Annotated in this window: 84 protein-coding genes, 2 tRNA genes and 1 other RNA gene (1 of these 87 only partly in view); 35 read left to right on the forward strand and 52 right to left on the reverse strand. The window is 55.1% G+C overall.

The window, feature by feature from the left end:
* Positions 1-91: 91 nt before the first annotated feature.
* From ACSYSS_RS07510 to ACSYSS_RS07520, 3 genes are all read right to left on the reverse strand, one after another.
* A complete protein-coding gene (locus ACSYSS_RS07510; RefSeq protein WP_491703399.1) occupies positions 92-1,123 on the reverse strand; it encodes a virulence RhuM family protein in 1,032 nt (343 codons plus the stop codon).
* 247 nt (positions 1,124-1,370) lie between these two features.
* Complete coding sequence (locus tag ACSYSS_RS07515) at positions 1,371-2,018, reverse strand: DUF3800 domain-containing protein (RefSeq protein WP_491703400.1); 648 nt, start codon at positions 2,016-2,018, stop codon at positions 1,371-1,373.
* 227 nt (positions 2,019-2,245) lie between these two features.
* A complete protein-coding gene (locus tag ACSYSS_RS07520) occupies positions 2,246-2,470 on the reverse strand; it encodes an SDR family NAD(P)-dependent oxidoreductase (RefSeq protein ID WP_491703401.1) in 225 nt (74 codons plus the stop codon).
* A 116-nt stretch (positions 2,471-2,586) separates the two neighbouring features.
* Here ACSYSS_RS07520 and ACSYSS_RS07525 point away from each other — a divergent pair, with 116 nt between their 5' ends.
* The 4 genes from ACSYSS_RS07525 (at position 2,587) to ACSYSS_RS07540 (ending at position 3,952) form a co-directional block, all read left to right on the forward strand.
* Positions 2,587-2,901 carry an acylphosphatase gene (locus ACSYSS_RS07525; RefSeq protein ID WP_491703402.1) on the forward strand — a complete coding sequence of 105 codons (315 nt, stop codon included), beginning with the start codon at positions 2,587-2,589 and terminating at the stop codon, positions 2,899-2,901.
* 97 nt (positions 2,902-2,998) lie between these two features.
* Positions 2,999-3,193 (forward strand): hypothetical protein, encoded by a 195-nt coding sequence (locus tag ACSYSS_RS07530; protein ID WP_491703403.1) that lies wholly within the window; start codon positions 2,999-3,001, stop codon positions 3,191-3,193.
* Positions 3,194-3,494: 301 nt separating this feature from the next.
* Positions 3,495-3,734: a hypothetical protein gene (locus ACSYSS_RS07535; RefSeq protein ID WP_491703404.1), complete on the forward strand. Its 240-nt coding sequence runs from the start codon at positions 3,495-3,497 to the stop codon at positions 3,732-3,734.
* Positions 3,735-3,784: 50 nt separating this feature from the next.
* Complete coding sequence (locus ACSYSS_RS07540) at positions 3,785-3,952, forward strand: hypothetical protein (protein WP_491703405.1); 168 nt, start codon at positions 3,785-3,787, stop codon at positions 3,950-3,952.
* A gap of 96 nt (positions 3,953-4,048) precedes the next feature.
* Here ACSYSS_RS07540 and ACSYSS_RS07545 read toward each other — a convergent pair whose 3' ends face one another.
* The 3 genes from ACSYSS_RS07545 to ACSYSS_RS07555 all read right to left on the reverse strand — a co-directional run bounded on the left by ACSYSS_RS07545 (position 4,049) and on the right by ACSYSS_RS07555 (position 7,652).
* Entirely contained in the window at positions 4,049-5,461 is a 1,413-nt protein-coding gene (locus tag ACSYSS_RS07545) for a phosphatase PAP2 family protein (RefSeq protein ID WP_491703406.1), read from the reverse strand.
* Between the two features lie 135 nt (positions 5,462-5,596).
* Positions 5,597-5,692, reverse strand: an RNA gene (gene ffs / locus ACSYSS_RS07550) — signal recognition particle sRNA small type.
* 817 nt (positions 5,693-6,509) lie between these two features.
* Entirely contained in the window at positions 6,510-7,652 is a 1,143-nt protein-coding gene (locus ACSYSS_RS07555; protein ID WP_491703407.1) for an inositol-3-phosphate synthase, read from the reverse strand.
* A gap of 220 nt (positions 7,653-7,872) precedes the next feature.
* Here ACSYSS_RS07555 and ACSYSS_RS07560 point away from each other — a divergent pair, with 220 nt between their 5' ends.
* Positions 7,873-10,347 carry a transglycosylase domain-containing protein gene (locus tag ACSYSS_RS07560; protein ID WP_491703408.1) on the forward strand — a complete coding sequence of 825 codons (2,475 nt, stop codon included), beginning with the start codon at positions 7,873-7,875 and terminating at the stop codon, positions 10,345-10,347.
* A gap of 257 nt (positions 10,348-10,604) precedes the next feature.
* Here the strand turns inward: ACSYSS_RS07560 and leuA are convergent, their stop codons facing one another.
* From leuA to ACSYSS_RS07635, 15 genes are all read right to left on the reverse strand, one after another.
* Positions 10,605-12,584 carry a 2-isopropylmalate synthase gene (leuA, locus tag ACSYSS_RS07565; protein ID WP_491704275.1) on the reverse strand — a complete coding sequence of 660 codons (1,980 nt, stop codon included), beginning with the start codon at positions 12,582-12,584 and terminating at the stop codon, positions 10,605-10,607.
* A gap of 339 nt (positions 12,585-12,923) precedes the next feature.
* The gene (locus ACSYSS_RS07570; RefSeq protein ID WP_491703409.1) at positions 12,924-13,712 is read right to left on the reverse strand and encodes a DUF5701 family protein; all 789 of its coding nucleotides are present in this window, start codon (positions 13,710-13,712) and stop codon (positions 12,924-12,926) included.
* A gap of 30 nt (positions 13,713-13,742) precedes the next feature.
* Entirely contained in the window at positions 13,743-14,813 is a 1,071-nt protein-coding gene (locus ACSYSS_RS07575; protein WP_491703410.1) for an aspartate-semialdehyde dehydrogenase, read from the reverse strand.
* A 493-nt stretch (positions 14,814-15,306) separates the two neighbouring features.
* Positions 15,307-15,897: an ACT domain-containing protein gene (locus ACSYSS_RS07580; RefSeq protein ID WP_491703411.1), complete on the reverse strand. Its 591-nt coding sequence runs from the start codon at positions 15,895-15,897 to the stop codon at positions 15,307-15,309.
* A gap of 204 nt (positions 15,898-16,101) precedes the next feature.
* Positions 16,102-16,866, reverse strand: a complete 765-nt coding sequence (locus ACSYSS_RS07585) for an aspartate kinase (protein ID WP_491703412.1) — start codon at positions 16,864-16,866, stop codon at positions 16,102-16,104.
* A 163-nt stretch (positions 16,867-17,029) separates the two neighbouring features.
* Positions 17,030-17,632 carry a recombination mediator RecR gene (gene recR / locus ACSYSS_RS07590; protein WP_491703413.1) on the reverse strand — a complete coding sequence of 201 codons (603 nt, stop codon included), beginning with the start codon at positions 17,630-17,632 and terminating at the stop codon, positions 17,030-17,032.
* Between the two features lie 121 nt (positions 17,633-17,753).
* Entirely contained in the window at positions 17,754-20,549 is a 2,796-nt protein-coding gene (locus tag ACSYSS_RS07595; RefSeq protein ID WP_491703414.1) for a DNA polymerase III subunit gamma and tau, read from the reverse strand.
* A 54-nt stretch (positions 20,550-20,603) separates the two neighbouring features.
* Positions 20,604-21,098, reverse strand: a complete 495-nt coding sequence (locus ACSYSS_RS07600; RefSeq protein WP_491703415.1) for an Rv3654c family TadE-like protein — start codon at positions 21,096-21,098, stop codon at positions 20,604-20,606.
* The gene (locus ACSYSS_RS07605; protein WP_491703416.1) at positions 21,095-21,499 is read right to left on the reverse strand and encodes a TadE/TadG family type IV pilus assembly protein; all 405 of its coding nucleotides are present in this window, start codon (positions 21,497-21,499) and stop codon (positions 21,095-21,097) included. Before ACSYSS_RS07605 ends, ACSYSS_RS07600 begins: the two co-directional genes overlap by 4 nt.
* A gap of 39 nt (positions 21,500-21,538) precedes the next feature.
* The gene (locus ACSYSS_RS07610) at positions 21,539-21,979 is read right to left on the reverse strand and encodes a DUF4244 domain-containing protein (protein WP_491703417.1); all 441 of its coding nucleotides are present in this window, start codon (positions 21,977-21,979) and stop codon (positions 21,539-21,541) included.
* Positions 21,980-22,094: 115 nt separating this feature from the next.
* Positions 22,095-22,709 carry a hypothetical protein gene (locus ACSYSS_RS07615; RefSeq protein ID WP_491703418.1) on the reverse strand — a complete coding sequence of 205 codons (615 nt, stop codon included), beginning with the start codon at positions 22,707-22,709 and terminating at the stop codon, positions 22,095-22,097.
* Positions 22,710-22,935: 226 nt separating this feature from the next.
* The gene (locus tag ACSYSS_RS07620; RefSeq protein ID WP_491703419.1) at positions 22,936-23,637 is read right to left on the reverse strand and encodes a type II secretion system F family protein; all 702 of its coding nucleotides are present in this window, start codon (positions 23,635-23,637) and stop codon (positions 22,936-22,938) included.
* A 90-nt stretch (positions 23,638-23,727) separates the two neighbouring features.
* Entirely contained in the window at positions 23,728-24,717 is a 990-nt protein-coding gene (locus ACSYSS_RS07625) for a TadA family conjugal transfer-associated ATPase (RefSeq protein WP_491704276.1), read from the reverse strand.
* Positions 24,714-25,622 (reverse strand): CpaE-like family protein, encoded by a 909-nt coding sequence (locus tag ACSYSS_RS07630; protein ID WP_491703420.1) that lies wholly within the window; start codon positions 25,620-25,622, stop codon positions 24,714-24,716. The genes ACSYSS_RS07625 and ACSYSS_RS07630 overlap by 4 nt, the downstream gene beginning before the upstream one ends.
* Positions 25,623-25,846: 224 nt before the next feature.
* A complete protein-coding gene (locus tag ACSYSS_RS07635; RefSeq protein ID WP_491703421.1) occupies positions 25,847-26,248 on the reverse strand; it encodes a DUF3073 domain-containing protein in 402 nt (133 codons plus the stop codon).
* Between the two features lie 168 nt (positions 26,249-26,416).
* Here ACSYSS_RS07635 and trpS point away from each other — a divergent pair, with 168 nt between their 5' ends.
* Positions 26,417-27,547, forward strand: a complete 1,131-nt coding sequence (trpS, locus tag ACSYSS_RS07640; protein ID WP_491703422.1) for a tryptophan--tRNA ligase — start codon at positions 26,417-26,419, stop codon at positions 27,545-27,547.
* A 300-nt stretch (positions 27,548-27,847) separates the two neighbouring features.
* Here trpS and ACSYSS_RS07645 read toward each other — a convergent pair whose 3' ends face one another.
* Positions 27,848-29,920, reverse strand: coding sequence for a heavy metal translocating P-type ATPase (locus ACSYSS_RS07645; protein WP_491704277.1), 2,073 nt, complete (start codon positions 29,918-29,920; stop codon positions 27,848-27,850).
* A 368-nt stretch (positions 29,921-30,288) separates the two neighbouring features.
* On the opposite strand from ACSYSS_RS07645, the gene ACSYSS_RS07650 reads away from it, so the two are divergent.
* Together ACSYSS_RS07650 and ACSYSS_RS07655 are read left to right on the forward strand one after the other, a co-directional pair.
* Positions 30,289-32,523 carry a serine/threonine-protein kinase gene (locus ACSYSS_RS07650; protein WP_491703423.1) on the forward strand — a complete coding sequence of 745 codons (2,235 nt, stop codon included), beginning with the start codon at positions 30,289-30,291 and terminating at the stop codon, positions 32,521-32,523.
* 230 nt (positions 32,524-32,753) lie between these two features.
* Positions 32,754-33,785, forward strand: a complete 1,032-nt coding sequence (locus ACSYSS_RS07655; protein WP_491703424.1) for a DsbA family protein — start codon at positions 32,754-32,756, stop codon at positions 33,783-33,785.
* A gap of 10 nt (positions 33,786-33,795) precedes the next feature.
* Here the strand turns inward: ACSYSS_RS07655 and ACSYSS_RS07660 are convergent, their stop codons facing one another.
* Together ACSYSS_RS07660 and ACSYSS_RS07665 are read right to left on the reverse strand one after the other, a co-directional pair.
* Complete coding sequence (locus tag ACSYSS_RS07660; protein WP_491703425.1) at positions 33,796-36,258, reverse strand: BspA family leucine-rich repeat surface protein; 2,463 nt, start codon at positions 36,256-36,258, stop codon at positions 33,796-33,798.
* Between the two features lie 8 nt (positions 36,259-36,266).
* Positions 36,267-38,369, reverse strand: coding sequence for an InlB B-repeat-containing protein (locus tag ACSYSS_RS07665; protein WP_491703426.1), 2,103 nt, complete (start codon positions 38,367-38,369; stop codon positions 36,267-36,269).
* Positions 38,370-38,734: 365 nt separating this feature from the next.
* Here ACSYSS_RS07665 and ACSYSS_RS07670 point away from each other — a divergent pair.
* The 4 genes from ACSYSS_RS07670 to ACSYSS_RS07685 all read left to right on the forward strand — a co-directional run bounded on the left by ACSYSS_RS07670 (position 38,735) and on the right by ACSYSS_RS07685 (position 42,994).
* Positions 38,735-38,808: transfer RNA gene (locus ACSYSS_RS07670), tRNA-Thr, on the forward strand.
* Between the two features lie 345 nt (positions 38,809-39,153).
* Entirely contained in the window at positions 39,154-40,584 is a 1,431-nt protein-coding gene (locus tag ACSYSS_RS07675; protein ID WP_491703427.1) for a resuscitation-promoting factor, read from the forward strand.
* 245 nt (positions 40,585-40,829) lie between these two features.
* Positions 40,830-42,089 (forward strand): ribosomal RNA small subunit methyltransferase A, encoded by a 1,260-nt coding sequence (locus ACSYSS_RS07680; protein WP_491703428.1) that lies wholly within the window; start codon positions 40,830-40,832, stop codon positions 42,087-42,089.
* A 212-nt stretch (positions 42,090-42,301) separates the two neighbouring features.
* On the forward strand, positions 42,302-42,994 hold the full coding sequence (locus ACSYSS_RS07685) for a LytR C-terminal domain-containing protein (RefSeq protein WP_491703429.1): 693 nt from the start codon (positions 42,302-42,304) through the stop codon (positions 42,992-42,994).
* 8 nt (positions 42,995-43,002) lie between these two features.
* Here ACSYSS_RS07685 and ACSYSS_RS07690 read toward each other — a convergent pair whose 3' ends face one another.
* Entirely contained in the window at positions 43,003-44,418 is a 1,416-nt protein-coding gene (locus tag ACSYSS_RS07690; RefSeq protein WP_491704278.1) for a CCA tRNA nucleotidyltransferase, read from the reverse strand.
* A 114-nt stretch (positions 44,419-44,532) separates the two neighbouring features.
* On the opposite strand from ACSYSS_RS07690, the gene ACSYSS_RS07695 reads away from it, so the two are divergent.
* The 5 genes from ACSYSS_RS07695 to ACSYSS_RS07715 all read left to right on the forward strand — a co-directional run bounded on the left by ACSYSS_RS07695 (position 44,533) and on the right by ACSYSS_RS07715 (position 55,110).
* Entirely contained in the window at positions 44,533-45,369 is an 837-nt protein-coding gene (locus ACSYSS_RS07695; protein ID WP_491703430.1) for an NUDIX hydrolase, read from the forward strand.
* Between the two features lie 20 nt (positions 45,370-45,389).
* The gene (locus ACSYSS_RS07700) at positions 45,390-47,696 is read left to right on the forward strand and encodes a DUF6049 family protein (RefSeq protein WP_491703431.1); all 2,307 of its coding nucleotides are present in this window, start codon (positions 45,390-45,392) and stop codon (positions 47,694-47,696) included.
* The gene (locus ACSYSS_RS07705) at positions 47,693-52,318 is read left to right on the forward strand and encodes a lipid II flippase MurJ (protein ID WP_491703432.1); all 4,626 of its coding nucleotides are present in this window, start codon (positions 47,693-47,695) and stop codon (positions 52,316-52,318) included. The genes ACSYSS_RS07700 and ACSYSS_RS07705 overlap by 4 nt, the downstream gene beginning before the upstream one ends.
* 234 nt (positions 52,319-52,552) lie before the next feature.
* Positions 52,553-54,013 (forward strand): aminotransferase-like domain-containing protein, encoded by a 1,461-nt coding sequence (locus ACSYSS_RS07710; protein ID WP_491703433.1) that lies wholly within the window; start codon positions 52,553-52,555, stop codon positions 54,011-54,013.
* Positions 54,014-54,015: 2 nt separating this feature from the next.
* On the forward strand, positions 54,016-55,110 hold the full coding sequence (locus ACSYSS_RS07715) for a D-alanine--D-alanine ligase family protein (RefSeq protein ID WP_491703434.1): 1,095 nt from the start codon (positions 54,016-54,018) through the stop codon (positions 55,108-55,110).
* 168 nt (positions 55,111-55,278) lie between these two features.
* On the opposite strand, the gene ACSYSS_RS07720 is transcribed toward ACSYSS_RS07715, so the two are convergent.
* On the reverse strand, positions 55,279-55,515 hold the full coding sequence (locus ACSYSS_RS07720) for a hypothetical protein (protein WP_491703435.1): 237 nt from the start codon (positions 55,513-55,515) through the stop codon (positions 55,279-55,281).
* A 38-nt stretch (positions 55,516-55,553) separates the two neighbouring features.
* Positions 55,554-56,306 carry a rhomboid family intramembrane serine protease gene (locus ACSYSS_RS07725; RefSeq protein ID WP_491703436.1) on the reverse strand — a complete coding sequence of 251 codons (753 nt, stop codon included), beginning with the start codon at positions 56,304-56,306 and terminating at the stop codon, positions 55,554-55,556.
* 356 nt (positions 56,307-56,662) lie between these two features.
* Between ACSYSS_RS07725 and ACSYSS_RS07730 the strand changes: the two genes are divergently transcribed.
* Together ACSYSS_RS07730 and ACSYSS_RS07735 are read left to right on the forward strand one after the other, a co-directional pair.
* A complete protein-coding gene (locus ACSYSS_RS07730) occupies positions 56,663-56,887 on the forward strand; it encodes a hypothetical protein (RefSeq protein WP_491703437.1) in 225 nt (74 codons plus the stop codon).
* 504 nt (positions 56,888-57,391) lie between these two features.
* Complete coding sequence (locus tag ACSYSS_RS07735) at positions 57,392-57,808, forward strand: sterol carrier family protein (protein ID WP_491703438.1); 417 nt, start codon at positions 57,392-57,394, stop codon at positions 57,806-57,808.
* A gap of 109 nt (positions 57,809-57,917) precedes the next feature.
* Here ACSYSS_RS07735 and ACSYSS_RS07740 read toward each other — a convergent pair.
* The 4 genes from ACSYSS_RS07740 to ACSYSS_RS07755 all read right to left on the reverse strand — a co-directional run bounded on the left by ACSYSS_RS07740 (position 57,918) and on the right by ACSYSS_RS07755 (position 65,198).
* Positions 57,918-57,991: transfer RNA gene (locus ACSYSS_RS07740), tRNA-Gly, on the reverse strand.
* Between the two features lie 429 nt (positions 57,992-58,420).
* Positions 58,421-61,978, reverse strand: coding sequence for an ABC transporter permease (locus ACSYSS_RS07745; protein WP_491703439.1), 3,558 nt, complete (start codon positions 61,976-61,978; stop codon positions 58,421-58,423).
* Between the two features lie 11 nt (positions 61,979-61,989).
* On the reverse strand, positions 61,990-62,691 hold the full coding sequence (locus tag ACSYSS_RS07750; RefSeq protein ID WP_491703440.1) for an ABC transporter ATP-binding protein: 702 nt from the start codon (positions 62,689-62,691) through the stop codon (positions 61,990-61,992).
* Positions 62,692-63,047: 356 nt separating this feature from the next.
* Positions 63,048-65,198 carry a glycosyltransferase gene (locus tag ACSYSS_RS07755; protein WP_491703441.1) on the reverse strand — a complete coding sequence of 717 codons (2,151 nt, stop codon included), beginning with the start codon at positions 65,196-65,198 and terminating at the stop codon, positions 63,048-63,050.
* A 192-nt stretch (positions 65,199-65,390) separates the two neighbouring features.
* Between ACSYSS_RS07755 and ACSYSS_RS07760 the strand changes: the two genes are divergently transcribed.
* Both ACSYSS_RS07760 and ACSYSS_RS07765 read left to right on the forward strand, forming a co-directional pair.
* A complete protein-coding gene (locus tag ACSYSS_RS07760; protein ID WP_491703442.1) occupies positions 65,391-66,371 on the forward strand; it encodes a glycosyltransferase in 981 nt (326 codons plus the stop codon).
* A gap of 240 nt (positions 66,372-66,611) precedes the next feature.
* On the forward strand, positions 66,612-68,804 hold the full coding sequence (locus tag ACSYSS_RS07765) for a DUF6541 family protein (protein ID WP_491703443.1): 2,193 nt from the start codon (positions 66,612-66,614) through the stop codon (positions 68,802-68,804).
* Between the two features lie 17 nt (positions 68,805-68,821).
* Here the strand turns inward: ACSYSS_RS07765 and ACSYSS_RS07770 are convergent, their stop codons facing one another.
* Genes ACSYSS_RS07770 through ACSYSS_RS07780 form a run of 3 tightly spaced genes read right to left on the reverse strand, consistent with a single transcriptional unit; the run spans position 68,822 to position 72,681 of the window.
* Positions 68,822-69,814, reverse strand: a complete 993-nt coding sequence (locus ACSYSS_RS07770; RefSeq protein WP_491703444.1) for a glycosyltransferase — start codon at positions 69,812-69,814, stop codon at positions 68,822-68,824.
* 40 nt (positions 69,815-69,854) lie between these two features.
* The gene (locus ACSYSS_RS07775) at positions 69,855-70,502 is read right to left on the reverse strand and encodes an NUDIX hydrolase (RefSeq protein ID WP_491703445.1); all 648 of its coding nucleotides are present in this window, start codon (positions 70,500-70,502) and stop codon (positions 69,855-69,857) included.
* 52 nt (positions 70,503-70,554) lie between these two features.
* Positions 70,555-72,681, reverse strand: coding sequence for a hypothetical protein (locus ACSYSS_RS07780; protein ID WP_491703446.1), 2,127 nt, complete (start codon positions 72,679-72,681; stop codon positions 70,555-70,557).
* A 36-nt stretch (positions 72,682-72,717) separates the two neighbouring features.
* Here ACSYSS_RS07780 and rfbB point away from each other — a divergent pair, with 36 nt between their 5' ends.
* Entirely contained in the window at positions 72,718-73,851 is a 1,134-nt protein-coding gene (gene rfbB, locus ACSYSS_RS07785; RefSeq protein ID WP_491703447.1) for a dTDP-glucose 4,6-dehydratase, read from the forward strand.
* Positions 73,852-73,876: 25 nt separating this feature from the next.
* On the opposite strand, the gene ACSYSS_RS07790 is transcribed toward rfbB, so the two are convergent.
* Together ACSYSS_RS07790 and ACSYSS_RS07795 are read right to left on the reverse strand one after the other, a co-directional pair.
* Positions 73,877-74,473 carry a hypothetical protein gene (locus tag ACSYSS_RS07790; RefSeq protein ID WP_491703448.1) on the reverse strand — a complete coding sequence of 199 codons (597 nt, stop codon included), beginning with the start codon at positions 74,471-74,473 and terminating at the stop codon, positions 73,877-73,879.
* Positions 74,474-74,623: 150 nt separating this feature from the next.
* Positions 74,624-75,067, reverse strand: a complete 444-nt coding sequence (locus ACSYSS_RS07795) for a helix-turn-helix domain-containing protein (protein WP_491703449.1) — start codon at positions 75,065-75,067, stop codon at positions 74,624-74,626.
* 307 nt (positions 75,068-75,374) lie between these two features.
* Between ACSYSS_RS07795 and ACSYSS_RS07800 the strand changes: the two genes are divergently transcribed.
* A complete protein-coding gene (locus tag ACSYSS_RS07800) occupies positions 75,375-77,375 on the forward strand; it encodes a DUF4422 domain-containing protein (RefSeq protein WP_491703450.1) in 2,001 nt (666 codons plus the stop codon).
* A gap of 2 nt (positions 77,376-77,377) precedes the next feature.
* Here the strand turns inward: ACSYSS_RS07800 and ACSYSS_RS07805 are convergent, their stop codons facing one another.
* Positions 77,378-78,286: a DMT family transporter gene (locus ACSYSS_RS07805; RefSeq protein ID WP_491703451.1), complete on the reverse strand. Its 909-nt coding sequence runs from the start codon at positions 78,284-78,286 to the stop codon at positions 77,378-77,380.
* 4 nt (positions 78,287-78,290) lie between these two features.
* Entirely contained in the window at positions 78,291-80,051 is a 1,761-nt protein-coding gene (locus ACSYSS_RS07810) for a phosphotransferase (protein WP_491703452.1), read from the reverse strand.
* 150 nt (positions 80,052-80,201) lie between these two features.
* Between ACSYSS_RS07810 and ACSYSS_RS07815 the strand changes: the two genes are divergently transcribed.
* Positions 80,202-81,341 carry a LicD family protein gene (locus tag ACSYSS_RS07815; protein ID WP_491703453.1) on the forward strand — a complete coding sequence of 380 codons (1,140 nt, stop codon included), beginning with the start codon at positions 80,202-80,204 and terminating at the stop codon, positions 81,339-81,341.
* Here the strand turns inward: ACSYSS_RS07815 and ACSYSS_RS07820 are convergent, their stop codons facing one another.
* From ACSYSS_RS07820 to ACSYSS_RS07865, 10 genes are all read right to left on the reverse strand, one after another.
* A complete protein-coding gene (locus tag ACSYSS_RS07820; protein WP_491704279.1) occupies positions 81,342-82,298 on the reverse strand; it encodes an acyltransferase family protein in 957 nt (318 codons plus the stop codon). It lies immediately after the preceding gene.
* 200 nt (positions 82,299-82,498) lie between these two features.
* On the reverse strand, positions 82,499-83,818 hold the full coding sequence (locus ACSYSS_RS07825; protein ID WP_491703454.1) for an ABC transporter ATP-binding protein: 1,320 nt from the start codon (positions 83,816-83,818) through the stop codon (positions 82,499-82,501).
* A complete protein-coding gene (locus tag ACSYSS_RS07830; RefSeq protein ID WP_491703455.1) occupies positions 83,818-84,651 on the reverse strand; it encodes an ABC transporter permease in 834 nt (277 codons plus the stop codon). Before ACSYSS_RS07830 ends, ACSYSS_RS07825 begins: the two co-directional genes overlap by 1 nt.
* 50 nt (positions 84,652-84,701) lie before the next feature.
* A complete protein-coding gene (locus ACSYSS_RS07835) occupies positions 84,702-85,016 on the reverse strand; it encodes a hypothetical protein (RefSeq protein ID WP_491703456.1) in 315 nt (104 codons plus the stop codon).
* A gap of 24 nt (positions 85,017-85,040) precedes the next feature.
* The gene (locus ACSYSS_RS07840) at positions 85,041-85,304 is read right to left on the reverse strand and encodes a hypothetical protein (RefSeq protein WP_491703457.1); all 264 of its coding nucleotides are present in this window, start codon (positions 85,302-85,304) and stop codon (positions 85,041-85,043) included.
* A gap of 65 nt (positions 85,305-85,369) precedes the next feature.
* A complete protein-coding gene (locus ACSYSS_RS07845; protein ID WP_491703458.1) occupies positions 85,370-86,464 on the reverse strand; it encodes an acyltransferase family protein in 1,095 nt (364 codons plus the stop codon).
* Between the two features lie 41 nt (positions 86,465-86,505).
* A complete protein-coding gene (locus ACSYSS_RS07850) occupies positions 86,506-87,678 on the reverse strand; it encodes an acyltransferase (protein ID WP_491703459.1) in 1,173 nt (390 codons plus the stop codon).
* A complete protein-coding gene (locus tag ACSYSS_RS07855; protein ID WP_491703460.1) occupies positions 87,679-89,253 on the reverse strand; it encodes a DUF6020 family protein in 1,575 nt (524 codons plus the stop codon).
* Positions 89,254-89,451: 198 nt separating this feature from the next.
* The gene (locus ACSYSS_RS07860) at positions 89,452-90,450 is read right to left on the reverse strand and encodes a glycosyltransferase family 2 protein (RefSeq protein ID WP_491703461.1); all 999 of its coding nucleotides are present in this window, start codon (positions 90,448-90,450) and stop codon (positions 89,452-89,454) included.
* A 146-nt stretch (positions 90,451-90,596) separates the two neighbouring features.
* On the reverse strand, positions 90,597-92,414 hold the full coding sequence (locus ACSYSS_RS07865) for a hypothetical protein (RefSeq protein WP_491703462.1): 1,818 nt from the start codon (positions 92,412-92,414) through the stop codon (positions 90,597-90,599).
* Positions 92,415-92,634: 220 nt separating this feature from the next.
* Here ACSYSS_RS07865 and ACSYSS_RS07870 point away from each other — a divergent pair, with 220 nt between their 5' ends.
* The gene (locus tag ACSYSS_RS07870) at positions 92,635-93,594 is read left to right on the forward strand and encodes a glycosyltransferase family 2 protein (RefSeq protein WP_491704280.1); all 960 of its coding nucleotides are present in this window, start codon (positions 92,635-92,637) and stop codon (positions 93,592-93,594) included.
* A 77-nt stretch (positions 93,595-93,671) separates the two neighbouring features.
* On the opposite strand, the gene ACSYSS_RS07875 is transcribed toward ACSYSS_RS07870, so the two are convergent.
* Positions 93,672-96,392: an RICIN domain-containing protein gene (locus ACSYSS_RS07875; protein WP_491703463.1), complete on the reverse strand. Its 2,721-nt coding sequence runs from the start codon at positions 96,390-96,392 to the stop codon at positions 93,672-93,674.
* 203 nt (positions 96,393-96,595) lie between these two features.
* Here ACSYSS_RS07875 and ACSYSS_RS07880 point away from each other — a divergent pair, with 203 nt between their 5' ends.
* The 4 genes from ACSYSS_RS07880 (at position 96,596) to ACSYSS_RS07895 (ending at position 101,301) form a co-directional block, all read left to right on the forward strand.
* Positions 96,596-98,143, forward strand: coding sequence for a hypothetical protein (locus ACSYSS_RS07880; protein ID WP_491703464.1), 1,548 nt, complete (start codon positions 96,596-96,598; stop codon positions 98,141-98,143).
* Between the two features lie 99 nt (positions 98,144-98,242).
* The gene (locus ACSYSS_RS07885; protein WP_491703465.1) at positions 98,243-99,121 is read left to right on the forward strand and encodes a sce7726 family protein; all 879 of its coding nucleotides are present in this window, start codon (positions 98,243-98,245) and stop codon (positions 99,119-99,121) included.
* A gap of 5 nt (positions 99,122-99,126) precedes the next feature.
* Positions 99,127-100,128 carry a sce7725 family protein gene (locus tag ACSYSS_RS07890; RefSeq protein ID WP_491703466.1) on the forward strand — a complete coding sequence of 334 codons (1,002 nt, stop codon included), beginning with the start codon at positions 99,127-99,129 and terminating at the stop codon, positions 100,126-100,128.
* Positions 100,129-100,143: 15 nt separating this feature from the next.
* Complete coding sequence (locus tag ACSYSS_RS07895; protein ID WP_491703467.1) at positions 100,144-101,301, forward strand: RES family NAD+ phosphorylase; 1,158 nt, start codon at positions 100,144-100,146, stop codon at positions 101,299-101,301.
* Positions 101,302-101,436: 135 nt separating this feature from the next.
* Here the strand turns inward: ACSYSS_RS07895 and ACSYSS_RS07900 are convergent, their stop codons facing one another.
* Both ACSYSS_RS07900 and ACSYSS_RS07905 read right to left on the reverse strand, forming a co-directional pair.
* A complete protein-coding gene (locus tag ACSYSS_RS07900) occupies positions 101,437-103,620 on the reverse strand; it encodes an LTA synthase family protein (protein ID WP_491703468.1) in 2,184 nt (727 codons plus the stop codon).
* A 194-nt stretch (positions 103,621-103,814) separates the two neighbouring features.
* Positions 103,815-105,464, reverse strand: a complete 1,650-nt coding sequence (locus ACSYSS_RS07905; RefSeq protein WP_491703469.1) for an FAD-dependent oxidoreductase — start codon at positions 105,462-105,464, stop codon at positions 103,815-103,817.
* 126 nt (positions 105,465-105,590) lie between these two features.
* Here ACSYSS_RS07905 and ACSYSS_RS07910 point away from each other — a divergent pair, with 126 nt between their 5' ends.
* Together ACSYSS_RS07910 and ACSYSS_RS07915 are read left to right on the forward strand one after the other, a co-directional pair.
* Positions 105,591-106,610: a CPBP family intramembrane glutamic endopeptidase gene (locus ACSYSS_RS07910; protein WP_491703470.1), complete on the forward strand. Its 1,020-nt coding sequence runs from the start codon at positions 105,591-105,593 to the stop codon at positions 106,608-106,610.
* Positions 106,611-106,786: 176 nt separating this feature from the next.
* The gene (locus ACSYSS_RS07915; protein WP_491703471.1) at positions 106,787-107,728 is read left to right on the forward strand and encodes a CPBP family intramembrane glutamic endopeptidase; all 942 of its coding nucleotides are present in this window, start codon (positions 106,787-106,789) and stop codon (positions 107,726-107,728) included.
* Between the two features lie 360 nt (positions 107,729-108,088).
* Here ACSYSS_RS07915 and ACSYSS_RS07920 read toward each other — a convergent pair whose 3' ends face one another.
* Positions 108,089-110,239, reverse strand: a complete 2,151-nt coding sequence (locus ACSYSS_RS07920) for a S1C family serine protease (RefSeq protein WP_491703472.1) — start codon at positions 110,237-110,239, stop codon at positions 108,089-108,091.
* A gap of 370 nt (positions 110,240-110,609) precedes the next feature.
* Between ACSYSS_RS07920 and tgt the strand changes: the two genes are divergently transcribed.
* From tgt to ACSYSS_RS07940, 4 genes are all read left to right on the forward strand, one after another.
* Positions 110,610-112,034 carry a tRNA guanosine(34) transglycosylase Tgt gene (tgt, locus tag ACSYSS_RS07925; protein ID WP_491703473.1) on the forward strand — a complete coding sequence of 475 codons (1,425 nt, stop codon included), beginning with the start codon at positions 110,610-110,612 and terminating at the stop codon, positions 112,032-112,034.
* An 8-nt stretch (positions 112,035-112,042) separates the two neighbouring features.
* Positions 112,043-112,981, forward strand: coding sequence for a CPBP family intramembrane glutamic endopeptidase (locus tag ACSYSS_RS07930; protein ID WP_491703474.1), 939 nt, complete (start codon positions 112,043-112,045; stop codon positions 112,979-112,981).
* Between the two features lie 474 nt (positions 112,982-113,455).
* Positions 113,456-113,722, forward strand: a complete 267-nt coding sequence (locus ACSYSS_RS07935; protein ID WP_491703475.1) for a DUF3995 domain-containing protein — start codon at positions 113,456-113,458, stop codon at positions 113,720-113,722.
* A 175-nt stretch (positions 113,723-113,897) separates the two neighbouring features.
* On the forward strand, positions 113,898-115,343 hold the 5' portion of the coding sequence (locus ACSYSS_RS07940; RefSeq protein WP_491703476.1) for an ATP-binding protein. It continues 138 nt past the right edge of the window; the window shows 1,446 of its 1,584 coding nt (coding positions 1-1,446); its start codon is at positions 113,898-113,900; the stop codon falls past the right edge of the window.

The raw sequence follows: 115,343 nt of genomic DNA on the forward strand, positions 1-115,343 counted from the left end.
AATATCATATAGTAAATTTGCCACGAAACGAGATTTCGTCGACTCTATATATAAGTTACGCTTCTAGATTGAAACCTTGCAAACTCTGGCGTTACTTCCCCTCCACCTGCCTCATGAACTTGTCGAAGTCTGAATTCTGCGTCTTCTCGAACTTGACGTACTCCGCCTCGGCCTTATGGTCGGCCTGTTTTCTGCTTCGCGCACCACGGCCCTGCAACACCTTGCCACCAGTCAACATGATGTATTGGTCGCAGAGCTCCACGCACTGAGCCATCGTGGTCACAGTGTGGTTTCGCACCCTCAGCTCGGCGGCATCGAGGAAACCGGAAACCAACTGGTTCAGATGGCTGATCTCCTCCTGGCTCAGGTAATTCTTCGCCACGGTCACGTCACTGGAATGGATGCGCCCCTCAGGTGAGCCTTTCCAACTGGTCAGCCCCATATTCGGCTTGTCCGCGTCCGCACGTTCATCGATAATCTCGGCTGCGGTATGCCCGCTGACGGCGTAGTGGAAACGGTTCTGCACGCTGGCGAAAAAATCACGCGCCGTCTGCGAATTCTTGTCGTAGTCCACGCTGATGTCTTCAAACAGGTCGGTGATCTTCTGGTAGAACCTCCGCTCCGAGGCGCGAATGTCGCGGATGCGCCCAAGCAATTCCTCGAAATAGTCATCGCCAAACGGCCGGCCGTTCTTGAGCATGTCGTCATCGAGCACGAACCCCTTGATCACGTACTCCTTGAGCGTCGCCGTGGCCCATTGCCGGAATTTCGTGGCCTGCAAACTGTTCACGCGGTAGCCCACTGCGATGATGGCATCGAGATTGTAGAAGGAAACTTTGCGCTCAACCCTTCTGCCGCCTTCATTTCGAACTTGTACAAAAATTGTACAAGTTGCCTCACGCGTCAGTTCTTGTTCATCGTAAATGTTCTTTAGATGCCGAGCGATAGTCTGCGGACTAACCCCGAATAGCTCAGCCATTCCGCTCTGCGGCATCCAAAACGTCTCGTCGCGATACGTCACCTGCACCGGCACATCGCGCCCGTCCTGCTTGTACAGCACAATCTCGGCCTGCTGGGTCCGAGCCGGCTGCCCAGCTGTCTCACGATTATTCTTATCCACCATCGCACCACACCTCCTCGTCAAAACGAAATTTCCCTATGACCTATTATCACATGAATCACCCTTTTATGACGAGCATTACACTTCTAAATTCAACCCAATACTTGACCATGTATAGCAAAATACGCTATACTAAGCTGTAAAAGTTCCACTCGATCGATAAGAACTCCGGGAGTTCTTCGCAAAGATTCATCTACAACGATAGGTCGAGTGGTCATTCTCTTTTTATTGCTGCTATATCTTGCTTATTTCAAGACAATCTGATCTCCTCATAAGAGATTCCATCATTATGATCATCCAGTATCTCACGAAACTCGTGTTTGCCGGATTCCAAATCCACGAATGCTGCATGAGCAATATAGTCGGCAACCTGCCCATTGAAATCAAAATTCACACTATGAAAATAAATGTTGTACGTACAAGGATGTGGCATTGATTTCAGCTCCGTCTTTATTGCAGCCAATGCTTGCGATTTCTTCTTCCCCTGCAAAACAGAATCAAAAACGAGAATCACCTTGCAGTACAAGCTTCCTGCATCCGCAACAATACGACGACTGATTTCACTGCAAGTTTTGGCATAGATCTCAGCCTCAGTCTGCTCAGAGACAATGTTCCGCTTGTCCGCATAGACGACGAATGCCGAAGCACGGTCAAAATACGAATCATGAATAGTGTGCAGAACACGTCTCTGCACGCCCTTTTTATCCTGTGTAGCGTGGAAATGAGGCTCATCAACGTTGCGCGCCAAAAACTCATACTTGAGTCTTCGCAAACAGCGAGAGGAAAAATCCGGATCATCAGTCAATGCGGCAGCCATGACAAAATAGTTGGTGCCCCTGTCTGCACTGGCAAGGTTGCCGGATTCGTCAAGAAAAACATACAGAACTTCATTATCCATGTATTTATGATACCCTATGTCGCCGTAGCCCACTGCAGGAACTGCATTGGTCACAGACTGTTCGCATGGCGGCTCACGGCGATACTGACATCAAGAGCGTGGAAGGAACCCTGCGTTATCCCCCTAGTTTGAACCATTGCAAAAATGCAAAAGTTCAACCTAACGTGCAGGCGTTGCCCGCACCCAAACCAGCACGCCGCACCCAAGCGAGCGCACGCTTGCACTGTCTACTTGTCCTTTGACACCTTGCCGCCGTCGATCACGAATTCGGCGCCGGTGCAGTAGCTGGACTCGTCGGAGGCGAGGAACAACACCAGATTCGCCACCTCTTCGGGCTTGCCGATGCGCCCGAGTGGGATGCCCTTGAGCTGCGGGTCCCAAATCTCCGGATTCTGCTCCATCGACTGACGGATCATGTCGGCCTCGATCATTCCTGGGTGCACAGTTGGCACGGATGCTGTAGTCTCCCAGCCAGTGGGCGTCCACGCCAAATTGCACTGGCAGCGGCCACGGCTATGGTTACAGTGAACCATGTTATCGAACGGCATCAAGCGCTCAAGGAGAGAAAGTGACCGATTATTTAGAGACCGTGCGCATCCACGCTGCGGTGACAGGCCGTGTGCAGGGCGTCGGTTTCCGCTATTTCGCCGTCACCCAAGCCCGCAGGCTTCACATCATCGGCTGGGTGCGCAATCGTTTCGACGGTGCCGTGGAAGTCGAAGCTGAAGGCAGCCGCAACGCAGTGTCAACATTCGTGGCACAGCTCAAAGTAGGACCTGAATGGAGCCACGTCACCAATGTGGATGCCACTGAAATCCCAATCGCCGCTCCCCACTCCCACGGTGCGAGCCAACGGTTCGAAGTGCGTATGGACGCGCGCTGACCATACCTCTCACCCAACAGCGGAAGCATTGTGCGGCACGAGCACGAACGTCTATGCTGGAGAGTGAGTAGTGATCATCAACGTCGAAAGGAGCATTATGGATATCAAGAAGGAAGCCCAGGGCCTGGCGAACAAGGTTTCGGAAGGCGCCCAGAAAGCCGCAAACTCAGCTTCGGAGGCCGCGAAGAAGGTGGCGGACAAGTCGAAGGAGGCCGCCGCATTCGCCAGCGACAAAAGCGATGATCTCGCCGGCAAGGCCAAGGACACCGCCGACAAGATGAAGAAAAACTGACTTTTATCTGTCCTTCCCGGACTTGCGCCGACTCGTTCAATTCAGGCTCAGTCAGCATGGGAATCGAACCAAATCGGCGCCATACAATGAAGTTCCAGCCAGTACGGATATCACACTGTGCTGGAACTTCATGTTTTGAACGCCCTGCCTTATTTCATTTGCGTTTCAGCCATTCCTTTCATCTCCAATAATCCGCTGCGTCCCGCAACGCGAATGATTCAAAACACCTGAGCACTTATCCACAGCATCCTCGCTCGAACATGCATTACGCAGACAAGCACAGCCCAAGGCAGGCGCAATTATGCTGTTCAATAAATTGGAACAAATCTGCACCTATATAGCCAATGACCTTACAGCAGAGGAAATCGTTTATCCTGCATTGCACTCGGAATTGCTGGAATTCATAAAGCAAAATAATGAACTGTTTACCATGGCCACTACTCCTAATACTCCATTCGTCAATATACATCTCATCCTGAAACGTTGGCAAAACCATTCTGAACAAGATAAGCTGAAACAAACAACAGATGGCACTGGCTAGCAGACTGAACATACATTATGTGTTGCATGCCAAATGTAAAGGAGGCTATCATGAACAATACAGAGAAGTCGGCAGAGGAAACCGTTCAAAAACTCATTGCTGAAATCGATGCTGAAACACGTAAGAGCCTCGCAAAGGCAAAGGCCGAGTCTTGGAAAGACAATATCTTTGCCGATTACGAGGAGGTGCAACGTAAAAAGTGGCTTCAAGGCCGCTGATATGGTAAGAGACGCTTTTCATTGAGACAAACTCAACATTTGCGCAGATGCATGCGTGCAGCGCCCTATGCGATTGCTTTCGCAGACAACCTTCCACTACCGTTCAACGGGAGGAGCGGGAGGAGCGCCGATAAGACCAATCTTGCTCAATGGCGCGGCGGTCAGATGACGCACGGCAAGCAGCAAACCAAACGACAATGATGTCAGACCTGTGATGCATATCAATGTGGAAGAATAGGCTCCGCTGAGCGCCCACATCGCCCCAATCCCAAGGCCTGGGAAGATGTTCCACAGTACGAAGACACCATACAACGTAAACAGAACGCCAAAGGTGATCATCACACTGGCCACAATCTGAATACCTGCCGACGAGACCCGCGTGCCCGGCTCGTCCATGCCGGACGACCGTGTGAAGGCGAGCGCCAGAAACGCCACGCCACAAGCCAACAGCATCGACATAACGACATCGGTCGGCCGGTGCCACCGCCCCACCACCAACGAAACCGCCACCAACGCCGAATACGAACCGCCTATCAGTGCCACCACCGCCCGCCAGACCCGGGGCACAGCAATGAGCAGCACGATGCTGGCACCCATCGCCAATAGGGTATGCCCGGAGGGAGCGCTATTTGAGGGCTGGGAATAGGTGTGCACCAACGACGGCCGGGGCAGCACACGCTTGAACCAAGTCAGAGCGTAGCAGACAACGCCAAAAACTAGGCCCTGCCCGAACAGCCACCAACGCTTGCGAACGACGATGACGATGAACGCCAGCACCGCCATGATAATGCTGATAGCAGGCACCGCCTTTTCCCGCGAAAGCATTGAGGAAACAACCACCACCCAGCTGGGAATGTTGGACTTCAACCCTTTCCAGACCATGTCATCATAGTGCTGGCCGTATGGCGTATGGACACCGGCCCAATAGACCCCCGCAGCTGCAGCGAAATATACCAGTGAAAGCGCCGCACAGAGCACAATGGAGGCTATGCGTGGGCGCTTAAGCAACGGGTCCTTCAACATTGCCGAAGATGGACCACCCTCAACTTCAGCGTTGATGCGATCGGCCGATTGTGCGCTCGCGGTACCGCCGGCTGCCTCAACCTGTTGCGTGTTTGCAGTCTCGCTGACTCCCTCAGCCATGGCTGCCCGTTTCTTCTTCCTACCCTGCCTGCCGCCACGACGGCCCTTCGGCTCAGGCTCAGACGTCACATGAATGATGCGTTGAGGTATATCGGCACCATTGACCGTTCGATCAGACTCAGACGAAGCCTCCGCACCAGAATTCGATGGCACCAAGTGCAGTTCTTCTGCACCAGACGCGGCAAACGCCGGTGCCGAAGCAGATGACGGGGCTGAAACGGATGGGGCTGCGGGCACGGAAACGCCGGATTGCTCCGAAGACCGACCTGAATGAGCACCAGGCTGAACATTGGATGCAGGCGGAGCCGGAGGTGCAGACGAGGGCGCGGCTGGCTGCTGATTCTGGTCAAAATTGCTATCGGTCATATGTAGAACTGTAGACGAGGAGTGCCGACAGCGGCAAAGCCCTGAGCATAGCTAATTCAGATGGAGGAAATAATATCATCACAATGGCATCGTCGCCATGGCACACTACAAAAACTGACACAGAGAGAACAAGATAGAAGTAAACCTTCACGCACCCGTCAGAGGCCGCTTACCCTTGCTGCATTCCTGCCCTGGGGGATTGGGCGACGTAACGCCACGTGAAGGCCTTACTAGTATACCGCACCCCACGAACCGGCCACCAATCAGCATGAGCAATGGCATTTACACATCCACGCAACCCTTCCATGCCGACAGACTAGGCCATCAAACGTCACTATTTACCTCACAATCCAAACGCAACGACAGATAATGCCAGATAACGGCATAAATTGCCGTAGATTGATTAAATGCCGACAAACCATGCCGTAAAACGTCACTAATCACCGCGGAACCAACACACGCCGACAAATCGTACCATCAAACGGCACTATCTACCGCAGCTCATTCCTACGACTACTCATCGTGCTAGTTAACGTCACTAATTGTCGTGCCCGATATTGAGGCCGACAAAAAATGCCATATAACGTCACTCATTACCGCAAATACATGCAGTACCGACGAATAATGCCACAATACGGCACTATCTACCGCATCTCAATCAGACACCGACAGATTATGCCATCAAATGTCACACATTACCGCAACCGAACAAAACGACTACACATCATACCAATGAAGGGCATTATTTACCGTGGGAAACACCGAGGCCGACGGAGTATTCCATCTGACACGACATAAATCACAGGGCAAGATGACATCTCCCGCGCAATGGTGACCTCTGGCGGCATAAATCACGGGAAAACAATGAAGCTCCCGCAAACAGCGACGCTTTCCAGCGCTAATTGCGGGAACATAACGCAAACCGCCGCAGTCAGGAACGGAGGATTGCGTCTATTGACTGCGAAAAGGAAGGACGGGCATACAAAACTCCCGCAGTTAGTGACGTTGCCGTCCAGAACTGCGGGAGTTACGTTAACGCTTCAAAACCTCAGGCGTGCCAGACGTCCTTGCCGTTGGCCTTGGCATCGGCCACATCGGCATTGAGCTGGTCCTCGGTCTTCTCCACGTCGCCCTTGATGTATTCCTCAACGAGCTGACGTGCCTCGTTGTCCTCATGCTGCACAGCCGGGGACTTCATGAAGTAGGAGCTCGGCGCGAGAATCGGGCCGGAGAGGTGACGGTCGAGCGCAATCTTGGCGGCGCGCACGGCATCGATCACGATGCCTGCGGAGTTCGGCGAATCCCAATCCTCGAGCTTGTACTCAAGGCTGATCGGCACATCGCCGAAGGTGGTGCCTTCCAAACGCACAAACGCGAGCTTGCGGTCGTCGAGCCACGCCACGTAGTCGGACGGGCCGATGTGCACGTTGTGCGGATCCATGTCGTGCGGCACGATGGAGGTGACGGCGCGGGTCTTGGAGACCTTCTTGGATTCCAGGCGCGAGCGCTGCAGCATGTTCATGAAGTCCATGTTGCCGCCCACGTTGAGCTGGTACGTACGGTCGAGGCGCACACCGCGGTCCTCGAAGAGACGGGCCATCACACGGTGGGTGATGGTGGCGCCGACCTGGCTCTTGATGTCGTCGCCGATGATCGGCACGCCGGCATCGCGGAACTTCTGCGCCCATTCAGGGTCGGAGGCAATGAAGACGGGCAGGCAGTTGACGAAGGCGCAGCCCGCATCCATGGCGGCCTGTGCGTAGGCCTTGTCGGCCTGCTCGGACCCGACGGGCATGTAGCTGACCAACACGTCGACCTTCTTGTCGCGCAGCACCTGGGCCACGTCCACCGGCTCCTTGTCGGACTCGGTGATCATCTGCTTGTAATACTCGCCCAAACCATCGTAGGTCGGCCCACGCAGCACCTCGACGCCCTTGTTCGGCACGTCGCAGAACTTATAGGTGTTGTTCTGGGAGGCGCCGATGGCCTCGGAGATGTCCTTGCCCACCTTGAGCGCATCCACATCGAACGCGGTGACGAACTCGATGTCGCGCACGCGGTACCCGCCGAACACGTTGTGCATGAGGCCGGGGATCTTCTCATCGTCCTTTGCGTCCTTGTAATACTCCACGCCCTGAATCAGCGACGAGGCACAGTTACCAATGCCTGCCACAGCTACGCGAATGCTCATTGCGACTCCTCTTATAAGTCCAATTTCTATGTTCCAAAACTTCATTTTAGCGCAGACCTTGTAGAACGGCATCTCAAGCCAATTCACTGCAATCATTTCTAAACTGTGATCATTCGAGCGCTGCCGACAGTCGCACCTGCCGTCCATCACACACAAATGGCCGCACTTTGGCCCTGAGCAAATCAGCAGTTGTTCAGGGGGAACGGTTAGCGTAGTCCCTATGGCAACCAGAAGTCAGAAAGCTTCATCCTACGGCGAACACGCCGATGCTAGGCGTACTCGCCAGAGCACGAGCAGGCGCGGGGATGCATCGCGCCAAGGCGGCACAGGAAGATCCTTAACCTCAAACCGTAGACGCACCGTACAAAGCCGCAGCACGACGAGCTACTCCACCGCCGGCGGCAACCAGGCGCCAAATGGAGCGCGCCACAGGTCGAACACGAATGATTCGCATCGCCGTTCCGGTTCATATCATTCGCACAGGAGCGCCAATTCACACCAACGCAGAGGGAATACACCGCGCAACGGCAGACCAGGCAAGAGCAAACATCTCGTGCTCAAGTGGACGATCGGCCTGTTCGCTGCTCTTCTTGCAGCGGGCGTGGCAGCCTTCGCGTACCTCTACGTCACCACCGAAGTGCCGGCTCCGGAAGCAATGGCCATGGCCGCCAGAACCACGGTATACTACGCCGACGGCACCACCCAGATGGGCAGCTTCGCCGAGCAGAACCGAGACATCATCAGCTGCTCCGCCCTGCCAAAATACGTCGGCCAGTCCATCGTCGCCTCCGAGAACCGAAGCTTCTACCAAGACAAGGGCGTGGATTTCAAAGGCATAGCCCGCGCCTTCCTCAACAACGTGACCGGCGGGGACAGACAAGGCGCCTCCACCATCACCCAGCAGTACGCCGAGCGATACTACATGGGCGACACCCACACGTACAAAGGCAAGGTAAAAGAGGCCATTCTCGCCCTCAAAATCAACCAGACGCAAAGCAAGGACGAGGTGCTCTGCAACTACATGAACACCATCTATCTGGGCCGTGGCACCTATGGCATCCAGGCAGCGGCGAAGACCTACTTCAACAAGGACGCCAAAGACCTCACGGCATCCGAGTCCGCGCTACTGGCAGGCATTATCCCCTCCCCCACGAACTGGGACCCGGCGGTGAACGCGAAGATGGCGCAGAAACGCTACACCCGAGTCATCACCGCCATGCGTGACGAGCATTACATTTCAAACAGCGATTTCAAGAACAACCAGACCATGCCGGCCACACAGCCCGTGCAGCAGCAGCCCAACTGGTACGCCGGGCCGCAGGGCTACCTCCTGCAGATGGTGCGAGACGAGCTGGTGAACAGCAAGACCTTCACCAAGAACGACCTCGACACCGGCGGCTACAAGATTGTGACCACCATCGACAAAGCCAAGCAGGACACCATGTTCAACGTGGCCAGCCCCACGAAAGACGGCGCGGGAGTGGTGCCGGCAGGCGTGCAGATCGGCGGCATGAGCGCCAATGTGAAGAACGGCGCGATAGAGGCCGTGTATGCAGGCGACGACTACCTGGCCAAGCAGTACAACAACGCCACGCAGGCCAAGTACGAGCCAGGCAGCACCATGAAGCCGTTCGCGCTGCTCGGTGCCATCCAGTCAGGGGTGAATCTCAACACCATATTCAACGGCAACTCCCCGCGCACCTATGCCGGCATCTCGGCCCCTGTGCAAAACTACGCCAACACCAGTTGGGGCTACACCAACCTCTACAACGCCACAGCGAACTCCATCAACACCGTGTTCATGGATGTCCAAGAGCACCTAGGAGCCAAGACGGTGGCCCAAATCGCACAAAACGCAGGCATGGACCCCAAACTCGTCACCGGCTCCAACCCCTTCACCGTGCTGGGCAACGACGGCGTGCACATCAAGGACATGGCTCAGGCCTATGCCACCATCGCCAACCAAGGCAACAAGCCGACGCTGCACATCGTGGCGAGTGTGAAGGACTCCACCGGCAAGGAGATGTACAACGCACCGGTGAGCACCACACAGGTGTTCAAGGCCAGCGACACGGCTCTGGTGACCAAGGCCATGACCGGCACCGTGCAATACGGCACGGCCACGGAAGCCAGAAGAATCGGCAGGAACATAGCCGGTAAATCAGGCAGCGCCAACGACGAGACGGCCGGCAGCTTCGTGGGGTTCACCCCAAGCATCGTCACCGTGTTCGGCATCTGGAACCCCGATGCCAACGGAAACCCACAAGTGGTGCCGCGGTTCGGCAGCTTCGGCGACACCGCCGACTACCCGGTGCACCTCTTCACGAAGTACATGAGCCAGACACTGGCCAACTCGCCCAATGAGGATTTCCCGACCGCAAAAGACACGGGCAAGATCGGCGGCTCGGACGGCACTTGGGGCACAGGCTCGGGCTCGGGGACTTACAGCTACAACAGGTTGGGCACAGGCACGCAATCGAACGGCAATTCCGGCACTGCCAATCCGGACGGCAGGCAAGAAGGCAACGCAGGCGGTTCCAGCAGCAGCACAAACGCCAACAGCGATTCGAGCGGGAACAGCGGGACGAATGAGCAGCAACCAGCGACTCCCACGCCCGAACCCAGCCAGCCTCCGACCAATCCGCCCTCAGGCGACCAGACCGGTGAGTCCGCCGGCCAATCATCGGGTCAATAGCCCACTCTGTTTGTCCGTTCTGCCCGACATCACGCCAACATCCGACTAACCGGACACAATCTGAGCAAACACTGTCCGTTCTGCCTGACTTTTAATTGGGAATGCCGGGAGACTGAAAAATCAGAACCGCTGCAATTCCAGTGTTCTTGATTTCAGCCTCGCTGTGCCGCCAATGAGCCCCCTACGTAACGAAATCACGGCTGTTGAACGCAGATTTTGCCGTCACATGCTTCAACGATCGGAACATGCCACATACTTTAGCGCTCAGAGCGGTTGATGGCTGAGATGACCGCCTTGAGCGAACTGGTGGTGATGGACGAATCGATGCCCACTCCCCAGATGGTACGGCCACTTGCCTCTCCGCCCACACGACACTCCACGTATGATGCCGCGAGCGCATCCGTGCCGGCGGTCATGGCGTGTTCTGCATAATCGAGCACGCGAACTGTGAAACCGATGGAGTCCAGCGCGTTGAGGAACGCGTCCAGCGGGCCGTTACCGGTGCCCGAAACCTTGCGCTCCAGAGGCTCAGCAGCACTGCCCTGAGTTTGCACTCCGGTTCCAGCGTTTCCACCTTCAGCGACGCCATCACCTAGGTCACCTACTCGTTCGCCGTAGTCCAGCAGCGTGGCTTCAAGCTTGGTGTCGGAACCGTCCTCGCCGGATGCAGTGGAGACATGAAGCAACTTCAGGCGCCCCCATTGCATCAAATGTTCGTCACCCTTGTCGCCAAGAGCGGTGCTGGTAGAAGAAGCCAGAGCGCCACCGGCCTCCACGGGCAGGTACTCATCCTTGAAGAGACGCCAGATCTCTTCGTCCTTGACTTCCTTATCATTCGTATCGGCGTAGTTCTGCACCACCTTCTCGAACTCCACCTGAAGGCGCTTGGGCAGGTCGAGGTTGTGGTTGGTCTTGAGCAGGTAGGCCATGCCGCCCTTGCCGGACTGCGAGTTGACGCGAATGATGGCCTCGTAGCTGCGGCCGATGTCTTTGGGGTCGACGGGCAGGTAGGGCACCAGCCAGATGAAGTCATCGAGGTTGGCACCGGCACGGTCGGCGGCCACCTGACGGGCCTCCAGACCTTTCTTGATGGCGTCCTGATGCGAGCCGGAGAAGGCGGTAAACACAAAGTCACCCACGTACGGGTGCCGCTCGTCCACCTTGATCTGGTTGCAGTACTCCACCGTCCTGCGAATCTCGGGCACGTTCGAATAGTCGATCTGCGGGTCCACACCTTGGGTGAGCAGGTTGAGACCGATGGTGAGGATGTCGACGTTGCCGGTGCGTTCCCCATTGCCCAGAAGGCAGCCCTCGATGCGGTCGGCACCGGCGAGGATGCCCAGTTCGGCGGCGGCCACACTCATGCCCTCGTCGTTGTGCGGGTGGAGCGAAAGCACGATGGAATCGCGGTCCTTCAGATTGTTGGAGACGTACTCCACTTCGTCGGCAAAGACGTTCGGCGTGGTCATCTCCACGGTGGCCGGCAGGTTGATCACCATCTTGTGGTCCGGCGTGGGCTTGATGACGTCGATGACGGCGTTGCACACCTCCACGGCGTAGTCAGGCTCAGTGCCGGTGAAGGATTCGGGCGAATACTCATAGTAGATGTCGGTGCCGCCGGCGTCGGCCTCCAGCTCGCGGCAGAGCTTGGCCGCATCCGTGGCGAGCGCCTTGATGCCCTCCTTGTCCTTGCGGAACACCACCTCGCGCTGCAGCATGGAAACGGAATTGTAGAAGTGTACGATGGCGCGCTTGGCTCCACGCAGGCACTCGTAGGTCTTGCGGATCAGGTGCTCGCGGGCCTGGGTCAAAACTACGATGGTCACGTCGTCGGGGATGAGCTCGCGCTCAATCAGTATCCGCACGAAATTGTAATCCGTGTCGGAAGCTGACGGGAAGCCGACCTCCACCTCCTTGAAGCCCATCTTCATAAGCATGTTCCAGAAGCGCAGCTTGCGCTCGTTGTCCATCGGGTTGACGAGAGCCTGGTTGCCGTCGCGCAGATCCACGGAGCACCAGCGGGGAGCACGGCGGATGCGCTTGGATGGCCAGGTGCGCTCAGGATAGTCGAATGGCACCTGCTTGTCGTAGGCGGCATACTTGGAATACGGCATCTTGCTGGGCTTTTGCGGGCCGCCGATGAATCTTGCGGGAGGCAGCAGCAGATCGTTGTTCCCTCCATTGGACTGTGCGGCAACCGCCGCAAGATCGAATACGGACACCTGGCTTGCACTCATAGTGCTATGCGTACTTTCGCCGGCCGGATCGTTGAATTGACCTTGACCCATCGCTCCTCCTTCTTGTTTTTGGTGTCACCCGTTGCGTTGTGGCAAAGCGACAAATTGGATACAGACAATAGGTCACGATACTCCGAACCAAGTTTCCCTGTGCCTAGGGTCTCAGATACTGCAGGTCATTGTTACACCCACAGCCGTTACCCACCGCCACCCTGCCGCTGGTGCCAACTGGCAGTGAGTGCGGAAGAGGACGTGCGGCGCAAAATAACAGATTTCACCGTAAAATGTTATTTTGAGACGCGGCTCAGGCATCATTGCCCCACTCTGGTGCGCAGCGCCTCACGCGAACAGCGAGACACCTCGGCGGGCCAAGCAGTAAGCGTTGCCAAGCCAAGTGTGGCGGGAGGTGGGCCAGACCGAGCCCAAGCGGGGAGAATTCTGGCTCATCCAAATGCTTGGGTAACGGCCATCGGAGCTACGCGAGCCAAGCAGATTGAAACCGTTCTTGACTACCAGCCAGTCAGGGTGCTGGGTGGCGACGGCAAGCCCCTCCTCGAGGGTCAGGGGCGAGCGTTCATCGGAATCGATGAGTTTACGAGCCACGTCGGGCTCGCGATTGACATAGCAAGTGCCGGTATGAGGAGCGATGACCAGGTAGAACGGGCCTTCAGGTGGGTTGAACCCGGGCTGCTGGAGAAAACTGACAACGTCACGCGGGGGCATGGTCGTGAAGCCTGCCATGCGGTTGATGCTGGTGCGGGCAATCAGCGATGCCGGGGCCACCAACTCACGGGTCGGCACCAGAAGGATGTCCGTGGCCGGATCGCGATGATCGGGGTCCTGGAAGGGCGCCGAGACGCTCGACGCACTGGAGGCACCAGAGGTGTCGGATACAGCTAAACCGTTGGAACCGTTGGAATCAGGGGAAACCGCAGAATTAGAAGTTTCTTTGCCAGCGTCCTCCTTGCTCCACTGAGCTATCTCACTGTCGCTGCAACCTTCCAACGCGTGAATGAGCGGGCGCGCCAACGCACGGAATGCATCCGAGCTCATGTCAGCCACGTCGGGGTAGCCCAACGCCACAATACGGTCCAATTGCCTTTGAACTTCCACTGATGCCTTCGACATGGTTTCAGTATCTCACCACCGGCCAACCGCCTAAAGCCGATCGGCAAAATGCTTGCGGGCAATGATCTCCGCCAACTCTACGGCGTTCAGGGCCGCCCCTTTGCGCAGGTTGTCATTGGCCACGAAGAATGAGAGACCCTTGTTGCCGTCCACCGCCTGATCCTGGCGGATGCGGCCCACGTAGCTCGGGTCGCGGCCGGCCGCAAGCTGCGGGGTGGGGATGTCGTTGAGCTCGACGCCGGGGGCGCCCTCCAAGACCTCACGGGCCTGATCCGGCGTGACGTCACGCTCGAACTCGGCGTTCACGCTCATGCCGTGGGCTGTGAAGATGCCGACGCGCACGCAGGTGCAAGAGGCTTTGAGGTTTGGCAGATGCAGAATCTTGCGACTTTCATTGCGCAGCTTCTGCTCCTCATCAGTCTCCTCGGAGCCGTCCGGGGCGAGCGCACCGATGAACGGCACCACGTTGAACGCGATGGTGCGCACCACTTTCGTGGGCTCGGGAAAGTCAATGGCGCTGCCGTCGAAGACCAGCTTGTCGGCACCCTGATCGATGGCCACCTTTGCTTCATTCATCAACTGCTCCACGCCAGCTCTGCCAGCACCGGAGACCGCCTGGTAAGAACTCACGATGAGGCGCTTCAGTCCGAATGCATCGGAAAGCGCCTTGAGCGGCGGGATGCAAGCCATAGTGGTGCAGTTGGGGTTGGCCACAATGCGCTTGGGAATCTCGTCCAAGTCCTCGGGATTGGCCTCACTGACCACGAGCGGGACCTCAGGGTCCATGCGCCACTGCGAGGAGTTGTCGACCACATAGGCACCGGCCTGAGCAAACCTGGGCGCCCAGACCTTCGACGTACCACCGCCGGCGGAGAAGATGGCGATGTCGATGCCCGTCAGATCGGCCTTCGCCACGTCCTCCACGGTGATCTTGTGGCCGCGCCATTCAAGAACCGTCCCGGCGGAATGCGCGGAGGCCATGAACCGCAGGTCACACACCGGGAAATCACGCTCGTCGAGCACGCGGCGCATCACCATGCCCACTTGGCCGGTGGCCCCTAAAACAGCCACGTTGATACCTTGCTCATTGATTCGAACCATACGAGCCTCCGCTCATTACCGCCGTTCGGCGCATCTCCAGGAATCCTCCGGCTCACAGCTGGCGGACGGCGAAACGTACATTATGGTTATAGCGTATCGCAACTCATTCATAAACCGCTGAGCCGAGGTTGGTACGCGGACACCAAGGCTACATTCATTGACCATGCCGGCCAAGCTGACCACCGCTTGACTGGATTGTACCCACTGACGACTCGGCTGCTGCTAAGCGTGTACAATCCAGTCACGAAACATACAATCCACGACCGAAACGTACCCAGAGTCATCATAAACTCCACTACCGGGTACAGTTCGGACACGAGTTGTCGCATACGACCGAAACATACACAGTTGCACAACAATCAGCCTGAAACGGGTACAATCCAGTCACGGAACACACTATCCGCGACAAATATGTACCCAGTTATCATGTAACAGTTGCTGGCGAGTACGATTCAGACACTCGGCAGCTCTCGCCGGTCACCGCCTCAGCGCCTCACCGGCCCGTACCGCCGTAGACCACAGCCTCCACCTGCGCGGCATCGAGACCGTAGGCAGTATGCAGGGCGCGAACGGCATCATCAAGTTGGTCGATAGGCACCAGAGCCGCAATGCGAATCTCCGAAGTGGAAATCATGAGCACGTTGATCTTCTTCTCGCTCAACGCAGTGAAGAACTTCGCCGCCAAGCCGGAATGCGTCTTCAGGCCCACACCCACAACCGCCACCTTGCCCACCTCGCTATCGATGTCGGCAGAGCGATAGCCAAGCTCCTTTTGAGCCTTGTCAAGCGTGGCACGAACGGAACTCAACGAAGTGGATGGAACCGTAAAGGAGATGTCGGCGGTGCCGGTGGACGCCCCCGCCTGCACGATCATGTCAACGTTGATGCCGGCTTTGGCGAGCTGTTCAAAGACACGAGCCGCCATGCCGGGCTCGTTGCGAACACCGCGGACAGTGATGAGCGACTCACTGCGATCGTGCGCCACGCCGGAAATCACAGGCGCCTCGGGGCCAAGGTCGGGAAAAAGATCGCCCATGGACTCATTGCCTGCGCTGTCGCTGGCATCACTGGCGTTGCTGATCATATTCGCTCTCCTCTTGCTATGAGCTGTATTATGAACCACTTTGTGAACTGCATCAGCATAACATGGTTCGTAATTCAGTTTTCCGTAATTGAATTTTTCGTAATTATCTGTAGCGTTTCATGGCACCAGCCACTGCCTCTGGCTGTTCGCCGCCGCACATGATCGTTCGCAACCATTCGTACAACTTCGAAGCCCACAATGCAGCTACTTCAGGTTGGGTAGTGAGCTTGGGCTTGTGCCTTCCGGGAGCACCAATGTGCCGGGCCGACTCGAGAACGAACTGCGCACATGCAGGGGCATATTGAAACGCTGGGCGTACTCCACGCACCGAAGCGCCAGAACTTTGGAGCCACAGGATGCCATTTCAAGGATGGCATCATAGGGCACCACGGGAATACGCCTGGCGGTGGGCACAATGCGGGGGTCGGCAGTGAATATGCCGTCCACGTCGGTGTAGATCTCACACACATCGGCGCCCAGTGCCACCGCGAGCGCAACGGCGGAGGTGTCGGAACCGCCGCGGCCGAGCGTGGTGTACTCGCCGTCGGCGTTGACACCTTGGAAACCGGCAACGATGGCGATGCACCCCTCATCGAGCACCTTGCGTACCCGCTTGGGCTTGACGGACTTGATATGGGCGGCGCCAAACTGGGCATCGGTCATGAAACCAGCCTGTGAGCCGGTGAAGGAATGGGCCCGCTCGCCGGCAGCATGAATGGCCATGGCAAGCAAACTCATGGAGATACGTTCGCCGGCGGTCATGAGCATGTCCATCTCACGGGCTGGAGGGTTGGAATCAATGCTGTGGGCCTGGTCGATGAGATCATCTGTGGTGTCTCCCATGGCCGATACCACCACAGCCACATCGTTGCCTTTGCGCTTGGTCTGTACAATGCGTCTGGCCACACGTTTGACGGACTCCACGTCGGCTACGGAGGAACCACCATATTTCTGTACAATAAGAGCCACAGAAACCCCTTGTCTTCTTCATGCAAGGCTCGTCGACCTTGCATCCCTATGCGTCCATAGTCTCACGCCCACTAAACAGTAGACTTCACTGTCAATGGTGCCATGTAAAAACGAAGAAGAGACTTATAATATACGTATATTATAGATTGTTGAGCTTCCTGCCTTAGACTTCCTGTCTGCCCGACAAAGCGCGGCCCAAGGTAACCTCATCGGCATACTCCAAGTCCCCGCCCACAGGAAGGCCACTCGCCAAACGGGTCACCTTGATTTCCAAAGGCGAGAGCAAACGACTGAGATAGGTCACCGTAGCCTCACCTTCGATGTTCGGGTCGAGAGCAAGGATGACCTCCTTGACCTCGTCCGTTTTGAGCCGGTCAAGCAACTTGGGAATAGCGAGATCGGAAGGGCCAACCCCCGCCATAGGGTTGATGGCACCACCGAGCACATGATACAGCCCGCGATATTCACGTGTCCGCTCGATGCTCATGACATCCTTCGGCTCCTCCACCACGCAAATCACCGAATGGTCACGCCTTGGATCCACACAGATGGGGCACGGACTCGTTTCACACACATTGCCGCAGATATCGCAAAACCGAACCTTCTCTTTGACCTCATGAATGGCATCGGCCAAGTCGGCTGCCTCTTCATCACTTGCCGAAAGAAGATAAAAAGCAATCCGCTGCGCACCTTTGGGACCAATGCCTGGCAAGCGAGCGAAGGCATCGATAAGTCTCTGGATCGCACCGTCATATGCCAATGACATGTCTGTTCCCTTTCCCTTAACGGAATCTATTGGATGCACCTATTAAACACTGAATGCCATTCAAAGTCACCAACCTGTGATTGGTGACCGTCATAAGTTCATGACTGTCATCAGTTCTCGATCACCATGAGTTTGCGGCATCATTCTGCATTTTAGACGTCGGTTTGGCGTTCTTAGGGTTCTTGGGATCGTCCGACGCGAACTCCTCCACCTTTTTCACCTCAAACATTCTGTTAAGATCATCCAAGCTCAAAGCGGCGTCGCTTCCCAACGAACGGTCACTGAGCGAGTAGTCGTCATCCTCCGGGGCAACTTGAGGCTGCGGCAGGCCTTGGGACTGTTGCACGCCCATAGCCTGATTCACCTGCTGTTGCAGGTCTACACCGGTGCCTGAATTCATAGGTGCAGCACGCCCATTGCGGGCATGGGCTCCGTACGGTTCAGCTGGAGCATCCACCTCAACGCCGCCGGCCGCGTTGGCAGAGGTTCCAGAAGAGCCCGGAACAACCGCGGCTTCCCGAATCGACTTGTTCTCAGCGGTCGGCATATCCCATGGATCGACACCATCGCTCACGTCGGGAACGGCTATCTGTTTTTTATGGGCCTTGCTCCGGCCAGGCACCTGAAGACCGGCAATGTGACCTTTGTCTGCGTCTGACCCATCAACACCCTCACCGTCTAAGGACTTCGTCGCCGCCCCAGTTGCCTTAGGAGCCTCACCTACAGCCTCATTTCCGGCTGAACTCGGAGTCTGGAACCAAGGGTCGAAATTGCCCTCATCAGCAACGTGTGGCGAATCATCGGAATTGCCGTTGTCTGACTCACTCGACTTTTTTTGCTCCTTAGGCTCAGAGCCTTGGTTGCCCCGGGTTGCAATGCCGGAAACCGTGGTAAGACCCGCTTTCGCCATGGCGATTTTCCGCTTGACCTGGGCCAATTCCCCCGGCTTCATGCGCTTGGTGGAGGTGACGTGCTCTCCATTCGCCGCAACCGCCGTAGGCGCAATCATCGTGCCGGGGCCGAAAACCACCTTGACCGTATCAAGCACTACAGAGGATGCCTTGCGCCCTTCGTTCTCAGCATCGGAAGCGATAGCTAGAGCAAAGGCATGCTGACTCAAAGCCGAGTCAAACGTCATGGAAAGACGGGAACGCCCCGCCGCGTTCGTGGACAAAGCAACAGTAGGCACTTTCTCACGCACCACATACTCGCTGACGCCTTCAGGAAGAACCTTGAGCACATCATCCCACTTTTCATCCACAGATGCAGTCGGGTCAATCTGGCCTAGCTTTCGGCGTACGGCCACCTCCATAGGCGAGGCTTGAACAGGCTCTGCTGCCGGTCGTTCCTGAGCGGTCTGTGGAGATTGCCCCATGGAAGTCCGCCGCGGTTGCGATTGTGGGCCCTGGCTCTGCTGCATTTCGTGACTTGATCGCGAGCCTGAACTTTGCAAGGCTCCAGACTGCGTAGAAGGTTCTGCAGGTTGTTGAGATGCAGGGTTTCCTGGGATTCCGCTGGTATGAGCCATGACGCTTTGGCCACCACTTCCCGCACCGTCCTTCGAGATGCCAACTGCCGTAGAACCGTTGGTCGGGCCAACATCGCGCCTGCCAATGAAGCCACCACGAGGATTGGACCCGCCGGACATGGCGCTGCTACCCCGCCCATCGCTGGCTATGTTATTGCGGCCGACGATTCCAGCACCAGCACCATTGGTGCCGCGCTCGGTCCTACCCACACCAGTTGCCGATCCCGAAGCCGCGGTCGCAGTGGCCGCACTGACTGTCGGAAGCGCTACCGACACAAAACCGGATTGCCTTGCCGCCAAAAGACGCGCGGCCAACAGCTCAAGGCGCATGCGGGCAGATGTGGCCCCGACCATTTCCGCAAGTGCCGAATCGATGATTCCAGCCATAGACGTGAGCGCCGCAAGCCCCAGAGCCTTGGCTTGCCGTTGCAAATCCGCCATGTCGAGCGAAGCTGTCTCCTCATCAAGAGCCACAGCCGCCTGCTCCCCACCAAGGGTGAGCACCAGCAGATCTCGTACCCGAGCAAGCAAATCCTCTACGAATCTGCGAGGCTCGAATCCGCCTACCACCACCTTTTCGATCACGCCGTACAGGGCTTCTCCGTTGCCATCGATAACGGCATCGACAGCCTCACCAATCAACGCATCCGGCGTGAAGCCAAGCAGTGCGACTGCGGAATCGTAGGAGATCTCACCGTTGACCGACCCGACCATAAGCTGGTCGAGCACCGAAAGCGTGTCTCGCACAGAACCGCCGCCTGCCTTCATGGCAAGCCCCAGCACCCCCGGATCCGCCTCTATGTGCTCCTGCTCGCAGACCTGTTCAAGATAGGGGCCCATCACCTCTTCAGGCACTAGCCTGAAGGGATAATGATGCGTGCGCGAGCGGATTGTGCTGATCACCTTGTCGGGCTCGGTCGTCGCAAAAATGAACATAACGTGTTCCGGAGGTTCTTCGACAATCTTCAGCAACGCGTTGAAGCCCTGCTGCGTGACCATATGAGCCTCATCGAGGATGAATATCTTGTATCGATCCCGTGCCGGGGCGAAGGCGGCCCGCTCGCGTAGCTCCCGGGCATCATCAACACCGTTGTGGCTTGCGGCGTCAATCTCAACAACATCGATTGAACCGGGGCCGCCTGTGGCCAAGTCCTTGCAACTGGGACATTCGCCGCACGGATGAGACGTAGGCCCTTTCTTACAATTGATGCACCTCGCCAGTATCCGGGCCGAACTAGTCTTACCGCAACCTCGTGGACCAGAGAACAGATATGCATGAGTCAGCCTGCCGGTATCCAAGGCATGAGAGAGCGGCACTGTGACCTGATCCTGCCCAATGATTCCATCAAAAGTGTCCGGACGATACCGTCGATACAATGCGAGTGCCATATGTACTAACCTACCAACACCAAGCTATTTCCTTTACCTTTTCACTATCCACATTCAGTTGCATTCCTGCGGCCCTGCACGAGACTGTACGTGGACACGGGATACGAATGGCACACGTGTGGCGACACTTGCGCCTACAGTGACGTCTTCCTGATCTACGGTGCAGGACTCCTGCTTGGCATTGTTCGCCGTCACCTCAACGCTCGACCGCAGGCAGACGTTGCTTTTCCCTGCACGCAAGGCACTCGCCGCGGCGAGAGCCCCCTGGTCTGCCGCCGTGTGCGCCCGCGCAATGGAAAGCATGACATTGGCCCCGGCAGCAATGACCAACAAAAGCATGGCTGCGACGACTATGATGGCAGCTCCTGCAACCGTACCTGATCCGATATCGCTGCGAGATAAACGCTTACCACACACGCCCTTGCATCTGACCAACGTAGCGCCTTTTTTGCCATGGGCGCTCTTGAACGCAGCGCACTCCGGCTCAGATTCACCATTATCGTCAGCTCCAGCAGTACATTCGTTAGCACTATCTTCCTGATGCCTCATTGTTCCTCACCCACCGCTTTGCCGTGCACGGTTTTAGGAAGCACATGCAACGGGTCTGAAACAATCGGGCAACTGACCACAACCTCGACCTGGCCGACTCCACGTCTAATCGATACATCGGCATCCATTCCAGCCCCTTTGCGGGCAACAGATTTCGCTTTGAAATCATTGTTTGAGATAACCGCAATACGCGCTGCGGCGGAAGCGGCATCCTGACAATTCATGGAGACGATGGATGCACGAGACAACAATAGAATCAGTACAGCCATAATCATTATGGCAGGCAGCACCACTGCAAATTCGGCAGTGATCGCTCCCTCATCTCTTGACTGGATTCGACGCCCCCAACGGTGCCATACATCATGACCGTTGCACTCGCTTTCGCTCCACTTATGCCTCATACCGCTCCTTTCGCCGCCATAACATCACCGTGAAAGACGTCAGGCCATTCCCAGTGCCTTTTTTACGATGTCCATCAGCAGATTTTTCACCGTGCCTGATTTGAGCACACCAATGAGAACCGCACCAAACCCTGTTGCAGCCACAAGAACAACGGCATATTCAGCTGTGGCCGCCCCTTCATCAACCTGATTGGGGAACGTACGCATCTTCATATCGAGCATGCACGCCTCTCTTTGTATACAGTCGACGGCACGAGACAGCCGACTTCTTTGTGTGTTCAGCATGCCGTCACGACCCACCACAACATCATTTCCTTGAGCACTCATCATTTCCTCCAATACTGTGTTTGATTTCGCAACTGATTGTTGCGATGTATCCAGTCTGAACGAAACGGCACTGATTATGAAACCTCCCATAACACTGTGGCTAAAGGCATGCGGTTGTGCACTGCCTAAGAGTGTCGCAATTGAATTGTCCACATTACAGCAGCACATCTGAATGGCACTGTCTTGGAATGCGGTTTTGTAGCAAGATTCGTGACGGACATTTCATATCAACACCGAATTGCGAACCTTGCAACACCAGTACCTTGAATTATGCAATAAAAGATGCAACAGCCGGAATCACGCCAATAAGCATGAATGCAGGCAAGAAACACAGACCTGTCGGCATGAGCACTTGCACCGACAACTGCGAGGCGATCTGCTCTATTTTCTGGCGCTGGCCTGCGTCAATCTGTTCAATGGCACTGTTCAAACGACCTACAGGCGAGGAACCATGCGTCCAGGAGTCCTCTAAAATGTTTTGGATCAGGGCAAGATCCCGCTGTTCACGACTGCGCGAATCACCGCCACGGTGCCGTCTCAATACCGTATGGACATCAGAATCGGGACCCTTCTGAACCGCATCCGCCCAAGCATCCCGCCACGAGTAGCCCTGTAGCAGTCCAGATGCACTCTGCCGCAAACCAAGCGCAAGCGGGCCCGAAAGAATGAGGCCCACGGATTGCAAGGCATGCGGAATGGAAGCACCAGACTGCACAGCCACTTCAATCATCATCAATATCAGACCCAATGATGGGCGCCCTGCCGGATTATCGTGGTACTGAGCGTCTGTGCCACGGTGACCATCGGAGCTTACACCTGCACCATCATATTTGCGACGACCGATTCCGAGCCGGCTGGAGGTGCCAGATTGTGAATTCAACATCAGAAAACAGCAGATTCCCGCACATACACCTGCACAAAATTCAGACAACATCGGACCATCCATAGCATCTCCCTGCAACTTGACCGTAACAATGTTCATTACGCATTTACATCACACTGAAGTCGCTGTCTTGCGCCGCTCACCATGCCACGGCATTGACGAATCCTGCTTTGGCAACATCTATTGACCCCAACCGACTACGGCAAAGACGATCGCCGCTTGCTCCTCACGCACTCGCATCCACACGCTTCATCAGCACCCGGATCCACATCATTCCAACGAGGTATATCAACAATCCGAGAAGCAAACATATTCGACCCGGCACTGTTCCAAACAGAAACGAAAGGGAGCGAGCCCCGAGGAGTTCCGACACCACCAAGGTTGCGATGGGAAGCGCAGTCAGAAGCTTCACCGTTGACTTAGGCACCGACAGCGCGGCATCAATCTGATTGTCCAGCAACCGCATACGTCGATATGAATCAGACACGGCGTCGAGGCAACGGGATGCCTCACAGCCCAATGATTCACTGAGCCTACATGCCAAATCCAGTTCCATTGCCACCTGCATGATCTGCGCCTCGCTTTCATGCGGCTGAGCACACTGCTCCAGTATGGCATGCAATTGGCTGACACTGGGCAGCGAGGCCGTGGAACTGATCTGCAGACCTTTGCAATATTGTCCGAACGCCTCGGTCAACGCCCCTCCCGACAGTACATGAGCCTTGACCGAATCGATAAAATCCGACAATCCGGAAGGCTCAGCCTTGCCTGACAAGCCAACCTCACCGACCAGCCAATTCTGCCGTATTTTTTCATCGCTGCTCCCGTATCCGACGGACATCAGACGATCCGCAGTGGAAGCCGCAGCTGGCTTGCACAGAACGACAGCCACGAAGAGAGCCAGAGCAGATATGAGGACAAGATTCATTTTTCACCTTCTTTCCCATATTTCTCTTTTCCATATCCTTTCTTCGCTCAGTCGCAAGGCACAACACACGACTGCAAATGCCCTTTATCTCTATAACCAACGATTGGTAAATTCCTCCCATAACGGCCCAGGCACCGATTGGCCATAGCCGTTCCAAGTGGCGACCGCCTCACCCCTGAAGCCAGTACTCCCAAAGACCAGTCGACCGATTTGCGCTATGTACCGCCTGCCATTCAACCGCTCGATATGCAAAACCGCATCAAACGCGCCAGCCGCCAGCATGGTGAGAGCCTGCGGGCTCAGACCGGCAAGAAGCCCCAAGGAAACCAAGCGGGCTGGCACACTCGAGACCCCATCAGCGTGCAGTGTGACCATTCCGCCGTGATGCCCCGAATTGAATGCCCTGAGAAGGTCCGCAATCTCCTCTCCGCGGCATTCACCCAGAATAACCCGGTCAGGCCTCATCCTCAATGTTGCCTTCACCAACTCCGGAAGGCCTACCGACCCCTTCCCCTCTACGTTCGCCTCACGTGTGACCAACGAAACATAGTTTCCACGTTCAAGATTGCCGAGCTCACGGACTTCTTCGACGCTGATGATCCGCTCAGCCGGGTCGCATTGGGCCAGCAACGCCTTGAGCAATGTGGTCTTGCCAGCACCCGTTCCACCGGTGATGAGCATGGTGGCATGCCTAGAGACCAGAGAGCAGAGCAGTCCATACCAACTGGGAGGGAACAGCCCTTGCGCCGCCAAACCGGTCAAGCTTGGCGCTGTACGGCTGGGGAACCTGATGGAGATCGAAGCCCCTTGCGGCACCAACGGGGCGATGACGGCATGCACCCTGATGCCTTCCACGCTTGAGGCATCTGCTATGGGGCAGGCATCATCAAGCCTACGGCCAAGCTGCGCACAGAGCTGAGTGGCATATTCCCGCACTACAGCGGGAGAGCGAAAGGGAACCTTCGGCCTGTACTCATACATGCCTTCGCCACTATCCGCCCATACCCGCCCTTCGCAGGTGACGGCCACATCCGTGAGTTTCGGATTGTGCACCAACTCCTCCAAAGGTCCGAATATCATGACGATTCGCACCCTTTCAGCCAACTTTCCACCTTATCCGACAATGCCCGCATAGCGGGTCGAGCCGTTTTGGGAATGCCTCTGATGCCAAGCCCCTCAAGTAAATCACCGCACAAAGCAGCATCGGGCCGCACTGTTCCCAAGATTGTTCTGCCCAAATACAGCGACGCCTCTTGCTGGCTGACCACACCACGGCTGCGCGGAGCTCCACGAGGGAATGCGGCCACAACTTCGTCCACACTGACGTCATCATCAGCCGGACCGTCACGTTCCTTTTGCAACAGCATCTGAGATCGAATCATCCCTACAACGGACAGTTCGGTTAGAACCACACGCCTTGCCTTGGCCAGCCATGGCACATCGTCAAGGATCCTACCAAATGCAGCATCAATGATCACCACATCCGCAGCTCGGGCAAGTCCCTGAACCACAGCGAGAACCTCCCAAAGTTCAGGAACCTTACCATTCCAAGGATTGCAGGCTAGAACACCGATACCGTTCCACTGCGGCAGCTGACGACGAAGGGCCGATCCCGAAACCCTTCCGAGGGGGATGTCAATCGAACCGAATCTCAGTCCCTCGTCGTTTTCCAAACCTAAAAGTACGTCCAAACCGCCTTTTCCAAAGTCGGCATCAACCAAAACACAATCATGGCCCCGCTCATGCAACTCCAAAGACAGCATGGCAGACAAGGTACTTAGACCGACCCCGCCGCTGGCGCATTGCATGACCACCACATTGCGTGGAGGTTCATCGTAGGAGCCACCTCCTTGCTCCAATTGCTCACCATTACCTTGCTCCCAGCCTCGTTTGGACGAGCAGTTACGAGAACCCGGCGTCAAAATGGCACCCTCCGGCGGCAAAGGAACAGGCACGAGGGAACCGCGCTCAGTGCTTCGAGACAATCTCCTTCGAACCAATGGCTGCCGAGATAACAACACCTGCTGATAATCATTCATACAGACCATTGAAACCCGAAACCATCGAGGAATAGAACCTCAATGGGAAACTGTGGTCAAACGCTCACGGTTATCCACATTCAAAGCGTGTCTAACAAGCGTTATCGAGAACAGCCGGTGCTATTGAGCGAAGATGGTCGAAATCGCCATGCCCTGATGACTTGTTCAAATCACCGTACGGAAGGCTTACGCAATACGCTGGGAATCGGCATTGGAAATGGCTTGTGAGGGGCCTGCTTTGGGGAGAAGGGACCGGAAGCCTTCTGAGTCGACTTAGCCGCCGCCTCAGCCGCCCACTTCGCGTATTCGTCTAAATCTTCCTGGCTCTGGCCATCTGGCTCCTGTGAATCCTCGTCATCTTCAACAAACGATTTCACCGAGCCATCATCGGTTTCAGAAACCCCTGCAAACTCACGACCCTCGTCTGACCTATCAGACGAATCCTCCGAGCCGGCATCCGCCTGCCGCGCATTCAACTCTTTGGCGAGCTCGTCATAATCGGTATCGGTTGTCAGATACTTCAACTTCCGGGCTATTTTCTTTTGCTTAGCCTTCTGACGTCCGCGGCCCATTTGACCCCCTGCATAATCCTATTGGTAACAATTCATCATTACGTAGAATACCACTTGCCATGCTCAGACTTATCCATTTTCTCCCTTCTTTCATTGTCGGCTCAGACTTTTAGCATGAAATCATCTATTTATAACTGTTTCTTGACTTCAGAATTGATAAGGAATGCTATGGCCGACGCAACAGACGCAGGTAACAAAATCAATGGCGAGGTGGATGCCGCCAAATATACAGCTGCCGGAAACGAGATGAGCGCCAGCTTCCTTGCGGCAAAGAAACGTTCCGACCAAACCGAAGCCGAGTTGGAGGCCGACCCCGGCAAATTCACCATGCTCACCGGCGACCGCCCCACCGGAAGACTGCATCTGGGCCATTATTTCGGCTCGATTCGCTCCCGCGTCGAGATGCAGAACAAAGGCGTGCATACCAACATCGTCATCGCTGACTACCAGGTGATCACCGACCGCGACACCACCGACCACATCGGCGAGAATGTGCTGAACATGGTGCTTGACTACATGGCCGCCGGCATCGACCCGGAGAAGACCATGATTTTCACGCACTCTGCCATTCCTGCGGAAAATCAACTCATGCTGCCGTTCCTTTCACTCGTCACCGAGGCGGAACTCGAACGCAACCCCACCGTCAAGTCCGAAAAAGAGGCCTCAGGCCACGCGCTCACGGGTCTGCTGCTCACCTACCCAGTGCATCAGGCGTGCGACATCCTCTTCTGCAGGGCCAACGTGGTGCCGATCGGCAAGGACAACCTGCCACACGTCGAAATCACACGCACCATTGCGCGACGGTTCAACGAACGGTATGCGGCGAAGAACCCTGTGTTTCCCGAGCCGGCCGCAATCCTCTCGGACGCGCCGGAGATTCCTGGCTTGGACGGACGCAAGATGAGCAAATCGTATGGCAACTCAATCATGCTCGGCGCCAGCGCGGAAGAGACCGCGAAACTCATCAAGAAGAGCCCCACGGATTCCGAGCGGCGCATCACATTCGACCCGGTGCGCCGCCCGCAGGTCTCGGCGTTGCTCACCACCGCAGGTCTGGTGACGGGCCGCGACCCTGCAGAGATTGCCGAGGAGATCGGCGATGCGGGCGCAGGCGCCTTGAAGCAGTATGTCATCAAGTCGGTGAACGACTTCCTGGCCCCGCATCGCGAACGCCGGGCAGAACTGGCGAAAGACATGGATTCCATCCATGACGTCATCCGCGACGGCAACAAACGTGCCAATGCCATAGCTGAGGAAACGCTCGCGCAAGTGCGTGATGCCATGGGCATGAAGTACTGAAGGCGCATTCCCTTTAACATATCGGCGTTATGTGCAGACACCCTCTGTTTTCGAGTAAAGCTTGGCCTACTGGCCTTGAGGGTTCGAAAACAGAGGGTGTTTGCACATAACTCCTCCAGAAAGGAGCTCAATGCTAGCGGATGAGACATCGGATTCGTTCAGTGGGCACTTTTTCTGGAATATTGGCGTTGCCGAATTTTTTAAAACGTTGGAAAACCGCGGTTCTCAAAATTGGTCTTCAGAAATTTAGCCGAAAAAGTGCACACTGAACGAAACTAACCAGAAAAAGCACCCCAAAAGTCACCGCTTTCGTTCGACGGCGGTGCTCAAAGCCCAAAGAATCGAAATGACGTCGATTCCTTCTTGCATGAAGGCGCCCACAACCGCGGGGATAAGGTTGAATGAGGCGGCGAGCATGCCGACGACCGCCAAAGACAGACCACCGAGCACCGCCTGGAGCATGACCTGCTTGGTGTGGCGCGCCACACGAACGGCCTGCGGCACCAGCTCAATGTTGTCGTTCATGATGACCACCTGAGCGGATTGGGACGCGGCAGTGGAGGAGCCATCGGTCATAGCCACGCCGATGTCGGCGGCAGCCAGAACCGGAGCATCATTGACACCATCGCCCACCATCATGGTTATGGGGCGCGTGAGTGATTCGCCAGTGAACACCGCAGCCACACGGTCCCACCAAGGATAGGCAGAAACGGTGTCATGCTGCGCCTGACGCACCACATCTAATTTGTCTTTTGGCAACATCTGCGCATGTACATCATCGATGCCGACCTCTTCCGCTATGGCCTGCGCCGAGTCGCACTTGTCGCCGGTGACCATGCTGATGGAGGCAACACCGAGCTCACGCAACTGCACCATTGCCGATTTTGCATTTGAACGCGGCACATCGCGCAACACAATACGGGCTATAAGCAGTCCATCGAACGCCACGAACGCTTCCATTTCGCCTGCACCCAACGGCGCGAATCGTGATGGAACAGAGGTCGGATCGGCCTCATCCGAGCGCACCGACCCGCGTCGAGCAACGACATCGATGCCACGGCCAGCGAAATCATCAACGGCGCCAGCAACATAATCCAACTTCCCCACACTTACCTTCACACCCGCCACAATGCCACTGACCCCGCCGCCGGAATCCTCGCGAACCGCGCTGGCACGGTTCACGCCTAAGTCAGGTGAACAGACATGAGCCTTGCGCAACCGGGCAATGGCGGCATCTCCGGCCTTGGCGATGCCCTGCGCCAGAATATGCACCGAATTCGACTCCAGAATGCCCGAGAGCGCCAAAACCAAATCCGATTCATGCCCACGAGAATGTTTGAAAGCCTCGAACGCCTTAGACTGCACCGCGCCCTTGGCCGTTTCAACGCGAATCACCTGAGGCCGCTTGCCCGTCACCGTGCCTGTCTTGTCGAAGAACACGTGGGTCACGCGGCCAAGATTTTCCAGAACTTCCTGCGCCTTGATGAGAATGCCGGCCTTCGCCAACCGGCTGGTTCCGGCCATGTACGCCACCGGCGCGGCGATGAGCAGCGGGCAAGGCGTGGCGAGGACCAGCACCTGCGCAAACCGCTCCGGCACTCCGGAGACCAGCCACGCCAAACCGGCGATGACGAATGAAAGCACTGTGAACGGCACGGCAAGCATATCGGCGGTCTTGACGACAGGAGCTCGGGATTCACGTGCAGAAGAGACCAGCTCAAGGATGCGTTGGTACTGCGAGTCCTGGGCCAGGCTGGTGGTCTGCATGGCGAATACTGTGGCGCCATTGACCGACCCGGAAACCACCTTGGCCCCTTGCCGCACCTGACGCGGCACTGGTTCTCCGTTGATGTTGCTCATATCCAACGTGGCGGAAGCGCTGAGCATCACGCCATCCACCGGCACCGTTTCGCCGGGCAGAACAGAAAGTTCATCACCGAGCTTCACGTTCTCCACCGGAACGTCATCGCCACCAACGTGTGCAATCTGCGGAGCAGCACCCACCAACGCCGTCAGGTTGCCTTCGGCCTTGCCCTGGGCAAACTGCTCGATGGCATCACCCGACCAGACCATGAGCACCACGGCCCAAGCCGCCCAATACTCCCGCACCGCCAACGTCGAAAGCATGGCGACCACTGCAAGCACATCCACGCCGACGTGCCCATGCCGTAGATCCTGCACCATCTCATGCAATGAGGCAGTAACCGAAACAATCACCAAAACGACCACCACGAGCTGCCCGACGGTGGGGTTGAAGGCCCAGCGGCGCGACCCCCACGGCTGCAGATTCCAACACCATGCGATGGGGATGGCGCAGAGCAACGTGACCCACAGCATGGGAGTGCGCACAAAGAATTGTGCCAGGGCACGCAGTGAGAGACCGGACGACGCAACCGGCGATGAGGCCGAAATGGGAGTGGCGGATGCAGCCGCGGAAGTAGATGTAGTAGCAGACGTGGAAGTAGAGGAATTGGAAGCCCGCGATGATGCCATGATGTTCCTTACGCTCGTATCGTGCCGCACCTTGCGTGGCCGGCACTCCGGTCACGCCTTGTTAACCCATCGGCTGTGCCACTAGGCACTGGCCGATACACGGCGTAAAGATTTCAATTACAGTTTCCAGTATACGTTGTGGCAACGATGATCACGCCGCACCGTACACAACGTTTAGTCCACCAACCACTCTGGCCTTCACCCTTGCGGCCACGGCATGGAACATGCATTCAGCGGCATTCACTACTATGGTTCGCATGAGCGATTTGAACGCATTGGACCTTGAGCCCGGCGAAGCGGTGGGCGGCTACACGCTCATCGACCGGCTCGGCGGAGGATCCATGGGGTCCGTATGGCGCGTGCGCGACGATGGCGGGCAGGTCTATGCCATGAAGATTCTGCGGGACTCTCTGAACGACGAGGCAGACAACGCTGGAAGCAGCGATTCGAACGCCACCCAATCCGCGGCCGATCTGACCATTGAGGAAGCCGAGGCCGCAGCCGGCCACATGACGCCTGCCATGCGCCGCAATCCGCACATCACCGCCCGCGAACGCCTACGCAGGGAGGCGCTCGCGCTCAAACGCGTGCACCACCCCGGCGTGTGCGCCATTGTGGACATGGAGCTTGACGACGCGCTCGCCTTCATCGTCACCGAGCTCATCGAGGGCCGTAACCTTCGTGACGACGTGAAGGTCAATGGCCCGTATGTGGGAGAAGATCTGGAACGTCTGGCCCGCAAGCTCATCAGCGCCGTGCGAGCAGTGCACGCCCAGGGCATCATCCACCGCGACATCAAACCCACCAACGTCATGGTTTCGGCCTCCGGCCCCGTACTTGTGGACTTCGGCATCGCCATGACGCAAGGTGAAAGCCATGTGACCCGCACCGGCTTGGTGATGGGCACGCCGGGATTCATCGCCCCTGAAATCATCGACGGTGCGGAGAGCGACGAACTCACCGACTGGTGGTCGCTGGCCAGTGTGCTCGCCTTCGCGGCCACCGGCAAACCGGTGTTCGGCGATAAGCCGATGATGGCCGTATTGGAGCGCGAGGCGGCTGGCAGCGCCGACCTCACAGGTCTGCCTCAGCGTACGTTGATGGCATTCCGGCAAGCCCTCAACCCCGACCGCACCAAAAGAATCGGCCCTGAGCAACTGCTGGGCGCCATCACCTCCGATGCCATGAACCCGGAAAACGCAAACGGATTCGGAGCGCAGTTCCCTTTTGATTCATCCGCACCGGCCACCGGAACCGGTGCGGCAACGGACGCTTTGGTGCCCAATAATCCACGCGTTTTGTGGGAAGCCGACTCCGACGGCACCTACAACCAAGACGATGCCAACGCCCCCGCCAATGCGAATATGGATCAGACCCAGTTACTCGGCACCGGCGAATCCGCGCCAGCCACGAGCGGAACTCGCGTCATGCCCGAGCTTGCGGATGGCGCATACACTCCGTACGCCTCCGACACGAGAAGCATGCCGAATAACCCTGCTTTGACCAGTGCTGAACCAGCTGACGGCGAATACACCAAGGCCATGCCGCCTGTGCCCACTGCCCCCCTGGCAGGTACCGCTTACGCTGGCGCATACCCCACTTCGTCTTCCTTGGTTACGCCGGAGGTAGCACCGAGAATCACACCAGAGATGGTACCTCCTGAAACCCAACCCAATGCGGCAGCAGCTCCACAGCCCTTGGTGCAGGCCCTGCCAGGCACACTGATGGGCCTGCGCCACCAGCAACTGGTCTCGCACTCCACATGGCCAATATGGTTGTTGGCCGTCCCCATCGCCCTCTTGGCAAGCGGCTACCCTATGCTCACGCTGCTCATCATCACAGCGTTAATTTGGTTGTTCGCAACACTCGGTTTGAGCGAACAGGCCCAGCTTGACCGAGAGTCGCGACACGGCGGAGAGCGCAGGAGCGGCGACTTCGCAAGGCGATGCATTTCAATGCCATGGCATATGTTGAAGGGCCTGGCCCTGGCCATTCCACGCGTGCTGCCGGCGGCGATCATCGCCATTCTTGTTCCTACGGTAATTGGCCTTGTCTTCGGTTTCCCCCACTCCACGCTCAACATTCCGCTGGGCTCGCAAAGCCTGCCCATCCCGGTGTTCCAAGACAGCCCGACAACTGTGACCGGATGGACGTATGCGGCGTGCTCCGCCGCGGCATGGCTCATTGCAACCCTGCTTCCCGTGCAGGACACACTACGCGTCGGCATAGGGTACCTGTGCGCAAATGCGAAAAAGCAAAGGGTGGTTTCAGCCTCGACTCCGCAAGTCGGCAATGTGCCCGTAAGCATCGACATGGCAAACGCGAATGGCTCTACAGCCCTTGAAACGCCAACCGAAAGCCCAGGCAACCACAACAGCCGCAATCACAAAACCCTCATACTCGTGACGCTTTGGGCCGCTCTGACGGTTGCCGCAGCAGTTTCAAGCCTCACAGCAGAGCAGCTAGTATGGTTCCCACTGTAAGCCTCGGCTCGGTCTTGGGTAGGAGCGGAGCGTCCAAAGCACCCCCTGCATGCGCAAACACTGGCTCCGGCTATCGCAACGCCGCCAACCCGCATTGCGGCTGAAGGCTAAAAGGGCAGTCATCTACTACCCATTGTTTTGGCCCAATTATACTAGGTACTGAATTTGCAACAACGTAGGCGGTCATGCTAGGTATAAAGGCTGCAGCTTCAAGGAAAGGGAACGTCAAAATGGCGCAACATGCTCAACGCAAAGCCCAAAATGCCAATCCACGGCAACACACCATGGCATCTTCGAATGGCAATGACAACCATGCAGCCAGACGCCAGGCACAGGCGAAGAGACGCAAGCAAGAGGCGGCGTTGGCACAAGCCCAAGCGCAGGAGGCAGCCCGAGAACGCCACAAACAGACCATGATAGGCATCATCGTCGTAGCCATCGTCGTAGCCCTGCTCGCCGGCATCGGTGGAACCGTGGGCTACAACCTCTATAAAAAACACAAGGAGGCGTCTTACACGGTTCAGCAGGCATATGCAGACTTACAGAACATATCGGTTAAACCTTCGACGGCCGACAAGCAGGGTGGCATCCTGTTTTCACGCGAAGGCTACGATAAAAAGGTTGCCAACGCTCCCACCATGGAGATTTTCATGGACCCACTGTGCCCTGGATGCGGCTCATTGCATCAGCAAGTCGGCTCAACGCTTAAAGAGCTTGTGGACGCCGGGCAGATCAACCTCGTGTACCACCCGATGAACTTCGAAGACAACGCCTCAACCGACAAATACTCCTCGCGGGCGGCAGGGGCGCTGCTATACATAGCCTCGCACGATTCGAACCCCGACCACCTCATGGAATTCATCGACAACCTCTACGCCAAGAACTACCAGCCCCAGGAAGGCAGCGGCTACGTGCCGACCGACAACGACAAGATCAAGGCGCAGGCGTTGAAGGCCGGTGTGAGCAAAGCCGTTGTGAACAAAGCCTTCCATGGGACGTATGACTCCTGGTTGGGAGCCTCGCTCAAATACACGATCCGCCGGCCCGAGCTGTGGAACCAGTCAGGACAATACAAGGGCAGCTTCACCACACCCACCATCGTGTTCAACGGGCACACACTCGACATGAACAAGGTTTCCCAAACCCCCTTAAGCCAGAAAACCGTCATTCTCGGCTCGCTGGGCCTCAAGGAATCTCAGGTGGGGCACGAAGGCGAAATGCCCAGTATCGGCGCGAAGGGCAAGCCTCTGGCGCTGTTCTAGAACAGCGCCTCTAGCGCCCCTTCCCTTCTTCGACTGCGATAGAAAGCACAACCCCGGCAGCGACTAGCAGCAGAACCGCATACCAGACCGCCTGCGTATCCACACCTGTTGCCGCGAGCGTAGAGCTCTTGTCGTTCACCTTTGCACCGGCAACGCCATTCGCATTAACCGGCAACGAATGCGTATTTCGTGCCCATACCGCATATAATGTCACAACCGTCCGTTCCGGAACGGCATAGTCGGCGCCGGCAACCGTATAGGTGCCAGATCCGTCGGGCGACTCAGCCCAGCCCTTGATATGATAGCCCGGCAAAGAGAAGCCTGAAGCCGGCGTGGCCAAACTCGTATCCGAATACGTAGAGACCGATGCGATCGAGCCGGTGGGCGTGCCCAATGACCCTCCGTTCGCGTCGTATTTCACCGTCACCGCCATCAACAACGAATACCTCGTCGGCACGCTGCGCCGAGCGGTCTGCGGTGTGGTGACGCCGCGCTCCCCCAGCATGTCATTCCAGGAACCCGTCCAAGACCCTTCCGGGTCCACCTGCTTCCACACCCAACCGGCAGGTGCCACAGGAGCCGTGCCGGCGTCATCCAGCCTCATATCGGGTCCAAGCGTCACCGAACGCAACGCATCGTCGCCTCTGAAAATCTGATCCATGCCGCCGACCTCGGCTCTGGAATCAAAGTGAGCCAGATTCAGTGTGACCAAATCGGGGCAACCCATGAACATGGCCATCATTTGGGTCACATGACTCGTGTCGAAACCGCTCAAGTCAAGTTTTGTGGTGCCCCTGGACTGGTCGAACATCATATTCATATTAGTCACCTTATCAGTATTGAAATTGCTGAAATCCTGGCCGCCAAGATGATCTGCGCCAAAGAACATAGCCTCCATGCTTGCCACGTTGCGTGTGTCCAGACCGTGGATGTCGATGCCCATGCCCCGAACATCCAAAGCCTCGAACATGCCCGCCATGCTTTCCACATTCCTGGTATCGAAGTTCGAAAGATCGATGTGCATGGGGTGCGGAATCGATCCGGCGTGGTCGAACATGCCCGCCATGTCCCTCACGTTCGACGTGTCGAAACCGGTCACATCGGCATTGGTGAGCGCAGTGCACCACTCGAACATGCCATCCATCCTTCTCACGTTGCCAGTCTTGAAATGGGAGCCGAACGCAATGCTCGTCAGCGCGGTGCTGAAAAGGAACATGGAGTTCATGTCCGTCACGTTCGACGTGTCGAAACCGGTCAAATCAAGAGTCTGGAAATTGGTGCTGTAGAACATGAAACTCATGTCCGTCACATTCGATGTATGGAAGTTCGGCCCTAACGTCAACTCGGAACCGCTGCGAATGACGATATGGGTACCTGATGGGTCCACGCCCGTCGTTTCCGCGAACATATGACTCATATTTCTCACGCTCGACGTGTCGAAACCGGTCAAGTCAATGTTCGGACAGGGAGTGCCATAGAACATCCAGCTCATATCGGTCACGTTCGACGTGTCGAAGCCTGGGCCGAACGTCAACGATTTCAAAGCAACGAGGCCGGACCTGCCGGATGCGTCATTGCTGGCGACACCACCGAACATATGATTCATATCAGTCACATGACGCGTGTCCACGCCAGTCATATCGATGCTTGTCAGCATTTTGTCGCCACTGAACATACGGCTCGTATCCGTCACTTTTGCGGCGTGGAACCCCGGCCCGAACCGTACGACGCCAACCTGATTCGACGCTGGATCGCAGCTAAGCGTCTCAAGGGGGTCGCAGACGAGTTCGCTGCTTTCCAGATAGAGATTCGTCAGTTCGCCGTCGTTCTCGAACATCCCCTTCATGCTTGTGAAATTGGTGGCATCCAGATACTGAAAATTCCTGAAATAACCGAGAGACGTAAAATCAGCGAACAGGTCGGTGGCATCCAATGCCACAGCCGGCAATTGGTTGTCGAACTGCACATAGGAGATGGCGCTCTTGTCGAGTCCGTCCCAGTCGGGCAGACCAGGCGTCGTCCCGGCACTCACACCAGTGATATGAAGTGCGCAGGCTGAAGATGGACCAGAGTCATATCGCTGGATGTTCCACGTAAAACCACCATGCCCGTTTTGGGGGCTGCCGCTGTTCTGCACAGGCTGATCACAGGGGCGTCCGACTCGGGTCATGCCGCCACCGCGCGTGGAAGCACCAGGCGCATGCTCCGAGAGACTCCGCATCCGCGCCATCTCCCTGTTATGCGCTCTGAGAGCCACCGATGCACGGTCACCGCCGTTGGAAGTGCCTGAATCGGAGTCAGCGGACTGGGAGGAGACCTCGCCGGCAGCCACAGGATCGGCCTGTGCCGAAACAGGGGCACAGAGCAGGAACGTACTGCACAACATCGCCACTGTTACCACCAGAGACGGCAAAACAACGCATCTGTGCCCGCTGCATGCATGGCGCACACCTGGTGTTCTAGGACTCTTCATAATACCTTCTACTTCCTTTCAGCGAAACGACGCCTTGCAATCCAGACGGTGACACCTGCCGCCACCAGTAACAGGGCCGCACACCCGACCCCGCGCACATCCGTGCCCGTCGCGGCAAGGACCGGACCAGCGGATGCCTTCGAGTCTCGATGCCCAGTCTGTTGGCTGTGATGCGTTTTGACGGGCTGGGCACCAGGCCCAACGGGCACCGTATGATGGACCGGTGCACCCTGATGCGTCGGACGTGCCGGGAAAAGCGGGGTGGCGGGAACCGTCGGTTGCATCGGCCCGTGATGGACAGCCTTCCATTGGGCATAGAGGGTCACATCATGGTCCGGCATGGTCATCGAAGCGCCATCCGCATAGTCCGTGCCGCTCCCATCCGCACGCGTGTTCCAGCCCGCAAACGTCCAATGTGCACGGGTGAACGCATTCGCCGGCAAAACCACCGACTCGCCGTCCGACGCGCTCTGCGCGGCCATCGAACCCAAACCGCCGTTGGCGTCAAAACTCAACGAATACCTAGCAATGTATGTGTACGTTACCGGTGCCGTGCGCGTGGCCATGGCAGGGTCATTGACACCGAATACGCCGAGCATCTCCTCGAACGCACCCGTCCAGGAACCGGCGGGATCCGTCTGCGCCCATACACCGCCGGAAAGCGCAGGCGCAACGATGGCGGCGCCCTGGACCAAGTGCGTGTTGGGCCCCAGGGTCAGCGACCGAAGAGCGTCATTGCCGCGAAACAGGTTCTCGATGAGGGAAGGACCAGACACCCCCCTCAAATCGAACCTACCCATGTCCACACTCTCGAGCGCCGAAGCGCCGTCAAACATTCCCACCGCCTCACCAAGCACAAAATCATTGTCATTGCCAAACGTAACGGTGCGCAAAGCGGTATCGTCCTTGAACACATTATCGGCATACGCCCCATCGCCCCACATCCCGACGCCGTTGAAGCATCTCAGGTCGGCCGCTGTCAACGACGTGCACTTCTCGAACATTGATGAGATGTCCGCCACCGCTATGGGAACGCCGGTCGGGAACGTGACCGAGTCAAGCACGGTATCGCCGCAGAACATATGGTCCAGAAAGGCCGGATCTCCTGTGGTCTTCACACAACCGCTCAAATCGACCGACCTCATTGACGTGCAGCCGTTGAACATGGAAGTCATGATGCCCATCTGATAGCGGGAAGGAAAGATGAACGAGGTCAGGGCAGTGTCGCCGTCAAACATGTTATTGGCCGTCAAACAATCCGTGCCCCTCAAATCGATACTGCTGAAATCGACCGACTGCAGTCCGGTGCAGCCCGCAAACATAGAATCCGTGTCTATTCCACCGGTTTGAATGCCGGTATCGCTGTAAATGGCTTTGGCGCCTTTGGGAAGCATGACCGAGGTCAACGACGTGTCATCCGCAAACATACTGCTCATATCATTCAATTGGGATAGGTCAAGGCCGGAAAGATCCATCGAACGCAGGCTGGTGCAGCCCGCAAACATACTGCTGGTCGACATAATATGGCTGGTGTCTATGGCGCTGAGGTCTATGGTGCGCAACGAGGTGTCATCCGTGAACAGTGAATCCAGACCTTGAAGGTCCTTGAACGCATTGAGATAACCCAAATTGTCTACAGCGGTAAGAAGGGGGAAATCGCCCAGCAACGAACCGGGACGGGAATCATCCCCCGTATCACCGATACGGGCATCGAACACGATCTTGGTGACCAGAGGCCGATAATTTGTATCGAAGTCCGAACCCCAGTCTTGGAAGGTGAAATCGCCACCAAAACTATACCCGGTGATGTGCGCTATGCACTGCGCACCGCTGGCCTCGATTTTCCAACGCACACCTGAGCCATGACTCTGATCCGTTCCACCCGTGGCACCGTCAACGCAAGCGCCACGCGACTGGATACCGCCATGCGACTTCAAGGCATTATGGGCATCACCGCTCCCGCGATTTTGACCCGTTGCAGACTGAGGAGAGGAAGCGACGGCGGAAGCAGGGCCTCCGACGGTCGCATCGGCAGCGGCCCCGGGAGCAGACACCACGAAACCGAAAACCGACACAGCCACGGCAAGAAACACCACAACGAGCTGCCTCACAACAGAAATTGCCTTCCTATGCCAAAATGAAACCAGACTATCGTTCATAAACCCAACCTCTTTACAATACATCGCCATGAATAATATTATGATAATTGTTTCGTTAACATTTGATATATTAAAATCAAGGAACCATATTTTACATAAGTTTGATACACACTCAAGCGGAAACCAATGCGACGATTGCGAGACGGCAGAATCATGCATAACCATAGGCATATTCCAGTTTATGCACAGAATCGGTTCGCCGCAACGTGATGGATTTGAATTCGTCCGAGTTGCAAGCTGCACGACACGCAAACCTCACGCGGTTGGTATAGACTTTGTTCTGTATGTTTTGCATCATCGCAGTGCCAAGCATGTGCGCCTCCTTAGCTCAGATGGCCAGAGCGGCCGCCTTGTAAGCGGCAGGTCGTCGGTTCGATCCCGACAGGAGGCTCCTTCTCAGGCGAAGGGCAGATAAACTGAAGGGACGGTTTAATTCTTTCCTCGAGTAAGGCGCAGAAGCCTACAACCATAGGTTTCTGCCATCGGTGGGGTCAAACCCAAGACTCCACCCACAGGGCGGGAGTATCCCCTTCACTCCCGCCCTTCCACTTCCTTTGTTCCAGGTTCGGGCATCACCTCTCGTCGAGGTATCTTGCGCAACCCGTCAACCTCCTTCGTCAAATTCGTCAAACCGATTCTTCATAGCCAACCACACCTGATCACACTCATTTACTTTTACGTCACGTCTGGTTAAGATACTGTAGGGAAAACACATACAGATACATAAGGAGGACACATGGCACGCCGTTGGACACCGCAGAGGTTCATCACCTTAAGGCGAGTGCGCATCGGCTTGTGCGTGGCGGCCGTGGCGCTGGTCTGCATTGCGGCATTCATCGTAGGGGCCCGCAGGACCGTGGCGCTGAGCGTCAACGGCGAAACCCGCACGGTGACCACCTACACCCAGAGTGTGGACCGACTGCTGCAGACGCAGAACGTGAAGCTCAAAACCCACGACGTGGTGAAATCGACATCCGACGGGGCGCTCAAGAACCACGACACCGTGAGCACGCAAAGCGCCTATCAGGCCACCATCACCATCGAAGGGCAGGAAGTGCCGTTCTGGACCGTGGCTTCGAGCGCAGACCAATTGCTTGGCTTCTTCAAATCCAACGACGCCAAGGCCTCCGCGGTCACCGTCAACCTCCCGAACGTCTATAATCAGCTCACCGGCGGCATCGTAATCAACAAAGCCGGCCCCGTGACGGTCATAGCCGACGGCAAATCATCGGTGGCGCCCAACGGCAAGCTCACTGCGGCTTCGATTCTTGACTCGAAAGGCATCACGTTGGGCAAAGAGGATCGTGTCAGTGTGGAGGATGGCGGCGGCACCACCATCCTGAGGGTGCAACGGGTGACACAGAAGGACGAGACACAGGACAGCGTGATTCCCTTCGGCGAGCGTACGATTGTCGACAATGCGCTTGCACCGGGGACTAGCGAAGTGCGTCAACAGGGCGTGAACGGCGTGAAACGGCAGAACTTCAAGGTGACGTATGTGGACGGGCAGGCCGAGAGCAAGACGTTGGCCTCACAAACCGTAGTGAAACAGCCGATTGACGAAATCATCGCGGTAGGGCCGGCAGCTCCGGCGGCCACACCGAATCAAGGCTCCGGCAATGGGAACGAAGGCGATGGCAAGACCGATACCGGCAACGGCAGCGATTCGGATAACAGCAACAAGGAAAACAAGCCCGCCAAGCCCAGCAACCCGTCGATGCCAGTGCCCTCACCGACGCAGCCAACCACACCGAATCCGCCGGCACAGCAGCCTCAGCCGACTCCGGCGCCCGCGCCCACACCTACCCCGGCTCCGGCTCCGACACCGCCGCCAGCGTCTAACGGCAACGGCATGTGGCACGCCACATCAGACATGGCGAAGATCTACGCCAGAGGCGCGTTGGCCGCCCGAGGCTGGACGGGCGAGCAACAATATGATGACCTTGTCAACATGTGGAAGAGAGAGTCCGGCTGGTTGTGGTGGAAGCAAAATCCTACGTCCACCGCCTACGGCATTCCCCAGCTCATCGACTTGAACTACAATCCATACCCCAATTACCATGATGACGCCGGCGTACAGATCGGGGCAGGGCTAGACTACATAGCCAACCGCTACGGTAACCCATCAAACGCTTGGAGAGTCTGGCAGACCCAAGGCTGGTACTAAACCCATCAGCAAGGCTCAATTAGACTATTTATTGAGCAATTCACTGACTGCTTTTTGCATTTCCACCCGTTTTCGAGCCCCAACTGTTTCTTCAGAGGGGGCTTTTCTCGGCAATAGGCAAACACCGAAATCCAAAAAGACTGGGAAACCGACATTCTTGATTTTTGTATCAACGAAATCCAAAGAAAAAGTACCCACTGAATGAAAATGACCCCAAAATGCACCTCATTGTGTAGGTTGAAAGCATGAACAAGCAGGGTAAAGCCGCAGATTCGAACAGCGCACCAACCGACTGGGCATTCAAGGGCACAGGCACCGATCAAGAGCATCGGACGGCAAACTTCAACGCCGAAATCAAAGTTGAGACCGCAACCCCATCAAAACAAACTGACAGCGACGACCACACCCAGCTCTCGCAGCGTGCTGCAAGCCCAAGCCTCGGGCATCTGCTGGGTGCGGCCGACATACGGCGTATCGCCGCGGAGGCGGGCATCAGCCCAACCAAGAAACTAGGGCAGAACTTCGTCATCGACCCCGGCACCGTGCGCCGCATCGCACACGAGGCTGGTGTGAAAAGCGGCACGAACGTGTTGGAGGTCGGACCTGGGCTGGGCTCGCTCACGCTGGCGTTGCTGGAAACAGGAGCGAACGTCACCGCAGTGGAAATCGACCCCGCACTGGCCAGCCGCCTGCCACAGACCATCACCAGCTTCATGCCCAATGCCGCAGGTCGGCTGACCGTGGTCAACGCCGACGCACTGAGTCTGAGCCCTGAGACCTTGCCACAGCTCGCCCCCGATGCCTTGCGAGCCCCAGTGCAAAATCGCAGAGGCAAAGCCAGCCGCACAACAGTAGCCGCACAACATGTCAGTGCAGCAACAACCTCTGCCAGCGCGGGCAACCCATTCACCCTCGTCTCCAACCTTCCCTACAACGTGGCCACGCCAATCCTGCTCACCCTGCTCGAACGGTTCAGCAATCTGAACCACTTCACCGTCATGGTGCAAAAGGAGGTGGCCGATCGGCTCGTGGCCGGCCCCGGCAGCAAGATCTACGGAGCCCCTAGCGCCAAACTGGCATGGTACGGCACAGCCGAGCGGGCAGGGCTCGTGAGCCGGAGCGTATTCTGGCCAGCCCCGAATGTGGATTCGGCATTGGTCTCGTTCACGCGTTCCACAGCACACCAAACCCCGACCATTGCAACGCAACAAACTCCAACGCAACAGCGGCAAACCGCCAAAACCAAACCAAACCAGCACAATGTAACCACACAATGGCTCCGCGAGGAAGAGGGATGTGATGGTGGGATGCGCCCAAGGCGTGAAACGGTATTCCGTCTGGTGGACGCAGCATTCGGCCAACGCCGGAAGACCCTGCACGCCGCGCTCAAGGGGCTGGTGAGTCCGGAATCCTTTGAGACCGCAGGCATCGACCCCACTCGCCGCGGAGAAACTTTGACCATTGACGAATTCACGAACCTGGCCGGCGCGAACGGCCTGCTCTAGCCAACGGTCAGCACATGCGCACTCTCCTGCGGGAAAAGGCGCGTGTGTTGATGCACGCCAATCACGAGCCAGTCGATAAGTGAATCGCCGCTTCAACCGGCGTTCGGATAGCTGCTGCGTCACGGAGTGACGATAAAATGGAATCGATAATGTGTGTTACTGCATATACGGACCGGTAACACAGTGAACTGATGTAATCGACAGGAACAGGGATGCCACAGCAATACATTGACGAGCGTGAGCAGCGCAGGCACTATGTGCGTAAACGGCAGGTCAGGGTGTTCGCCCTTGTTGCCGCCGTCATGGTTGTGGCTTTGGTCCTGTCCATTCTTTCATGGTTCCATGTTTTCGACGCCAAAGCCTCGGTCTCTCCCGAGGAGGAGGCCAATCACAATTTTGGTGCTGCCTCCGTTTGCGCGCCGTTCGACGACAAAGGCAATGCCCCTGCCTACTTGGCGAACTCCGCAGTCTACCTGCGCGTGCTCAACGGCACCTCCTCACGTGGCTTTGCAGGCGCTGTGGGGGAAGCGCTGAATGAACGGCTGTTCAACGTCACCTCGGTGACGAACTACACCCGTCAAAATGTGAAACGTACGATTATTTACTATGGTGCATCAGGCATTGATGATGCCTACACTGTGCGAGCGAATTTCACGGATGCACAGATGGTGATGGACGACCGTGGCGACGCTTTGGTAGACGTCGTCTTGGGGAAGACGTTCAACGACCTAGTGCCAAAGAAGCAAGTGCCTGCAAAGGGCGCGAGAATCAAGAACCTCAGCGGCTGTGAGAGCTTTGCATCTGTGCAGAAAGCCGTGAAGGACGGTAAGAGGAAGCTGCCGGGCGCTCCGGTGCACGATGCTCCTCCGGCACCTCAGGCCTCCGACTCGAATGAGTCCAACTAAACTATGCCTTATTCCTGTTTATCTGCCCAACGCTTGAGTTCGGCCACGGCATCGTCGTGTGAGGCGGGGCCATGGTCCAGACGAAAATCAAGCATGTGCTTGTAGGCCTTCCCCACTATCGGGCCGGGTTTGATGCCAAGTATCTCTATGATCTCATTGCCGTTGAGGTCTGGGCGGATGGAGTTCAGATCCTCTTCGGCTTTGAGCTTCTTGACCCGCTCCTCCAACTCATCCATCGCCTGCTCGAACACGAGTGCCTTACGACGGTTTCGCGTGGTGGCATCGGCGCGGGTGAGTCGGTTGAGCCTCTCATACAAGGGGCCCGCATCCTTGACATATCGCCGCACGGCAGCATCGGTCCAGGGCTCATCCACATAGCCGTGGAAGCGCAGATGCATGTTGACCAAGTCGCTGACATCTTGGATGAGCTTGTGGTCGAAATGCAGCGCCTTCATGCGCTTGCGCACCATCTTGGCCCCGACCGCATCATGGTGGTGGAAACTCACCTTTCCTTGAGCCTCGAAACGACGGGTGGCGGGCTTGCCGATGTCGTGCAGAAGCGCGGCCAGACGCAGCGTCAGGTCAGGAGCGGGAACCGGGCCGTCCGAACCGGTCTCCAAGGCAATGGCCCGGTCGAGCACCATGAGTGTGTGCTCGAAGACGTCCTTATGACGATGATGCTCGTCGATCTCCAGCTGGAGAGCCGGGATTTCAGGCAAGACGATGTCGGCCAAACCAGAGTCCACCAAGGCCTCGATGCCCTCGTGAGGCCGTTCGGAGAGCAGCAACTTCACCAGCTCGTCGCGCACGCGCTCAGGCGAGACTATCCGAATGCGATCGGTCATGTCGGTGATGGCTTCGGCGGTGTCCGGCTCGATGCGGAAGCCGAGCTGAGAGACAAACCGCACGGCACGCATCATGCGCAGAGGGTCGTCGTCAAAAGACTGACGCGGATCGACCGGTGTGCGCAGAACGCCCTTCGCCAGGTCGTTCGCCCCACCATAGGGATCCACAAACTGCACGTCAGGCACCCGCAACGCCATGGCGTTGACCGTGAAGTCACGCCGGGAAAGATCGCCTTCCAAACTATCGCCGTAACTCACCTCGGGCTTACGCGAGTCAGAATCATATGTGTCGCTGCGGTATGTGGTGACCTCCACCTTCACCTCGGTGCCGTCAGCGCGCCGGCGCATGGCCCCGAGTGTGCCGAACTTCCGGCCCATATCCCAGAACCCGTCGTGTCCGAACCGCTTGAGAATCGGCTCGAACTCATCAGGGCGCGCCGATGTGCAGAAGTCCAGGTCGTGGCTCGGCCTGTGGAGCAGCAAGTCACGCACCGCACCGCCCACCAACGCAAGCTCATAGCCCGAGTCGGCGAACATCCGCCCCAATTCAATGGCCTCAGGCCAAACCGTAAAATCCAATGCCACTCCTGACACTCCTTAGAACCGCCGACACCGGCCGCCGAAGGCCTATGTTTACTATCTTCCAGCATACCTTCACCCCATCTGCACAGCGGGTTGAGTAGAGTGGGAACCATGATAACACCCGCAGACATGGCACGCATGATGGCCAACGCCTCGGGTAAGCGCGCCCAAAACGGCAAAACAGACAGGCCCGAGGCGAGCCAGAGCATAACACAAGACATCGAACCCGACGCACTGCTCTACTCTTCCGCTTCGGACGGACAGGACAGTCAATTCGCGACCAGATTGGACGGCAAGGCCCTCAACAAACTTGAAGACATCCTCAAACCGGGTCACGCCGGCGAGCCCCAATCGCCTCAGGGCCAACATGACGGGCAGGGGGGGCACGGCGCCAACGGTGATCGGACAGACGGCGGAAAAACCACAAATAAGGCTCCCACACCAGCCCTCATGGCCCGCACGCACCAAGTCGGCGGCTCCGCGACATTTGCCTCATTGGACGCCCAGGAACTTCCCGCAGTGCGTGAATACTCGGCGGGCGGGCTGATCTTCGACGACAACAATCGCGTGGCCGTCATAGCGCGCCATTCGCGTAGCGGCCATCTGGAATGGTGCCTGCCCAAGGGACATATTGAAAAGGGCGAGACTCCAGAACAGACTGCGGTGCGTGAGATTCACGAGGAGACGGGAATATTGGGAGAGGTGGTCAGCTCCATCGCCACCACGGATTATTGGTTCACCGGCACAGAGGAACGCGTGCACAAGCTCGTCCACCACTTCGCCCTGCGCATGACCGGCGGCTTCCTCACCGTGGAAGGCGACCCGGACCACGAGGCGGAAGACACGAAATGGGTGGATTTCGATGACCTTGACAACGTGCTCAGCTATCCTAACGAACGCAAGATCGTATGGCTGTACGCCCGAAAGATGAACAGGCAGAGGCAATGAGAAACCACCTTCATGCCCATATGGGACGAATACTGACACACTACGCAAGCCTTCTTAGCGCGGCGCTGGCCGCGCTGTGCTTCGTTGCGATGCCTTCTGCACCTAGGGCTTCGGCCGCGCCCCAAAGCGATGAGACCAAGACGGAGGCCACGATAAGCCTTCAATCCGCCACACCGGTTGTGAGTTCGAATTCCGGGTACCATGTCAAAGCGTCCGTTACAAACACCACCGACCACGCGTTGGATGCCGGGACACTACGTGTGGCGACCAATGTCTATTACACCTTCGTCTCACGCACCGATTTCAACGATTGGTCAAGATCGCAGAGCTCAATCGTCACATCAGACGAACTTGGACGGGTAAAGGTGCCTAAACTGCCGGCACATGGCTCAGCCACGGTGAACGTCGACGCAAACCCGGACCAAGACCGCCTGAAGGCATTGCAATCCTGGGGGCCCAAACCCGTAAGGATAGATTACTTCACCGGTGACTCCATAGTGGCGGCAAACCGCATGGGAAGCCTGCATACATTCCTGACCCGTTCAAAAGACGGCATCAACACAGCGGACACACCGCCCATGCCCGTCACCGTGGCAATGCCGATGACCGATGCCTCCTGGAAGCTGGATGACAAACAGGTCGACACGCTTATGAACAGCGGCAAGGGCGCGGATGTGGCAAACGCCATCCAAAACGGCATCAGCACGAGCGGTGGAACCAAAGGGAAGTCAACTCCGAGCGACATACAGAAACTTGTAGACGCCCATCCCAAATTGCAGGTCGTTGTTGACCCGCTATACGCCAAAACACTCAAGCTCGTGCCGAAATCAAGCGGCATCATGCAGTCCGGAGATTTTGACATCACCGCCTACAGCGCCCATGGCGTTCCAGGCGACTATGAAGACGCCGGGGTCTCGCAATCCACTTGGAACGCAGCAAACAGTCTCAAGCAGTACCGCGAGGCGCTTGCCAACAACGCTGCCTCACCCACCGCTTTTGCCTGGCAAGGGCAAGGAACATGGACGATGGATGCACTCACCGCCGCAAGAAAGCAGGGGTACACCGTTGCCATCGCACCAGACGGTTTGAATAGCGAAGACAACACAACAGCGCATTCCAACGTGTACAGCGTGCCCACCAGCGCAGGAGACACCACACTGATTGCCGCTCAGAGCGACCTGACGCAGCTTGCACAGGGCAATCCTTCAGACAAGGCGGCCACGGCGGAGCTGAGTGAGGCCGGCCGGCTTTCCAGACTCATGGCCCAGAGCGCCTTCTGCCAGATGGAGCAGCCGTACGCGGCGCGCAACCTTTTGATCTGCCTTTCCTCCTCACGGACGGCAGACGAGAACGGAGCAATCCTGAGCTCGCTGGAACAGGCCACCTGGCTCTCCTTGACTTCACTGGACACCTTGGCAACATCCAAACCCTATATGTCAGGCGATGAGGCAGCCGAAGCCTTGCCCCAAACGGCCGAAATGAGCTCACAAGCCACAAAGCAGCTGGACGAAACCCTTGATTCGCTCAAAAGCAGCGCACATGACATTGCCCGCTTCCGCGATGCCATTATGGATAAATCCGCATCTGCCCAGTCAGATAGCGACACGAATCGCGAGCAAGGGCAAACGAAACCCGAGAACAAAGACAACAACAGCGACCCTCAGTCTTTGGCTCGCCAAGACGCCAAAGATACAGCCAATAGGCCTGTCAATGGGAACGCTTGGATTGGCGCAATTGCTTCGTTGCACAATCAGCTGGCATTCCATGCGCTGTCTGCGCAAAGCAGCGTCGAGACGCCAGCAGCGGTGTCGTCAGACGATTCGGCTTCCGGTGCAACCGATACATCCAATCCAACGCAACAGACCACAGCCAATATCCGCTTGACCGCCAGCGCTGCGAGCTTGGCAAACAGGCTGCTGGGTGGAATCCGCATCAATCAATCGGAACCGATCACCGTGGTCAGCGAAAGCGCAAAGATGCCCGTCACCGTGAGCAACGCGCTGCCCTACCCCGTGCACATACGAATCTCCTCATTGACGAATTCGATGGAAATCGTCACTTCGAGGTTCGAGGAACTGACGGTGCCCGCCAAAGGCGACGCGCAGACCACCTTCACAGTGCGTGTTTCCACATCAGGCTCGGCCGATGCACAGATGAAACTCCTCGACCGCAAAGGCGTTGTCATCTCCGAACCGCAATCCACACACATCACTTCCACGCTGCGCATCAGCGACATCACCGGCTGGCTGTTCATAGCCGTCGCCCTGTTGCTCGGTGCAGCCGGCCTGTGGCGGCAATTCAATCGTAAGAAGGATCCCGATCAATGAGTTCGACCATCGGACACAATTCCATGGTGATGGCCACCGGCACTGCGGCCTCCCGCATCACCGGGCAGGTACGCACCATCCTGCTGGCGGCAGCCGTCGGCACCACGGGCCTGGCGGCGAACGCCTATCAGGCAGGCTCCCAGATACCGCAGGTCATCTATACGCTGATCTCAGGCGGCATCTTCAACGCGGTCCTGGTGCCTCAGATCGTTCGCACACTCAAATCCAAGAACGCGGAGGAGCAACTCAACAAACTCATCACGTTCGCCATCGTCCTGCTGCTCGCCGTCACCGGCATTGTGGCGGCGCTCGCCCCGGCGCTCACGAGGCTCTACGTCAACGGCGGCAACGACATGCTCGCCCTCTCCACCGCATTCACCTTCTGGTGCGTACCGCAGATCTTCTTCTACGGGCTGTACACCGTAATCGGCCAGATTCTGGCGGCGAAAGAGCATTTCGGCGTGTACGCCTGGAGCTCGGTGGGCGCCAACGTGATCAGCTGCATCGGCTTCACCGCCTTCATCCTGCTCTTCGGCAAAGCCGACAAACAGCCTCTCGGTTTCTGGACCAACGACAAGATCGCCCTCACCGCCGGCGCCTGGACGCTGGGCGTGGCCTTCCAAGCCCTGGTGCTGTTCCTGCCGCTGTTCAAAATCGGCGTGCATTACCGGCCCAAATTCGGCATCCACGGCATAGGGCTCAAGCAGATGGGACCCGTTGCCGCATGGAGCCTGGGCATCGTGGCGGTCGACCAGATCGCCACCATTGTCAACACACGCATCAGCACCAGTGCACCGCTCAAAGCCCACGAAGCGTACGGCACAAGCCTCTACGACGTGGCCGGCAACGCCACCTACCAGAACGCCTTCACCATCTACATCCTGCCCTACTCACTGATCGCAGTCTCGGTGGCCACAGCAATCTTCCCACGCATTGCACAATTCGTGGCCGACCATGATATCGACTCCGCCAGGAGCGCCTTGAGCCAGTCCCTGTGCAACGTTTGGCTCATCATGTGCTTCTTTACCGCCGTGTTCGTGTGTCTGCCAGCACCTATCTCCTTGACGTTGCTGCCCTCGATCAGCGTCAAGGAGGCACTCTTGATGAGCGGGCCACTGATCGGGCTCGCCCTCGGCCTGCCGCTGTGCTCGGTCTATCTCATCATCCAACGCACGTTCTACGCATTCGAAGACGGCTTCCATCCCTTCATTTTCATGGCTCTTCAATCAGTCATTCAAGTGGCGATCCTGCTTGTGGGCTCATTGCTCATTCGCGAGGACAACTGGGTGGCGCTTCTGGGCATCAGCATCACACTTGGCTACGTATTCTCCTTCCCGGCCCTCGTAATCATGCTGCGTAAACGGTTTGAGGGGCGCATCGACGGGGCAAAGCTCTCGCTCACCTTTGCCAAGGGAGCCATCGCCGCCATAGTGTCCACCGTCCTCGGCCTGCTCCTGCGCTACCCCGTGTATTCGCTGTTTGGAGCCTATCTGCAAGGCACTTCCGGCCATATGAACTGGTTTCAGGCGGTGGGTGTCTGCGCCGTACTGGGTGTTCTGGTCACGCTGGTCTACGCAGGCGCACTCTGGGCACTGCGAACCCCTGAGTTTGTTGCATTCGTGCAATCGGGAACGCAACGTGTAAGGAAAATGCTGGGCAAGGGGGAAATCGCTCAGAACACCACCGAGAACACCGCTCAAAGCGTCGAAGCTCCTATGAAGGGCGAGAAACGCAATGCTGCAACCAGCAAACCGGATACGTCCGATGCCGCTTCTCGTCAGGCGCGCCGAGTCGTTTCGGGGGAGCACCAATACACTCCACGAATCGTGCGTAGCTCCATCTCCGACACAGGCTCATTCATGCCTCCTTCCTTCGTTGCTTCATCTCTGGCGCAATCGAGTATTTGGAATGATGCAGAGCAAGACAGTTTGAAGCACCGGGCATCAGTGCAAAACGGCACCGAGTCGTCACCGGCCCAATATGGTGGCGCGCAGTCATCAACGCCCAAGCCCCCTGCCACCCATGTGAACGGCGCAGGCGCACACGTACCAAGTGAAAACAATGGGGAAACACACATGGACCTTCCACCCATACCCTCTTATGAGACCCATATCGACTCGGCTACGCCCAACGTTAGGATTAACCATACAAGCATTCAACCAACAACCAAATCGCCGAGCAGAACCGAATCAGCTATGAAACCGAAATCAAACGATGTTGTCATTAATCGATACAAGTTGGTTTCGCCTCTACGCCAAGCTGACGGACTTGAGGCTTGGCGGGTCAACGACATCGTTCTTGACCGCGAACAACAGCTGTTCATCATTACCAATATGTCCGTGGCAGCCACTGTGGAAGCCATCGCGTCCTCCCTCGCGTTATCCGTCACCAATCGGTTCACAAAAGTTCATTCGCTACAGCATGTGCAGAACACACCGGTGCTTGTCACCCAGCTGGACCCCGACCTCTCGCTGGATAACTGCCTTGGACTGACCGCTGCTCAAACCCCGCTGGACTTCGAAACGATGCGACTCATTGCCTCACAAGTTGCCGAAGGATTGAAACAGCTACTTTCCGACGGCATCTCACTGCCCACCCTCACCACGGGCATGGTTCGCATCGACACGAAAGGCGTGCAAATCGCCGACGCCCCTGTGACCCCACTGTTCGTCGATCTACTTAAGACCCCGAAGATGGATGCGGAGCGCACGGCCGTCTATCAGGTTTCCGCGCTGCTGTACGCCATGCTTGTCGACAAGAAGACCGCGGATATCAAAGATTTCGACTTAACTGCACTGCCTGAAAACACGCCTGAGGAATTTCAGCTCATCTGCCAACGTGGTTTGGATCCGGCATATCTCAACAACTCATCCACAATTGCGATGGTCTCACTTTCGGAACTCATGTCGTTGCTAAGCTCGGCGACAGAGGCGCAAAGACGCACCTCGTCCTTGAACCTCTACAATGCCGTTGCCAGACTCAATAAGGTTGACTTGGGAGTAAGCACGAGCCACGATGCCACCATCGAGCATGCCGTCTTGCAGCCGGTCACAACTGATGCCATTGCGGAGCTCTCCGACGAACTGATCAATGGAAACGCAACAGCCGACGGGGCGGCAGGCGCACCTGATGGCTCCGAGGAAACCGACAGCAACGGCAACGCAGCAGAATCGGCAAACCCGGATGAAGCTGAGCCTTCCACCCCGGGCACAGACGATCAGAGCAACAGTGCCGCAGCTCATGCTACGGCCCGTACGTTCAAATCCATACTTTCTGGCCATAGCACAGCCAATGGCAACAACGACAAGGCTTTAGAGGCCTTCTCTCCTTCACCCTATCCCGCCGATGCAACATCGCAAGACGCAGGGGACACAGGCGTTCATCTCGATTTCCATGACATCGCCGCCGCCGAGGTGGCACAGGCATTCAAACCCGTCGATGCGTTCGCCGACAACTCATTATTCCCCGACTACACGAACAATCAACATACGGATCATTCTTCCCGCAACGCACAATTCGCATCACGCGTGGGAGGCTCGGTTGCAAAGAGGTCTGTGGACGAAACCAGCGCTTTGGGGTCGCCGCTTAACGATTCCGCCAACGACGCTGGATCCTCCAACAGCAATGCCAATCAGACCACCAATAATCGTATCGCCGATTTTGCAACCACTGCCGGCGAGTCAAGCCTGGCCAATCTTGCGAAGCGCTCAAAGACATCCAAGAATAGGGGTCTGCACGACGAGCAGGCGCATAACACTTCGAATGCCACACTGCCTCTCAACGCAACCGTTGGCGGCTCAGGTGCGCCTGCAACAGATGCGCAAAACGACTACATCGCCTTCCAAGCCACAAACCGCATACCGGTTTTTGACGAATATGGACTGCAAATCCAACCAGGCGAGGAATCCGCTAGGGCTTTGCGCGAAGAGCGACGCGCGGAACAGGCCGCAGGTGCGGAACCTCCCAGCTTTACCCCTGCCGCCCAACAGACTGGCAAGTCAGAGGAGTTTTCCGATTCACCGGCGCTTTCACATAAGACCACTAAAATAATCGCAGTGGTTCTCGTCGCTCTGTTGCTCATAGCAGCCTTGGGATTCGCCCTCATCGGTCTCATCAATCGGGGAGGGGGCCAAGGTGCGGGCCAATCAAACTCGCAGTCAAACCCTTGGCCCAAGATAGATCTCAATACAGTGCCCTTTAAGGGGAACAAAAACGAGGAAGGCGGCGACACCGCCCCCAAGCAAAAGACAACGAAGAAGGCTCCAAAACCGAAGGCCGCACCCCAGCCCGAGAACACCACTGCCTACCAAATCGCAAGTCAGGCCTTCATCGACAACACCGACGGACAACAAGGCTATGGGTATCATATACATCTGAACCAGGCTGAGCCTGTCTCGCGCTTCGTTGTCACCATTCGCTCTTCAGGCGGCAACGCACAGCTCATGGCCAATACAGACAAGCCGACATCCGGCCAGAACGTGGCGCAATTCAGTTTCGATCAAAGCGGTACCACCGAAGTGAAACTTAAGGACAAGGTGACCACCCAAGATCTGTTGCTTTGGGTGCCTATGAATTCATTGCCCGGCAATTCGCTCTACATCGAGAAGGTGCAGGTGTTCTAGGCCGCGCAGACCGGTGCATGGTCGTGCCGGTTATCTACGCCGGCATCCCATAGCTCCCACGCCCCCTAACCAGCGACGTGCACCGTCTGCATCTGCGAGAATACAATCATCGGAAATTGATGCGTTCTCCGCCGTGGGGCAGACAATGGGCAGTACTACAGTCTGATATTACAAATATGGCAGTGCTGTGGGTAGGGCGATTCACGCCTATACACTGTCTGGAAAGGCTGAAGCATGGCGAGCGAACGCAACAAAAAACGCAGCGAGCTGTCGGGTACCACTACACATCCTGGGAAAACAAGTTCGAGAGGAAGCGGCACCAGCGGCAAGAAGTCGGCCGACTCCTCACAGCCATCCAAGGTCATCATGAACGACCCTTGGCGCGATTCCTATGCCTCGCGCGCGGACGCTATGAAAGCCTCGGAAATCCGTGCGCTTTTTTCGGTGGCCAGCCGGCCGGATGTGGTCTCACTGGCAGGTGGCATGCCCTACTTGAAGCGGATGCCGTTCGATGAACTTTCCGAGCTCATCGCCAAGATGATGCGAGACCAGGGAGACAAGGCCTGGCAGTACGGCTCGGCCCAGGGCGACCCCCATCTGCGCGAGGATGTGCTGCAGATCATGGCGCTCGAAGGCATCAAGGACGTGCAGGCCGACGATGTGGTGATCTCCAACGGCTCGCAGAACGCCATCGACCTCATCACGCGCATCATGTGTGACCCAGGCGATGTCGTGATCTCGGAGGCCCCGAACTACGTGGGTGCCCTCGGCGTCTTCCGCTCATTCCAGGTGGAGGTGGCCAACGCCGCCACCGATGAGAACGGGCTCATCCCCGAATCGTTCGAGGAGACCATCAAGGCGCAGCAAGCCGCAGGCAAGAAGGTGAAGTTCCTCTACACCGTACCCAACTTCCATAACCCCGCAGGCGTTACGATGAGTGTGGAGCGGCGGCCGAAGATCCTCGAGGTCGCGCGCAAATACCATGTGCTCGTGGTTGAAGACAACCCTTACGGTCTGCTCGGATTCGACGGGCAGACCTACCCGGCGCTGCGCAGCATGGATTCGCAGAACGTGGTCTATCTTTCCAGCTTCTCGAAGATCATCGCCCCCGGCATGCGCATCGCATGGATCGTGGCACCCGCAGGCATCCGCCAGAAGCTCATCCTGGCCAACGAGGCGAGCATCCTGTGCCCACCGAACATGAGCCAGATGACCATCACCACCTACCTCGACAACTTCGACTGGAAGGCGCAGATACGCGATTATCGTGGCATGTACAAGGAACGTTGCGACACCATGGACGCCGCGCTCAAGGAGTACCTGCCCTACTGCTCGTGGAACAAGCCCAAGGGAGGTTTCTACATCTGGCTGAAGATTCCCGATGAGCTCAACAGCAAGGAGATGCTGCCGCGTGCCGTCACTGCGAAGGTGGCCTACGTGGCCGGGACCGGTTTCTACCTGAACGGAGAGGGCACACACCACATGCGGCTTTCGTTCTGCTACCCCACCCCACCGCAGATCCACGAAGGCATCCGCAGACTGGCGGGTGTGATGGATACCGAGCGCGAGACCGCTCGTCTGTTCGGCGGCGCAGGCGACGTGGGTGGCGCGGGCATGGCAAACAACAGCAACATTGCAGAAGGCACAGGCAAAGCCGGTAAAGCCACCACTACAGATGCAAAAGATGAGGCGTAACGATGGTAGGGAATACGAATAAGACCAGCGGCGCAGGCAAGGCAAACGCTGCTGCCAAGTCACAAGGAGATGGCAATATGCCCATCAGTGAGCATCCCAAGGCAAGGCACGCAGCCCATAAGGCCGCCATCGACCGTGCGGCGACCACCGTGTTGGTAATCTGCGGCGGCTTCAGCCACGAGCGCGATGTATCAGTGGAATCGGGGCACCGCGTGGGCGGCTTCCTGAATGAGGCTGGCTGGAACGTAAAGTTCCACGACCTCGACAGCGACCTGCTGCCGTATTTGACCGATCCTGCCACACGTCCGAATATCGTCTGGCCGCTGCTGCACGGCGCCATCGGCGAGGACGGCTCCATCCGCGATGTCCTAGAGCTAGAGGGCCTGCCCTATATCGGCTCTCGCGCGAAGGCGAGCCGCACGGCTTGGAGCAAGCCAATCGCCAAGAACGTGGTGCGCAAGCTCGGCGGGCTTTCCACACCGCCATCGGTGGCACTTCCCGAATCCATGTTCCGCGAGCTCGGCGCCAGGGGCGTGGTCGAACTGCTTGACAAGGCCCTGGGCATGCCACTGTTCGTCAAACCCACCATGGGCGGATCGGCGATGGGCTGCACCCGTGTGAACTCCGCAGCTGAACTGCCACAGGCTATGGTCAACTGCTTCGCATACGGCGACGTGGCCCTAGTGGAGCAGGCCGTTGCCGGTACCGAAATCTCGGTGTCCGTGCTTGAAGTGGACGGCGAGCCGCTGGTCCTGCCGCCGCTGGAGGTCGCCACCCGCTCCGGCGGCTACGACTACGAGGCGCGCATGAACCCCGACGAATCAGACTTCTACGTGCCCGCCAGACTGCCAGAGGCTGTGCTCAGTGCGGCTCAAAGTGCAGCGCTCAAGGCACATCAGACGCTGAGTTTAAGAGACATCTCCCGCACCGATTTCATTGTTGATGAGGCAGGCGTGCCGCAGTTCCTGGAGTCCAACGTGGCCCCCGGCATGACCGACACCTCGCAGCTGCCACAAGCCGCCACTGCCGCAGGCTACGACTTGGGAGACCTCTACTCGGCATTGGTGGAATCGGTATTGCGGCAAAACCGAGCCTAGTATCGCTCAACCATTATCTTCATTCAATTGATGGTGTGGTGCTGCTTGTATTGATCATCAAACAGCACCACGCCATCTATTAAGAACGAAACAAATACTTATAAAAGAAAATACTTAAAAGAATAGGTGGGATTGTTCTGCTTGCAACGAGCCACACCCATCATTTTCTTAGGCTTTCTTTATAATCTGCAGGATAATCACAACCACCACTGCTACAACAACGAATGGCACCACGCCTAGCCATGCCACGTAGCTTGGCGCGCTAAATTCAGGATGCTGCAGTGAAACAACATATTCCTTTGCTGCATGCAATACGCCAAAACCAATAATGGCAACGAAAATAACCCATTGCGTCACTGTCAGCGCCGCCGAAATCGCAGCTTTCACACCATCAAATCCAAACATAATAAACAAACCTCACTGTTTATACAATTCCCAACGCACTACCCCTGCAACCCCAAACTCAGCGGACTCGAAGCCACGCACAACACGATGATGCCAATGAGCACCACCACCGTCCCAGCTCCGTAGATGACCATGCGCCGGGCAAGCGACCGACCGCGCAGAGCCTTGAACCCAAACACCAACAGCCATGTGAGCAACAGACCGGTGACAAAGCCGCCCACGTGTGCCTGCCACGCTACGTTGTGGTCGAAGAGAGGCATGGCGAAATTGATGGCCATCCACACCACCATGGTGCGAATGTCCTGGCCAGTGCGGCGAAACACCACGAGCACGGCGGCGAAGAGGCCAAACAGCGCTCCCGAAGCGCCATACGCAGACATGATCCAGTTACCGCTCAACCTGCAGTACACCTCGATGCCAGCGGCCCCACCGAGCCCACAGATAATATACATGGCCAGAAAATTCCAATGCCCAAGCAACCGTTCGAGATATGGGCCAACAACCAACAACGTCAACATGTTGAACAGCACATGAAACACCGACGGCGCATGCAGAAACATCGACGTGAGCCAACTGAACGGCAAGTGGAACGCGAGCGCAGGCTGGAACGAGCCGTAGCCGATCATGAAATTGAACGCGCTAGGGGCCAACCGTTCCAACGCCACTTCCACAACCCAGATGGCGAAGCACAGCCCCATCACCACGTACGTGATGACCGGTGCATCGCTTCTCCAGTAGTAGCGCAGCTTACGCAGGTTGGGGTGGCTGTTTCGCCTGAAACCGTCTGTCATTTCGCCGTCGCTTTCGTCCATGTCTTCACAACAAGCCACTATCAACGTTACCGCTAGCGTTGGCCGCCGGCAGCATTACTCAATATTCGTAGCATTGTAGTGAGTTTGCCGGATATAATATACTGCCCAGACCCAAACTGCCGAATCTGCAATGGCCACAAAGCAACGTTTCGGTATCAGTCATGGTTCGGTCATATTTGTAAATCATGGTTATATGGCAGGAATGTTTCTTCACCACTCATTGAAGAAACGCCGAATGTTGTTCACTCTCACAGCCTTTTCACATTATATCGGCTATGATGGGTACAGGCGTTGGCTTGGAAGAGCAAGTCAACAGTAACTAGAAAGGAGCCGTAATGGAGAATAAATCTTCAAACGGTTGGAAGTTCTTTGCGCTGCTCTTCGGTGGTCTGCTGGCGGCAGTCGCAGGTCTGTATCTTTACAAGCAGCAGAATCCGGACTATGACCCCTGGGAGGAGCCATGGGAGAACAGCTCCTCGCCCGTCGACCTTGGGCTAAACAAGGGTGAGGGCACAGATGAGGCCCAAGGGCAGGCTCAGGCTGAGCCCGGTCTCAACTGATAGGATTTTCACTTACCGTTGAAGTCCTTGCATAGTTTTTCAAGCTGTGTAAGGACTTTTTCATGCCCATTTCGGGTCCGGCCACTCCCAACATCTCCTTATCGAAATGCAAACCACCTTTCCGCGCCTATTTCAGGCCTGATTTCACCGCAATTACAGATTTTCCTGCGCTGATTTCCTTCAGTGGGTACTTTCCCAGTGAAATTACGGTTGCCCAAAATCAGGAATGGCGGAATATCAACCTTCCTGAATTTTCTCTCCTCAATTTCTCGTTGAAAAGTACCCACTGAATGAATTGCACGCTTGATTTTCCATTCAGAGGGGACTTTTCCTCAAAAACTGGGACTGCAGAAAATTCAAAATGCTAGAATTCCGCCATTCTATTTTTTAGTTTGGAAACTTTCTCGGAAAAAGTCCCCTCTGAATGGAGAACGGGCCCAGAACAAAGTCCTTGACCTCAAATCTTGGCCAAGTTAGGATCAGAAAACCACATATAATGGCGTTATGGCAGCAATTCGTGAACAAGACATCGGCAAAGGCATGAAGTCACTCGATCAGTGGCGCGCAGAGGCGGCGAAGCACAGCGGTGAGGCACTGGAAGCCAGGCTCACGTTTTCGCCGACCGATTTGCCGCGTCCTACATGGGCGATGGCGGTGCGCTACTCGTTGTATCTGCTGGAAAACAAGGCTCCTGGGCCTGGGGTAGAGGTACGCGTGGCACCTTGGGGCGCGGTGAAGATCCTCGACGGACCAGCCTCCGACCCCCACAACCTCACACCTCCCGATGTCATCGAGCTGGAACCGGAGGTGTGGCTGCGCCTGGCGTGCGGACTGACGAGATGGGCCGAGGAAAAGAACGCCGGCCACATCAGCGCCGTAGGTGAGCGAGACGATTTGAGCGCGCTTCTGCCGCTTGACTAGTGCTCTACAACTACCTTGCCGGCTAAAACATCCTGAATGTCTTTGGCGATGTCAATGCGGGAAAATGAGAAATGCGTAACAAGAAAATCGGATAAACCCAAGAACACTATGGAGCGGATGACGAGAATCGAACTCGCCTTTACAGCTTGGGAAGCTGTCGTTCTACCGATGAACTACATCCGCAGGCGTGCAACGCCTTGCACGAATAGCAAGTTTACCACAACGTTGAGGCAAATGGCACTGGCACGAACCGAGTAGGAAACCAATATCTGTCGGTCCACGCTACAACTCCGACAGATAATGCCGAAAAACGGCACTATCTGTCGGAGGGCATCCAATCAACGACAAATAATGCCAATATAAGGCACTTTCTGTTGCGCACAAATCTTACGACGACAAATAGTGGCATTACACGGCATTATTCACCGGAGTTTATTCTAAATACTACAGATAGTGACGCTATACGGCATTATCAGCTGCATCGGGCTCTAACTACTACAAATCGTGAGGAAAATGGCACTATCTGTCAGCCTGTGTTACAACACTGACAAATAAGTGCTGCGAAACAGCCAACACACCGAGCACCCGTCCGGCACCAGCCAGAACCACAACTCAATCCACCGACTTCAAGGCGTCGAGCATGTTGATGCGGCTCAGGTGGCGATTGACGTACCAGCCCAGGAACGCGGTGATGACCGACACCAGCACCAACGGCACCACGAAACCGGTCCACGAGACGGACGGGTCGAACATGACGTTGTCGGGCGGCACGGCTGTGAGGATATAGCTGTGCAGCCAAGCGCCGAACCCGTAGCCCACGAGGATGCCGAGGCCCGAAAGCAGGATGGTTTCGCGGTAGATGTACATCGTCACCTCGGGGTCGTAGAAGCCGAGCACCTTGATGGTGCTGAGCTCGCGGATGCGCTCCATGACGTTGAGGTTCGTCAAGTTGTAGAGGATCACCACCCCGAGAAGCGTGGCCAGGATGATGAGCACCCACATGATGATGTTGAGCGAGGAGACCACCGTGTCGATCTCACCCATCAGCGTGGTGTTCTGCACCACCCCCATCACGCCGCCAAGGCGCATGAACGAGGCCGCCTGGCGCTTGACGTTGGCCGTGCTGCCGTTCCTCAGCGTAACGAGGCGCGCGTTGACGGCGTAATGCGTATGGAACGTGGTCTCGTAAGTCTCGGGGCCCATGAACATGAAGTGACCCAAGTACATCTCGCAGATGCCGGAGACCCTCACCTTGTAGGTACGGCCCGCCGAACCCTGGAACTCGAACGTGGAGCCTACCTTGGCGTGGGTGAGTTTGGCGAGACGTTCCGAAATGACCGCCCCACCGGCATTGGACGCATCGCCGCCGGAACCATCATTGGCATTGCTGTTGGAACCGCTGCCTCCACCGGTAGCGCTGCCACTGTTGCCGCCACTGCCACCGTCGTTCCCGCTGAGTGCAATCGGCTTGTGCCCATGCCGCGTCTGCAGCCGCACATAATTGCCGAGTTGACCCGTTTTTTCAGGGACAATCAGCGTGATGGCCTGCTTGTCGCCATTGCGTCCGGCCACCTTGGTGATGCTTTCATAACGAATGGCGGCCGACCGTTTCACATCCGACTGCTTGAGCCGCGCCGCAATCGCCTCGTTCTGCGAATCGGTGACATGGCTGTTGTTGGCAGCAATGAGGCTGTAGTCAAGAATGGGACCGAACTGTTGGGCGTTGATGCCAGAGATGGAGCCTTGAACCGCGAAACCGGCCATGAGCAGTGTCACCGAGCCAGCCACGCCGAAAACGGTCATGAACATGCGCTGCTTGTAACGGAAGATGTTGCGGGCAGTGACCTTGTGGGTGAAATTGAGACGCTTCCAGATGAACGGGATGCGCTCCAGGAAGATCTTCGACCCGCCGGCAGGCGCCTTGGGCAACAGCAACGCAGCGGGCTTCTCCTTGAGTTCGTTGTGGGCACTCAGGAAGGCCGGCACCACGGCACTCAAGAATGCCAGCAGCACGGCAGCGAGCGTGACCGGCCAGTGGAAGCTCATGCGGATGAAGGGGATGTCGAAGGCGTGCCCGTAGGCCACATAGACGATGACAGGCATGAGGAAGTGACCGGTCAGAATGCCGATGAACGCACCCAACGCCGAAGCTGCGCCACCGTAGACGAGGAACTTCTTCATCACGTCACGGTTGTCGTAGCCCAGAGCCTTGAGGGTGCCGGAGTTGATGCGCTCCTCCTCGACGAAGCGGGTCATGGTGGAGAAGGTGACGAGCGCTGCCACAAGGTAGAGGAAGTAGGGGAAGATGCGCGAAAGCGAATCCACAATGACGGAGACCGAGTCGTACACGGTGTAGCCATCGGAGCCGGGGGCCTCACGCCGGGAGTCGAGCGCATACGTGGGCTCCTCCATGGCGTTGAGACTGGCTGTGGCCTCGTCAAGCTGCTTTTCGGCGGCCTTAATCTTACGTTCAGCCCCTGGTTTGGCCTTGTTGAATTCGGCAAGCTTACCCTTGTATTGCGCGGTCTGCGTGGCGAGCTGATCCTTGCCGTCGCTGATGGCCTGCTGCGCCGTGGCCTGACCGGAAGCCAGCTGCACTTGGGATGAGGCGAGCGCCGCCTTGCTCTGGGCAATCTGCATCTGAGCGGCATCGAGCTTCGCCTTGGCGGCGGCAAGCTGCGCCTCCTTCGACTTCACCTGCGCGTCGGAGGCCTGTGCCTGCTGCTTCTGCGGGTCGAGCTGGGCTTGGGAAGTGGCCACTTGCGCCATACCAGGGGTATAGACAGCGCTAATGTATGTGTCATACGCCACTTGCGCCAATTGCTTTGCCGTCTCATCGTCCCCTGCCTGATCGATGCCAGCCTGCAATTTCTGCTTGCCCACCTCAAGCGCCTGCTTCGAGCCATCGATGAGTGACTGCGCTTGGTTTACCTTATCCAACGCAGCATCTACTTGAGCACGTGCCGACTCCACCTGTACCGCAGAATTCTGGTAGGTCTGGTTCTGCTGGGTGTACTGTGCCTCGCCCGAGGCAATCTGAGCCTGAGCCTGGGCAATCTGCGTCTGGGCGTCTGCCGTGGACTTCTGAAGGTCTTTCTTGGACTGTTTGATTTTTTCGTTGCCCGCGTCAAGCTGGCTTTTGGCATCCTTCAGCTGAGCTTGTGCATTATCAAGCTGCTTGCGCGCCTCGTTGACTTGCTTCTGACCCTTCTCAACCTTGGGCTTCTGCGCCTTGCGCACCTCGGCAAGGCGGGCCGCGGGACGATCGGCGAGAATGCGGTTGAGGCTGTCCTTGTGGCGCTGCAACGCGTTGGTGTACGCCTTCGAATAGTGGTCTGGAATGCGGTCCAAGTCACTGAACGTGAGCCGAGCCACCATGTATTCCGCCGAATCGAATGCCGCCGGAGCAGCTACGGCAAAGCCGTCGAGTGAGCCGGAACCGGATGTGGAGTTGCCCAAGTTCACGCGGCTGAGCACTTCTGGCGACTGGACCACGCCCACGATGCGGAACGTGTGGCGACGCAGAATCCTGCGCCCAAGCTGGTCCGCCTGTTCATGCACCACAAGAATCGAGCCCACAGGATGGGTTTTGGCGAGCCCCCCGTTCACCGCTATCTCGCCTGCCCCGTGCGGCATGCGGCCCTGCGTCACCTTGTATCGAGAGATGTTCTTGGTGGCCGAATAGACACGCACACTCGCGTCGTCTATGGAGGCAGCGGCACCGGAGCTGGCATCGGCTTTCGCCACGGTGACATCCTTTAAGTATCCATACTCGATATGGCTGGTTCCGGAAACCGTGTTGATGTCCTTTTGATCGGCCTTGTTCAGCCCGTAGTCGCTGATGACGGAGATATCTGCCAGATGCTGGGCGTTGAAATAACGGTTGCCTGTGTCTCGCATATCCGGACCAGTGACATTGAGCCCCACGAGCGCGAACGAGCCGAGCGCCACGAGGCACACGATGGCCACAAACCGACCCATCGAGCCGCTGAACGACTTGCGAATGTCCTTCCAGAGCATGGATTTCCTGAGGTGCTTGGCACTGGCACCCCCACCATTGCCGGAATTGAGCGCATCGGAGAAATCGGACTGTCTGGACGCCTGAGAAAACTCGGCTGTCTTAAAAGCCTCGGGCGATTGAGTTGACCGGAACGAAGCAGCAGATGTCATATCAGTGCCCCTCACCATTCGATGTCTTCAATATCCGTAGGGTTCGGGTTTTCTTCGATCTTCTGCACGCGTGCGTCATGCATGTGGATCACGCGGTCGGCGATGGGCGCGATGGCGGCGTTGTGGGTCACGATCACCACCGTGGCTCCATGCACGCGGGACATGTCCTGCAGAATGCGGAGCACCTGTTTGCCGGTGTTGTAGTCCAAAGCGCCGGTGGGCTCGTCGCACAGCAGAATCTTCGGGTTCTTGGCCACGGCTCGGGCGATGGCCACGCGTTGCTGCTCGCCGCCCGAAAGCTGGGCGGGGAAGTTGTCGAGCCTGTTGCCCAGCCCCACGCTGATGAGCGTCTCCCTTGGATCGGCGGAATCATCGACAATCTGCGAGGCGAGCTCCACATTCTCCACCGCGGTGAGCGAGGGCACGAGGTTGTAGAACTGGAAGACGAAGCCAACATCATGACGACGGTACGTGGTGAGCTCTTTGGCGGAATATTGGGCGATGTCGTGCCCGTCAATGACCACCTGACCCTCGCTGCAGGTGTCCATGCCGCCCAGAATGTTCAGGATGGTGGATTTACCTGCGCCCGAGGCACCGAGGATGACAGCGAGCTCGCCCTGCTCAACGCTGAAGTTCACGTCGTTGTTGGCTGCGATGACCGTGTCCCCCGTCTGGTACCGCTTCGTCTCATGAATCACTTCGATATAGCTCATACACCCCTGCTTTTGCTCATCCAAGTCGGCTTCTCATAGGCATCCGCACTCACCGAAAATCGTCTCTCAACACCGACTTTTAGTCACAACATCTACGCTTGTACAACAGCATGCCCACTTGCGTCGCACCGCTCAGCAGCACGAAAACCACTACCCAGCGTAACACGAAATGCAGCGGCAACGCCGAGAAATCAATGGAATCCTACGATAGCGTAACTTACCAATCGCGCACACCTAAGTGCGGCTGAAAATAACGCCATCCGCAGTATTTTAGTTATTTTCTGCCGCTCCAATACATGCGTGCGACTCAAAATAACACATCACGGCTGATTTTCATTATTTTCAGCCGAACACCGTTACTGAGCATCAGAATGGCTGAAGATTTTCTTCCAGACCTCGAAACTCGACATGTCATAAGTGCGGTATTCCTGCGAAAGCTGCTCCCAGTGCTTCATGAGGGTGCTCACCATGCGCACGCCTTCGTTGAGCTCCTTGCGGAACTCGCGGTCGTCGCGCCGGCACCAGGCCACTGAAGCGCCGTCTGGGGAAGTGACCAACGCCGAATTCACGCCGAGGAACGAGGTCCACACCGCACGGTCGGCGGGAATCGCCACGTCTGGACGATCGGCCTCAGGAGTATTGCCGGTGGACAGTACCCCGCCGACCTTGCCTGTGCCAACCTTGCCTCCTTGAGGACTCGAATTGCTTCCGCCCCTTTTCCCGCTGCCAAGCTTTCCACCTCGGGGGACCAAAATTTTCACTACAGCACCGAGTCCTTGCAACATCAACGAAGCAGGGCTCTTTGGCACAACATGGTACGGAACGTCGGCAGCAGCTGCAGGTAGGGCACTGGCATCCTTCATCAGCCGAGCATCGGCGAACCCTTGACGCGCCGCACGTACCTCAGCAAGCTTGCCGGGCATGGAATCGACGATGTATTGCGGGCCGCGCAGGATATCCCGCAAGCCCATGTTGTTGAGCCTCATGGCGGAATAGACGAATTTCAGCCCCACATTGACGTCTGAGTAGAGCATCTCGAACGCGTGACGGGGGTTGGGCTTGGGGCAGTGCAGCAGGGCGCAGATCCAGCGGTTGCGCTGCAGGAAGTACTCTTCCCACGTACGCGAGGGGTCCTTGTCATGCCAGGCCTGGTGCCACACGGCCACGCCGGGCAACGTCACCGTGGGGAACCCGTGCTCCTTGGCGCGCAGGCAGTATTCGGTGTCATCGAATTTGATGAACGCCGGCAACGAGAGACCAATCTCCTTCATGACGGCGACGGGAATGAGGCACATCCACCAGCCGTTGAAGTCCACGTCCACGCGCCGGTGCAGCTCGGGGCTGTCGCGCAAGGGCTCGACGGCGAGGTCGTGGTTGTATTGCAACCCTTGCGAGGGCACGGTCCACGCACGAGCGGCAGAGAAGCGTTCGCCCTGCGTGTAGAGCACGGTGCGATTGTCGAGGTGAAGCATGCAGCCGCCCACGATGGTGGGCTTTGCAGTGTAATCGGCGAACTGCACGGATCGCAGTATGGCTTCGGGTTCGCTGATGGCATCGTCATCGAGCAGCAAGGTGTAGGCACTTCGGCCCGCGTTCACGGTCTCGTACATGCCACGCGAGAAACCAGCCGAACCGCCCATGTTGGCTTGGCGGATGTAGGTGAGCTGGCTGCCAAGATCTGCTGCCACCTGGTCGAAACCAGGCTGCGAACTGACTAAATCGGTGCCTTGGTCGATACAGTAGACGGTGTCGAGCCGTGAGCGCAACGTGATATCGGCCTCAACCGTTTTCAGCTGGTTCATGCAGTACGTGGGCCGGTTGTACGTGGTGATGGCAATGGAAAGCGTGGATGCCTTTGGCATAGTGCGCTCGTCCTGCGGCACACTCCAAGCGGCATCGCTGATGGTCAAGGACTCGCCCGGATCGGCCTGCGCATCAAACCAGAAGTAACCGCCGTCTATGAGGTTCGTCATCGGCAGCTGCGCCTCAAGCGCAGTCAGGTCAACGAATCCCTTGCCATCGCTTCCCCGAACTTCCAGCTTTCCAGCCTGTGCAAACGTGCCACGACCTGTGGAACGCATCAAAACAAGCTCACCCGCTCCCTGCACACGAGCTGAGAATCGCACAGAGCTTACGGACGTCCAGCGCTTCCAATAGCTGGCTGGGAATGCATTGAAGAATGCGCAGAACGAAACGTGAGCGCCAGGCTTCACCGTAACCTGTGTGCGGGAATCAACGGTGAGCAGCTCGCTGATGTCTTTTCTCGCCATTGGCTGCGCCGCTTCGCCCAACAGTTTGTGCGCATCGGACCTATTCATGTTGCCCCATCGCATACGGTACAGATCATGGTTGGGGTACATTACACTTTCGCGCAGATGCGGACGGGTCCATTGCACCGCATACAAGGGTATGAGCTCATCACGGTCATCCATGGGGAAAACCACACGGCTCACAGTTTCCCACGCAGTTTCGGGCAAGGTCGTTTGAGGTGCGCTCACGTTCAGCATGGCTCCATTGTACCCAGCTTTCTTGAAACTCCAAGATACGACTGCTTGATCGAGTAGGTGCCATGCCGACGGGCTGAGGCCTTAAGCACGCGCGCGACCTCAGGTTTCCGCGTTAAAATCAGAACAGCACAGATTCAACGTATTGGGCAAGCCACAGGTTCCCTGGCTCTCAAAGGCAGAAAGGTGTCTGAAATGGCAGCGTTAAATGGCATCGACGAACACAATGACATGCAAGCCGACCACATGAATTTTTCACTGCTCATGTCGACCTACGCCGCCGACCGGCTTGATTACTTACAGCAGGCGCTTCGGACGAACACCGTCGTGCAACAGCTTCCTCCCACCCAGGTGGTTGTGGTACGCGATGGCCCTGTTTCACGTGAAACACAACAATTTCTGGATGATCTGCCATCGTGGATGCTCCAGATATTCACCGAGGTAGGTCAGGCAGGCAAAACCCCCGATGTGGCAGTGGTGCCTTTGGAGAAGAACTCCGGACTGGCTCATGCACTCAATGTCGGTCTTAGCCACTGCAGATACGAAGCCGTGGCTCGCGCCGACGGCGATGATTTATCCAGACCCGAACGCTTTGCGAAGGAACTGCCCGCAATGAGCGATTTTGACGTGGTGGGTAGCGCCATACAGGAATTCAGCGCGATGAGTCCGGGCAGGAATGCGAAAGCCGTTGAAAACCAAGGTCTCAGGCTCGGCCAGATTCGCTCTCTGCCGCAAGGCGGTGAGCAACTCGAACGATTTGCGCGCATCCAGTCCCCGCTGAATCACCCCAGTGTCATATTCCGTAAATCGGCAGTGCTGTCCGTGGGTGGATACCCCGAGCATGCCGGGAGATTCGAGGATTACGAACTGTGGGCGAGGATGATCATGCATGGGGCAACAATGATGAACCTGCCTGAGCCCCTAGTGCTCTACCGCGTGGATGCCGGCGCCTACTCACGCCGGGGCGGCCGGGAAATGTTCTGCGACGAGCTGAAGCTGCAGCGCAGCTTCCGCCGCAACGGCTTCACCGACACGAGGCAATGGATAAGAAACGTGTCGGTAAGGGCTTGCTACAGACTCTTGCCAGAACGCATACGCACCACCGGCTACCGCCTGTTGACAGCCCTTCGCAGCCCGAAGCGCCAGAACCATGACGTCGCAGGCAAGGCCGAATAACCACCCGCACAATATGCTCCACACAACACAGGCTCCAGGCAAACGAAATAACCCCCATTGCTCCGTGTTGCTGCTGCTTTGTGTTGCTGCTGCCCAGCACCGCTGCGCACAATCGTGAGCGCTGTTAAAGGTACGGCCAAAAATAGCAGATGCAAAGCTGACGACATTGTTCGTTAGACTTATGCTGAATGTGCGAGCAAACAGCCGGAACGCAAATAGGCCATACGAAACGAGAAATATATGCAATTAATGACATGGGCTCAGACTTTTCCACTGTTAGCGGTCATTACACTGGCATTGATCGTGCCGGGATCGGCGATTGCGCTAGCTGCAGGCAGACGAAATCCGCTTGAAGTCCTGACGCTCGGCCTGACTGTTTCCATCGCACTTGCGGGCGTGGACGGCATCGTCTTCCTGCCTTTTCACATTCCCTGGGGCTGGCCATCGTATCTGCTTTCCGCACTGCTCGTTGTCGTTGTGGTTGCTCTCATACGCAGCTTCCACAATCTCCACCGACGCACAACGCTTCCCATGCAAACCGGGGACAAGCAGCACATGGTGTCGCTGGCCTCCCGCCTGGCCCAAGGGCTTCCTGCCCTGTTCGGCGTGCTGCTGACGTGCGTCGCCGTAGCGGTGCGTGTGGTTCACTCCGTCGCTTCACCGCAGCAGGTGACTCAGAACTACGATTCCATGTTTCATGAGAACATCGTTGGCCGCATCGTGATGACCGGTGAGGCCTCTTCTTTGCGAGCCGCCCCGGAGATCCGCAACGTATACCCCATCGCCATGCAACAGTTTGCGGCACTGGGAGCCATGGCATTCGGCAGGGATGCCTCCACATGGGTCACCGCGAGCCTGACGTGCACATGCCTGGTGTTCGCAGCCCTGATCTGGCCCATGACGATGATCTATCTGGTGCGCGCCATCGTCGGCCGCCACGCGCTCATCGATTTCCTTGCCCCCGTTCTCTCCGTCACGGCGGCAGGTGGCTCGTTGCTGCTCTGGGAATGGGGAACGCTGTATTCCATGTTTGCCGGGCAGGTCGTCGCCCCCGTGCTCATCGCGCTGCTCTGGCAATGCTGCGGTTCCGGCTGGCAGGAGGCGTTCAGGCTCGGCGGCAAGCAGCGCTGGCACCGTGTTTACGCTGATGTAGCCTGGATTGTGATAGCAGGATTGGCTGTCTCCATGTGTCATTTCCGGGTGGTCATCACGGTACTGCTGATTTGTGCACCGCTTCTCGTGCTGTGGGTCGTGGAGGCCGCGAAGTCTCTGCACGAATATCACAGGCCAGTGTTCAAGCGCGTGTGCATCACCGTTACGATTGTGGTGCTACTGCTTGTAGCATTGGCGCTCAACACCTTCAGAAAGATGTACCTTTGGGGCAGTCGACTGAAGCGCCCGATTTCAGACCATTTGAATGGCGGGCCAGCGCTGCCGACCGAGAACATTCCCTCCGCCGCACTGCGCTGGCTGCTCGGCCAGCCCATCAACTCCGGAAACAACAGGCTGCCGGTCTACTGGCCCACAGCCATACTCACGTTGGCAGCTCTCGCACTGGCTGTAGTGGTGCTTGCGCTTGCGGCAGTGGCTCGCAGTGCACAATGGAAGGCTGACAAAGACCCACAACCTAGCCAAAATCGCTCAGCCCGACCCAACACGTATGAGGTGACGCAAGGCGTGCGCACACCAGCACTGCTGCTGGCCTCGTTCCTCTTGACCGGCCTGGTGTTCGTCAGCTGCGCCGGAACGCATGCCGATTGGGCCAAAGTGCTGACGGCGCTGTGGTACAAGGACCAGCGCAGGGTCTACGCAGCGTGGCCGATCATCGTCATCCCTCTCATCAGCTGGGCGCTTCTGGAAGCGGAGCGCCGGCTCGGCGAGCGCGTGAACTTGGGCAGTATCGTCTGGCGCGGCGGCGCGGTAGTGCTGGCACTGGTGCTCGCAGTGGTCTGCGTGGCGGTCAATCCGCAGATGGACGAGATGGCTTCGGCATTGGGCCACGTCTACGCCTTCGCCGCCAACGATTCAGACAATCCGATGCTCTCAGGCGACGAATTCGAACTGATGCGCCGAGTCAACAATCACGTTCCAGCCAATCAACCCGTGCTTTCAGACCCTTGGAATGGCAGCGGGTACTTACTGGCTGTAGGCGGGCATACGTCCTATTACAAGCATCTCTACATGTTTGCCGAAGCGGACCGCGACTATCTGGCACCGCATTTCAACGAAATCAAAACGGATCCGAATGTGTGCAGAATTCTCGACAAGGACAACGTGCACTGGTTCCTGGATATGGGCGGCTCCTACGCACCGAATGATCCCTCCCACGCTATGTTTGAAAACCTCAAAATGACCCCCGGCACCATGAAACCGGTGGACAGGCAGGGCCAAGCCGTGCTGTACCGCATCACCGCCTGCCCGGCGCAACGCTAAGGCCTAGAGGCAATCAGCTAACGCCGCACCCCTTCAACGGCATTCACGGCCTGCGCGACCTCCGGGTTGCCACTGAGCACATTGGCATTGCTGGCGGGACGCCGACTGAGCCCTTCCTTCAGTCCGCGCCTGAGGCAGCTCAGGGTGAGCCTGCGGTCGCTGGAATGCAGGAACGTCAAAGCAAAACGACGGATGGTCTTGAGCACGAGCTCCACATATTCCGGGCCATGGAAATCACGCTTGGCGAACCTCAGCATCCACACTTTATTGCGCACCTCGAAGTAGAAGCGTTTGCCAGGGTCGGCATCGCTGGAGCCAAACGTTTTGGTCTTGTGCACCACTTCGCTGGCTGGCACGTAGTAGCCGATGCCATCCCGCAGCAGTCGTGAAGTAAATTCGAAGTCATCGTTCCACAGGAAGTAGGCGCTCACCGGCAGAGCCCGAAGCTTGAGCATGGTCTGGGCGTTGATCAGGCATGAGACAAACGAAAGCGAGCGCACCTGGAAGGTTCCGCGCGAATTCGTAAGCCCGGCAGCGGTGCGAGAGTTAAGCCCCTCAAGAGACGAACGGCGACGAGGTTTGTTCATGGCGTGAATGCGTCCATCAACCCAACGAGCCTGCGAACCCAGCAACGTGGGCCAGGACTGGTTGGCGGCGTGCGCCTCCTGAGCCGCTTCAAGCAGTCGCTCAAGCGCGGTAGGCGTGGGCACCGTGTCGTCGTCCATCACCCAGAGATAATGCTGCCCAGCCTCACCAGGGAATCCGTCATGCAGCGCCAAGGCCATGCCAGCACAAAAGCCGCCAGCACCCCCGACATTCGATTTAAGGCGCACCACGTCTGCCTTCAGTGGGTGGCGCATGGCTACATCGTATGCGCCGTCCGTGCTGGCGTTGTCCACAACGATGACCCGGTCCGGCTTGCGCGCCTGGGCTGCAATAGCATCGAGACATTCCTGCAGCAGCTTCGCACGGTTATACGAAACGACGATGGCGGTGACAGAAAAGTTCATAATACAAAATTATACGGTGCATGCAGAACGCGCCTGTCACTCATGCGTGCAGCTCGCGAACGAAGAAGGCACTCAACGTGATGCCGTCAACGATGCGGCCTTGCCTGACGGCCTCTCGCAGGCTGTCAGCAGCGACCCACCGCAAGTCGCTCAATTCCCAGTCACTGCCAGACCGCCTGCCCTCCAACGGAACCGTTGAAAGCGCAGCCCGACGCTCTTCGTCAGTTACAAAACCAATCTCCATAATGCCGATGCTGTCCTTCAGCACACCTGCGTCGGCGTGCATGGTCTGCAACAATCGCACCTGATCCGTATTGGCCACAAGCCCAGTCTCTTCCTTGAGCTCACGCATTGCGGTGCAAGTCAACGTCTCACCGCGCTCGCCCATGCCACGCGGAAACTCCCAGCACCATTCCTGCACGGCCACGCGCCAGTGCCTTGCAAGAAGGTAATAGTCGGCATCAGGCTCTTTCAAGACCGTCACACACACCGCTCCAGGCTGGCCGTTCTTCACGGAGGCCACATGCAGGGTCATTGGCTCTCCTGTGGCGCGCACATTGGCATCCACCGCAGTAACGGCGAAATCGACGCCACCCTGTTCCTGAAACACCGTATGCCTTCCCGTCTCAATCAATGGCGGAAGGCCACCCGCATCCGCTCCGCCAAGCGCATCGTCCATATTCACCATATCATTCCCCACCTTTTGTCTCGTTTACACCCACCGCACAAACTCTGACAACTCATACCGCATACAAAATATTCTTTGATGCCGATTGCACGCCGACCCACCATCGGACGGCGCTGATGGCATCGGGAATCATAGTGACGACCCATGCAATGGTGACAATCGCAAGAATCGGCATGTTACCGCTGAACACAACTTTATCGAATATAACGGAAACGAAGCCGATCACCGCAGCGAACAACAGGCTCTGCAGAATGTCAACAAGGTCATCGGAACGCTTGTATTCAGAACTCTCCTTTTGCACGCAATAGGAGATGTCGCGAGTGGCATGTTTCTGTGCCTTGCGTGCGCCCCTGCCTCCATCTGGGCGCCAGCTTCTCCAAGTCTCTATGGCAGAGCGGGCATCGTAGCAGAAGTTCGTAAACCTCGTAGCGGGCATGTCGCCAAGGTCAGCGGTAATCTCACCACCGAAACTCAGCGAGGAGGCCTCGCCGGTATTGTGGACATATTGTTCGTAGCTACTTGGCTCGGCACCGATAGCCATCATGTCACAACCCACGTGGTCCGCCATCGCCGCCAAATAGACGAATTGATACCATTCCTCCAGCATCTTCTTGCCCAATGGCAGGGTCGGCTTCACTCGGTTTAGCAACCAATTGCCAGCCTTTGACCATGAAGATACATCCATGCGGTTCCCAAGTGGTTCCGCCGGTTCCGGCCCCGCCTGCATTTTGCCGATGACATTCAATGCATCAGTACGACGATAGTTGCACACCAATTGGGCGAACGCCCTATGGAACCCTCTGCCAGCCTCAAAGCCGCAGCCAGCATACTGCCTCTGCCAAACCGCGTCGAGCCTATCTCGCTCCTTCCAGAAGATACAGTTGAAACTTGCCGCGAATGTCGAAGAACCATAGCGCATCTGTGCAGGATTGGCTGGATCATTCTGATTTTCGTATCGTAGCAAACCATCCTGCTCAGCCTGGAGCCACTGGCACCAACGCTCGGCAAGGAAGCCATAATGACACTTCGATTCCTCAGAACCCTCCAAGCTCATATCCAACTCGGGTGCGTTTGCGCCTGACTGCACATCTGCATGCAACAAGTGCCACAGCAAATCGGCCAGCAGCGTTGTCTTTGGCTTGATGCGTTCTCTGTGGCCTTTAATTGGAGCCAAAAGAGCGTCATATTGTTGAACGGTCAGAACCACCGATGCACGTCCGTCGACGGACCACTTATAACTCCCCGCGTCCTCGCCACTGTCATGCTCCCTTTCCAGCATGGAATACTCCATCGTATTGGCCCAAAGTCTGACATGCTGTAAGGCTCCGCCCTTGCCCAAAGTCTCCTCCAAAGGCTCGCCTGGAGCGACCACACGGTCAAGCGGCATTCCAGTTTTTGCGATTTCTCCAAGGAACTTAACGCATCGCTGACCGGTTCCACTACTTTTGGCAGGCCCTGCGCCCCTACAAGATTCATCATCGGATTTAGGGGTCTCAACCCTTGTGAATTGGAGCACGAAATTCAGCAGCTCATCTTCCAGGGTCTGGCACCTGCCCGAAACGATGAGTGCCGGAGGATCCTTATAGGACTGCCCAAGCAAGCCCAAGACCGTCTTCGGACCAAGCGCCTGGAAGAAGATTCCGTCAATCAGGTCGGCCACCGTGACCAAGATCTTCGGGCGACTCAGATAGGCAGTGCGCAAGCTGCCTGCAAAATCGGTGATGAAGCATGGGTAATCCCGAAGGAAACTCGTAAAATTATGAGATGCGTCCCCACAAAACAACCGCTCAGGGTCGCCACCCTTTGCCCACATTTCGGACCTGAGCCCATTGGCTTGCCGGCCAAGCACCGCACTCCACTCTCTGCGCTGTTCCTTGGAATCGAAGTTCTTGACCATGATGGTGTCAGGACGGTGCCTACGCGCGCCGTTCCCACCGGCGGCGAGATAAGCCTCAGTATCGGTTCTAACCTGTTTGATTCTCTTTTGAACTTGAGGGTCTACGCAGACGCACGAGCAATGCTGGTCTGCTCGACACGGTGCATCGGCTTGCCATGAATCCACGCACACGCTCGGACAGTGCACGGCGTCGTTCGGCGTGATCAGCCTGCTATAGTCCACAGCGTACGAATTCCCTCCGATGCATTCGTTCTCTCGCCCCATCCGTCCTTGGTCTGCCATACGCCCATTCTATCCGCCATGTCATAAGATGAAGCCATGCGTAACGATGTGCAAATTTTCCGGCCACGCCATATCCTCGTCACGGGCGGGGCGGGGTTCATAGGAGCCAATTTCGTACGCTGGGTGCTGGGTCACCAACCTGCAGTCCACATCACCGTGTTGGACGCGCTCACGTACGCCGGCAAGCGCGAAAACCTGGAGGGCCTACCGAGTGACCGGCTGACATTCGTTCACGGCGATATCTGCGATGCGCGGCTGGTAGACAGTCTGTGCATACCCCAGCCGCCTAGCACCAAGGCCGACGACTACGGTGGTCACATGGACGGAGTGCAGACTGAATCCGCCGAATCCCCGGAACCCGCAGAAAACCCAGCCACACAACCAGTTGACGCCATCGTCAATTTCGCCGCCGAATCGCATAACGACAACTCAATTATCGACCCGAACCCCTTCATCAAGACCAACATCGAAGGAACATACGTGCTGCTTGAAGCCGCACGCCGTTACAACATCAGATTCCATCAGGTAAGCACCGACGAGGTTTACGGCGACCTGCCGCTTGGCAGCACCGAACGATTCACCGAAACCAGCCCATACAGGCCTTCCAGCCCATACTCCGCCTCCAAAGCGGCCAGCGATCATTTGGTGCGTGCCTGGCACCGCACGTATGGGCTGCGCACCACCATCTCGAATTGCAGCAACAACTACGGCCCCTACCAACATGTGGAAAAATTCATACCCCGGCAAATCACCAACCTGCTCACCGGCAGACGGGCGAAGCTGTATGGGAACGGCAAGGACGTGCGGGATTGGATTAGCGTGGAGGACCATTGCTCCGCCATCTGGGCGGTCCTGACGAAAGGCACGATAGGTGAGACCTACCTTGTAGGTGCGGACGGCGAGCGCAGCAACATCGAGGTGCTACGCAAGATTCTGGTGCTGATGGGGCATGACCCGGATGACTTTGACCACGTGGCCGACCGCCCCGGTGCCGACCGACGCTATGCGCTCGACGCCAGAGGCATCACCACAGAACTCGGCTGGCAGCCACACGACACCGACTTTGAGGCCGGCCTCAAGCGGACCATCGAATGGTACGAAGAACATCCTGACTGGTGGCATGCGGACAAACCAGCCACCGAAGAAAAGTACCAAACGCAGGGGCATTGAGAACTCATGCCCATCTTATAGGTTTTTACTCTGCTAGCCGAGGGTTATGCGGCCAATATTGCAAATCAGACATTGCCCGGCTTTGCAAATCTGTGGAAAATCGATCGTCTAAAGGCAATGCTTCATTGATTTGAGCAGGGCTCAAACCAGCCATTCGTCTCAGCCCCCGATCCACGAGATACGCAAAATTTTTACATTGCGCAGAACGTAGCTTATCAGATAGTTTTGGTGGTTCTTCACACCGACTATTCCAGTAGTTCACTTGCCCCATAACAGCTTGGTACAAAGCATCGGCCGAAGATTCCGCGCATAGACAAAAGAAATCGTCCGCAGAAATCACATCATATGGTAATGCATCCATCTGCTCATCAGTGCAATCCTTAAACAGTTTTGAATCATTGGTGAGCAAATAATCGCAACCACCGGCAACTGCTGCGGCGTGCACGTGCAAATCATTTTCGTCGCTTAATCCTAAAGCTTCGAAGCTGGCATGCGCGGATTCACAATCATATTCCTCAATGAGTTCGGTAATTTCGCAGAGTTGCTGCTCAAGTGCGACAATCTTTTCCCCTGGCCAATCAGGATGATCACGCCGTAGATGATAGCCCACTTCGTTATACACATCTCGAGTCGCTATAACTCAAATGGGCAACTTGAGACAGCATAAAAGGCGTACAACCAATCCCGTAATGTCTTGCTATACAAAATGTTGGCATCTACGAAAACCTTTTGTGACATGTACTACACCGTACCAAAATCAAGCTGGGGCTGCCTACTCTTCTCCTAACTCATCCAACTCGGCACGCAACTTCTCGAATGCCTTAATCTTCTTTTTACGTTGCACACTACGCAGGGCGATAACATCTTGCGTCAAGAAACGCTTCTGCGTATTGACTTTAATTGTCTTGATATCTTGTTCTTTGGCTAATTTAAGGAACGTTGGTCTCGATACGCCAAGCATATCCGCAGCCGTACTCGCAGAAACCTCTTTTGGCGTTGTTTCGATGGTGATGCGGCTCCCCGCACTGAGCGCCTCCAAAATATTAATCAACATTCTGGAAGACTTATGAGACAGCTCAATGGTATCGCCATTAACCTGCAGACTTAAATCAGCACGTACATCTTTAATCTCGTCAAGAGCTGTATCAACATCTTTTGCAATTTCTGTATCATCAATAAAAAAGTTTGTTACTTTTGGTTTTGTTAGCACTTCCATGGTGCAATCTCCTAAAATCTTTTCTACATATTTTTATTTAGAGTTAGCAGAGATAGTCCATCGCAATTTACTTCCTTTCATTTATAAGTGTAACATCGTAATGAAAAAAAACAAATCAATTAAGCTGTAATTGATATCGAATTAATTAACAATTGCTATTGTGGATACTGCAACTTTGACGGCTGTTCCTGCTTCCTTCCTATTGCGCGCACTCAGCCACTCATTCTGTGCTCACGCTAGAATAGCGAACACTGAGTAAGACAGCGAACGCCTGAATATGACGTTTATTGAGGAGATGGCGAAAACTATGGCACAAATTGATGCACAAGCCGCTGATGCCGATGAGAAGCGCGAGCGCTACCGTGCACAATCCGTTCGCATCTTCGTAACAACCCACAAGGATGTGGAAATTCCCGAAGGTGACGTATTCCAGCCGGTGCAAGTGGGCGCGGGGCTTAATAACAACCGTTTCATCCGTGGCTTCCATGACGACGAGGGCGAGAACATCTCAGCAAAGAACCCCATGTACTGCGAGCTGACAACCCAGTATTGGGCGTGGAAGAACGAGAATGCCGACTACTACGGTTTCTGCCACTACCGGCGATATTTCGATCTTTCGCCCACCCATCATGAGGAAAACCGCTACGGCGAAATCATGGACGATTACATTGATGCCAAGGCCATCACAAAGTACCGTCTCAACGACCAAGCCGTGAAGGACGCAGTCGCCGGCTATGATATCGTCACAACCGTCATTCAAGATCTACGCAAAGTAATCGACCATAGACGCAACCCCGTTGCCATCTACGAAACCGCGCCATATCTTCATATCAAAGACCTTGACACCATCCGCCAGATCATCGCTGACCTACAGCCTGACTACAAGCAGGATGCAGACGACTTCTTCAAGGGGCACTACTCCTGCTTCTGCAACATGTACATCATGCGTAAGCAATTGTTCTTTGAATACTGCGAATGGATGTTTCCGTTGCTTGAGGAGTTCGAGCGGCGGGCTGATATGACGAACTACAGTACAGAGGCGCTGCGCACTCCTGGCCACCTTTCCGAACGATTGTTCAATATCTGGCTGATGCACAAGAAGCGCACTAACCCGAACCTGAAGACCCGCGAGCTGCAATGCGTGCACTTCACCAACCCTGAGCGTGCGGTGAAGCAGGCTCCACTTGACACTGAACGCATTGCCCAGGCTCTGAGCTTGCCACAGAACCAAGCCGGTCTGGCTGATGCAGCAAAACGCATCATACCGGTGGCGTTCGCAGCCGACAACAATTACGTCCCCATGCTGGCCACCACCATCTATTCGCTCATGAGCAACGCATCGAGCGACCGTTTCTACGACATTGCAGTGCTGCAGCGCGACATCAGCCCGCGCAACCAAAGCCTCATGAGGAATTTCTTTGCGCACTTCACCAATATGAACCTGCGCTTCATCGACGTGGGGCGTGAAGTGTCGGGCTACGAGCTAACCACGTCCAACCCGCACATCAGTGTGGAAACGTATTATCGCTTCCTCATCCAGAAACTGTTGCCGTTCTACAGCAAAGTGCTCTATTTGGATGCCGACCTCGTAGTACGGGGGGACGTGGCGAAGCTGTATGACACAGACCTCGGGAACAATCTTCTGGCCGCAACGCACGACATCGATTATTTGGGCAATCTCAATCACAACGACGGCAAACGCATTGCTTACAGCAAAGAGAAACTCGCGATGAGCAATCCCTACGACTACTTCCAAGCAGGGGTGCTACTGCTGAATACTGCGGCGATGCGCCAATTGTACACCATGGAGCAGTGGCTCGGCTTTGCTTCCAATCCAGACTTCATCTACAACGATCAGGATGTGCTCAATGCAAAGTGCCAGGGGCGCGTGCGGTTCCTGGATTGGCGATGGAACGTGATGCACGACTGCGACGGACGCGTAGCCAAAGTGTTCACATTCGCTCCCCACGACATATACAACGAGTACATGGCATCGCGAACCGACCCTCAGATTATTCATTACGCCGGTTATATAAAGCCTTGGACAGACGCAAGCTGCGATTTCGCCGACATCTACTGGAACTACGCCAGGCAGACCCCGTTCTATGAGCAACTAATCGAAGAACTCATTAGCTTCGGCACAGGCGGTGATGGACTACACGGAAAGCGCAAGACACTGCGAAAACATGAACCCCTAGTCGGAGAAACTAGCGGTTTGCGCCGATTCATCGACCCACTCGCCCCCGTAGGCAGCCGACGGCGCGAGCTGCTCAAGGCCATTGGTCGCAAACTCAAAGGAACCAAGTAGTCTTATGCCGTACGAGCCGCTGACAGTACTGTACTGATGAGAATTACGATGCAACATGCGACAGTGGCAATACTCGGCTTGGTTCCCTGAATCAGAAATCCGAAGAATATAGCCCATGCGCTGTAGGAAACGTTGAGTCCCATAGCATGCGACGCGCCGATAGCATCAATCGCGCGGTAATAGCAAAGATAAGATACCGTTCCAATCAAAGCAGATAGAGCCAGAACAGCAAGGGAACGTTCAATCAGCGCCGAAGTTGCCAGCTTCCACGTGCCCGCAAGGGGAAGAGCAAGCACCGCGAAAGCCAACGCCGAGGCAGTCTCACGAATCTGCAAGGCGACTTCGTTGTCAACGACATCATCACGCATACCCCACGCGCACAGTACAGCTTCGCTACCCCACCCGACCACAGTCAACAACGCGCCAGCAAGCCCCAAAGCCACATTACCTACCGACACCGAGGTCGAGGAAAACCAACCCATGACCATGATGCCTAATATCGCAGCAGCCAAAGCCAGTAGCTGCTTTCTGCTCATACGCTCCTTGAGCAGCAGAAACGACAGCAAAGTGCCAAAAGCCGGATACACCGATGTAAGAACTGCCGTATACCCGGCACCAAGATTGTTGATGGCAACCACATAGCCGGTCATGCCGACAGGCCCTCCAAGTAAAGCACCAAGCGCAACCACAAGACCGCTGCGAGTGCGCAACGCTCTCCGAGTCTCCCCAATCCTGCACTTGGCACACATATAGACGAAGAGCCAAACAGCACAGGCAGCGTCGTGCAGGAACGAAGCGACGACAGCGGCCTGAGCCTGAGAACCACCCACATATGGTGCCATGAGCATGGCAACAGCCAATATGACAGTGTCAAGCCCCCACAAGGCACCGCTCAACACTCCATAGCGCATATCATCAATCCTTCTCGTATAACGCAAGCGTGCTATCGAGATAATCCTGAGCGTATCGATAATAGATATACATCCATTCACCCACCGCATCCCCTTCGCGCTGCTTAAGCAACGACCACAAGTACCAGCACCACCCGGCAAGCTGAATATGGGCAAAATTGTGTCTTACTTCTCCTTCAGTAGGCTTACGCCCGAAATATGCTTCAAGAGCGTTCATGGCCTCATCCCTGTCAAGTTGGCAACAGACACAGAACGTTCCAAAATCGTTCGCATAATCACCCATGCCCGCGTATTCCCAATCAATAAGGGAGTATCGGCCGGCTTTGTCGATAAGAAAATTACGATCGAAGAAATCATTATGGCACAGGCATACAGCTGCTCCGTCGGAACGAACAAACTTCTCAAGCCGATCCACCTTAGCGCCCATCTGAGCGAATCCTGGAATCTGGATTGGCCCGTACTCTTCAAGCAGCTTTGTGTAGCGTTTGGCTTCTTGGTAGAAATCAAATACATGACCCACACGGGCCCCACTGGAATGCAGTCTATGCGCTATGCGCATCGCCTGCTCCACCTGCCTGGGGTCGCGCGGATCTAACCCAATACAATCAGGAATGAATCGAGAAATTTTCCAGCCTTCGTCTTCGTCTTCATAAATGAATGTGTCGTCAAGTCCAAGCCGCTTGGCTTCCCTTTGCGCAGCAGCCTCACCGGCTCTGTCCACAAGCTTTTCCGTACCCTCCCCTGGATGTCTGTATACATATTCCCCACTCCCCGTCCTGAAATGGCAGGAAAGGTTTGTGAGACCTTGTTTGAGGGGATATACGTCGTGAATCTCATCGCGTGAGCACCCCAACGTTGTCACTATGTTGTCAAAAATCTTGGAATCGACATTCTTAAGGAAATCCGGGTCAAAATCACGCAACTCATCCAACGAGTCAAACTCATTGATCACTCCGTCAGCATAAGGGCGCAAACGCATATCCAACTCACGAATATGTTCTACATACAAACCCTCCCACAACTTGTCATAAGTCTGAGGCAATGGATATTCAGCCTCAAGTATCCCAACGAAACGGTCGGAGAATTCCTTGTCGAAATATGCGTGACCGAGCATGTACCAGCAATCGGCGCCACCTATCTTCACGTCGGTGATGCGGCCGCCAGCCCCAGTGGTCAAGCACCACTCCTTCGTGCTTCCATGGGAATACTGTGCTGAATAATAGGCCTTCCAAACGTAACGTTCAAACGGATTCTCCGTGAAATAATCATCACTGGAGCACACATACGTGTTCTTTAGACGGTTGCGTACAAGGTACAAGGAAGCGTTGTTGTTTCTTGACGCATACTCGTCATTGACCACTATGTCCACACCGAACTTGTCTTTGAGGTAGAAGAAGAACTCCTTCCGATATCCCACAACTACCGTGATATCGCTGACGCCGGCCTCCTGCAACTGACGAATCTGCCGCTCTATGAGAATCTCGCCGCGCACCACCAACAATCCTTTAGGCTTCTCATATGAAATCGGTGCGAATCTGGAGGAAAGGCCCGCCGCCAAGATAATCGCATTATCCACAGCATAGGGTTTCAGCGCCGCCAATCCCGCGCTCGTAGCCTTGTTGCCTTCACTCACGTTTCCAGCAACCTTAAGCTCGCGCAAAGCTGCGTTCACTGCACCTAGAGAAAGTCCCGTGGCAGCAGCAAGCACTCGTTGACTTGTTCCCGAGTTGAACCGTAGCTCACGCAAAACCGAGAATTGCTTCATAGTTAGAGACATGCTGTACCTTATTCAATGTTCATTTTCTCTTACTCATTCATGATATATGAACAGTACAGTTTGCGCAACTTCACCACGGCTGAATCCATCAGGGTAGGAAAGCTTGCCCCAGCAGTATACTGGACAATATAGGAGTTATTGGGCGAAAGGGTTGTGATGACATTCATCTCCAGACTCATTGATGCGTTGCCTTCGTCGAAGCGGGCAGTCCGTACCGTTCGAGACGAGGTGGGCGATGTCAGAAACATGGTGCAGCAAACCAACGAAGAGGTGGCGGGGCTGCGCGGCCAATTGTCCGATCTTCATTTTGATCTCCAGCAACGGCTTAAAACCCATGACGCAAAATCCCAGCTCCTGTTGTGGCAAGCGGTAGAACGACAAGGAGAAAACCTCGATGACGCCCGCAAACGAGTGTACGAGAGTATGCCGCAGGCGGTCGGCCAACTACGGCTGCTGCAGAGGGCCTACGCGCAGCTCGTCAAAGAGTTTGACAAAATATGTCAGGAGAACCATCTGATTTACTGGGCAGATTTCGGCACTCTACTTGGTGCGGTGAGACACCACGGCTTCATTCCTTGGGATGACGACACAGATGTTGGGATGCCGCGCGACCAAATTTTTGCATTGCAGAAGGTGCTTGACGGCAATGAACAGTATCGTCGGCGCTATCGTATATTGGTTGCCTACGACCCATATGCGTTCTGTCGGCAAGTCAGATTCATGTACAATGATGCTAACAACCCCGTCTTCCTAGATCTGTTTATCTATGATTACGCACACGATGCAAGCATTGCCTTGTACAAGAAACGCATTGACTTGCAAAACGTCATGATCAATGAAATGAAAGGGCTGCCGTTTTTCAAGGACTGGGAGCGCCACGGCTATTTGCAGCATGGGCAGCCCCATAACGACGAGGTTAAAGCCGTGTTTGAGTCGTACTACAGTAAAAGTCAGGCAGAAGGCCTTGCAGTTGAGCGGGATCAAGCCAATGCGTTGATATACGCATTCGACAATTGCACCTTTAACAATACTGCCTTAATTTACCCAATCGACACGATACTACCAAGGGTATCACTGCAATTTGAAACGTTCGAAGTCCTAGCTCCAGGCAACTACCAAAAGGTTCTTGAAACCAATTACGGTGACTACTACGAGCTTCCAGACGATATGTTCAGCCACTTTGACCATGTAAATCGCGAGTTGTTCAACGATGAAGCGACCCTCACTTCGCTGACATGCTGCGCAGAAACACCCGAGCAGTACCTGAACGATAAATAGCTATCCAGCATGCTCAATATTCGTATCAACTGATTGTGAATGGGAACCGTTCAACAACCTTCCAGCGATAGCTTGCAGCGGATGCACTGCGACTGTGTCAAAAACTAGGGCGCAGAGAGCCAATGCTACGAAGGCGACAACGATGACCGCTAAACCGGCAAGCAGTTGTGCGAGCAACCCAGCAGGTGCAGGCACCATCTTACTGATGACAGACCAAAACGGTGTGAAGACCAGCCTGTTTTCGTGAATGAGATAGACACTGAACATGCTACTAGCGATTCTATTGACAGCTTGATTGCTCCATGCGGATTTCTCAGATCCTACAGCAATCACGAAGAGAATCGTTCCAATGACAATGCCTGGAGTGCACACAAACATCAATGTATCCGTCGTCCAGCCGAAGAAGACATTCGCCAATGACTTCGGACTGATAAGGACAATACGATTAAGCAGTACGCAGAGTACCATGACAACCACCATCAAAAGAGCAGCACTCCATACCGAGTATTTCGGCACACCGTGAATGCGCAATCTGGCGCCAATGAGGTACACAGTTATCGCATAGACGGTTGAGTCGAACGTAAGGAAGGAATCCAGACCCAGCAATGGGAGCAGACTCACTGCAAGAAGAAATGCAACAGCGAGGTCCAAAGTCCTTCGGGAAATGTGCGCAATGACGATGTTGAGGAATGGCGCAAGTAGCAGCAGAAGGAAATATGCAGTGATAAACCAATACTGGCGGGAAAGCACCGGCATCAACATTGAACGTACAGTAGTTGCGCAATTGTCATGGTTGAATGGTTTGTCAAGTGACGGCGTATGAACTCTGAGACGAATAACAAGAATCAATATAAGACAAGCCAGAGAGTAGAGGAACGTTTGCAGCCAGACTTTAAGCAATCGCATTGGTTTAAAGCCACTTCGCGCAAGATAGAAGCCAGTGATGATGAAGAATATGGTGACACCTACCTAACCCGTCTCAACGCCTAGGTACGCTGTAGCTCCTCGCCAGCCCCGAACATCGAGGAGGTGCCAATCCATATGAATCGTGAAGTGGCACACCACAACAAGGAACATGGCGACAATGCGCAGCAATTCTACACGACTGTTGCGGGTGGATGTCGCCAGCGTCATTGTGTTCCTGCCTTACCGAGCCATCAGACTTCCTCAACTGTTTTGGTACCGGTCTGCTTGATTCCGATGACCCGATCGCTCAGGAGCGCATAGTCACGGTTGCGCGTGTTGCTCACTGCGAAGAAGCATGAGTTGGCATCATTCGTGAAAGCCACCATGTCTGTTGACTTGGGGTCGGTTTTACTTGGAGTACGCAACGAGGCGACCATGCGGAAGCGACTGTTGTTGAAGATCTCGCAAGGCAGCTCAAATTGCACCTTGACATGCCCGTATTCGTTCATCTTGAGCTTCTTTGAGCCGGAGTCATAGACCACTCCGCCACGCTGAGTGTCCCACAACGCAAGGGCCAGGTAGAACTCCGTACCAGGCTCGTTGAACTCGTACTCCACTTCGAAACGGAACGGTTGGGTGCCATCTACCACCAATGGGGAAATCGCGTTGACCCGCAACAGCGGGACACGTTCGTTCAGACCGACCAAGTACTGGCCGCTCCTATCCTTCCCATCATCGGAAGATTCATCGTCATGCTGCTTCAAATTCTCCAACGTGTATCGGTCGGCCACGTCGTTCTTGTCGCCGCTGGCGATGATCTCGCCGTCCTTGATGAGGATGGCCTTGTTGCAGTACTTTTTTACCGATTCCATGCTGTGGGTCACCAGAATGACCGTCTTGGTGGGGTCCTTCTTGATTTCGGTGAAGAAATCATCGCACTTACGCTGGAACGCTTCATCACCCACGGCCAGTACTTCGTCGAGCACCAAAATGTCACCTTGGGCCTTGATAGCCACGGAGAAGGCCAAACGCACCTGCATGCCAGAGGAATAGTTCTTGAGCTTCTGGTCCATGAAGTCGCCTAGCTCAGCGAAGTTGACGATGTCATCGTACATGGCATCGATTTCCTCGCGCGTGAAGCCAAGGAGCGCACCGTTGAGGTACACATTCTCGCGCCCCGTGAGTTCAGGGTTGAACCCTACACCCAGCTCGATGAACGGCACCAGCTTGCCAACCGTCTTCACTGAACCTTTCTCAGGAACGTAGATGCCGGAGATGATCTTGAGCAATGTGGACTTGCCAGAACCATTGCGTCCAACGATGCCGAAGAAATCGCCCTGTTTGACTTCAAAATTGATATCTCGCAGGACGCTTTGCTCGGTATACCCCTTGATGCCGCGCGTCCAGTTAAGGAAGGCCATCTTCAAGCCAGTGGCCTGCTCAGTGGGCAAACGGAACGACTTGGCCACATGATTGACCGAAAGCGCGACCGGACGATTGTCTTCATCGTCCTTTGAAGTCTGCGGCGTTGTGATTGTATTATCTTCGATTTTCAAAGCCTGCTCACTCATCACAGTACCTCCGCAAACTTGGGGCTGTACTTGCGAAATACGTAGATGCCCAGCCAAAGAATGACTGCCGTCAACACATATGGAATCAACGCAATCCAAGAGGTATGAATCATGCTCCACACCGTGTCCACGTAGTCAGGCGCCAACAGGTTGTGGCGAATGTCCATGATGACCTGCGTGGAGGGGTTGAGCATGAGCAACTTCGCCGCCCAGCCGAAGTGCGGATTGGTGGAAACCATCGAAATCGGGTAAATCACTGGTGTGGCATAGAAGAGCGCCTGCAGCACGACCTCCCAGATGTGCGCGATATCGCGGAAATGAACGTACAGCGTGCCTAGGAGGAGCGCCACCCCTAGTGCCAGCAGATAGAGCTGGATGATGCTGAACGGCACCAACAGCATGTGCCAGGTGAATTCCGCATGGCCGAAGAACCCGAAGAAGATGACCACAACGATATTGATGAACAGGGAAATCATGGAACCCATGGTTGTGGAAGCCACGATGATGTAATTGGGGAAGTGAATCTTGCGTAGCAAATCGCCACGATCGACGATGGAGCGCATGCCCATGCTGGTGGCCTCGGAGAAGAACCCCCACAGGCAGTTGCCGCAAAGCAACGAGACTGCGTACGTAGGCGTGCCGTCGCTGAACTTCAAGAACCGCACGAACACCACGTACATAACGGCAAAGAGCATGAGAGGCTTCAGCACCGACCAGAGCACGCCAAGGAACGAGCCTTGGTAGCGCAGCTTGAAGTCGGTGCGCACCAGCTCTTTGAACACCACCAGCGCATAGTGGTACCGTTGCTGCAATCGTTTCGCTAATTCCTTCACAATAAATCTATTGTACTATTGCGGGGTGCCTTATGAGATGAACCCCAAAGTCAGGCGTGCTGCAACGTTCTGCCTGGCCTAATAAGCTCGCGTAGATATTCTGAGCGAGTGATATGCGCGGCTGCAGCTGACCTGTCCAGGTCGTCCTGCCATGACTTCGGCACGACGACCTGCAGCCGTACTGTCTCCTCTCTGGGCTCCTCAACCCGAGGACGTCCTCTGAGCACGTCAATCGCCTCATCAACATCAGCAACGCCGGCGGCTCTCATAAGAAAGTCGCGCCCTGCATGAGCGGCATCTTTCCCCTCGAACGTCTTAGCCTGGGATTCGTCCCAGCGCCATTTCTTGTCATTGTTTACTGTCATGCCAGTTCCTTTCAATCGCAACGCTCAATCCGTCTCCCAAAATCCCTGTTGTTCGACGTTGACATGAAATACCACAATTCTCCCGCTACCAGTCTGTTTCATAATCACCTCAATGCTATGCACGAGCGAGTCACCACAGTACGGCCCCGTTAGTTTGACATACTCCTCACCACCGAACGTATACTGTCTGTACTTCGTGGCATGCGCCGTGGCGAACAGCACATCGTCAAGCGTAAAACCGTGCTTTCCTGCCGACTTACCCCACTCAATACCCCTGTCATATACCATGAAATAATTATACTACGGAATTATAGTATAATTAAGTTCCCTGGATAATCGATATACCTATCAAGTCAAGCAATGCCACGGTTGTTCAAAGCGCGCTGGGCAAGGCGCTGCAGTGGGTGCACTACAGCCGCGTCAAAGATAAGCGCCAAAATGGTCAACACCGCAAAGACCACAACGATGATGCCGATGCCTTCGCCCAAGCTCGCAACAAACCCACTAGGCCTAGGTGCCACTTTGCTCACCACAGCCCACAGAGGGCCGAACACCAGTCGATTCTCGTGGATAAGGTACACGCCGAACATTGCGCTGGCCACCTTGTTGACCAGTCGGTTGCTCCAGTTAGACCGTTCCTGACCGATGACCGCAATGAATACAGCAGTGCCGACGAGAATGCCCGGAGTCCTCAGGTACAGCAGCGTATCAGTGGTCCAGCCAAAGAACACACTAAGCATAGACGTGGGGTCGATAAGGATGAGCCGATTCATGACAAGACAGACCACCACCACGACGATGCAAATCGCACAAGCCTTGACACCGGTCAAGTTCGGAACGCCATGCATCTGCAGGCGAGCGCCAATGAGGTAGCAGGTAATGGCATATACGGTGCTCACAAACGGCAGGAACGTGCCTAGCCCCAGCAACGGCAGCACGCTGACAACCAGAAGGAAGACTATGGCCGTATCCAGCACCTTGCGCGAAATCTGCAGGACAATGATGTTGAGGAACGGTGCAATCAGCAACAAGAGAAAATAGGCGCTGATGAACCAATACTGATTGGAGAGAATCGGCATCAACATGGTGCGCCACATGGCAGCCCGATTGTTCGGTGAGAACGCCCTCTCCAGCGAAGTGATGTGAGCGACTTTCCGGGCGAACAACATAATCAGCAGACACATTACGGAATACAGGAATGTCTGCAGCCAAGTCCGCACGAGCCGCGAGGCTTTGAATCTGCCACGCACCAGGTAGTAGCCGGTGATGGTGAAAAATATGGTGACGCCGACCTGCCCCATCTCCACGCCGAGGTATGCCGCTGCACCCTGCCATCCACCTGCACCCAACAGCTGCCAGCCAATATGGATTGTGAAATGGCACGACACAATCAACAGCATGGCCATGATGCGTAAAAACTCCACAAAACTGTTTCTGGAAGCCACCATATTATCTCTTTTCCGCTCATTGCCTTCAACCAATTTCGGCATCATCGCCTCGACTTCAACGATCGAAACAGATTCTTACATGCACCAATGCCCCACTTGCCGAAAACGACTATGCAAAGCGTCACTGCGTAGACCACGACGGCCTCACAGAGTGGGGACTTACTCAGGAAAGTGCCGACGGCACCGGTGATGTTGGCACCAATCCAATTGATAATTACCACATGGAACAAATAGACTCCAAGCGATGCTCCGGAAACCGTCTTCAGCACTTTGAGCGTCTTCGGCCTGACGCATTGCTGCAAGTGCCGCTCAAATGATTGAAACAGCAGGAACAGGGCAACGACCTGCACGGCACAAACCGGAAACGTGATTCCGACGAAGTAATTATCATACGTGGCGTGCAGACCTTCAGGCCTATGGAATCCATTCGACCACAAGCCCAAGCCAGCCATCACAGCAACCGATACAATGAACGCCAACGTCGAATACCATCCCTGATGACGAATTGGCTTCCAATACACGTGGAAATAGTACCCAGCAAGGAAATAAAACAGATTGGCTGAAGCGAACAGCGGCCAATTAAGCAACGTGTCGAAATACCTTGCAGGCATACCCAAATGTTCCAACAACGGAATAACCATGCCTAAGCCGAATGTGAGCAGCAACAGATACTCCAAGGTGCGACGGTGCTTGACTACGTAAGAAAGTATGGGGGTGAGCACATAGAGGTAAAGAATGGAATAGAAAAACCAGTACGTACTGTTGATTTGATTAGTTAAGAATCGTTTAATGAAATCTACAATCCCAAACTTGCCCTGAAAAGCATCAGCGCCATAAAACGAGCGGGGAAATGCACAAAACAGGATGTAACAGGCTATGCTACCCAGCAGCATGGCCCTACCCGTACGCCAAAAGCGCTTTTTGAAGAAGGTCTTCGTTGAATATCGCTCTCGATAACCAAGGATATTCATACCGCTAACCATGAAAAAGATGGGAACCGCAAATATCGCCAATGCCTGCAGAATGACTTTCCACACCCATCTCAGCCCGGGCGCTGGAGTGTATACCGACAATGTGGTGTGCAACAGAACAACAGCAAAACAGGAAACAATATTGAGAAGATAAATAAAAACCGAAAACTTATGTTTCACGGAACCACGTTCTTCGGCAGTCTCACACTGCCCAGCCGCAGTAACACTCGGAGCTCCAACCACTTATTCATCTCCATTCGGTTGATATCCATGATCATTATCCGGCAGGTGACCTTCACTGTGAATATCAGAAGCCGAGGCAATGTCCACATTGCCGTCCAAGTATTCATTGCGCACAATGACAATGAACGCCAATGCCAACGGAGCCATATAGACCATGGGCATGAAGTAACGCATACCTTCGATGGTCACAGTAGTGGGCGAAATCCATAGGAACACATACGTGAACAAATAAGGAAGCAGATACTTCAGTCTACGTTTATTGTTTCGCAGGCATTCATACACGACAAAGCACACCATCCATGTAGACCACAATACTTTTGAGAATACAAGCATCGCCAACGGCGTGGCCTCGAGCCAATTCACACTGTGCTCGAGTTTTGACACAATCGAAGACTCACTGGGCACTCCGACCGCCAAAACATGCACATCTGAAAAATCATGTACGCTTCCGGCAGCATACACTGGCATAAGCAGCTGTTCCACATCCTTGTCCGTGGCATTCGGCCAACCTATCCAAGACTGCTGCAGATTCAGATAGGCGTTCAAATAGGTCGCCGGGTGTCGGAAGGCGTTGTTCAACCAAACCTTGAGATATGCCTTGAGATACTTATCTTTGGCAGGGTTCCAAGTGAATCCCTTCACATCGTCAACCGAGTTGGGATTATACCGTTTGGCAACGTTCTTTCCAAGAACATGTTCTATGACTTCACGATCTTCCTTGCCTACATCATTTCCATGTTCCTTCATAAGCAATGCAGACTGCTGGAACGGGATGCCCAGCATCTCCTGCTTGCCGCCTTCCTCGATGTGTAATGCAGGGAAAACCAACTTCGGCAAAAGAACAAGCATCACAACCAAAACCGTAATCGCCGTGGCAACGACTCTCGCCCGTTTCTTCTTGGGAAGGAAGAAGAGCAACGCCAAGCAGGAAAGAACGACGACGTACATTCCGGTCTTCTTGGTGAGCGATGCCAGCAACGCAAGAACAATGAAGACTGCCAGAACCTTGACTTTTTTCAAAGCCTCACCATGAGTGCGTGCAATCTCAACGAACAACAGCGCATACCAGATGAAGATTGGCAGAAACAACGAATCCTTGACCATGGAAATAGCATACATGGGAATGACGGGAAACAGCGCAAAAAACCACATCGATGCCGTGCAGAAACGATGCGAGGCCCCCAAACGCCGAACAAACAACACAACGACGGCCAATGCAGAAGCTGTAGCCAATCCCTGAAGCACGCAGTAGATGTACACACCTAAATCCGCAGAACCGACAAGATGCCCAAAACTCACGAACAACCCGAAAACAACAGTATCAAACACCGGATGATGATCCGAAAGATGTGTTCCGTCTGTAAAGATATTCGGCGAGCCAAACCACTGCAACAGTTGCTGGCGGGTGTCGAACCAGATGACCCCAGGGTAGGTCATGACAATGTAGGGAAGCCAGCAGACAACGATGATACCGGTTACTAAAAGCAGCTGACTGAAATCAAGCCGATATGAAAGACGATACTGCCTGACAGGGCCATCAGATGCCTGCCGACGCTCGCCTCTCAGCCAAGTCACTACACATTCTCCGGCCATGACAAAAAAAACAAAGCAGACAGTATAAAACACAAGATGCATACCACTGTTGAGAGAAATTATAAACCTCTGTTGACTTCGCAACGAGTCACTTGCTGTCGCAAGCAAACCGCAAACTACGGCAATAACCAACAGCGGCCAACGTTTGCGTATGAAATCTCGTATTCCCATACTCTTCTTCTACCTTTGCCTGGAATCATCGAAATCGTTGAGTTTCTGCTCTTCAACCAAGTAATTGGGCCGATGCTTTGTCTGCATGAAAATCCTACCAAGATATTCCCCGATGATTCCCAAACTCAGCAATTGCAGGCCGCCAAGCAACAGAATCACCACCATGATTGACGCATAGCCCGGCACATCTATACCTCGAGCCATTACACGAATGAAAATGACCGCCGCGTAGACAAGTGCCAAGAAGAACACCAGGAAGCCAGTGTACGTTGCTATTCTCAGCGGAGCCGTGGTAAAACTCGTCAACCCGTCCATCGCAAGATGAATCAACTTCAAATAATTCCATTTGGTCCTACCGGCAGCACGTTCATCACGGTCATAGAGAAATTCAATTTTCTTAAAGCCCACCCAACTAAAGAGCGCTTTGGAATTGCGTTCGGTCTCATCCAATCGTTTCAGCGCGTCAACGCACTTACGGTCAAGAAGCCGAAAGTCACCCGTATCTTCCTGTATGGGAACGCTGGAGACGGCACTGAGCACCTTGTAATACAGTCGGCTGGTCAGCTTTTTAAGCCAACTCTCTCCTTTTCGGCTGCGGCGCCGTGCATATACATCTTCATATCCTTGAAGCCACAAATCAGCCATCTGGGGAATCAGCTCAGGCGGATCCTGAAGATCCGCATCAATAATGACAAGCGCATCAGTGTCCGTTGCCTGAATACCGGCAAACATCGCCTTTTCCTTGCCGAAATTCCGAGAGAGGATAATATACTCCACGTAATCATGGGCTTGGGCATACTGCTTAATCAATGTTTTGGTATTATCCGATGATCCGTCATCGACAAACAGAAGCTGAAACATCAAAGGCGTTTCGCGTTCCCTGCCATTCTGGACCAACTTATCAAGACGCTGAAATACCAGAGGCAACGATTCCTGCTCGTTATAGCACGGAACAAGAACGGTAATCGTCTTTGCAGCAGGCTCAATAGAGCAGTTGACCTCTAGCACTGCGCTCACTTCCCTCTGATCATTATCCAGAACCTACATTACATATCCGGATTACATATCCAGCATAAACTCTTCGGCCAACAGTCAAGACATGTGGCGGAAACAGCATAACAACAAAACTGTCTCTTCATAGTATTTGCTTCGTCTCATTTACATTTCCGTCGCAACAAACCCCAACGCCTCAATTTGGCGACTACACATGCCGACAGCAATGCAATCACAGTCGTCAACGAGACCCAATCGGCTACTTGCCAAGACATCGGAGCCATAAACCTAACCGTCACATCAGCTGATCGATGCGCAGGAACCTCCAAAACTCCGACATTGTTTGCGCCGCGAATGAGTGCAATCCCATTTGAACGGACATCACCCTCCACACGGTATTGCGGGTACCACAACATCGGTAACGTCACCTTTCCTGGACGTTCACCAGTCGTCACATGCAATCTCCGAGTGCTACCAGACCTCGTGTAGGAGCGAACGCTTGCTCCACCTTGCGCTTTCGGCTCATGCAGGGTTAGCTTCGCCACGTCTGTACCTTTGAGCAGATACTCGCCATCCCCAATGCCTTCGGTCCCTTTCGTATTATCCGTGGCGGCAAGCATTTGTGGAGACCCTAGCGGAATGGCGGTTTGAATATATGAAGTGGCAGTTGCTGCGCCTTCCATGGCTGAGAGTGCCACGAGCGCACCCATAACAACACTCACAAAACTCCGGAACAGCGCATGCGATGTCACTGTTATGATGCCATCGACATCCGCCTTGGGCTTTGAGGGAGCAGCAGGAATCGGAACACCAGCCTTATCAGTTCCGACGAGGGCGGAGAGCCCGATCACAGCTGCACAAATCAGTAAGAAACTGCCTGGCCCTATCAGCCGCCACGGAAATTGAATAGCGGCGAGCTTTGCGATCATCTTGGCAATCAGACCGGAGCCCGATCCCCGTCCCCACGGGAAAATCCATGTAGACATACCCAAAAGCACAGCACCCAAAACGAACAATACGATTACCCACACCTTCAGGCGACGGGCCAGCCTCACACAGCCTTTACCCGAAACGCAAAGTACCAGCACAAACAGAGCTGCAAGTAAAATCGCCCAGCCCACCGCCAGCGACATCTCACCGGCAACACCATTGTGCAAGTCATTGCTGCCACCGGCAACATTGGGAAGAAATTCCAGTAACTGACTCGGTTCCGCAGCATTGGAAGCCGCATTGGCGGCCGCGCGAGCATTAGGTATATTGGTGACGGATAAATCGCCGCTCAAATAATACGCAATAAACGGCACCAAGAAAAAAAGACAGATCAGTATACAACCAATAGAGGCAACCAAACAGTCTCGAAGGATGCAGAGACGCTCCCTGCCTGTCTTCGCAAGCACCAAGCCAACGATTCCAACAACGACCAGAGGAATCATCACCAACATTGTGGAGAGCACATGCGAAAGCATGATTCCCGAAACACCGATGGCCAACCAGCACCAACCCCACGATGACACTGTATGCACGCCACGGCTGAGAATCGAATGCATGCCATACGCCACAACCGGAAGAAAGATCAAAGCCACAGCTTCGCCTATCGACGAACGCAAAGCAACGTCAAGCATCCTGTACGGAGACAGCACCCACAATGCCGTGGCAAAAAGACCGATGAAACGGCGACCTGACATGTTCCTAAAGCAGACATAGGCAAAAATTGCGGTGGCCGCATTAATCGAAATACAAAGCAAACGGAACACCACCGGCAACGACAACCCAATGAGCCGCAAAACCGCAAAAGGATACAAGAAGATGTCTCCATAGCAAATACCTGTCGGATACCCATAACCAGAAATTTGTGTCGATTGCATACGTACGGGAAACTCACCATTGCGCAGGCCCTGAGCTATACCTTCAAGCCTGAAAAGATGGAATTCAGTATCTTGGTTCGGGTACCACGGCAAATAACTGAGAAAATACGGCATTGAAGCAATGACAACAAGCACGCACAAAAAGACCACAACCGTTAAGCCACCCTGGCTCTTCATCCTGAGACGTTTCTTCATCATCATCCTCGCCGCTACCAACGTATTTACCTTTGTAAGATTGTGTCATATTACCTATACACAGCTCAATAGAGCACTCTTGCCAAGGCGTTCGAAGACCTTCGTGGCTTTGTACCAGAAAAAATGTAAAATAATCACTATGCAAGACCCGAGAGAGAACAGTGAACCCGTAGTCGCAGTACTTCTACCTTGTTATAACGAAGAAATGACCATCGGCAAGGTGGTAACGGATTTCAAGATAGCTCTCCCAAACGCTGCAGTCTATGTCTACGACAACAATTCCACCGATCGAACCGCATCACTCGCGCTGAAAGCCGGCGCAATCGTGCGCAAAGAACCTCGGCAAGGCAAAGGAAACGTCATACGCGCCATGTTCGAAGACATCGATGCCGACGTGTATGTCATGGCCGACGGTGATGACACCTATCCTGCTGAAGCGGCCCCACAGATGGTGGACAAAATCCTCGAAGGCTATGACATGGTCATTGGAGACAGGCTGAGCTCAACCTACTTCCAGGAGAATAAAAGGCCTTTCCATAATTTTGGCAATAAATTGGTTCGCGGGTCAATCAATTGGCTGTTTAACGTGCACATCAACGACATCATGACCGGTTATAGAGCCTTCTCATTCACATTTGTCAAGACATACCCGGTGCTCTCACGAGGATTTGAAGTCGAAACCGAGATGACGATTCACAGCCTTGATAACAATCTCCGCCTCTACGAGCTGCCCATTCAGTATCGGGATAGGCCGCAAGGCTCAGTCAGCAAACTTGACACGTTTGGTGACGGCATCAAAGTGCTGTCCACCATTTTCCAACTCATCCGTGAATACAAACCACTGCCCTTCTTCGGCACGTCGGGCATAGTGTGCGCATTGATCGGTCTTGGCTTTATGCTCAGTGTGATGATTGATTTCTGGAAATCCGGCGTAGTCTTACGCTTTCCCACACTTATCGGATCGATCATGCTCGTCATCGTTGGCTTGTTGCTGTTCGTCACGGGCATCATTCTCGACATCATCGCAAAAAACACCAGAAAGACGTTCATCGTCGATAACAATAAATTCGCGTTTCTGCATAGGCACAATTCGCTCTAGTCGCATTAGAGTATGGAAAGCCATGACGAATGTCCCGTACCATGGCCTTCCATACTTCCTCACTTATGGCCTAAGTCTTAACTAAACAGCCAAATCTGCGAACTCGTACCATTGTCAGTGTACGTCTGGAGCTTGGTGCCATTTGCAGAGGAACCGTAACGAGCGTCGAGCACGATATTCTTGTCCAATGCCGATACCAGTTTGTACCCATCGCCTGATTTTACAGCAATCCATTTCTGCGACAGAGTTCCATTTGATTGATATTGCTGAACCAATGCCCCCGGTGTATGACTGCCATTATGCACATCAAGGACCTTGCCGCTCAACACACTCGAAAGAGTTATATATCCTTGTGAATCATGACTTACACGCCAACGCTGAGATTGTGTGTTATTCGACCTATACAACTGCAATATCACAGAATTTTCCTTTGAACCATTGGGCACATCAATCTTTTGGGATGAATTCAACTTCGTACCAATCGCATATACGCCATCTGCAAGTTCTTTCCTATTTGCGGCTGCAAGCTCATCAATATCGTCTCTCGTTCCTCTAGCCTTAGAAAGCGTCCAGCTCTGCGAGAGCGTACCGTTGCCGGAATAGAGTTGCAGCCTATTGCCATTATGCGCAAGACCTGAGGGCAAATCAATCGCGCTATCCGCCGTACACGCGGAATAAAAGGCATACTGACCTTGCTTGATTTCTCGGACAGCCCAATGCTGTGAACAAGTACCATTACTGGCATATTGATCAATTACAGCGCCATTAGTCTGTATGCCGGAATTCAAATCAATGACTTTGCCGGAATTCACATTGGAAATCTCATAAATCGCATTGCCGACTTCGCGGAAACGATATTTTTGCGCATCGGTGTTGTTCCACTGATATACCTGCAACCGTACCCCGTTAGCGGTGGAACCAGAAGGAATATCAAAGACTTCATTGCCGTCGATCGTTGAATTCACACGTACCGATCCGCTAGGTAAAGTTGATACGGTACTTAAAATGAATTGCTGACTGACTGTATAGTTAGGTTCCCAAAGCTGTAGTTTTGTATTATTATTTGTGCTACCCGATGGCAGATCAATCACCCAATTGCCCAACTTGGACTGAATATACATACCACCATTACCTGCGTCGCGGAGATACCAACGTTGTGAACTTGTATCATTAGAAGTATATTGTTGCACCGAAGCTCCAGCAAAGGCCTGACCATTGGGAACATCCAGCGCCTTACCGGAATGCACATTTACTATCTTATAAGAATTATCAGATTGCTTAGTGAAACTGAATTGTTGAGCACCAGACTGACCAGCATTGAGTAGTTGAATCCGAACACTATTAGATGAAGAAGCATCTGGTACATCAAAACCAGACGAATCAAGCTTTCGGGAACTGATATAGTAACTGTTGTCATTCACCACGATTGCCCTATGACTACTGATTGGCGTTGAGACCGCGCTCCCCCACGGCCAACCTTCCGCATAATTGGCGTTCCCGAACGCATTGATGTCCACATTGCCGATGCCCGGCACGTTACCATTGTCGGCATACTGCCAGCCGCGCTCATTGGTTGAGTAATTGAAACCTGTGCGCGAGCCGTAGCTGGCCACCCAGCGGGTCTTGGAGTGGATATTGCCCGAATTGAGCGCCGTATTGAGGTAATAGGTATAGGAATACACCGAAAGATTGTTGTAACCGGCGGCCTGCATCTGCCCATACCACGAGTTCACGATGCCGTCGTAGGTCCATGAATCCGTGGGGTGCGGGTGGCCGACCCATGAAAATCCCTCCAGATCGTAGAACGCCGGGTAGCTCAAGTCGGATGGGCCTACGCCGATCTGCCTGAGCTTCCTCGCCAAGTCCGCGCCTTCCTCGCTGGCACCGCCGTTATCATAGGCATACGAATACAAGTAGACACCGAAGGGAATGCCCAGCCGCTTGCATTCGCTCACATTGCGTTGCGCTTGGTAGTCAAGTCGATTGTCCCATCCGTAAGCGATGCGAATAATGGCACCATCCACACCGGAATTCTTCACGGCCTGCCAATCGATGGTTCCCTGGTGCTCCGAAACGTCGATCACGCCTTTGGCCTGCTGAGCGAAAAGATTGCCACCGGCCTCGAAGAATGCAGGCGAGCCGTTGTAGGAGCCCCAATATGCCCCGTATTGGTTGTTCTGCAACGCCGCATTCCTTACTGTGGGTCTCTGCGAATTGCTCTGACTTGAATCGTTGGAGAGCACAGCATTGCGCGCTTTGCCGCTCTTGGCGCTCGTTTCCCTATAGCTTGACCCTTGAGCGTGATTCTCAGAACCATCGGCATCGCTCTGTGCAGACTGACCTTGCTTCGAAGCCGTTGCGTCACCACCCTTGGCTTGCACAGCGCTCTTCACCTCACTGGCCTCAACTGGAATGAACTTGCGTCCATTGGTTTTCGCCAAAGGATCGGGCTGCTGGGTCGCCGTGCCCACAATCTTGGAATCGGTCACTTTCTCGCCGGTTGCAAGATTGACTGTGGTGCCGTCGCTCTTCGTCGCCAGGTTCGGCGCCACCACGGTGGCATCATCCGGCACGGCGGCACTCACCTTGCTCGGAAGCTTCTGCGAGGGGTTGCCCGGCATTGAATCCGAACTGGCACCACTGGTCTGGTTCTGGTCACCGATGCTCTGCGCCGCAGCCGGCTGCGAGCCGACCATCCTATCTGACGTGGCAGCCAAAGCAGGAGGCGTCGCCAATACGCCGAGCAATGCGGCAGCCGATCCGAGTGCCAATACTTTCCGTACAGAAAAACTAGACATATTCATCATTTTAGTACATCCCCAAGCTAATTCACACTTCCTCAATGCCTCCACCATATAAACGCCCTTCTACCTGTTTCACTGCAAGATTTAAAGACTCAGACTTGAACGACCTCGCCACTCAGCCCGCTAATCCAACGAACCCACACGTATACGAGCAGTCCATGAAGCTATAGAATTGCTCTCAGTAAAAGAGGCCGAAAATGACAGAAATGTGTAACGAAGCTAATACTTCTTCTGAGAACAGAGTTGAGACCATAGCTGAATGCGTGGTTGGCATAGCTCATATTGTGTACTCAGTATTATTGTTTCTGACAGCCGCGGCTTTCTTAGACACATTACTTTCATTTGCAAAGCAGCATAGGTCACCGAAGACCACTGGCGATGCCATAGCAGCATATGGGCTCTTGGCAATAACCGTTATTTGCCTTCTGATTGAGATCGCGGTTTTTGTTGCTTGCATACGAGACTGCTTCGAGCAACGATCTTTAAGATGGTTCATGCGTACTTGGCCCTATGTTGTTGCAAGCCTTGCTGCATATATAGGATTTTGTGGGGTCGATTTTTGCAATCCTACGGATTTAGGCAAAGCGGGCAATGGAATCGTTGCTGATATCAATAAGGGTAGCATTCCCAAGGTTATAGACATTGTTGTCTCTTTCATCATCGTGAATTATTGTTCCAACTTGTGGAATGACCGTGTGTTCCCGGCAAAGAAGTCATATAAAAATCTGTGCACAGAAACCGACAATGCTAGTTCAAACAAAAAACAGCAAAGCCATCAATCGCTCTGGAAAAACGTGCGGCGCAACCTTGAGGAATTCAATCTCAAAGAGACGATTAAGAGCGACATTCCCAAGTTTTTACCAGGCATGCTGCTTTGTGTTCTCGGTGGTTTGCTGCTTTATATCGTTCTGGTTCTATGCAAATCTGTTTTTTGGAAAATTTTACTTTGCTGTGGTTGCATTGCAGTGAGTTTAATCGGCGCTGTTCTTGTGGCAAACACATTCTATGACATAGCAAAGTCGAAGTTTAGTGGAAAGTGCGCGTTTTTACGTGCATTGTTAATAGGAGCACTAGCTTTCTTGTTTGCGTTCGTTACCTTAGGATTTGGCGGCCTTGCGATATCGATTGGATTCTTCAGCATAGGCCTTTGGGGGGGCTTGTTCGCCATCATAGCAGTAGCGGGCTCCATGATAGGCTTTTACATTTTCAACAAACGTACATACCCAAACTGGCAAACTAAAATTGTTTTGATTGCAAATACAATTTATTTTTTGCTGTTGTCCTTAATGACTGCAGCGTTAGGCATGACTGGCGTTAATAATCTATTTAATCAGCAGGATATGCAAAAAGCGGTGCAGCTTCTGTTTTATACAGCTGTGGCACTATGCCTCGTCTTCTTGGCTGTTGAGACTATCGCGCTCCTGTATGCGTTCAAGGACGTATATGAGGGATATGCAACTCGTTGGTACATCCGCACTTTGCCATTTGCACTATCCGGCATAGGAATACAAATCATAGTTTTGAAGGCACTCAGCATACCTCAAGACGCTGCAAACCTATTGCTCGACATTGTGAATCAGCTGAAAGGCCAATCCGTTTTGGATCAGGTTTCCATACTTTGGGACATTGTTGGAACCGTTGCCACGTATCTGACTGTGAAATACGCCAAGCAACTGTTCAACGAGCGGATATGCCCTAAGGAGCATGCTTTCAAAGAGTCCGAAGCGGCAGAAATACCATGTTGACGACGTTGATACCATTATGTTCATAAGAGTTTTCTTACTTGCAGACGGGAAAGAAAAACCTGCGAGGTCTGAATTATTCAGGTAGAGGGAGATCACGCCATGGACAGTGTGGACGTTTGCTCCCTGAACCATGTGTTTACCACAAAAGTCTTCGATTCTTTGTTATCCACGGGATTCAGCTCTGTGCTCAACGCTGCAGTCGAAACCTGCATGCCAATGGCTTTGAGCGAATCGATGACGTACCAGGATGTGTTCTCCGGTTTATACAACTTCTTGGCCGAGCATAATCGAAACGAATATTTCTACCAGAATACGTTGTTTGAGAAAATCTTGGTGAAGAAGCATAGCCTGCGCACAACCGTGGCATTCCGCCAGCTTCGCGTCGGTGAATCCATCGCCGATTTCGTGATGATCAATGGCAAGGGCAAGGCTTATGAAATAAAGTCGGACCTAGACAATTTTGATCGGCTGAAAACTCAAGTATCCGATTACTTCAAGGCATTCTCCTATGTGACTGTGGTGGTGCCGGAACGACATTTTCAGAAAGCGATTAACGCATTGGCCAAGTTTGGTGAATTTGGGTCTGCTGCTGGCATCTATGCCTTGACCCCTCGTCAGGCGATCAGCGCCAGACATATTCGCGAACCCAAAGAGTATGACGCTTTGCTCTCTCACCGTCATCTGTTTGCTATGCTGCGAAAGCCGGAATACGAACGCCTGACCTATCAGGTATTCAAAACACTCCCCGACGTACAGCCGGTATTCATGTATGAGGCATGTCGTGATTGGTTCGAACACCTTCCGATTCAAGATGCCCAAAAATTAGTGATGCAGACATTGAAATTACGTAGGCCAAAAGAACGGCGCCAGCCCGACCACATGCCACTTGGGCTTGAATCAATGGTATATTTTGCCAATGGACGGTATACTGGTAATCAGTTGCATACATTATTAGATACAACCTATCAAAGGGGATGAGGCTCATGACATATCGGTACTACCCATATCTTCGTGGTCGTCAGGAAGAACTTCTGGCGTTGAAAAACCTACTCAACGACGATTTATTGAGTCCGCTTATCTTGCCAGTCATCGAGCCGGTAAAAGCCTCCTCTACCCTGTTGAGTACCTTGAATGTTTTCCGCGAGAAAGACAGGAAAGTCGTCGTTGTGCTGAATCCAGAGTATGGCGATTTTGATAGCACCGATGATACACAAGTCAAGGAACTGGAACGTTTCGTCGACGATAATTCCAGCGTGATTCCAGCGGTTATCTTCAATGAACATTGGGAACGTTACCGCACATGCATCGAGGCAATACAGAATATGGATGATTTACTATGCATTATGCGGGAAAATAGATATGAGCGAGATGGGGACGGCAAGGTCATTGATCTCGCCAAACTGAATCCTACGAGGCTGCTGTATCAAGATACGGCAGTGGTAAAGAAAGATTTCAACGACACCTTGGTCCAGGGTACGAATACTCGTGCAACGGAAACAATCAGGCTGCATGATTCCTTCCCGAGCAAACCCCGGAACGCCGACTACATCGACAGTGAGCCACCGGCTTACAAAGATGAGCTATTTTCCACTGAACACCTGAAGTATATGGACCGGGGGGACAGTGGTTTCGCGGATTTCTCAATTGTGGGTTCCGGCTATCGCAAAGGCGGTTGGGCCGCTCATGCCGTTGCCATCCATATGGTATATTTTGGCGATGATAAGCAACTTATGGTAAGGCATTATGTGTCGAAGTCAAGCAGCGATTATCACGAAGGTGGAACGAAGTTTTTGCAAGCCGTCAGCTTGATGATGAAGGACATGAATTCTGGACTGTTAGAATCGAGCGCCGCTTTGGATATGTTTCAAGATTATTATGAAGGCCAATCATTCCCAGGGCTTGGTGTGGCGAAACGGCTATCGATCATGCACCATCTCGAGCTGATGGGACGATACCTTGATGGGCAAGCGGCAACGAGAAAGTAAAGGAGTTGCAATATCATGCCTTCACAATGTTGTGAGCAGTGCTTTTCGGATGCAGTGCTGACTGCGCAGTTGCAGGCTACCTATACGTCTTCTGGGCAGCTGCCGCCAAAGGAGATATGCAGCTTCTGCGGTTCATCGGACGTAGAAGTTTACTCGTTAGGCATCGTCGGCGACACGCTACGTGATGCACTTGGGCCTATTATCGATTTGTATAGTGTGGCCGGCGCGGGCAGGGGTGGACGATCTTTGGCGGCATCGCTCAAGAAGGATTGGGAGTTTGTCAGCGACAAGATGGACGATGCCGCAATGCAACGATTGCTTGATGCATTGTATGGCGACTCGGATTCACATCGGAAACTAGTCAAACCAAATGTCATTCATCAAGCAGTCACGCTTCAAATCAATGATGATGTACGAGCTCTGAGTGTTGGTACGTGGAGTGACTTCTCCGAGGAGATCAAGCATCTTAATCGATATCATGTAAAAACTCTTGCAATTGATTCGTTGAAGATACTGCTGGCCCAATCCATTGTGGATTGCACCAAGGCTCATCTGGTGCGTGCCCGCATATCATACGATGGATGCGGATTTGGGCCAGACGGCATGAAAGCTCCTCCCCAAGAGCGTGCAAGTGCCGGTAGGATCAATCCTGCCGGTATCAGCGAGCTCTACTTGGCCGACACCAAAGAGACCGCATGCATGGAAGTGCGTGCTGGCGCATTCGATGTGGTGTCATTTGGCCACTTCGCGGCAAACGAAGATTATCTGGTGCAAAGACAGAAACAACACATACAAGTTGTGGACCTATCTCAGTTGGAAAGACTGAGCCCCTTTGATATTGAGGGTATTGATGATATTGACGATGCCAATATTTTAAAAACCTATGCGGCTAATCACCAGCTGTTGCACGATTTGCCTCGAGAATTCGCAAAGCCGATGCGCAGCAGCGATAGTCCGGTGGAATACGTTCCCACCCAATATGTTGCTGAATATATCAAATCAGTCTGCAAGGAGCTGGATGTGGATGGGGTGAAGTACGATAGCACGCTCTTCGCAGGAGGAGCGAACTATTGTTTCTTTGATTCGGAAGTATTCAAATGTGGCGATGACGTGGAGACTGAGCGTATTACGTCGCTAACATACAATAGAGAACCCTATGGTACAGTCAGTTAACCTTGCTGGGCTATTCAATAACACCATCATCGTTCCCAATCCATGGTCAAACAAGGTATGCTCATTATGACTGTCATTCCATAACTGTCGTAATATCTTGATGACAGTCATATTGACATGCATACATATTGCTCCTCACGGCATCTGCATAAAGTTCATATCCTTAAGATAGTTCTTGCCGCACGAAACATCGTACTGAATCAGCTTGTAATCGTTGAGCAGCTCCTTGGCCTTCGCAGAAAGCTGCTTGGGCTCAACTCTTTGGCCGTTGGCATCAAGGTACACCGGATTGTCGTCCGTCCCCGCCGAAGCCGGGATGGACATGGCCGGCACTGCGGCGTGCAGCTCGGTGAGGAACGCCAGATACGATGACACTTTCGCGCCCAGATGCTGCGCCGTCTGTTCCATGAAATAATTCGATGAAGTGTACTGGACATCAGCATCCTGCAACTTCATGCCGTGTGCCGCAGAAGCCTGGTTCGACCAGATGAAGTAATCGGTCTCATGCAGGCCGAGAATATTCTTCGGATCCTTCGATGCCGTGTCGTAGATGCCCGGCAGGTGGTCGCCGTAGAAAATCACGGTGATGGGCCGGTTCACGCCGTCAAGCTGGTTGAGGAAATCGAGCGTGGCCTGGTCGGTGTAACTCACACCCTTGGCATACGTATCCACCGAAGTGCGTTCGGTGTCTGAAAGGCCAACAGACTCATCTTCGCTCTTGAATTGATTGTTCTGATACCAGTCGTCGTATGGCAAATGATTCTGCATGGTGAGCACCTGCAGGAACTGGTTGGCGCCCTTGTCGGTGTTCAAATGGTCCAGCACATTCTGGTATGTGCATGAATCGGCATCGTACCAGGCCGAATCAATCGGGGCGCAATCCTTGATCGGCGTCTTGTCGTTGTCGGTCGTCCAGAACTTGTTGAAACCGAACTTCTTATAGTTCACGTCTCGGAAGTACATGTTGCTGATATAGCTGTGCACAGCCTGCGAGCTCTGCTTGCCGTAAGCGGCGTTCCAGATCTGGTCGAAGGCCGGAGCCCATTTCTGCTTGGGCACAAGCTGTTGGTAGGGCACGGAAAGAGAGGGGTTGAAGTTGGCCATAGACATGCCGGTGAGCGCCTGATACTCAATGTTCGCGGTGCCCCCGCCATACCCTGGCGAAAGCATGAAGCCCGAAGTGGTCCCCGCCTTGATGTTCCTGATGTTCGGCATCGGGTCTTCGCTCAACGAGATTCCGGGCACGCGCAGCGGGTCGGAGAACGACTCGGAAAGGATCATGATCACCGTGTTGTCAGTGAGTTTGCTGGCCCGCGACTTATTGATGTTGACGGCCTCGGCTTCATAGCGCTTGGCCACGTCACGCATCGTTTGCTCGCTATACCCATCGGGCTTGTCCATGGCCTTGACGTGCATAAGCCGCAGGAAATTCATGGCCGGACCGTTGCTGGTGGCGTCCCCGAGCCCATTCCATACCTGGGGTGCATCCCCCATGGAAGCGGCCCACTGCTTTGACCACGAATTCGGAGTTCCAAGAGTCCATGTGAAGGAGAAAACGAGCGCGAAACTCACCACCACGGCCACAACGCGCGTCACGTTCCCCGCAATCACCTTGGCATTGGCCATAGGATGGCGCCAGTGCGTGGTGATGAAGCCACGGCGCTTATCAAGCACCTGCAACAGCAGGCAGGCAACGACAAGCAGAATCAGTATTTTGACGAAACGATGGACAATTGCCATTTCGTTAGGCGGAATAAAGGAGAGGATGCTTTTGGTGTTTCCGCCCGAAACGAAACTCAGATCGGAGGGCAGCACCGGTTCATTGCGAAGCTCGACCTTGAATTTATTGGCCACGGCCCACACGATCATCACCGCGCCGAATATGGCGGTGGCACCCCAGAAACGGTTGATGAACACGACCAGGAAGAGGTATATGAACCCTAGAACAATGCAGTTAAGCAGGAATCGGTTGTCATGGTGAATCCAGACGTTGCTGACAAACGTGGTGACTTGCGCCACAACACTTTGCGATTGACGCGTCGCCAAGTCCATGGAGGGATCAAAATCAGGGTCTTGGTACATGCCCCACTGCAGCAGGCACACCGAGACAGCCGTAACGAACAGAAACACCACTGCATACAGCACATAGGAGAACTTCCAGCGCTTGTTCCAGATGCGCTTCCATGATTCCCAATAGGGAGAAAACCTAGACCATGCCGGCTCGAACGGCTGTTTGATGCGAGATGCCAACTCACGCAACCGATGCGTCTTTACCACATCATCCGAACCAGCAGCGGCATGCCTACCTATACTTCCCATACGATTGATAATCCCCACAACTTACATAGCTCTCACGGCCATGGATAATCCAGCATTGTCATTACTGCACTTGTTCAAAAACTATCGATGGCCTCTTTTAACCGGCACAACATATTAGCAAACTTCTACCTACATATTCAACACATTTACCTATTGTCGCAGACCCGGCTGAGAAAATTCAAAGAGAAATGCCGTTATTCACCGTGGGCGAGCGCACGCAACTGCTCGGCATCGACCACCTTCTTGTGTTCACGGCCTTCCTTGGCGCCTTCGGCACGCTCATAGGCATCCACACGCTTCCACCCTGCAAAGTCGATGGGCTTTACGCCGCGCTCGGCAAGCAGTCGGTCGATGGACTGCGGATCACGGTCGGTGGCATTGGCACAAGTGCGCTGCGCCTCATCGACCAGCCCCGAAGGCTCAGAGGCGTTGGAGATCCTCGCGGCACTTGGCTGCTCTGCATCCTCAACACTTCTCAGGGTTTCAGCAACGACTTCTCCGACCTTGGTCTCAGCGGCCTTGGCACTTCCCTGGCCGGCAGACGCGGCGCCCCTTGAAGCAGCCAGATCCTCCAGCATATTGCTCACGATGGCCAACGCGTCGGATTTGGTGGAACCGATCAAACCAACAGGCCCACGCTTGGCCCAGCCGGTGGCGTAAAGGCCTGGGCACACCTCGTCGGCCTTGCCGTTTTCGATACCTGCCTGGGTGCAGATGCGGCCATCCTGGTTGGCCAAGACGCTCCTGCGGGTGTCGTACGGCACCCCTTCCACGCTCGCGGGCTTGTAGCCGATGGCGTGGTACACGGCCTGAACGGGATATTGGGCGAATTCCCCGGTCCGCCTCATCACCCCGTCGGCACCGGTTTGAGTGCGCTCCACACGCAGACCGGTGACCTTCCCATCCGCGCCCAGCACTTCCACAGGGTCGCAGTTGAAATGAATGTAATATTTCTTGTCGGCAGGGTTCCCTTCAAAGTCGGTGCCGCCATTGCCGTTCTCGTCGGCATCCGCGGCCATGTCTTCTGCCATGTCACGCACGGCATAGAGCTCCTCCACCATCTGGCGGGTCAGTTTGTCTTTCCCTGCAGCCTCGATGGTGTCATCGTCCAGTTCGAAGTCATCGTCGTTAACGATAATCTGCACGCCCGGCAGCTTTTCAAGCTCCCGCAACTCCTGCACAGAGAACTTGGCCTGCGCCACCCCTCTGCGGATGAACAGGTGCAACTCACGAGCCTTGTTGACTTTGATGCCCTCATACACGTTGTCGGGAATGTCGGTTGTGGCTTTGAGATCATCGGCCCGGCGCATCAGCTCACGCGATACGTCCATGGCCACGTTGCCGCCGCCGATCACGGCCACCTGGGTGGCATCCAACGGCCATTCATGCGCCCCGGTGGGGTATCCGTCGTACCATTCCACGAATCTGGCAGCGCCGTAGACACCGCTGAGGTTTGCACCAGCAAGGTCGAGCGGCTTATCGGCCACGGCGCCCGTGGCGAACAGCACAGCGTCGTATCGAGGCATCAGGTCGTCTAGCGTGATGTCCTTGCCGAAGTCCACGTCACAATACAGATGAATATTAGGATTGTCGAGCGTCTTCTCCAAAGCCCCGGCGATGAATTTGATGGCAGGGTGGTCGGGGGCCACACCGTAACGCACCAGGCCGAACGGCACTGGCAGCTTCTCGAATAGATCGATGCGGGCCGTGGTGGGCAAGCCCAGCTCTTCACCGCGCTTGGCCAGCTCCTTCAAGAAGATGTCGGAAGAATACACGCCTGCAGGGCCGGCTCCGACGACGGCGATGCGCAGTTCATTTTGTTCGGTTTCGTTGCTTTCATCCATGCCCCCACTGTACCGCAACTGGTGGCGACACGGCAAGATGTCTATGGAGCAGGCGCGAAGACTACGTTACCGTTGTCCAATACAGCGGCGATGCAATTTGATCGCCCCAAGCAACGCAGGAGAGTCATGCAGCACAATCCGGAATCGGCCCATCCGAGCCCACATCCACTAGGTTCAGCCAACGATTGCGAACAAACAGAACGCCAAGCCGAACATCATGTAGGGCAAGCCTCAGCCGTCACGCTCACGTATTCAATCTTGACGGAGGCCATAAGTGGTCTTGCCTTATTCGGTGTCATTCGCTTTACCCATGCCTTGGGCGGAAACAACAACTTGCAGTCGATTGTGCTCTCGCTGCTGACGGTCATCGCCGATATCTTCGCAGCCATCATCGTCATTGCCGTGTTCAGCCGAACACAGCTGGGTAAAAGAACCGGGTATTTCTGCGGTGTGCGTTTGCGTTCCCGCCATGCCATGACCCTTAAAGACTGTGTTCTGTGCCTGCTGGTCACCACGGGGGTGGGGAAAATCGGAACCTTCATCGGCGGTGCCGTGCAGGCGTTGTTCAATGCCCTCGGCTGGTCCGGAACATCGACAAACGACACTGCCACAAGCCTAGGCACAGGTTCAGTCGTAGGAATGGTTTCCTTTGGCATCATCGCTCCCATCATCGAAGAAACCGTGTTCCGCGGGTGCGCGATGCCGATGCTGGAGCGATACGGCAAACCGTTTGCCATCGTCACCACTGCAGTCCTCTTCGGCTGCATGCATCAGGACCTTGTTCAGGGCATAGGCGCCGGCCTCTCAGGCCTGGCATACGGATGGGTGGCTTCTGAATATTCGATCACATGGTCGATGGCGATGCACATATTCAACAACTCCATACTGAGCCTTGGCATTCCCATGCTGATGGAACTCTTCAGGGGCGACGATCAGCTAGTTGCCTTGGGAGTGAACGCCATTGCGATATTCGCAATCATCGCCGTCATGATTGCCATGTTCATCGCCAAGAGAGCAAGTATACGCACCTACTTCGCCCAAAATGCCAACATACCGCACGTTTTCAAATCATGGCGCTCACCCCTGTTTCTCGTCACCATAGCCTTGTCGGTTGCCGTGGCGCTGTTGAGCGTTATACGTCCATAGTCCCTAACGCACCAATCGCCTCATCGAATGGCCATACATGTACGCCACGAACCTGAGATGCATAACAAAGTCAGTCCATATGTCTGCTGACAGCATCCGAAAACGGGTATAATCTTTTCAACTGTGGAAAAACCGCAAGGACCACAAAGACAAGACTGGTACATGAAGGCAGAACAATGATCAAACAAATGCGCAAGGCAATGAATGCTGCCTCGGCAATCGCCATTCTCTTTCTTGTCATCAAGTACGGTTCTTCAATAGCCGAGTCGGCGTTTGCCGCAAAAAACAAATCGTACGACAACGCGGGATTCTATTCGTGGATAGACATACTTTCCAGCATCGTAGTCGTTGCCGTTATCCTCATCGGAATTAACTTCAGCAAACAAGGCCGCGAACACCGTGAGGGTTGCGTACTCAACGTCCGCGTTCAGTCCCGGCAGAAAATGACCATTCCAAGGTTCATCCTCTGCCTGCTTGCCGTCATCGTGGTGGTGTCCGTAGCCAACCTTGTAGGCTCAGGAGTTGAGGGAATCGACCATCAGTTGGGCTTCAATACACCGACCTCGGAGGACCTGATAAACCGCGATCTCGCATCATCAGGCGTCGCCTTCGTATCCGTGAACATCGTCGCCCCGATTGTCGAGGAACTGGTTTTCAGAGGCACCATCATGCCAAGGCTGGAGCGGTTCGGCAGTCTGTTCGCCATAATCACCTCGGCCACAATGTTCGGCCTGATGCACCGTGACTTTCCACAAGGTTCAGCCGCCTTCATCATGGGGTTGGCGCTTGGATGGGTGGCCAACAACTACTCAGTCATCTGGTCCATATTGATGCACATGTTCAACAACCTCGTCCTTGTATCAGGATGCGACTGGCTGACCACAAAAATCGGCGAAGATACCGTCGACACCACCACCAACATCGTTTTCTTTGCTGCTCTTGCCATCATATGCGTCGTGCTGTACCTACGGCGTAGACAGATAAAAACATATATGACGAATGGCAGAAGCCAAGTCAGGCATCCTTACCTATCCTGGATATCACCTCTGTTTATCATCCTGGCATCATTCTGCATTGCAGAGGCGGTGCTGTCGCTCCTCAATATTTCACTGTTCTGACCGCAATCAATGATGATTGCCGGGATTTCGACAATTGAAGATTCCAACAACCTGAAATTCCAGTAACACCGACAACCCAAGGGTGAAGCATCGTAGCGGATTCCCTCCAATACCATGGAATCCGTATTCCCGTACATCAGAATCATATTAATATACACCTCTTCTCCGTGCATGACAAGACAGGGCAACGAGGCAGAAACAACAGCCCAATTGACATCATCGCGGGAGAATCAGACCGACCACGCTTTATAGATCATCAGGTAAAACGCAGATGGTCCATGCAGTTGAAATGCTGCATGGACCATCCAATTAGGCCTTCAACGACTCATAAGGAAGAGCGCCTAGACACCCAGCGATTTGTTAGAAGAAACCGAACGGATCCCAAAGGCCGCCATCGTCTCCATCGCCGTTGCCGTCACTATTGCCACCGCCGTCGCCGTTCCCGTTACCGCTGCCGTTCCCGTCGCTGTTGCCATTGTTCTTCTGCTCCTGACGGTTCGATCCAGTGACCTGCTTCTCCTCTTGGTCAAGGGTGACATTCACATTCATGGTCTTGCCGCCACGAACCACCGAAAGCGCAACCTTATCGCCGAGCCCAGCCGCACGAACATAACCGAGCAATGCAGCGTTGCTGCCTACAGCGTTGCCGTTGAATGCCACAATCGTATCGCCCTCTTTGAGGCCTGCCTTGGCGGCCGGGCTGCCGGACGAGACTGCGGTTCCATCGGATCCTTTGGTGATCTGGGCGCCACTTCGGGTCACGCCGTCGGCCGTGGCAGTGGCCGACTTGATGGTGATGCCGAGCATGACGTGCTTGACTGAGCCGTCCTTCACGATTTCATCGGCAACGCGCTTGACGAGGTCCGAGGGAATGGCGAAGCCGATTCCGATGGAGCCGGACTGGCTCTGCGAGGAGGAGGACGCCGTGGCGATGGAGGAATTGATGCCGATCACTTGGCCCGCGGCGTTGAACGTGGGGCCGCCGGAGTTGCCGGGATTGATGGCCGCATCAATCTGCACCGCGTTCGTCACGATTTCGGAGTTGCTGTCGTCCATCACGCTCACGGGGCGATTCAGTGCCGAAACGATGCCTGTCGTCGAGGTGTTGTCATAGCCCAACGGATTGCCCACCGCCATGATGTTCTCGCCCACGGCGAGCTTGTCGGAATCCGCGAACTTCACAGGGGTCAAATCCTTGGGAGCGTTCTGCAACTGGATGACCGCCAGATCAGTGGTGGCATCCGTACCCGTCACCTTTGCCTCATACATCTGGCCGTTGGCCAGCGTGACCTGAATCTGTGTGGCGCCGGAAATCACGTGGTTGTTGGTGACGACATGCCCGTCAGTGTCGAGAATCGCCCCCGAGCCCTTGGCCTCGCCTCCCTGAATCCTGGTCTGAATGGAAACCACGGAGTTCGAAACGGACTTGGATACGCTGGTCCAGTCGGGGGCCGCGCCTCCCTTGACCTTGGCACTGCCCCCACCCGACGAGTTGGAGGTGATGCCGGACATGGAGCTCGAATCATGGATTGGCACCCAACCGTTGACCAGCCCTACGTACCCTACGCCAAGGCAGAGAATCGCCGTGAGAACGGCTGAGACCACGGCCACCAGCACGTTGTTGTTGCCATTGCGGCTCTTGGCCTTGCCGGCACCATTGGAATTGCCGCCGTTGAAGCCATTCATGCCATTGCCGGCACCCGATCCGTATGGAGGTACTGCTCCAGGTTGACCCGGCATGGTCTGCGTCGGCGCACCGGAGGCACCAGCGCCTTCAGCAAAGCCTTGATCATACTGCGTGGTCGGTTGTGAATCGGTGCCGGCGTTATCACCGCCATCGCCAGTGGCCGCTCCATCGGAACCGTAGCTCCCAACGGGTTGGCCGTACTCGCCGGCAGACTGAGGCTGACCATATTGGTTCGTGGGCTGAGCGTACTGCGCATTGCCGCCGTACTGGCCACCCTGGCCACCTGCGTTGGTTGCATACTGGCCGTACTGAGGCTGAGCGTACTGCCCATATTGAGGCTGTTGGGCGTATTGCCCGTACTGTGGCTGCATCGGCTGGGTTGGCTGATTGTCTTGCCCGTTGCCCACATACGGATTCGCGGTAAAATCTCCGCGAGCTGCTACGTTTTCGCTACCCTGACCTGCCTGTTGAGCCTGACCGGTTTGCGTTGGTTCCGATTGCGGTTGATTGGCCTGCCCAGCATGATCGCCGGAACGGAGTGAGTCAGCGGCATTCATCGATTGGGTCGAATCAGTCGAATCGGCGGGATTCGTCTTTTGCCCGGCATCACTGGAAAGGCTCTGTGCGCCATCCGCCACACTGCCACCATTCGCGCTTGTGCCATCCGCGGCACCGGCTGCGGCATTCGAATTATTCACATCAGCGGACTGCCCGTACAGTGCATTAAACGGGTTGGAACTATTATTCTGGTTCGTTTGCTGAGTCTCGCGTTGCGAACCATCCGACTGCCCGCCGGCTGTCGGCCTGTCATCATCTTCAGCCATGATCGCTCCTTAACTATTACGTGCCAGCCGAAAGACCGGCACCTCATGTAAATCTCCTGTGTAAACAGCTACTTATGAGTAAAGACAGGCTATCTGGAAGTTTTCTGAACGTTCCATGGAAAAGCGCTCCTTCTGCCTCTGTTATATGCACCAACTCAACTCTTCAAATATCATGTTAATTCTAATAAACGGCATAAACCGTAGGAAAGTTACGCCTATAGGCAGTTCTCTGGTATTCAGCGGACCTTCAGAAAACTTTATTGTCAAGTTCTCGCCAATCTCTTGTCTACCCCGCACCGAAATCGAAACATTTCTTTTTGATCTGGTCCAATCATTCAACTCGCGGCAGGGCTTTGTCTAAAATGCAGATATGAGCAACACAACTTCGCAGCGCCAGAACGATTCAGCCACCAATGAGGCACCGGTGAAAACCACCTCTGCGTGCGAGGCAGCAAAGGCCCCTTATGCCGGCGCGAATCACCTTGCGCCGAGCACTTCCGGTCTGCTGGAACACCCGCTCGGCGCCGCACCGGGGCAACCAGGCGACCGCAGCGAATTCTGGTTCGAGCAGAAGACTCGACTACCGGACGCAGCCAACGGCAAGGGCCGCGGCGGAGCGCGGTACGGCCGCACCGGCGTGATCCACACCCCGCACGGCGACATCAAAACCCCCGCCTTCGTACCCGTTGCAACGCAGGCCGCCATGAAGGGCGTGCTGCCAGAGACCATGAAAAGCCTTGGTGCGCAGTGCCTGCTCTCCAACGCCTTCCACCTTTTCGAGCGCCCCGGCGAAGACGTGATTGACGAAGCGGGCGGCCTGGCACGGTTCGAGAACTGGGACGGTCCCACGTTCACCGACTCGGGCGGCTTCCAGGTGCTTTCGCTCGGCGCCGGCTTCAAGAAGACACTTGCCATGGACGTCACCGGCATGAAGAACGACGATGTGATCGCCGAGGGCAAGGAGCGCATGGCCTTCGTGGACGAGGACGGCGTAACGTTCAAATCGCCGCTCAACGGCAACGAGCACCGCTTCAGCGCGGAGATCTCCATGGGCATCCAACACAAGCTCGGTGCCGACATCATGTTCGCCTTCGACGAGCTGACCACGCTCATGAACACCCGCGGCTACCAGGAGAAGTCGGTCGAGCGCACATTCCGTTGGGCTCGGCGCTGCGTGGAGGAACATAAACGACTGACGACCGAACGCGTCGGCAAGCCATACCAAGCGCTCTACGGCGTGGTGCAGGGTGCCAACTACGAGGACCTGCGTCGGCGCGCGGCCAGTGAGATCGCCTCGCTCGACTTCGATGGAGTGGGCATCGGCGGCGCCATCGAGAAGCGGGTCATCGGCGAGACCTGTGCCTGGATCTGCGATGAGATGCCCGAAAGCCGGCCGCGCCACGTGCTCGGCATCGCCAACGTGGACGACATCTTCGCCTGTGTGGAGAACGGCGGCGACACCTTCGACTGCGTCTCCCCCGCGCGCACCGGCCGCAACGGTGCCATCATGACGCACCACGGCCGCTACAACATCAAGCGCGCAGCCAACAAGCACGACTTCGGCCCACTGGAGGAGGGCTGCACCTGCTACACCTGCACGCACTACACCCGCGCCTACGTCGACCATCTGCTGCGCGCCCGCGAGCTCAACGGCTACACGCTCGCCACCATCCACAACGAACACTTCTTCGTGCATCTGCTCGACGACATCCGCGCCTCCATCGACGGCGGCTACTTCGACGCCTTCCGCGACGAAACCCTCGCCCACTACTACGAAAACGGCTCCAAAGGATGAGCGGCGATATGTCAAGACCTCACAATCGTAAAGCACCGACGCCGAAGCGGCTCGTCGGACAGCAAGCAGGCTTCACACTCGCCTTCGCACTGGGGATTGCCTTCATATCTTTCGTCGCAATATCCATCGCGGACGCTATGAACACTTCGGACGTCGTAATCTCGACTTGGGCGCAGGCTCTTGCCGAACTGCCGCTTGTCGCGTTGCTGTTCCTCTGGGCGCGGTCACTGCGCAAACGGGACAGCACCATCACCGGCGAATGCGATGAACTGCATCTATATCTGCGCTCCCGTCGCACCATGACGGTACTGGCCTTCATCGTACTCGCGATGACACTGCTGTTTGCCATCACACTGGTCTCCGACGGTTTCGACTCCATCGTGCGTTGGCTCGCAGGCGCTCTCCACGTGGCAATGGAGACTTCTCAATCGGAAATCGGTGCAACCTCGAATTCAGTAATCGGAGTTTTGTCAGCATGCTTGGTCGGCCCCATCTGCGAGGAAATCCTCTTCCGCGGCATCGTTATGGAAAATCTTCGCCGTTACGGCCCTGTCTTTGCCATCGCCACTTCCGCGTTGCTCTTCGGTATCATGCATGGGGACATCCAGCAAAGTTTCTCCGCATGCCTTGCAGGCCTGCTGTTCGGCTACGTGGCGTACCGGTACTCGCTGACGTGGTCCATCGCCCTGCACATCCTCAACAACGCGGTTTTCATGGCGGAGGGCTGGATTCCGAGACAGACAGCCACCGCAGTGAACATAACGTTTGGGGTGTTGACATTAGCCATCCTGCTGGCTCTCGCAATCTACAAGCGCTCTGGTGTCAAGGCTGCGTTACAAGCCCACCACTCCTCTGAAGGCATCTGGCATGCGTGGCTTTCGCCGCTATTCCTCGTCACGCTGGCGCTCTTCGTCGCCGAGATGCTCTCGCGATTTCTGCTCAGCTGAGAGCGGCAGAAGGGCCCTCCATAATCGAGCCGATGTCACGGTGCCAAGCTGGCCAAGCGCCCGGCGCACCGATTCGGTATGCGCTTTACCCAGTAATACCTCATATTCAGCCCCTGGCGACGCATAATACCGAGTCAGGCAATCCGATGATTTTTAGCAATAAAGCAATAAAAAGACGCTTTTATTCATTACTATCTTCATCATCTTTATTCTTATGGTTTTTCATAATCGCGAACGCAATAGACCCGGCGCAGATTCCCAGTCCAAGAAATAGTGGAAGAAAGACTATGTTGCGTTCCGCTACAGCAAGCAACAATCCTACAGCAACTCCAAAACTAACTCCGAGGCTTATCAATATCGGAAGATAGTCATTGAAATTTTTCACTTGCACCCCCTTTGATGAATAGCCGATATATCGTTAAATGAATATTACCCTGAAGGAACACTCTTACGCAAAATGGCATCTGTTGAACAATGCCGGCTTGCCGTCTGAAACTCTCCGAGCCAGTATCCATCCTGCTCTGGTGCCCGGTTGCAGTGTTCACGCTTCGAGCTTTCGGCGATTTCAACGTCATGGGACTGACCAAGCGCGAAAAAGACACAGGGTTCGCCCATTGGGACACCCTGCTTTACACCCCAATCTGCATCTGCTGGCCGTCGCCACCGCACTGGTTGAGCTGCTGTAAACCTCACAGATTGCACAAGTGCCACCATTGTCGGTATTGTCAACGTCATCAATGACAAATATGGTATGTGAATTTGGATGTACAAGATTTACTTCGAGTAATCATTCGAAAATAGACGTTTTACTTCCAAATTATCTTCCAATTTTTGTATGTGAATTTGGATGTGATAGCATTAGACGCACTGCACATTGCAACTGATACTGCAATGTGCGATTGTAAGGAGCGCAGACTTGCTAGCTAAAGAGCCCATTCAACAGGTAATTAACCGTCTACGCAGGCAAGGCACTGATGACAGCGACTACGAAGCGAAATCATGCATCGACAAACTCAGTTCTAAAAGCGTGTGGGAAAGTGTGAGCGCATTTGCAAACACATCGGGCGGCACACTGCTACTCGGTCTCGATGAGCATGCGGGCTTTCAAATCCCCCAACAGTTCAACATCGACGCAGTACGTGATCAATTCGTTGAGGGCATAGGCGACGGTGGCGTGCAAGGGGCCAGACTTGCTCATCCTCCGAAATGTGAAATGCGAAGAGAACTGTTCGAAGGCAGTCAGCTCCTCGTTATTCGTATTTCAGAGAATCAGCCTGACTTGAAGCCCTGCTACATCTGTGCCAAAGGCGTGAGTGCAGGCAGCTACAAAAGAGTCGACGATAAGGATATCCTGCTCTCCGCAACCGAAATTTATGAGATGCAGAACATACTGCGTCCCAGCACTGTAGACCGCGAAATTGTTGCGGAGACCGACGTCTCGGACCTTGACCAAAACATTACCGCTCAACTCATAACGGCGCATCGAACTTCAAAAGTCCTGCGCGGCGTGGATAGCGAAGCTGAGCAACTTAGGCGTTTGAACATAACTGACAAATCAGGCGGCATCCGCATGGCAGGCTTGCTAGTTGCCGGCCAATATCCGCAACAATTCTTCCCTCGTCTGTTCATTGACGTTACAGCCCACCCAGGCAACAGAAAAGCTGAACCCGGACAACCAAGGTTCATTGACCGCGCCGAGTGCGACGGACCGATGACGCAGATGATCGACGACGCCGTCAATGCCGTTGCACGCAATTTGCGTATAGCTTCCTACATAGAAGGCACAGGACGACGCGAAGAACTTGAGTTTCCGCGATCAGTTCTTCGTGAAGCCATCGCCAACGCCGTCATCCACCGAGAATATCATCCTGCTTTTCAAGGCCAAAGCGTAAGCATTGATATTTACCCCAATCGCATTGAGATCAGTAATCCTGGCGGGCTTTGGGGTGGCAAAACGCTTGAAAATCTTACTGACGGAGACTCCAAATGCCGCAATGCCACATTAATTCAGCTCATGCGCTCTTCATCAATTGATGACGGCAACCCAGCAACAGTCGAAGGCCAAGGTAGCGGCATCGATTTTATGATTCGACAGATGCAAGTGCGCCATTTACCGGCACCCAGTTTCGAAGCTTCTGCCGATAAGTTCACCGTGAAACTCTGGCGAAACGCCACAGAGCAGCAAAAAGCTCTTATCGCTCGACCGCACGATGAGGCCGAACGCATCTTACGTAATGATGAATCGATAATTGAAGCTGCTTTTCGAACCTATATCAATCAATGCCGAACACAAAACCCCAAAATGACCACTGATGAACAGATTCTTCGGATTGCGGCATCCGACAGAACCTTCACCACACTT

Source organism: Bifidobacterium sp. ESL1118 (assembly GCF_058505595.1).

What these genes read in the sequence shown, in the direction of transcription:
- ACSYSS_RS07510 (WP_491703399.1), bottom strand. Translation starts at nt 1,123, where the DNA reads ATGGTGGATAAGAATAATCGTGAGACAGCTGGGCAGCCGGCTCGGACC.
- ACSYSS_RS07515 (WP_491703400.1), bottom strand. Translation starts at nt 2,018, where the DNA reads ATGGATAATGAAGTTCTGTATGTTTTTCTTGACGAATCCGGCAACCTT.
- ACSYSS_RS07530 (WP_491703403.1), top strand. Translation starts at nt 2,999, where the DNA reads ATGGATATCAAGAAGGAAGCCCAGGGCCTGGCGAACAAGGTTTCGGAA.
- ACSYSS_RS07535 (WP_491703404.1), top strand. Translation starts at nt 3,495, where the DNA reads ATGCTGTTCAATAAATTGGAACAAATCTGCACCTATATAGCCAATGAC.
- ACSYSS_RS07540 (WP_491703405.1), top strand. Translation starts at nt 3,785, where the DNA reads ATGAACAATACAGAGAAGTCGGCAGAGGAAACCGTTCAAAAACTCATT.
- ACSYSS_RS07545 (WP_491703406.1), bottom strand. Translation starts at nt 5,461, where the DNA reads ATGACCGATAGCAATTTTGACCAGAATCAGCAGCCAGCCGCGCCCTCG.
- ACSYSS_RS07555 (WP_491703407.1), bottom strand. Translation starts at nt 7,652, where the DNA reads ATGAGCATTCGCGTAGCTGTGGCAGGCATTGGTAACTGTGCCTCGTCG.
- ACSYSS_RS07560 (WP_491703408.1), top strand. Translation starts at nt 7,873, where the DNA reads ATGGCAACCAGAAGTCAGAAAGCTTCATCCTACGGCGAACACGCCGAT.
- leuA (WP_491704275.1), bottom strand. Translation starts at nt 12,584, where the DNA reads ATGAGTGCAAGCCAGGTGTCCGTATTCGATCTTGCGGCGGTTGCCGCA.
- ACSYSS_RS07570 (WP_491703409.1), bottom strand. Translation starts at nt 13,712, where the DNA reads ATGTCGAAGGCATCAGTGGAAGTTCAAAGGCAATTGGACCGTATTGTG.
- ACSYSS_RS07575 (WP_491703410.1), bottom strand. Translation starts at nt 14,813, where the DNA reads ATGGTTCGAATCAATGAGCAAGGTATCAACGTGGCTGTTTTAGGGGCC.
- ACSYSS_RS07580 (WP_491703411.1), bottom strand. Translation starts at nt 15,897, where the DNA reads ATGATCAGCAACGCCAGTGATGCCAGCGACAGCGCAGGCAATGAGTCC.
- recR (WP_491703413.1), bottom strand. Translation starts at nt 17,632, where the DNA reads ATGTCATTGGCATATGACGGTGCGATCCAGAGACTTATCGATGCCTTC.
- ACSYSS_RS07595 (WP_491703414.1), bottom strand. Translation starts at nt 20,549, where the DNA reads ATGGCACTCGCATTGTATCGACGGTATCGTCCGGACACTTTTGATGGA.
- ACSYSS_RS07600 (WP_491703415.1), bottom strand. Translation starts at nt 21,098, where the DNA reads ATGAGGCATCAGGAAGATAGTGCTAACGAATGTACTGCTGGAGCTGAC.
- ACSYSS_RS07605 (WP_491703416.1), bottom strand. Translation starts at nt 21,499, where the DNA reads ATGAGGCATAAGTGGAGCGAAAGCGAGTGCAACGGTCATGATGTATGG.
- ACSYSS_RS07615 (WP_491703418.1), bottom strand. Translation starts at nt 22,709, where the DNA reads ATGTTGAATTCACAATCTGGCACCTCCAGCCGGCTCGGAATCGGTCGT.
- ACSYSS_RS07620 (WP_491703419.1), bottom strand. Translation starts at nt 23,637, where the DNA reads ATGAATCTTGTCCTCATATCTGCTCTGGCTCTCTTCGTGGCTGTCGTT.
- ACSYSS_RS07625 (WP_491704276.1), bottom strand. Translation starts at nt 24,717, where the DNA reads ATGATATTCGGACCTTTGGAGGAGTTGGTGCACAATCCGAAACTCACG.
- ACSYSS_RS07635 (WP_491703421.1), bottom strand. Translation starts at nt 26,248, where the DNA reads ATGGGCCGCGGACGTCAGAAGGCTAAGCAAAAGAAAATAGCCCGGAAG.
- trpS (WP_491703422.1), top strand. Translation starts at nt 26,417, where the DNA reads ATGGCCGACGCAACAGACGCAGGTAACAAAATCAATGGCGAGGTGGAT.
- ACSYSS_RS07650 (WP_491703423.1), top strand. Translation starts at nt 30,289, where the DNA reads ATGGTTCGCATGAGCGATTTGAACGCATTGGACCTTGAGCCCGGCGAA.
- ACSYSS_RS07655 (WP_491703424.1), top strand. Translation starts at nt 32,754, where the DNA reads ATGGCGCAACATGCTCAACGCAAAGCCCAAAATGCCAATCCACGGCAA.
- ACSYSS_RS07660 (WP_491703425.1), bottom strand. Translation starts at nt 36,258, where the DNA reads ATGAAGAGTCCTAGAACACCAGGTGTGCGCCATGCATGCAGCGGGCAC.
- ACSYSS_RS07675 (WP_491703427.1), top strand. Translation starts at nt 39,154, where the DNA reads ATGGCACGCCGTTGGACACCGCAGAGGTTCATCACCTTAAGGCGAGTG.
- ACSYSS_RS07680 (WP_491703428.1), top strand. Translation starts at nt 40,830, where the DNA reads ATGAACAAGCAGGGTAAAGCCGCAGATTCGAACAGCGCACCAACCGAC.
- ACSYSS_RS07685 (WP_491703429.1), top strand. Translation starts at nt 42,302, where the DNA reads ATGCCACAGCAATACATTGACGAGCGTGAGCAGCGCAGGCACTATGTG.
- ACSYSS_RS07695 (WP_491703430.1), top strand. Translation starts at nt 44,533, where the DNA reads ATGATAACACCCGCAGACATGGCACGCATGATGGCCAACGCCTCGGGT.
- ACSYSS_RS07700 (WP_491703431.1), top strand. Translation starts at nt 45,390, where the DNA reads ATGGGACGAATACTGACACACTACGCAAGCCTTCTTAGCGCGGCGCTG.
- ACSYSS_RS07705 (WP_491703432.1), top strand. Translation starts at nt 47,693, where the DNA reads ATGAGTTCGACCATCGGACACAATTCCATGGTGATGGCCACCGGCACT.
- ACSYSS_RS07710 (WP_491703433.1), top strand. Translation starts at nt 52,553, where the DNA reads ATGGCGAGCGAACGCAACAAAAAACGCAGCGAGCTGTCGGGTACCACT.
- ACSYSS_RS07715 (WP_491703434.1), top strand. Translation starts at nt 54,016, where the DNA reads ATGGTAGGGAATACGAATAAGACCAGCGGCGCAGGCAAGGCAAACGCT.
- ACSYSS_RS07720 (WP_491703435.1), bottom strand. Translation starts at nt 55,515, where the DNA reads ATGTTTGGATTTGATGGTGTGAAAGCTGCGATTTCGGCGGCGCTGACA.
- ACSYSS_RS07725 (WP_491703436.1), bottom strand. Translation starts at nt 56,306, where the DNA reads ATGACAGACGGTTTCAGGCGAAACAGCCACCCCAACCTGCGTAAGCTG.
- ACSYSS_RS07730 (WP_491703437.1), top strand. Translation starts at nt 56,663, where the DNA reads ATGGAGAATAAATCTTCAAACGGTTGGAAGTTCTTTGCGCTGCTCTTC.
- ACSYSS_RS07735 (WP_491703438.1), top strand. Translation starts at nt 57,392, where the DNA reads ATGGCAGCAATTCGTGAACAAGACATCGGCAAAGGCATGAAGTCACTC.
- ACSYSS_RS07745 (WP_491703439.1), bottom strand. Translation starts at nt 61,978, where the DNA reads ATGACATCTGCTGCTTCGTTCCGGTCAACTCAATCGCCCGAGGCTTTT.
- ACSYSS_RS07750 (WP_491703440.1), bottom strand. Translation starts at nt 62,691, where the DNA reads ATGAGCTATATCGAAGTGATTCATGAGACGAAGCGGTACCAGACGGGG.
- ACSYSS_RS07755 (WP_491703441.1), bottom strand. Translation starts at nt 65,198, where the DNA reads ATGCTGAACGTGAGCGCACCTCAAACGACCTTGCCCGAAACTGCGTGG.
- ACSYSS_RS07760 (WP_491703442.1), top strand. Translation starts at nt 65,391, where the DNA reads ATGGCAGCGTTAAATGGCATCGACGAACACAATGACATGCAAGCCGAC.
- ACSYSS_RS07765 (WP_491703443.1), top strand. Translation starts at nt 66,612, where the DNA reads ATGCAATTAATGACATGGGCTCAGACTTTTCCACTGTTAGCGGTCATT.
- ACSYSS_RS07770 (WP_491703444.1), bottom strand. Translation starts at nt 69,814, where the DNA reads ATGAACTTTTCTGTCACCGCCATCGTCGTTTCGTATAACCGTGCGAAG.
- ACSYSS_RS07775 (WP_491703445.1), bottom strand. Translation starts at nt 70,502, where the DNA reads ATGGTGAATATGGACGATGCGCTTGGCGGAGCGGATGCGGGTGGCCTT.
- ACSYSS_RS07780 (WP_491703446.1), bottom strand. Translation starts at nt 72,681, where the DNA reads ATGGCAGACCAAGGACGGATGGGGCGAGAGAACGAATGCATCGGAGGG.
- rfbB (WP_491703447.1), top strand. Translation starts at nt 72,718, where the DNA reads ATGCGTAACGATGTGCAAATTTTCCGGCCACGCCATATCCTCGTCACG.
- ACSYSS_RS07795 (WP_491703449.1), bottom strand. Translation starts at nt 75,067, where the DNA reads ATGGAAGTGCTAACAAAACCAAAAGTAACAAACTTTTTTATTGATGAT.
- ACSYSS_RS07800 (WP_491703450.1), top strand. Translation starts at nt 75,375, where the DNA reads ATGGCACAAATTGATGCACAAGCCGCTGATGCCGATGAGAAGCGCGAG.
- ACSYSS_RS07805 (WP_491703451.1), bottom strand. Translation starts at nt 78,286, where the DNA reads ATGCGCTATGGAGTGTTGAGCGGTGCCTTGTGGGGGCTTGACACTGTC.
- ACSYSS_RS07810 (WP_491703452.1), bottom strand. Translation starts at nt 80,051, where the DNA reads ATGAAGCAATTCTCGGTTTTGCGTGAGCTACGGTTCAACTCGGGAACA.
- ACSYSS_RS07825 (WP_491703454.1), bottom strand. Translation starts at nt 83,818, where the DNA reads ATGAGTGAGCAGGCTTTGAAAATCGAAGATAATACAATCACAACGCCG.
- ACSYSS_RS07835 (WP_491703456.1), bottom strand. Translation starts at nt 85,016, where the DNA reads ATGACAGTAAACAATGACAAGAAATGGCGCTGGGACGAATCCCAGGCT.
- ACSYSS_RS07840 (WP_491703457.1), bottom strand. Translation starts at nt 85,304, where the DNA reads ATGGTATATGACAGGGGTATTGAGTGGGGTAAGTCGGCAGGAAAGCAC.
- ACSYSS_RS07845 (WP_491703458.1), bottom strand. Translation starts at nt 86,464, where the DNA reads ATGGTGGCTTCCAGAAACAGTTTTGTGGAGTTTTTACGCATCATGGCC.
- ACSYSS_RS07865 (WP_491703462.1), bottom strand. Translation starts at nt 92,414, where the DNA reads ATGCCGTATTTTCTCAGTTATTTGCCGTGGTACCCGAACCAAGATACT.
- ACSYSS_RS07870 (WP_491704280.1), top strand. Translation starts at nt 92,635, where the DNA reads ATGCAAGACCCGAGAGAGAACAGTGAACCCGTAGTCGCAGTACTTCTA.
- ACSYSS_RS07875 (WP_491703463.1), bottom strand. Translation starts at nt 96,392, where the DNA reads ATGTCTAGTTTTTCTGTACGGAAAGTATTGGCACTCGGATCGGCTGCC.
- ACSYSS_RS07880 (WP_491703464.1), top strand. Translation starts at nt 96,596, where the DNA reads ATGACAGAAATGTGTAACGAAGCTAATACTTCTTCTGAGAACAGAGTT.
- ACSYSS_RS07885 (WP_491703465.1), top strand. Translation starts at nt 98,243, where the DNA reads ATGGACAGTGTGGACGTTTGCTCCCTGAACCATGTGTTTACCACAAAA.
- ACSYSS_RS07890 (WP_491703466.1), top strand. Translation starts at nt 99,127, where the DNA reads ATGACATATCGGTACTACCCATATCTTCGTGGTCGTCAGGAAGAACTT.
- ACSYSS_RS07895 (WP_491703467.1), top strand. Translation starts at nt 100,144, where the DNA reads ATGCCTTCACAATGTTGTGAGCAGTGCTTTTCGGATGCAGTGCTGACT.
- ACSYSS_RS07900 (WP_491703468.1), bottom strand. Translation starts at nt 103,620, where the DNA reads ATGGGAAGTATAGGTAGGCATGCCGCTGCTGGTTCGGATGATGTGGTA.
- ACSYSS_RS07905 (WP_491703469.1), bottom strand. Translation starts at nt 105,464, where the DNA reads ATGGATGAAAGCAACGAAACCGAACAAAATGAACTGCGCATCGCCGTC.
- ACSYSS_RS07910 (WP_491703470.1), top strand. Translation starts at nt 105,591, where the DNA reads ATGCAGCACAATCCGGAATCGGCCCATCCGAGCCCACATCCACTAGGT.
- ACSYSS_RS07915 (WP_491703471.1), top strand. Translation starts at nt 106,787, where the DNA reads ATGATCAAACAAATGCGCAAGGCAATGAATGCTGCCTCGGCAATCGCC.
- ACSYSS_RS07920 (WP_491703472.1), bottom strand. Translation starts at nt 110,239, where the DNA reads ATGGCTGAAGATGATGACAGGCCGACAGCCGGCGGGCAGTCGGATGGT.
- tgt (WP_491703473.1), top strand. Translation starts at nt 110,610, where the DNA reads ATGAGCAACACAACTTCGCAGCGCCAGAACGATTCAGCCACCAATGAG.
- ACSYSS_RS07930 (WP_491703474.1), top strand. Translation starts at nt 112,043, where the DNA reads ATGTCAAGACCTCACAATCGTAAAGCACCGACGCCGAAGCGGCTCGTC.
- ACSYSS_RS07935 (WP_491703475.1), top strand. Translation starts at nt 113,456, where the DNA reads ATGCCGGCTTGCCGTCTGAAACTCTCCGAGCCAGTATCCATCCTGCTC.